Source organism: Pseudaminobacter soli (ex Zhang et al. 2022) (assembly GCF_014595955.1).
Lineage (GTDB): Bacteria > Pseudomonadota > Alphaproteobacteria > Rhizobiales > Rhizobiaceae > Kumtagia > Kumtagia pseudosoli.
Map to the genome: position 1 here is coordinate 1 of NZ_JABVCF010000012.1, position 115,343 is coordinate 115,343.

At 65.3% G+C, this 115,343-nt stretch carries 103 protein-coding genes and 2 pseudogenes (1 of these 105 running past the window's edge); 62 read left to right on the forward strand and 43 right to left on the reverse strand.

All coding sequences use genetic code 11. The annotated features are described in order from the left end of the window. Positions 1-300: 300 nt before the first annotated feature. From HUI96_RS20740 to HUI96_RS20775, 8 genes are all read right to left on the reverse strand, one after another. The gene (locus tag HUI96_RS20740; RefSeq protein ID WP_188256606.1) at positions 301-717 is read right to left on the reverse strand and encodes a group II truncated hemoglobin; all 417 of its coding nucleotides are present in this window, start codon (positions 715-717) and stop codon (positions 301-303) included. Between the two features lie 7 nt (positions 718-724). Beyond that, positions 725-3,097, reverse strand: coding sequence for a DUF1989 domain-containing protein (locus HUI96_RS20745; RefSeq protein ID WP_188256607.1), 2,373 nt, complete (start codon positions 3,095-3,097; stop codon positions 725-727). A 107-nt stretch (positions 3,098-3,204) separates the two neighbouring features. Beyond that, the gene (locus HUI96_RS20750) at positions 3,205-4,092 is read right to left on the reverse strand and encodes a bifunctional 5,10-methylenetetrahydrofolate dehydrogenase/5,10-methenyltetrahydrofolate cyclohydrolase (protein WP_188256608.1); all 888 of its coding nucleotides are present in this window, start codon (positions 4,090-4,092) and stop codon (positions 3,205-3,207) included. Between the two features lie 256 nt (positions 4,093-4,348). Further along, entirely contained in the window at positions 4,349-4,591 is a 243-nt protein-coding gene (locus HUI96_RS20755) for a MoaD/ThiS family protein (protein WP_210320265.1), read from the reverse strand. Positions 4,592-4,598: 7 nt separating this feature from the next. Beyond that, on the reverse strand, positions 4,599-6,845 hold the full coding sequence (locus HUI96_RS20760; protein WP_210320266.1) for a xanthine dehydrogenase family protein molybdopterin-binding subunit: 2,247 nt from the start codon (positions 6,843-6,845) through the stop codon (positions 4,599-4,601). 1 nt (position 6,846) lies between these two features. Continuing rightward, positions 6,847-7,323, reverse strand: coding sequence for a (2Fe-2S)-binding protein (locus HUI96_RS20765; protein WP_188256610.1), 477 nt, complete (start codon positions 7,321-7,323; stop codon positions 6,847-6,849). Continuing rightward, complete coding sequence (locus HUI96_RS20770; RefSeq protein WP_188256611.1) at positions 7,320-8,183, reverse strand: FAD binding domain-containing protein; 864 nt, start codon at positions 8,181-8,183, stop codon at positions 7,320-7,322. Before HUI96_RS20770 ends, HUI96_RS20765 begins: the two co-directional genes overlap by 4 nt. Positions 8,184-8,527: 344 nt before the next feature. Further along, positions 8,528-9,712, reverse strand: coding sequence for a Gfo/Idh/MocA family protein (locus tag HUI96_RS20775; protein ID WP_188256612.1), 1,185 nt, complete (start codon positions 9,710-9,712; stop codon positions 8,528-8,530). Positions 9,713-9,849: 137 nt separating this feature from the next. Between HUI96_RS20775 and HUI96_RS20780 the strand changes: the two genes are divergently transcribed. The 10 genes from HUI96_RS20780 (at position 9,850) to HUI96_RS20825 (ending at position 23,161) form a co-directional block, all read left to right on the forward strand. Beyond that, positions 9,850-10,926, forward strand: a complete 1,077-nt coding sequence (locus HUI96_RS20780; protein WP_211892353.1) for a Gfo/Idh/MocA family protein — start codon at positions 9,850-9,852, stop codon at positions 10,924-10,926. Between the two features lie 148 nt (positions 10,927-11,074). Beyond that, the gene (locus HUI96_RS20785) at positions 11,075-11,866 is read left to right on the forward strand and encodes a MurR/RpiR family transcriptional regulator (protein WP_337918553.1); all 792 of its coding nucleotides are present in this window, start codon (positions 11,075-11,077) and stop codon (positions 11,864-11,866) included. Between the two features lie 59 nt (positions 11,867-11,925). Continuing rightward, on the forward strand, positions 11,926-12,708 hold the full coding sequence (locus tag HUI96_RS20790; RefSeq protein ID WP_188256615.1) for an oxidoreductase: 783 nt from the start codon (positions 11,926-11,928) through the stop codon (positions 12,706-12,708). After that, the gene (locus HUI96_RS20795; protein WP_237684275.1) at positions 12,705-14,231 is read left to right on the forward strand and encodes a mannitol dehydrogenase family protein; all 1,527 of its coding nucleotides are present in this window, start codon (positions 12,705-12,707) and stop codon (positions 14,229-14,231) included. The genes HUI96_RS20790 and HUI96_RS20795 overlap by 4 nt, the downstream gene beginning before the upstream one ends. A 27-nt stretch (positions 14,232-14,258) precedes the next feature. Continuing rightward, on the forward strand, positions 14,259-15,173 hold the full coding sequence (locus HUI96_RS20800) for a sugar phosphate isomerase/epimerase family protein (RefSeq protein WP_188256616.1): 915 nt from the start codon (positions 14,259-14,261) through the stop codon (positions 15,171-15,173). A 41-nt stretch (positions 15,174-15,214) separates the two neighbouring features. Next, complete coding sequence (locus HUI96_RS20805) at positions 15,215-16,249, forward strand: ABC transporter substrate-binding protein (protein WP_188256617.1); 1,035 nt, start codon at positions 15,215-15,217, stop codon at positions 16,247-16,249. 242 nt (positions 16,250-16,491) lie between these two features. After that, positions 16,492-18,030 carry a sugar ABC transporter ATP-binding protein gene (locus HUI96_RS20810; protein ID WP_188256618.1) on the forward strand — a complete coding sequence of 513 codons (1,539 nt, stop codon included), beginning with the start codon at positions 16,492-16,494 and terminating at the stop codon, positions 18,028-18,030. Next, a complete protein-coding gene (locus HUI96_RS20815; protein WP_188256619.1) occupies positions 18,027-19,001 on the forward strand; it encodes an ABC transporter permease subunit in 975 nt (324 codons plus the stop codon). The genes HUI96_RS20810 and HUI96_RS20815 overlap by 4 nt, the downstream gene beginning before the upstream one ends. Further along, a complete protein-coding gene (locus tag HUI96_RS20820) occupies positions 18,998-19,984 on the forward strand; it encodes an ABC transporter permease (RefSeq protein WP_237684276.1) in 987 nt (328 codons plus the stop codon). Before HUI96_RS20815 ends, HUI96_RS20820 begins: the two co-directional genes overlap by 4 nt. Positions 19,985-20,386: 402 nt before the next feature. Continuing rightward, positions 20,387-23,161, forward strand: a complete 2,775-nt coding sequence (locus HUI96_RS20825) for a calcium-binding protein (protein ID WP_188256620.1) — start codon at positions 20,387-20,389, stop codon at positions 23,159-23,161. Positions 23,162-23,299: 138 nt separating this feature from the next. Here the strand turns inward: HUI96_RS20825 and HUI96_RS20830 are convergent, their stop codons facing one another. From HUI96_RS20830 to HUI96_RS20865, 8 genes are all read right to left on the reverse strand, one after another. After that, positions 23,300-24,307, reverse strand: a complete 1,008-nt coding sequence (locus tag HUI96_RS20830; protein WP_337918513.1) for an ABC transporter ATP-binding protein — start codon at positions 24,305-24,307, stop codon at positions 23,300-23,302. Beyond that, positions 24,304-25,296 carry an ABC transporter ATP-binding protein gene (locus tag HUI96_RS20835; protein WP_188256621.1) on the reverse strand — a complete coding sequence of 331 codons (993 nt, stop codon included), beginning with the start codon at positions 25,294-25,296 and terminating at the stop codon, positions 24,304-24,306. The genes HUI96_RS20830 and HUI96_RS20835 overlap by 4 nt, the downstream gene beginning before the upstream one ends. Next, positions 25,296-26,189 (reverse strand): ABC transporter permease, encoded by an 894-nt coding sequence (locus tag HUI96_RS20840; RefSeq protein WP_337918516.1) that lies wholly within the window; start codon positions 26,187-26,189, stop codon positions 25,296-25,298. Before HUI96_RS20840 ends, HUI96_RS20835 begins: the two co-directional genes overlap by 1 nt. Next, complete coding sequence (locus tag HUI96_RS20845) at positions 26,170-27,114, reverse strand: ABC transporter permease (protein WP_188256622.1); 945 nt, start codon at positions 27,112-27,114, stop codon at positions 26,170-26,172. The genes HUI96_RS20840 and HUI96_RS20845 overlap by 20 nt, the downstream gene beginning before the upstream one ends. Positions 27,115-27,180: 66 nt before the next feature. Further along, a complete protein-coding gene (locus HUI96_RS20850; RefSeq protein WP_188256623.1) occupies positions 27,181-28,734 on the reverse strand; it encodes an ABC transporter substrate-binding protein in 1,554 nt (517 codons plus the stop codon). Between the two features lie 91 nt (positions 28,735-28,825). Beyond that, positions 28,826-30,841 (reverse strand): CocE/NonD family hydrolase, encoded by a 2,016-nt coding sequence (locus tag HUI96_RS20855; protein ID WP_188256624.1) that lies wholly within the window; start codon positions 30,839-30,841, stop codon positions 28,826-28,828. A 114-nt stretch (positions 30,842-30,955) separates the two neighbouring features. Continuing rightward, positions 30,956-32,497 (reverse strand): trimethylamine methyltransferase family protein, encoded by a 1,542-nt coding sequence (locus tag HUI96_RS20860; RefSeq protein ID WP_188256625.1) that lies wholly within the window; start codon positions 32,495-32,497, stop codon positions 30,956-30,958. Positions 32,498-32,717: 220 nt separating this feature from the next. Then, on the reverse strand, positions 32,718-33,476 hold the full coding sequence (locus HUI96_RS20865) for a phosphatase PAP2 family protein (RefSeq protein WP_188256626.1): 759 nt from the start codon (positions 33,474-33,476) through the stop codon (positions 32,718-32,720). Between the two features lie 263 nt (positions 33,477-33,739). Here HUI96_RS20865 and HUI96_RS20870 point away from each other — a divergent pair, with 263 nt between their 5' ends. The 8 genes from HUI96_RS20870 (at position 33,740) to HUI96_RS20905 (ending at position 40,987) form a co-directional block, all read left to right on the forward strand. Continuing rightward, positions 33,740-34,726, forward strand: coding sequence for an MDR family oxidoreductase (locus tag HUI96_RS20870; protein WP_188256627.1), 987 nt, complete (start codon positions 33,740-33,742; stop codon positions 34,724-34,726). A gap of 121 nt (positions 34,727-34,847) precedes the next feature. Next, positions 34,848-36,002, forward strand: a complete 1,155-nt coding sequence (locus HUI96_RS20875) for an ROK family transcriptional regulator (RefSeq protein WP_188256628.1) — start codon at positions 34,848-34,850, stop codon at positions 36,000-36,002. After that, positions 35,999-36,805: an ATP-binding cassette domain-containing protein gene (locus HUI96_RS20880; protein ID WP_188256629.1), complete on the forward strand. Its 807-nt coding sequence runs from the start codon at positions 35,999-36,001 to the stop codon at positions 36,803-36,805. Before HUI96_RS20875 ends, HUI96_RS20880 begins: the two co-directional genes overlap by 4 nt. After that, the gene (locus HUI96_RS20885; RefSeq protein WP_188256630.1) at positions 36,802-37,842 is read left to right on the forward strand and encodes a sugar ABC transporter substrate-binding protein; all 1,041 of its coding nucleotides are present in this window, start codon (positions 36,802-36,804) and stop codon (positions 37,840-37,842) included. The genes HUI96_RS20880 and HUI96_RS20885 overlap by 4 nt, the downstream gene beginning before the upstream one ends. A gap of 254 nt (positions 37,843-38,096) precedes the next feature. Next, complete coding sequence (locus tag HUI96_RS20890) at positions 38,097-39,092, forward strand: ABC transporter permease (RefSeq protein ID WP_188256631.1); 996 nt, start codon at positions 38,097-38,099, stop codon at positions 39,090-39,092. Positions 39,093-39,099: 7 nt separating this feature from the next. Then, positions 39,100-39,870 (forward strand): SDR family NAD(P)-dependent oxidoreductase, encoded by a 771-nt coding sequence (locus HUI96_RS20895; protein WP_188256632.1) that lies wholly within the window; start codon positions 39,100-39,102, stop codon positions 39,868-39,870. A gap of 10 nt (positions 39,871-39,880) precedes the next feature. After that, positions 39,881-40,516: a GNAT family N-acetyltransferase gene (locus HUI96_RS20900; protein ID WP_188256633.1), complete on the forward strand. Its 636-nt coding sequence runs from the start codon at positions 39,881-39,883 to the stop codon at positions 40,514-40,516. Between the two features lie 210 nt (positions 40,517-40,726). Further along, the gene (locus tag HUI96_RS20905; protein WP_188256634.1) at positions 40,727-40,987 is read left to right on the forward strand and encodes a GlsB/YeaQ/YmgE family stress response membrane protein; all 261 of its coding nucleotides are present in this window, start codon (positions 40,727-40,729) and stop codon (positions 40,985-40,987) included. Here HUI96_RS20905 and HUI96_RS20910 read toward each other — a convergent pair. The 3 genes from HUI96_RS20910 to HUI96_RS20920 all read right to left on the reverse strand — a co-directional run bounded on the left by HUI96_RS20910 (position 40,968) and on the right by HUI96_RS20920 (position 43,425). Continuing rightward, positions 40,968-41,189 (reverse strand): hypothetical protein, encoded by a 222-nt coding sequence (locus HUI96_RS20910; RefSeq protein WP_188256635.1) that lies wholly within the window; start codon positions 41,187-41,189, stop codon positions 40,968-40,970. The two genes, HUI96_RS20905 and HUI96_RS20910, sit on opposite strands and share 20 nt — an antisense overlap. A 34-nt stretch (positions 41,190-41,223) precedes the next feature. Further along, the gene (locus tag HUI96_RS20915; protein WP_425299257.1) at positions 41,224-42,108 is read right to left on the reverse strand and encodes a DMT family transporter; all 885 of its coding nucleotides are present in this window, start codon (positions 42,106-42,108) and stop codon (positions 41,224-41,226) included. 150 nt (positions 42,109-42,258) lie between these two features. After that, a complete protein-coding gene (locus HUI96_RS20920; protein ID WP_188256636.1) occupies positions 42,259-43,425 on the reverse strand; it encodes a dihydrodipicolinate synthase family protein in 1,167 nt (388 codons plus the stop codon). A 272-nt stretch (positions 43,426-43,697) separates the two neighbouring features. Here HUI96_RS20920 and HUI96_RS20925 point away from each other — a divergent pair, with 272 nt between their 5' ends. From HUI96_RS20925 to HUI96_RS20980, 12 genes are all read left to right on the forward strand, one after another. Continuing rightward, positions 43,698-44,747 carry a LacI family DNA-binding transcriptional regulator gene (locus tag HUI96_RS20925; RefSeq protein WP_188256637.1) on the forward strand — a complete coding sequence of 350 codons (1,050 nt, stop codon included), beginning with the start codon at positions 43,698-43,700 and terminating at the stop codon, positions 44,745-44,747. Continuing rightward, positions 44,744-45,748: a Gfo/Idh/MocA family protein gene (locus HUI96_RS20930; RefSeq protein ID WP_188256638.1), complete on the forward strand. Its 1,005-nt coding sequence runs from the start codon at positions 44,744-44,746 to the stop codon at positions 45,746-45,748. Before HUI96_RS20925 ends, HUI96_RS20930 begins: the two co-directional genes overlap by 4 nt. An 8-nt stretch (positions 45,749-45,756) precedes the next feature. Beyond that, complete coding sequence (locus HUI96_RS20935; protein WP_188256639.1) at positions 45,757-47,370, forward strand: acyl CoA:acetate/3-ketoacid CoA transferase; 1,614 nt, start codon at positions 45,757-45,759, stop codon at positions 47,368-47,370. Beyond that, positions 47,363-48,142 carry an enoyl-CoA hydratase/isomerase family protein gene (locus HUI96_RS20940; protein WP_188256640.1) on the forward strand — a complete coding sequence of 260 codons (780 nt, stop codon included), beginning with the start codon at positions 47,363-47,365 and terminating at the stop codon, positions 48,140-48,142. The genes HUI96_RS20935 and HUI96_RS20940 overlap by 8 nt, the downstream gene beginning before the upstream one ends. Then, positions 48,142-49,659, forward strand: a complete 1,518-nt coding sequence (locus HUI96_RS20945; protein WP_188256641.1) for an aldehyde dehydrogenase family protein — start codon at positions 48,142-48,144, stop codon at positions 49,657-49,659. Before HUI96_RS20940 ends, HUI96_RS20945 begins: the two co-directional genes overlap by 1 nt. Before the next feature lie 114 nt (positions 49,660-49,773). Then, a complete protein-coding gene (locus HUI96_RS20950) occupies positions 49,774-51,024 on the forward strand; it encodes an ABC transporter substrate-binding protein (protein WP_188256642.1) in 1,251 nt (416 codons plus the stop codon). 242 nt (positions 51,025-51,266) lie between these two features. After that, positions 51,267-52,202: a carbohydrate ABC transporter permease gene (locus tag HUI96_RS20955; protein WP_188256643.1), complete on the forward strand. Its 936-nt coding sequence runs from the start codon at positions 51,267-51,269 to the stop codon at positions 52,200-52,202. Then, on the forward strand, positions 52,199-53,080 hold the full coding sequence (locus tag HUI96_RS20960; protein WP_188256644.1) for a carbohydrate ABC transporter permease: 882 nt from the start codon (positions 52,199-52,201) through the stop codon (positions 53,078-53,080). The genes HUI96_RS20955 and HUI96_RS20960 overlap by 4 nt, the downstream gene beginning before the upstream one ends. 3 nt (positions 53,081-53,083) lie before the next feature. Beyond that, the gene (locus HUI96_RS20965) at positions 53,084-54,196 is read left to right on the forward strand and encodes an ABC transporter ATP-binding protein (RefSeq protein WP_188256645.1); all 1,113 of its coding nucleotides are present in this window, start codon (positions 53,084-53,086) and stop codon (positions 54,194-54,196) included. 8 nt (positions 54,197-54,204) lie between these two features. After that, positions 54,205-55,713 carry a GMC oxidoreductase gene (locus tag HUI96_RS20970; RefSeq protein ID WP_188256646.1) on the forward strand — a complete coding sequence of 503 codons (1,509 nt, stop codon included), beginning with the start codon at positions 54,205-54,207 and terminating at the stop codon, positions 55,711-55,713. Continuing rightward, a complete protein-coding gene (locus HUI96_RS20975; RefSeq protein WP_188256647.1) occupies positions 55,710-56,474 on the forward strand; it encodes a 3-ketoacyl-ACP reductase in 765 nt (254 codons plus the stop codon). Before HUI96_RS20970 ends, HUI96_RS20975 begins: the two co-directional genes overlap by 4 nt. Before the next feature lie 16 nt (positions 56,475-56,490). Further along, positions 56,491-58,146 (forward strand): GMC family oxidoreductase, encoded by a 1,656-nt coding sequence (locus HUI96_RS20980; RefSeq protein WP_188256648.1) that lies wholly within the window; start codon positions 56,491-56,493, stop codon positions 58,144-58,146. Between the two features lie 154 nt (positions 58,147-58,300). Here the strand turns inward: HUI96_RS20980 and HUI96_RS20985 are convergent, their stop codons facing one another. The 5 genes from HUI96_RS20985 to otnK all read right to left on the reverse strand — a co-directional run bounded on the left by HUI96_RS20985 (position 58,301) and on the right by otnK (position 61,294). After that, positions 58,301-58,504, reverse strand: a complete 204-nt coding sequence (locus HUI96_RS20985; protein WP_188256649.1) for a hypothetical protein — start codon at positions 58,502-58,504, stop codon at positions 58,301-58,303. A 32-nt stretch (positions 58,505-58,536) separates the two neighbouring features. Then, entirely contained in the window at positions 58,537-58,842 is a 306-nt protein-coding gene (locus tag HUI96_RS20990; protein WP_188256650.1) for a DUF1236 domain-containing protein, read from the reverse strand. Positions 58,843-59,100: 258 nt separating this feature from the next. Then, positions 59,101-59,271, reverse strand: a complete 171-nt coding sequence (locus HUI96_RS20995) for a hypothetical protein (RefSeq protein ID WP_188256651.1) — start codon at positions 59,269-59,271, stop codon at positions 59,101-59,103. Between the two features lie 134 nt (positions 59,272-59,405). After that, the gene (locus HUI96_RS21000) at positions 59,406-60,041 is read right to left on the reverse strand and encodes an aldolase (RefSeq protein ID WP_188256652.1); all 636 of its coding nucleotides are present in this window, start codon (positions 60,039-60,041) and stop codon (positions 59,406-59,408) included. Then, a complete protein-coding gene (otnK, locus tag HUI96_RS21005) occupies positions 60,038-61,294 on the reverse strand; it encodes a 3-oxo-tetronate kinase (RefSeq protein WP_188256653.1) in 1,257 nt (418 codons plus the stop codon). Before otnK ends, HUI96_RS21000 begins: the two co-directional genes overlap by 4 nt. Before the next feature lie 199 nt (positions 61,295-61,493). Between otnK and HUI96_RS21010 the strand changes: the two genes are divergently transcribed. Genes HUI96_RS21010 through HUI96_RS21025 form a run of 4 tightly spaced genes read left to right on the forward strand, consistent with a single transcriptional unit; the run spans position 61,494 to position 66,374 of the window. Beyond that, positions 61,494-62,747, forward strand: a complete 1,254-nt coding sequence (locus tag HUI96_RS21010) for a sarcosine oxidase subunit beta family protein (RefSeq protein ID WP_188256654.1) — start codon at positions 61,494-61,496, stop codon at positions 62,745-62,747. Between the two features lie 9 nt (positions 62,748-62,756). Further along, complete coding sequence (locus tag HUI96_RS21015; protein ID WP_188256655.1) at positions 62,757-63,023, forward strand: sarcosine oxidase subunit delta; 267 nt, start codon at positions 62,757-62,759, stop codon at positions 63,021-63,023. Continuing rightward, positions 63,020-65,863, forward strand: coding sequence for a sarcosine oxidase subunit alpha family protein (locus HUI96_RS21020; protein ID WP_188256656.1), 2,844 nt, complete (start codon positions 63,020-63,022; stop codon positions 65,861-65,863). The genes HUI96_RS21015 and HUI96_RS21020 overlap by 4 nt, the downstream gene beginning before the upstream one ends. Continuing rightward, positions 65,856-66,374 carry a hypothetical protein gene (locus HUI96_RS21025; RefSeq protein ID WP_188256657.1) on the forward strand — a complete coding sequence of 173 codons (519 nt, stop codon included), beginning with the start codon at positions 65,856-65,858 and terminating at the stop codon, positions 66,372-66,374. Before HUI96_RS21020 ends, HUI96_RS21025 begins: the two co-directional genes overlap by 8 nt. Positions 66,375-66,476: 102 nt before the next feature. On the opposite strand, the gene HUI96_RS21030 is transcribed toward HUI96_RS21025, so the two are convergent. The 3 genes from HUI96_RS21030 to HUI96_RS21040 form a co-directional block, all read right to left on the reverse strand. Continuing rightward, positions 66,477-67,145: an RraA family protein gene (locus HUI96_RS21030; protein WP_188256658.1), complete on the reverse strand. Its 669-nt coding sequence runs from the start codon at positions 67,143-67,145 to the stop codon at positions 66,477-66,479. Positions 67,146-67,285: 140 nt separating this feature from the next. Then, positions 67,286-68,200: an SMP-30/gluconolactonase/LRE family protein gene (locus HUI96_RS21035; RefSeq protein ID WP_188256659.1), complete on the reverse strand. Its 915-nt coding sequence runs from the start codon at positions 68,198-68,200 to the stop codon at positions 67,286-67,288. 152 nt (positions 68,201-68,352) lie between these two features. Then, complete coding sequence (locus HUI96_RS21040; protein ID WP_188256660.1) at positions 68,353-68,502, reverse strand: hypothetical protein; 150 nt, start codon at positions 68,500-68,502, stop codon at positions 68,353-68,355. Between the two features lie 192 nt (positions 68,503-68,694). On the opposite strand from HUI96_RS21040, the gene HUI96_RS21045 reads away from it, so the two are divergent. The 25 genes and pseudogenes from HUI96_RS21045 to HUI96_RS21160 all read left to right on the forward strand — a co-directional run bounded on the left by HUI96_RS21045 (position 68,695) and on the right by HUI96_RS21160 (position 98,431). After that, complete coding sequence (locus HUI96_RS21045; RefSeq protein ID WP_188256661.1) at positions 68,695-69,933, forward strand: phosphopentomutase; 1,239 nt, start codon at positions 68,695-68,697, stop codon at positions 69,931-69,933. Then, complete coding sequence (gene mutM, locus HUI96_RS21050) at positions 69,926-70,813, forward strand: bifunctional DNA-formamidopyrimidine glycosylase/DNA-(apurinic or apyrimidinic site) lyase (protein ID WP_188256806.1); 888 nt, start codon at positions 69,926-69,928, stop codon at positions 70,811-70,813. Before HUI96_RS21045 ends, mutM begins: the two co-directional genes overlap by 8 nt. 34 nt (positions 70,814-70,847) lie before the next feature. Further along, the gene (locus HUI96_RS21055; RefSeq protein WP_188256662.1) at positions 70,848-71,621 is read left to right on the forward strand and encodes an enoyl-CoA hydratase; all 774 of its coding nucleotides are present in this window, start codon (positions 70,848-70,850) and stop codon (positions 71,619-71,621) included. Between the two features lie 150 nt (positions 71,622-71,771). After that, positions 71,772-72,038: a 30S ribosomal protein S20 gene (gene rpsT, locus HUI96_RS21060; RefSeq protein ID WP_188256663.1), complete on the forward strand. Its 267-nt coding sequence runs from the start codon at positions 71,772-71,774 to the stop codon at positions 72,036-72,038. A 1,025-nt stretch (positions 72,039-73,063) separates the two neighbouring features. After that, the gene (gene dnaA, locus HUI96_RS21065; protein WP_188256807.1) at positions 73,064-74,596 is read left to right on the forward strand and encodes a chromosomal replication initiator protein DnaA; all 1,533 of its coding nucleotides are present in this window, start codon (positions 73,064-73,066) and stop codon (positions 74,594-74,596) included. Positions 74,597-74,779: 183 nt separating this feature from the next. Next, complete coding sequence (dnaN, locus tag HUI96_RS21070; protein ID WP_188256664.1) at positions 74,780-75,898, forward strand: DNA polymerase III subunit beta; 1,119 nt, start codon at positions 74,780-74,782, stop codon at positions 75,896-75,898. Positions 75,899-75,920: 22 nt separating this feature from the next. Beyond that, the gene (gene recF, locus HUI96_RS21075; protein WP_188256665.1) at positions 75,921-77,069 is read left to right on the forward strand and encodes a DNA replication/repair protein RecF; all 1,149 of its coding nucleotides are present in this window, start codon (positions 75,921-75,923) and stop codon (positions 77,067-77,069) included. Between the two features lie 117 nt (positions 77,070-77,186). Beyond that, positions 77,187-78,770, forward strand: a complete 1,584-nt coding sequence (gene lnt, locus HUI96_RS21080) for an apolipoprotein N-acyltransferase (protein ID WP_188256666.1) — start codon at positions 77,187-77,189, stop codon at positions 78,768-78,770. An 88-nt stretch (positions 78,771-78,858) separates the two neighbouring features. Next, positions 78,859-79,278 (forward strand): helix-turn-helix domain-containing protein, encoded by a 420-nt coding sequence (locus HUI96_RS21085; protein WP_188256808.1) that lies wholly within the window; start codon positions 78,859-78,861, stop codon positions 79,276-79,278. A gap of 144 nt (positions 79,279-79,422) precedes the next feature. Beyond that, on the forward strand, positions 79,423-80,685 hold the full coding sequence (metK, locus tag HUI96_RS21090) for a methionine adenosyltransferase (protein WP_188256667.1): 1,263 nt from the start codon (positions 79,423-79,425) through the stop codon (positions 80,683-80,685). 17 nt (positions 80,686-80,702) lie between these two features. Beyond that, on the forward strand, positions 80,703-81,404 hold the full coding sequence (gene trmB / locus HUI96_RS21095; RefSeq protein WP_188256668.1) for a tRNA (guanine(46)-N(7))-methyltransferase TrmB: 702 nt from the start codon (positions 80,703-80,705) through the stop codon (positions 81,402-81,404). A gap of 286 nt (positions 81,405-81,690) precedes the next feature. Continuing rightward, on the forward strand, positions 81,691-82,635 hold the full coding sequence (locus tag HUI96_RS21100) for a tripartite tricarboxylate transporter substrate-binding protein (RefSeq protein WP_188256669.1): 945 nt from the start codon (positions 81,691-81,693) through the stop codon (positions 82,633-82,635). Beyond that, a complete protein-coding gene (locus tag HUI96_RS21105; RefSeq protein WP_188256670.1) occupies positions 82,632-83,120 on the forward strand; it encodes a tripartite tricarboxylate transporter TctB family protein in 489 nt (162 codons plus the stop codon). The genes HUI96_RS21100 and HUI96_RS21105 overlap by 4 nt, the downstream gene beginning before the upstream one ends. Before the next feature lie 7 nt (positions 83,121-83,127). Continuing rightward, positions 83,128-84,672: a tripartite tricarboxylate transporter permease gene (locus tag HUI96_RS21110; RefSeq protein ID WP_188256671.1), complete on the forward strand. Its 1,545-nt coding sequence runs from the start codon at positions 83,128-83,130 to the stop codon at positions 84,670-84,672. A 370-nt stretch (positions 84,673-85,042) separates the two neighbouring features. Then, positions 85,043-86,650 (forward strand): L-lactate permease, encoded by a 1,608-nt coding sequence (locus HUI96_RS21115; protein ID WP_188256672.1) that lies wholly within the window; start codon positions 85,043-85,045, stop codon positions 86,648-86,650. 171 nt (positions 86,651-86,821) lie between these two features. Next, positions 86,822-87,469 (forward strand): ribosome maturation factor RimP, encoded by a 648-nt coding sequence (gene rimP / locus HUI96_RS21120; RefSeq protein WP_188256673.1) that lies wholly within the window; start codon positions 86,822-86,824, stop codon positions 87,467-87,469. 50 nt (positions 87,470-87,519) lie between these two features. Beyond that, a complete protein-coding gene (gene nusA / locus HUI96_RS21125; RefSeq protein ID WP_188256674.1) occupies positions 87,520-89,115 on the forward strand; it encodes a transcription termination factor NusA in 1,596 nt (531 codons plus the stop codon). Positions 89,116-89,150: 35 nt separating this feature from the next. Then, positions 89,151-89,801, forward strand: a complete 651-nt coding sequence (locus tag HUI96_RS21130; RefSeq protein ID WP_188256675.1) for an RNA-binding protein — start codon at positions 89,151-89,153, stop codon at positions 89,799-89,801. Next, a pseudogene (locus tag HUI96_RS30300) lies at positions 89,798-90,238 on the forward strand (translation initiation factor IF-2 associated domain-containing protein); the annotation flags it as partial. The gene HUI96_RS21130 and the pseudogene HUI96_RS30300, both read left to right, overlap by 4 nt. A gap of 117 nt (positions 90,239-90,355) precedes the next feature. After that, positions 90,356-92,743 (forward strand): annotated as a pseudogene (gene infB, locus HUI96_RS21135) (translation initiation factor IF-2); the annotation flags it as partial. Positions 92,744-92,839: 96 nt separating this feature from the next. Continuing rightward, a complete protein-coding gene (gene rbfA / locus HUI96_RS21140; protein ID WP_188256677.1) occupies positions 92,840-93,238 on the forward strand; it encodes a 30S ribosome-binding factor RbfA in 399 nt (132 codons plus the stop codon). 160 nt (positions 93,239-93,398) lie between these two features. Further along, positions 93,399-94,364, forward strand: a complete 966-nt coding sequence (truB, locus tag HUI96_RS21145) for a tRNA pseudouridine(55) synthase TruB (protein ID WP_188256678.1) — start codon at positions 93,399-93,401, stop codon at positions 94,362-94,364. A 184-nt stretch (positions 94,365-94,548) separates the two neighbouring features. Further along, positions 94,549-94,818, forward strand: a complete 270-nt coding sequence (gene rpsO / locus HUI96_RS21150) for a 30S ribosomal protein S15 (RefSeq protein ID WP_188256679.1) — start codon at positions 94,549-94,551, stop codon at positions 94,816-94,818. A gap of 309 nt (positions 94,819-95,127) precedes the next feature. Beyond that, positions 95,128-97,275, forward strand: coding sequence for a polyribonucleotide nucleotidyltransferase (gene pnp / locus HUI96_RS21155; protein ID WP_188256680.1), 2,148 nt, complete (start codon positions 95,128-95,130; stop codon positions 97,273-97,275). A 118-nt stretch (positions 97,276-97,393) separates the two neighbouring features. Beyond that, positions 97,394-98,431, forward strand: coding sequence for a class I SAM-dependent methyltransferase (locus HUI96_RS21160; RefSeq protein WP_237684277.1), 1,038 nt, complete (start codon positions 97,394-97,396; stop codon positions 98,429-98,431). Positions 98,432-98,443: 12 nt separating this feature from the next. Here HUI96_RS21160 and HUI96_RS21165 read toward each other — a convergent pair whose 3' ends face one another. The 4 genes from HUI96_RS21165 to fabA all read right to left on the reverse strand — a co-directional run bounded on the left by HUI96_RS21165 (position 98,444) and on the right by fabA (position 102,678). Next, positions 98,444-99,970 (reverse strand): putative bifunctional diguanylate cyclase/phosphodiesterase, encoded by a 1,527-nt coding sequence (locus tag HUI96_RS21165; protein ID WP_188256681.1) that lies wholly within the window; start codon positions 99,968-99,970, stop codon positions 98,444-98,446. A 118-nt stretch (positions 99,971-100,088) separates the two neighbouring features. Beyond that, the gene (gene fabI, locus HUI96_RS21170; protein WP_188256682.1) at positions 100,089-100,901 is read right to left on the reverse strand and encodes an enoyl-ACP reductase FabI; all 813 of its coding nucleotides are present in this window, start codon (positions 100,899-100,901) and stop codon (positions 100,089-100,091) included. Between the two features lie 12 nt (positions 100,902-100,913). Further along, a complete protein-coding gene (gene fabB, locus HUI96_RS21175; protein ID WP_188256683.1) occupies positions 100,914-102,134 on the reverse strand; it encodes a beta-ketoacyl-ACP synthase I in 1,221 nt (406 codons plus the stop codon). A gap of 28 nt (positions 102,135-102,162) precedes the next feature. Beyond that, entirely contained in the window at positions 102,163-102,678 is a 516-nt protein-coding gene (fabA, locus tag HUI96_RS21180) for a 3-hydroxyacyl-[acyl-carrier-protein] dehydratase FabA (protein ID WP_188256684.1), read from the reverse strand. Between the two features lie 228 nt (positions 102,679-102,906). Between fabA and irrA the strand changes: the two genes are divergently transcribed. Both irrA and HUI96_RS21190 read left to right on the forward strand, forming a co-directional pair. Next, positions 102,907-103,332: an iron response transcriptional regulator IrrA gene (irrA, locus tag HUI96_RS21185; RefSeq protein WP_188256685.1), complete on the forward strand. Its 426-nt coding sequence runs from the start codon at positions 102,907-102,909 to the stop codon at positions 103,330-103,332. 202 nt (positions 103,333-103,534) lie between these two features. Continuing rightward, a complete protein-coding gene (locus HUI96_RS21190; protein ID WP_337918554.1) occupies positions 103,535-103,870 on the forward strand; it encodes a DUF4260 domain-containing protein in 336 nt (111 codons plus the stop codon). A 52-nt stretch (positions 103,871-103,922) separates the two neighbouring features. Here HUI96_RS21190 and HUI96_RS21195 read toward each other — a convergent pair whose 3' ends face one another. Next, on the reverse strand, positions 103,923-104,441 hold the full coding sequence (locus HUI96_RS21195; RefSeq protein ID WP_425299265.1) for an SH3 domain-containing protein: 519 nt from the start codon (positions 104,439-104,441) through the stop codon (positions 103,923-103,925). A gap of 204 nt (positions 104,442-104,645) precedes the next feature. Between HUI96_RS21195 and HUI96_RS21200 the strand changes: the two genes are divergently transcribed. Beyond that, positions 104,646-105,647, forward strand: coding sequence for a 2-hydroxyacid dehydrogenase (locus HUI96_RS21200; protein WP_188256687.1), 1,002 nt, complete (start codon positions 104,646-104,648; stop codon positions 105,645-105,647). A 198-nt stretch (positions 105,648-105,845) separates the two neighbouring features. On the opposite strand, the gene HUI96_RS21205 is transcribed toward HUI96_RS21200, so the two are convergent. The 11 genes from HUI96_RS21205 to HUI96_RS21255 form a co-directional block, all read right to left on the reverse strand. Beyond that, on the reverse strand, positions 105,846-106,319 hold the full coding sequence (locus tag HUI96_RS21205; protein ID WP_188256811.1) for an aconitase X swivel domain-containing protein: 474 nt from the start codon (positions 106,317-106,319) through the stop codon (positions 105,846-105,848). Between the two features lie 20 nt (positions 106,320-106,339). Next, positions 106,340-107,587 carry an aconitase X gene (locus HUI96_RS21210; RefSeq protein ID WP_188256688.1) on the reverse strand — a complete coding sequence of 416 codons (1,248 nt, stop codon included), beginning with the start codon at positions 107,585-107,587 and terminating at the stop codon, positions 106,340-106,342. 92 nt (positions 107,588-107,679) lie between these two features. Beyond that, positions 107,680-108,435, reverse strand: a complete 756-nt coding sequence (locus HUI96_RS21215; RefSeq protein WP_188256689.1) for a molybdopterin-synthase adenylyltransferase MoeB — start codon at positions 108,433-108,435, stop codon at positions 107,680-107,682. Positions 108,436-108,674: 239 nt separating this feature from the next. After that, positions 108,675-109,790, reverse strand: coding sequence for a hemolysin family protein (locus HUI96_RS21220; protein ID WP_188256690.1), 1,116 nt, complete (start codon positions 109,788-109,790; stop codon positions 108,675-108,677). 29 nt (positions 109,791-109,819) lie between these two features. Continuing rightward, positions 109,820-110,329, reverse strand: coding sequence for an rRNA maturation RNase YbeY (gene ybeY, locus HUI96_RS21225; RefSeq protein WP_188256691.1), 510 nt, complete (start codon positions 110,327-110,329; stop codon positions 109,820-109,822). A gap of 8 nt (positions 110,330-110,337) precedes the next feature. Beyond that, the gene (locus HUI96_RS21230) at positions 110,338-111,333 is read right to left on the reverse strand and encodes a PhoH family protein (RefSeq protein WP_188256812.1); all 996 of its coding nucleotides are present in this window, start codon (positions 111,331-111,333) and stop codon (positions 110,338-110,340) included. A gap of 61 nt (positions 111,334-111,394) precedes the next feature. After that, the gene (gene miaB / locus HUI96_RS21235) at positions 111,395-112,774 is read right to left on the reverse strand and encodes a tRNA (N6-isopentenyl adenosine(37)-C2)-methylthiotransferase MiaB (protein ID WP_237684278.1); all 1,380 of its coding nucleotides are present in this window, start codon (positions 112,772-112,774) and stop codon (positions 111,395-111,397) included. Between the two features lie 195 nt (positions 112,775-112,969). Continuing rightward, entirely contained in the window at positions 112,970-113,770 is an 801-nt protein-coding gene (locus HUI96_RS21240) for a lysophospholipid acyltransferase family protein (RefSeq protein WP_188256693.1), read from the reverse strand. Between the two features lie 26 nt (positions 113,771-113,796). Then, positions 113,797-114,288 (reverse strand): ribosomal protein S18-alanine N-acetyltransferase, encoded by a 492-nt coding sequence (rimI, locus tag HUI96_RS21245; RefSeq protein WP_188256694.1) that lies wholly within the window; start codon positions 114,286-114,288, stop codon positions 113,797-113,799. After that, entirely contained in the window at positions 114,288-114,980 is a 693-nt protein-coding gene (gene tsaB / locus HUI96_RS21250; protein ID WP_188256695.1) for a tRNA (adenosine(37)-N6)-threonylcarbamoyltransferase complex dimerization subunit type 1 TsaB, read from the reverse strand. Before tsaB ends, rimI begins: the two co-directional genes overlap by 1 nt. A 269-nt stretch (positions 114,981-115,249) precedes the next feature. Then, positions 115,250-115,343 carry the end of a malate synthase G gene (locus HUI96_RS21255; protein ID WP_188256696.1) on the reverse strand. The gene runs 2,111 nt beyond the window's last position, so only the last 94 of its 2,205 coding nucleotides appear in the window; the start codon falls outside the window, past its right edge; its stop codon occupies positions 115,250-115,252.

The following is a 115,343-nucleotide window of genomic DNA, read 5'->3' on the forward strand; positions in this document are numbered from 1 at the left end:
ACGGCGCCAACGAGGCGTTCTTCCAGTGGAAGAAGCACAAGGTGAAGGACATCATGAAGTTCCGCGACAACAGCTACCGGTCGGTGATCACCGGCACCATGGCCCCGGCGCACCACACGCCGTGGAAGGACGCGCTCGACGACACCATGGACAGCTACCTGCGCAACTGAGCGCGGAGGGTTCGGACGAGCTTCTGCGGGCGCCGGACCACCGCGGCGCCCTTTCTTCATGCGGTTGCAGTCCGTCTTTCGGGGAGAGGCCATCGCGGCGGCAAGATCGTCAAGAGCGCCTGGAGCCCCGTCACTGGCCGCGCCGCATGCCCCAGTCGCCCAGGTCGTTGATCAGCATCAGTGCGATCCTGCGGAAGGTCTGCCGCATGCGATCCACATGGGCGCCCTCATGCCCCAGATCAGTGAGCGCCTGATCCATCAGTTCCAGCCAGGTCTCGGCGACCTCCTGCGAGATCGGGACATGCGCGTGGATCTGGCGGATGTCCATGTGACCGTGCCGCTCGGCATAATATCTCGGACCGCCCAGGAAGCCCGAGAGGAAGTCGAACTGTTCCGTGCGGGAATGGGCGATCCCGTGCCCGCGAAGATGTAGGAGCTTCAGCTTTTCGCCGCGCGGATCGGTTTCGATGAGGTCGTAGAAGCGCTCGACCAGTGCACGCAGGGCGTCCTCGCCTCCGAGTTCATCCAGTGTGCTGCGCAGGTTCATCTCGCTCCTAGGACTGAGGTCGGGTTTTCTTGGGATCATAGTGCGCAAACGGTACCACCCGGGCCGGTAAGCGCTTCTGGTGGCCATCGAGCTTGCCGACTTCCACCTCGGTTCCGACTTCCGCATGGGCTACGTCGATCCGAGCGAGCGCGATGTTCTTGCCCAGGATCGGCGAGCGCGTGGACGAGGTGACTTCGCCCACCTGCGCGCGCCCGATATGGATGCAGTTGCCGTGCCCGACCTCGACGGCGCTGTCGATGTCGAGCCCGACCATCTTGCGCGACGGATGCTCCTTGCGCCGGATCAGCGCGTCGCGGCCGATGAAGTCGTCGGCCTTGGTCTTGAGCGGCACAGTGAAACCGATGCCGGCCTCGAACGGATCGGTCTGGTCGGAGAAGTCGTAGCCGGCGAAGATCAGGCCTGCCTCGATCCGCACCATGTCGAGCGCCTGCAGGCCCATCGGCGTCAGCCCATGCGCGGGCCCCTCGGCCCAGATCGCATCGAAGACCTCGCCCGCGTGTTTGGGATGGCACCAGACCTCATAGCCGAGTTCGCCCGTATAGCCGGTCCGAGAAACCACGACCGGCACGCCGGTAGCGTCACCGATGCGGCCTATCGTGAAGCGGAACCAGCCGAGTTCCTCCATCGAGGGTTGATGGGGAGGTGTCCAGATCACCTTCTTCAACAGTTCGCGGCTCTCGGGGCCCTGGACCGCGATGTTGTGCAACTGGTCCGTGGAGTTGCGCACCAGAACGTTCAAGCCGAGCTTCTCCGCCTGTTCGCGCAGCCACTCGCCGGAATAGTCGTCGCCGCCGATCCAGCGGAAATTGTCTCGGCCGAGGCGGAACAGCGTGCCGTCGTCGATCATGCCGCCATGCGGATAGCACATGGCCGAATAGACGACCTGGCCGACCGCCAGCTTCTTCACGTCGCGGGTCAGCGTGTATTGCATCAGCGCTTCCGCGTCCGGTCCCGTCACCTCGAACTTGCGCAAAGCCGAGAGGTCGAGCAGTACCGACTTCTGCCGGCAGGCCCAATATTCCTCGATCGGTCCGGCCTCGGCGAAGCTGTTGGCCAGCCAGTAGCCGCGGTACTCCACGAAGTTGCGGGTCAGCTTCGACAGGCGCTCGTGGAATCCGGTTTCCTTGGTCATCTTCGGCTCTGAATCTGGGGTGGCGCGGATGGCCACCGCGCGCTGGAACTTATGCGCCCCAGAATAGGTGCGCACATGGATGTCGGTCGGGTTCCAGCCGTTGGCAGGGCTGGTGTCGTCGGGACAGGCGGAGCTTACGCAGACCAGATCGGTCAATGCCCGCAGAAGCACATAATCCCCTGGACGCGACCAGGGCTCGTCGGAGTACATGACGCCATGCGCGTCGACCCCGGTGTTGAAGAAGAAGTTGGCCGCCATCCAGCCGCCGCGCGGCTTTACGCCGAATTGCTCCAGCGCCCCGTTGAAATTGTCGGTGCAGTTGATGTGGCCGGGGTAGCCGATGTCGTCGTAGTACTTGGCATAGCATGCGAGCGAAAAGGCATCATGCCGCCCGCAGGTGTCCTGCACGACCTCGACCAGCGGCACGAAATCCTGGTCGAAATATTTGGAATGCAGGCCCGGCATCGGATAGGCGTGACCCATCGCGCTGCGCGTCGCGGTCACGTCCAACGCATGTTCCAGGCCTTTGTCGAGCTTGCGGGCCGAGAAGCACTGGAAGTCGGTGCATTGCCGACCGTCCACGTCGAGGATCTGGATGTAGTCGCCCGCCTTGACAAAGTAACCTTCGGCCGTGGCGGAATGCACGCGCAGATCGAGCACCGGGTCTGCCAGGGGATCGGGCAGTTCGCGCCCGCCCTGCGGCCGCCGGACAGAGTTGCGCCGCACCATCACCGTCAGCGGCGTGGCGGTGTCCTGCCCGTCGGGAGCCATGTCCTCGCCCGGCGCGGCGATGACCACCGCTCCATCGCGCTGCGCGGTGAACTCCACCTCGGTCCTGGCCGGGGTGGTCTCCCCGAAGAACCGCATCGCACCCGCGGTAGCTAGGTCGATGCCGTGGCGCTCCAAGCCCTTGCGCAGCCTCTGAAGGCTGCCGTCGGAGTTGGTCAGCAGCGCCTTAAGTCCCGAGGCATCGGAGTTGGCGGAAAGCCCCAGGACGCTAGCATCGATCCGCCCGGCAGCATCGGCGGCAACGACCTCACAGGCCTGACCGCCCTCGTCATTGGTGACCGTGATGTGATCACCCGCCGCAACCGCGATTAGAATGGCGCCGGCGCCCTCCACGACGTAACGCTCGGTGCCCGGCGGCAGCGCCAAGCTGCGCGGGAGAAGGATTCGGCTCGGCTGCGGCGGACCGGGTACGACCGAAGGGTACGGCGTATTCAGCATCGTCACTTCCAGAGCCTCGGATTGCACATCCGGAAAAAATGTTTAATCCGAAGAATAGCCCGCCCCATGTGCCGCGGCAAGCGTCATTTAGACTTAGGGGGCTCGCCTTAGCCCAGCCAGCCCGCCGCCAACTGACGCTGATAGGCCACTATCGAGTTGCGCATCAGCATCGCCACCGTCACAGGGCCCACTCCGCCGGGGACGGGCGTGATCCAGCCCGCGACCTCCAGCACCTTGTCGGTGTCGACATCGCCGACGATGCGGACCGTGCCGTCCGGTTCGGTGATCTGGTTGATACCGATGTCGATGACGGCGGCGCCGGGCTTGATCATCTCCGGCCCGATGAGGCGGGGCTTGCCGACGGCGACGACCACGACGTCAGCCCGGCGCGAGTGCATCGCCACCGAGCGCGTCATGTGGTGGCAGACGGTGACCGTCGCTCCCTCGGCCATGAGCATGAACGCCGCGGGCTTACCGACGATCTCCGAGTGGCCGATCATCACCACCTCGAGGCCCTTCAGTTGGAGGCCCGTCTCGCGGATGAGTTCGACCGACGCCGCTGCGGTGCAGGGCGCGAGCGCGATGTCGCTGTAGACGATGTTGCCGATCGAGGCCGGGTTCATGCCCTCGACGTCCTTCAGCGGATGGATCGCCGACTGCAGCGAGCGGACGTTGATGTGCGCCGGAACCGGCCGCTGCAGGATAATACCCAGTACATCCGAGCTGTCGTTCAGCGCCACGATCCGCCGCTTGCATTCCTCCTGGGTGAGGTCGTGCGGCCAGAGCTGCTGCTCGAACGGAATTCCGGCCTTCGCCGCACCACGCTCCTGGTTGCGGACATAGGCGGCAACGCCGGGCGATTCGCCAATGCTGATCGAAATGAGTTTTCCGAGGGGACGAGCAGCAGCCTCGACCTGAGCACGCACGTCCGCAAGGATCCGCGCCTGCACTGCCCTGCCGTCCATCAGCCTGTGGTCGATGAAGGGAGCGTTCATGCGCCGAACCCCGCAGTCGCAACCACGCTCGACGCAGTGAACGGCGCGCCGGCTGAAAAGCTATTCGATGAAATCAATTTCACGTCCTCTGAAACTGGCGTTTCGCTTCAGCTACATCGGCCGTGGCACGCAAGCTCTGGGCCGGGCGCGCCATGCGCCGCGCATTTGATAGCCGTATTGGTCGGAAGGCGACATCCCGTCCCCGGGTTCAAGATGTCGCATGGTAAACTGCATTCGCTGGCGGCGCCGAACCTGCCTAGCCGCCCGTCATATAGGGCATGAGGACCACCTCGCTGTCGGGCCTGACCTCGGCGAACCAGGACTCTCGGTAGATCCGGCCATCGAGCGCGAGGGAGACCCCGCGCTCGATCTGCGGTTTCAAGCCCGGATATTGCTCGGCAAGCCCGTCGAGCACCTGCTTGAAGTTCTTAGCCTCGACCTCGAGTTCCCCGCGTCCGTCCGTGAAGCGGCGCAAGGAGCCCCAAATCTTGACCTTCACCACTGGCTCATACCCCGGCAGCCGAGACCGCCTTCAAGATGGTCGGCGGAGACATGGGTAGCCGCGTCATGCGCACGCCGAGTGCCCGCGAGACCGCATTGGAGAGGGCCGCGAGCGGCGGCACGATCGAGGTCTCGCCGACGCCACGCACACCATAGGGGTGGCCCGGGTTCGGAATCTCCAGGATCACCGGCTCGATGCGCGGCAGGTCCGAGGCAACCGGCACGCGGTAGTCGAGGAAGCCCGGGTTCTGCAGCCGGCCGTCCTCGCCGTAGATGTACTCCTCGTTGAGCGCCCAGCCGATGCCTTGCGCCGCCCCACCCTGCATCTGGCCCTCAACATAGTCGGGATGCACGGCCTTGCCGGCGTCCTGGAACACCGTGTAGCGCAGCACCTTGGTGGCGCCGGTTTCCGGGTCGACTTCGACGTCGGCGATGTGCACGCCGAAGCTGACGCCGGCACCTTCGGCGTTGACCTCGTGGTGGCCGGCAATCGGGCCGCCCGTCTGGAACGAGATCGCGGCGATCTCCTCAATGCTCATCGGCTTGAAGTCGCCGGCATTCGGGCTGGCCGGCTTGACGTAGCCGTCCTCCCAGACCACCGCCTCCTCGTCGATGCCCCAGATCTGGGCGACGCGCGAGCACATCTTCTGGATGGCGTCCCGAGCCGCCTTGATGGTGGCAAGGCCGACGGCGAAGGTCACGCGGCTGCCGTCCGTAATGTCGCTGTGGCCGATCGAAGTGGTGTCGCCGATCACGGTGCGCACCTTCTCATAGGGCACGCCGAGTTCCTCAGCGGCCATCTGGCTGATCGAGGCGCGCGAACCGCCAATGTCCGGATTGCCTTCGGTGACGCTGACCGTGCCATCGGTATTGATGTTGAGCGTCACGCAGGTGTTGCCGCCGAAGTTGAACCAGAAACCGGCCGAGAAGCCGCGCCCCTGGTTCGGCCCGAGCGGTGCCGACCAATGCGGATGCGCCTTGGCCGCCTCGAGGGTAGCCATTAGGCCGATATCGTCGAAAGTCGGGCCATAGGAGGACAGAGTGCCCTTCTGCGCGGCGTTCTTCACCCGAACGTCGAGCGGGTCGAGCCCGAGTTCGAGGCACAGTTCGTCGACAACGCTCTCGACGGCATAGATCGCCTGCGGCGCGCCCGGCGCGCGGTATGACGCCTCCTTGGGACGGTTGGTCAGCACGTTCCAACCATACGTGCGCACCGCGTCCAGGTCGTAGGGTGCAAAGGCAGCCTGGGCGCCCATCTCGACCGTGCCACAAGGGAAGGCCCCGCCGGAATAACGGAGCCTCGCCTCGGCGGCGGTGATGCGACCATCCTTGGTCATGCCAATCTTCACGTCGGTCGAGGTCGCCACCGTCGGACCCGTGGCGCGGAACACCTCGTCGCGGCTCATGACCATCTTCACCGGCCGGCCGGACTTTCGCGACAGCGCCAGCGCCACCGGCTCGATGAACACGGTCGTCTTGCCGCCGAAACCGCCGCCGATCTCGGATGCGGTGACCTTGAGCTGGCTCGCCTCCATGCCGAGTATGGCCGAACAGACCGCACGGACATGGTAGTGCCCCTGCGTGCAGCACCAGAGATCGGCCTTGCCGTCGGCATTCATCGAGGCCAGGCAGGCATGCGGCTCGATGTAGCCCTGGTGCGTCGCGGCCGTCGTGAAGCTGCGCTCGATGATGCGGTCGGCCTTGGCGAAACCGGCTTCGAGATCGCCGTGGCCGAACTCGCAGTAGCTGGTCACGTTCTCCGAGAAGCCCGGCGCCACGGTCTCATGCACGAGGCCCGACTGGACGACTGGTGCGTCCGGCTTCATCGCCTCGTCGACATCCGTGACGTGCGGCAGCTTGCGATATTCAACCTTGATCAGCTTGAGCGCGGCCTTGGCGACCGCCGGCGAGGTGGCGGCGACGGCGGCGACGGCATGCCCGTCATAGAGCACCTTGCCGCGCGCCATGCAGTGGTCCTGGACGTCGCGCAGTGCCGAATCCTCCGGCACCCCGAAGTCGCCGGACGTGATCACCGCCTTGACGCCGGGCAGCGCCTCGGCCGCCGAAGTATCGATCGAAACGATCTCGGCATGGGCATGCGGGCTGCGCAGGATGTGGCCGGTAAGCATGCCGGGCGCGCTCACGTCGGCGCCATAGAGGGCGCGGCCGATCACCTTGTCCACGCCATCCGGCCGAGGCGGCCGGGTACCGACGACCTTGAATGCGCGCTCGCCTTTCACTCGCATATTCATCTCAGGCGCCTCTCATCTGCTGGGCGGCATCCTGTACCGCCTGGACAATCTTGTCATAACCGGTGCAGCGGCAAAGATTGCCCGCGAGCCAGTAGCGGATCTCGGTCTCCGTCGGATCGGGGTTCTTCTTCAGGAGAGCCTCGGCGGCCACCAGGATGCCGGGCGTGCAGACCCCGCATTGCAGCGCGGCATTGTCGATGAAGCTCTGCTGCAGCGGGTGCAGCCGGTCGGCATCGGCCATGCCCTCGATGGTGCCGATCTCCGCCCCCTGCACCTCGCCCCCCAGCACAAGGCAGGAGCAGACCAGCCGGCCATTGACCGTCACACTGCAGGCGCCGCAGTCGCCCGTCCCGCAGCCTTCCTTGACGCCCGTCAGGCCGAGCCGGTTGCGCAGGACGTCGAGCAGCGTCTCCTGCGGCTCGCACACGAATTCGGCCGGATCGCCGTTGATGGTTGCAGCGACATGGATGGATTTCATTTGCGGCCTCCGGCGCGTTCGTAGGCGATCAGGGCGGCGCGCTTGGCGAGCACGCCCACCACATGGGTGCGGTACTCGATCGTGCCACGCTTGTCGTTGATGGGGTTGGCGGCGGCCGAGCAGGCGGCAGCCAGTGCGGCAAGCGCATCCTCGTCCAGCTTGGTGCCGATGAGCGCCTGAGCTGCCGGCTCGACCAGCCGCACGGTCGGCGCCACGGCGCCCACGGCCACGCGCGCAGCCGTCACGGTGCCGTCCTCGCCGAGCGTCAGGTTGACCGCCGCCGAAGCGACGGCGATGTCCATCTCGGTGCGCGGAATGAAACGCAGATAGGCATCGGAGGAGCGGGCGGGACGCGCCGGCAGGAAAATCGAGGTGATGAACTCGCCCTTGGCAAGCGAGATGCGGCCGGGACCGACAGGAATCTGCTCGATCGTTACGTCGCGCTCGCCGTTCGGGCCGGCCACGCGCGCCGTTGCATTGGCGGCGACCAGGCTCGGCACGGCGTCACCGGCCGGCGAGGCGTTGCAGAGATTGCCCGCCATCGTGCAGCGACCCTGCACCTGGGTCGAGCCGATCAGGTTGAAGCCTTCGACGACGCCGGGCCACTGAGCGACGACTTCAGCGTTCTCGCCGAGTTCCGCGCCGGAAACCGCTGCTCCGATGCGGAACCCGCCCGCCTCGGGCGTCACCGTCCGCATGCCTGCAATCTGCTTGATGTCGACGACGAGATCCGGTTCGACCATGCCGGACTTCATCTGCACAAGAAGGTCGGTGCCGCCGGCAAGCACGCGGGCTAGGCCCGCCTCATTCGCCAGCAAGCGTACGGCTTCTGCCGTGCTTTCGGGTTTTTCGTATCGCAAGGCCCACCTCTCGAGAATGAACCCTGTTGGTACAGCAAAAAGGAGGCTTTAGCCAAGCCGGAGAGCGACAGGACCAATCGCCACGGCGAAGCTGTCATTCAATTCGGGATGAGTCGGCGACCGTCACGCGGTCATCGGGAGCGGGAGCGGCTAACGGTATAGGCTTGCGCGCCGGGTACGACGCCCCATGTCCAACGGCGACGGAAACCACGGCCCACCCACCTGAACGGAGAGATCCTTTTCCCCGACGATGTCGGCGAAGAGCTTCCTTCCCGTCATTCGGCGTACGGAGGAACTCACTTCCAGGCGAGACACGATCGGTGCCCGCTGGTAGACGGCACCGCTCAGCCGAAGCGCGCTGGCGTCCAGGCACCTCCCGCGGCGTTCGAGTCGACCGCTGCGGCCACGAACTTGACGCCGCGCGCGCCGTCGACGACCCCGGGGACGAGCCGCTCGCGGGCCGGGTCGATCGTAAGCCCGGAGCGGTGCGCGCGGATGATGTCCGCCGCGTCGCGATAAAAATTGCCGAAGCCTTCGATATAGCCTTCCGGATGGGCCGCAGGCATACGCGACACGGCCTGGGCGGCCGCCGTCGTGCCAGCGCCGCCTCGCACGATCGTCTGGGTCGGCTCGCCATAGCGGGTGAAGCGCAACTCCTCTGGTCGCGTGCCGCGCCACTCCAACCCCGCCTTGTCGCCATAGATGCGCACCGACAGGTCGTTGTAGTGTCCGGGCGAGGTCTGGCTGGCGAGGATCGTACCCCGCACGCCGCCCGACCAGCGCACCATCACATGGGCGTTGTCGTCGAGGCGCCGGCCAGGCACGGCGGTGAAGAGATCGGCTGCGACTTCCTCTGCCTCCAGGCCCGAGACGAAGGAGGCGAGATTGAAGGCATGGACACCGATGTCGGCGAGCACCGCGGACTGCCCCGCACGCGCCGGGTCGGTGCGCCACTCGGCCTGCTTCTGCCCATCGGCATCGATCGGCCGGGTCAGCCAATCCTGGATATAGGCGCCGTGCAGCGCAACGAGGCGTCCCAGCTCGCCCGCCTCCACCATCTCGCGAGCCTGGCGGACCATCGCGTAGCCGGTGTTGTTCAGGGTGACGAGGAACTTGCGCTGCTTGGCCCGCGCCAGCGCAACCAGCGCCTCGGCATCGGCCACGGTGGTCGACAGCGGCTTGTCGCAGATGACGTCGATTCCGGCCTCCAGGAATGCCGTCGCGATCGGCGCATGCAGGTGATTGGGCGTGACGATCACGACGGCCTCGATGCCGTCCGGCCGTACCGCCTCGGCGCACGCCATCTCGCGATAGTCGGCATAGGCGCGGTCGGGCGCAATGCCGAGTTCGGCCGCAGAGACGGCGGCATTCTGCGGATCCGCGGACAGCGCGCCGGCGACGAGCGCGATGCCGTCGTCAAGGCGCATGGCGAAGCGGTGCACCGCGCCGATGAAGGCGTTTCGCCCGCCGCCCACCATGCCGACCCGCAGGCGCTCGGCTGCCTTGCCGTCTGAGGTTGCATAAACCATGTCGTTCCTCCGGGCTCGATTGAGGCCCCGCCTCTGCCATGCTCAGCGGGAAGGTCGAAGCATTTTTCCATTTTTTGCATTGTGAAACTGGAATGCCAAGCTACCCTGCGCGAAACGAACGACGAGGGAGAGTTCGCGTGGCCAAATACGGCGTGCTGGGCATCAGCTTCGACCACATGCACATGGGCGACCTGCTGCGTCAGGTTGCGGAGCATCCGGACGCCGAGATCGCCGGCATCTACGATCCGGACCGGTCGAGGATGGAAGGCGCGATCGTCAATTTCGGCATTTCCGAGGACCGCGTCTTCACCAATCTCGATGAATGCCTTGCCAAGACCAGAGCCGATCTCGCCATCGTCTGCTCGGCGACGGCCGAACACGCCAACACGGTCGAGAAGCTGGCGCCGCACGGGCTGCATGTGATGATCGAAAAACCGTTCGCGGCATCGGTCGCCGACGCACGGCGGATCATCAAGGCGATGGAAGGCACGGGAAAGCACCTCGCGATCAACTGGCCGCTCGCCTGGTGCCCGTCGCACAACACCGCCAAGCGCCTTATCGACGAGGGCGCGATCGGCGACCTTATCGAGGTGCATTTCTACGACGGCAACCGCGGGCCACTGTTCCATCTCGCCGACAAGGTCGAGGTCTCGCCGGAAGAGGTCGAACGGCAGAAGCCTGATTCCTGGTGGTACCGACATGCAAGCGGAGGCGGCAGCCTGCTCGATTATCTCGGCTACGGGACCACGCTCGGTACCTGGTTCTATGACGGCCAGGCGCCGCTCGAGGTGACGAGCACCGTCGACGAGACGCCCGGCATCGAGGTCGACCAGCACTCGATCACGGTCGCCCGCTATGCCCGCGGCCTTTCCAAGTTCGAGACCCGCTGGGGCACGCTCACCGATCCGTGGACGCAGCAGCCGCAGCCGAAATGCGGCTTCATCCTTGTCGGCACGGACGGCAACATCTCCAGCTACGACTACGACGACTTCGTCACGCTGCAGACGCGCAAAGACACCCGGTATGTGCAGGTGCCGGTGGACAAGCTGCCGCCCGGCCGCCGCGCCGTGATCGAGTACATGCTGGCCCGCATCGAGGACGGTCAGCCCGTGACCGGTCCGCTCGATCCAAAGCTCTGCCTCATCGGCCAACGCATCATCGACAGCGCCATACTCTCCTCGCGAGAGAAGCGGACCGTGCCGCTGGTGCCCTGATCCGATCCGGTCCCCTACACGGCCTCATCCCATGGCACAGCAACACGGACGAAAGAGGAAGCCTGCTGGCGCCGAGGCGCCGCGCCGGAACGACACGTGCTCAAGCCTCGGCTATACGAAGCCCGGCACGTACGAGGAATTGCGGGCGGTGCTGTCGTCCGGCACGGTCAATCTTCCCAAGCGTTTGCGGCAGGTGGCGATCTTCCTCTGGCAGCATCCGGGCGACGTGGCCCTGGGCACGATCAGCCAGGTGGCGGAAAAAGTCGGCGTCCAGCCATCGACCCTGGTGCGCTTCGCGCAGATCTTCGGGTTTTCCGGTTTCTCCGATTTCCAGAGCCTCTTCAAGGAGCATGTGAAGGCGTCATTGCCGGAAGGCCGAGCCATCGAGGGCGCAGCCGACGAGCCCGGCGCGACCGGTGCCGACCTGCATTTTCTGCGCGGCATGGTCTCTGCGTCACAAGCATCGCTGGGGCGGATCGAAAGCCGGTTCGACGTCGAAGCCTTCGACGCTATGATCGAGCTGCTCGCCGGCGCCGACATGATCTACGTGATCGGCAGCAAGCGCGCCTTTCCCGTCACCTCCTACCTGTCGCTGACGCTCTCGCAGCAGGGCATGCGGAACGTTTTGGTCGACAACGTCGGCTCGACCGCGCTCGACCAGGTGGCATGCACGGGGCCGGGCGATGTGGTGCTGGCCGTCAGCTTCAGCCCGTACAACTCGATCACGCCGGATCTCGTCGCCGTGGCGCGGGAGCGTAACGCGCGCGTCTTGACCATCACGGACTCCGCGTTCAGCCCGCTCGTGCCGCTGTCCGACCGCTGGGTCGAAGTGGTGGAATCCGATTTTGCCGGTTTCCGCTCGCTCGCCGCCTCTCTCGCGGTCGGTATCGCGCTCGTGCACGGCGTCGCTGTGCGCCGGCGGAAGGAAATCGGCAGTTGACGAACTTCGATCGAATTCCATAGATTGAAAAATAGAAAATTCGTTCCGGGGAGGGGGCGGTGGGGGCACGTGTCGACGGCAAGGTCGCGCTCGTTACAGGGGCGACCCAGGGCATCGGGCTGGCCATTGCGGAAACGCTGGCGGCATCGGGAGCCTCCGGCATCTGCATTTCGGGTCGCAACGAAGAGCGCGGCAGGCAGGCCGTCGAGGAGATCTCGGCATTGGGATGCCCGGCGGATTTCGTGGCGGCCGAACTCGCCGAGGCCAATGCGCCCGCCCGGATCATCAAGGCCTGCACGGACCGTTTCGGGCGGATCGACTGCCTCGTCAACGCGGCCGCCCTCACCGACCGTGCATCGCTGCTCGACGCGGATCTCGACATCTGGACGAAACTCTTCGACGTCAACGCCCGCGCGCCGTTCTTCCTGATGCAGGCCGCGGTCCGCGCCATGCGCAAGCAAGGCACCGGCGGCTCTATCGTCAACATCCTTTCCATGAACGCGCATTGCGGCACGCCGGAGCTCGCCGTCTATTCGGGAGCGAAGGCCGCGCTGGCGGTGCTGACGCGCAATATCGCCAATGCACACCGCTTCGACCGCATCCGCGTCAACGGCATCAATGTGGGCTGGGCCGACACGCCGGCCGAGCGCGTGATGCAGGCCGCCACGCTTGGCCTGGGCGAGGGCTGGCTCGAAGCCGCCTCCGCATCCCAGCCTTTCGGCCGCCTGCTCTCTGCGCAGGACGTAGCCAATCTGGCGGTATTCCTGCTGAGCGACGCTTCCGGACCAATGACGGGCGCTCTGGTCGATCAGGAGCAGTGGGTCGTAGGGTCCAGGAATTGAGCAATTCAGCCCCACTTCCCCGGCTCTCGGCTGCGCTGCTGCCCGAACTGCCAACGACGGTCGCGCGTCCACGCTACGACCGCGCGGCGCTGAAGCCCGGCATGGCGCATCTCGGCGTCGGCGCCTTTCATCGCAGCCATCAGGCGGAGTTCACGGACGACCTGCTCACCGCGTCCTTCGACCGCTGGGGCGTCGTCGGCATCAATGTCCGCCCGCCAGCAATCGAGGCGGCGCTCGGGCCCCAGGACGGCCTTTACACTCGGCTGATGAGGGAAGACGACAAGGTCGAGGCGCGGGTGATCGGCAGCATTGTCTCGGTGGTCGACAGCCGAGCGGATTCGCGGGCGGCCCTCGAGGTCCTTGCCTCGCCGGACATCGACGTGGTCACCATGACCGTCACCGAGAAGGGCTATTGCCACCGCCCCGCCACCGGCGAGCTCATCCTCGACCATCCCGACATCGTCCACGATCTCGCAAAACCCGAAGCACCGGGCAGCGTTCCGGGCATCCTCGTCCAGGCACTGGAGATGCGGCGGCGCAGCCACGGCCGGCCGCTGACGCTGATGAGTTGCGACAACATCCCGGCCAATGGCGCGATCCTCAACTCCGTGGTCGGCGCCCTTGCTGAGCGGCGCGACCCGGCGCTCGTCCGCTGGATCGAGGCCAACGCCGCATTTCCATCGTCCATGGTCGACCGCATCGCCCCGGCCGTGCGCCAGGCCGACTACGATTTCGTCGCCGAAGCATTCGGCTATCGCGACCAGGCGGTGGTCGTCGGCGAGCCGTTCCGGCAGTGGGTGATCGAGAACCGAGTGGCTGGCCGCTTCCCCGCCTGGGACCGTGTCGGCGCGACGCTGGTGGACGACGTCGAAGCCTTCGAGCACCTCAAAATGCGCGTGCTCAACGGCGCCCAGACGACGCTCGCCTATCTCGGGGTCTTCGCCGGCCACGAGCATACCTGCGATGACATGACCGATCCGCTGCTGGTCCGGTTCGTGCGCCGCATGCTTTTCGAGGAGACCCTGCCGACCCTCGCCCCGATCCTGGGTGTCGACCCGGCGACCTATGTCGAGCAGAGCCTCGCCAGGCTGCGCAACACCGCAATCCGGCACCGCAACCACCAGATCGCGACCGACGGATCGCAGAAGATCGTGCAGCGCCTGCTCAACCCGATCCTCGAACGGCTGCGGCGCGGACAGAGCGTCACGCTGCTCTCCGTGCCCGTGGCGGCCTGGATGGCCTATCTGATCCGCGCCTCGGAGCGATTCGGTCGCGCCTGGACCGCCGACGACCCCTACGCAGAGAGGATCGCCGATATCGCCGACCGAACCGGCAATGACGCGAAAGCGCTGGCCGATGCCATTCTTGCAATCGACACGATCTTTCGACCGGAACTGGCCCAGAGCCCAGTCTTCCGCGAGAACATTGTGTGCGGCCTCAAAGCTTTCCTGGCATCCGATCCGACGGAATATCTGCGCAGCGTATGCGAAATGCAGACGCTACAGTTGAACGACACCCCATAAACAGCATAGTAGGAAAAGGGGGGAGACATGAAGCTTGGAATTCTTACGGCGCCATTTCCGGACACGCCGCTCGACGAAGTAGCCGCGTGGGCGAGCAGTGTGGGCTTCGAGGCGATGGAGATCGCCTGCTGGCCGCGGTCCAAGGGCCCGAGCCGCCGCTATGCCGGCACCAGCCACATCGACGTCGCCGGCATCTCCGAATCCGAGGGCAAGGAGATCGTCTCCCGCTTGGCCGAGAAGGACATCGCCATCTCCGGCCTCGGCTATTATCCAAATCCGCTCCACCCCGATCCGGCGCACCGCGAGGCGGTGATTAGCCACCTGAAGGCCGTCATCACCGCGGCGAGCAAGATGGGCGTCGGCCTGGTCAACACCTTCTGCGGCGGCGACGCCTCGAAGGACGTCGACACAAACTGGGCCGAGGCCGAGAAGGTATGGCCCGAGATCGTCACCTTTGCGCGCGGCCACGGCGTCAAGCTCGCCTTCGAGAACTGCCCGATGATCTTCAGCAAGGACGAGTGGCCGGGCGGGCACAACATCGCCTATTCGCCCCATGTCTGGCGCCGCATCCTCGAGGCCTGGGGCTGCGACGTCGGCATGAACTTCGACCCCTCGCATCTCGTCTGGCAGATGATCGACCAGGCGCGCTTCATCCGCGAATTCGGGCCGAGCATGCTGCATGCCCACGCCAAGGACCTGATGATCGACCGCGACGGCCTCTACGAGCGCGGCATCATGTCGGCCGGGATGGGCTGGCAGATCCCGCGCATGCCAGGGCTGGGCGAGGTCGACTGGAGCGTGATTTTCGCCGGCCTTTACCGGGCCGGCTACGACGGTCCCATGATCATCGAGCATGAGGACCGCAATTTCGAAGGCAGCGACGAGAAGGTGAAGCGGGGTTTCCTGCTCGCCCGCGACGTTCTGCGGCCCTTCGTGAAGTGACGGCGGAAAACCGTAAATCAAACTGGGAGAAGGAAACTACAATGCTGAAGAAGAAACTCGTCGGAGCGCTGCTCGCCAGCGCCGCACTCGCCGCCTCGCTCGGCGCAGCGTCGGCCGAGGCGCCCTACACGATCGGCGTGTCCAACACCGTGCAGGGCAACGGCTGGCGCGAGGAGATGATTTGCGCGATCAAGGCGCAGGCGCTCGCCTCGGGCAAGGTCGACAAGCTCAACATCGCCCACCGCAACACGGACGCGGCCGGCCAGGCCGAGGACATCCGCAACCTGATCAGCGCCAAGGTCGACGCCATCGTCGTCAACCCGGCCGATCCGGCCGGCATCAAGGACGCGCTGGCCGAAGCCACCAAGGCCGGAATCGTCGTCGTCGCGGTCGACCAGGCGGTCACCGAGCCGTCCGCCTACATCATCTCCAACAACCAGGAGCAGTACGCCTATCTCGGCGCCAAGTGGCTGTTCGAGCAGATGGGCGGCAAGGGCAACGTCGTCTACATGCGCGGCGCAGCCGGCGCCTCCGCCGACAGCGACCGCGATCGCGGCTTCAAGAAGGCGCTGGCCGAGTTCCCGGACGTGAAGGTCGCCCAGGAGACGTTCACCGGCTGGCAGCAGGACCAGGGCAAGCAGCAGATCCTCGACTACATCGCCACCGGCGTGCCCTTCGACGGCATCTGGACCTCGGGCATCGACAACGTCATCGTCGACGCACTGGTCGAGAGCCAGGCGACGCTGGTCCCGGTCGTCGGCGCCGACAATGCCGGCTTCGTCGGCCAGCTCCAGAGTGTCGAGGGCCTGAAGGGCGCCGCGGTTACCAACCCCGGCTCAATCGGCGGCGCGGGTGTCACCCTCGCCCTGCAGATCCTGGAAGGCCAGAAGCCAGCCGAGCAGACCGTGCTGGTCGAGCCCGAGCTCTGGGAGAACGCGACCGACGCCGGCAAGGAGAAGCTGAAGACCGCCGCCGACTCGTCGCTGAGCCCGGAATGGCCGGTCTCCATCTCGATCCCGAACTGGACGACCTACAGCAAGGAGCAGATCGTCGCCTGCAAGGGCCCGGGGGAATAATCGTCTCCCGACGTATTTGCTCAATTGACGTTGAAGCACCCCCTCACCGGCCCTTCGGGCCACCTCTCCCCCTGCCCGGGGGAGAGGAAGGGCGCCAAGCCCGCGGCCGGCATTTCCTCTCCCCCGTCGATCGGGGGGTCCGAAGGACGGGCGAGACAAGTGGCTCGCCCCGGAAGCGAAGCGAACCGGAGTGGGGGTCGCAGCAACGTCGCATCCAATCCAACACCGGTTTTCAGTCTCCATTGACCACGTCCCCCCTCCTTGACGCCACCGGCGTGGCGAAACGCTACGGCGCCGTCGCCGCGCTGAAGAACGCGTCGCTGTCGTTGCTGCCGGGCGAGGTGCATGCGCTGATGGGCGCCAACGGCGCCGGCAAGTCGACGCTGGTGAAGATCCTCACCGGCGCGATCTCCGCCAATGTCGGCCGCATCCTCGTGCGCGGCCAAGAGCGTGACATCCGCTCGCCGGCGAAGGCCCGCAAGGCAGGGCTGGTGCCGGTCTACCAGGAGCCGTCGCTGATCCCCGATCTCGACGTCCTGTCCAACCTTCGCCTCACCAACACCCCCGTCGAGCCCTTCCGCAACTGGGTGCGCGAGCTCGGTGTGCCGGACCTCGACCTGCGCGAGCTCGCCCGAGACGTGCCGCTGGCGATCCAGCGCGTTCTCGACCTGGCGCGCGCACTGGCCGTCGAGCCCGACGTGTTGCTGCTCGATGAAATGACCGCGGCGCTGCCCGCCAACCTGGCCGAGCGCGTGCTCGAGGTCGTGAAAGGGCAGTCCCGCACCGGACGCTCCGTCATCTTCATCTCCCACCGTTTCGTCGAGATCGCCGCGCTCTGCGACCGCGCCACCGTGCTGCGCGACGGCGAGACCGTCGGCGTGGTCGACATCGTTCCCGGCGTGGAGGAGCGCATCGTCGAGCTGATGCTCGGCGCCAAGGTCGAGAAGCGGCGCGTCACCCAGCAAAGGGCAGAGGATGCTGCCTCTCCCGCCGGCGGCAGCACGCGCATCGCTGTGCGTAATTTGAGCGTCGGCACCAAGCTGCAGGACGTCTCCTTCGACCTGAAGGACGGCGAGGTAGCCGGCGTCGTGGCGCTCGAAGGCCAGGGGCAGGACGAGCTTTTCGCAGCTCTTGCTGGCTCGATCAGGCCGGCCGGCGGTACCATCGAGGTGGATGGCCGGCAGGTGAGGTTCTCCCACCCCGCGGATGCCGTCCAGGCCGGCATCGCCTATGTGCCCGGCGACCGCACCGAGGCGCTCGCCATGCAGCAGTCGGTGCGCGAAAACATCGCCCTGCCCTTCTCTGCCGCGTTCCGCAACTGGGGCCCGATCCGCATGGGCAAGGAAGGGGCGACGGTGCAAGGCGCCATCGAGCGCCTGCAGATCGACACCCGCGCCCAGCGCGAGGTGCAGCGGCTTTCCGGCGGCAACCAGCAGAAGGTGACGATCGCCCGCTGGATCGCTGCGGACGCACGCACCCTGCTCTGCTTCGACCCGACGCGCGGCATCGACGTCGGCACCAAGCAGGAAATCTACAAGCTGCTGCGCCAGCTCGCGGCCCAGGGCAAATCCGTGCTGTTCTACACGTCCGAGCTGGAGGAGGTTCAGCTCGTCTGCGACCGCGCCATCGTCATCTTCGGCGGCCGTGTCGTCGACATCCTCCCCGTCGAGATCGCCGACGAGGCCGCGCTGACGCGGGCCGCCTACGGGCTGCCGCGCGACGCCAAGGCCGATGTCGGTATTCTCGCAGACGTCCATTCCGATCCGGTGACCCGACCGTGAAGCACCATTTCCGCAGGCAGGGGTGGGTTGCGGGGCTGTTCGCCCTGCTCGTCGCCCTCTTCATCCTCACAAAATTCATCCAGCCCAACTACGGCGCCGGAGACCTCGGCTCGCTGGTGCGCGCCGTGCTTCCCTATGCCTTCGCGGTGGCGGCGCAGACCGTGGTCGTGATCGCCGGCGGCATCGACCTGTCGGTCGCCGCGATGATGGCGCTGACCAGCGTCACCGCCGCCTCGATGATGGCTGGCGCCAGCGAGGAATATGCGTTGCTGGTCGTGCCCTTCGTGCTCGCCATGGGCTTCGCGCTCGGCGCGGTCAACGGCATCCTGATCGTGGTCAGCCGCGTGCCGGACATCGTGGTCACGCTCGCCACCCTCTTCATGCTGCAGGGCGCCGCGCTGCTGGTGCTCGGTGCGCCGGGCGGCGGTGCGGCCGAATGGTTGAAGAGCCTGGTCGTCGGGACCATTCCGCTGCCCGGCCTGCCCGACAGCGTCACCGCCTGGATCCCGAAGTCCCTGGTGCTCCTGGTGGTGCTGCTCTGCATCGTCTGGATCCCGCTGAATCGCTCCAAACTTGGGCTGTCCATCTACGCCATCGGCTCGAGCGAGCTCGCCGCTTTCCGCAGCGGCGTTCCCGTCGCTCGTACGAAGATCCTCGCCTATGCGTTTGCTGGCCTGTTCGCCGCGATGGGCGGCCTGTCGCTCACCATGAGCACCGGCATCGGCGCGCCGATCCCAGGTCCATACCTGCTCGCCAGCGTCGCTGCGGTGGTGCTCGGCGGCGTCGCGCTCGGCGGCGGCAAGGGCAGCCTGCTCGGCCCGATCATCGCCGTGTTCGTGCTCCGGCTGGTGCGCACCGACCTGACACTGCTTGCCATCGACCCGAACGTCACCGCCATCGTGGAAGGCTCGATCATGGTGGCGGTCGTCATGTTCGGCGCCTTCATCACCATGCGGAGCCGTTCGTCATGAGCATCAGCGCAACAGCCTCCCAGCCGGCGCCGCTCGGCCGCCGCATCAAGCGTTTCATGAGCGACTATCCGCTCGTGCCGCTGCTCGCGCTGCTGCTTCTGCTCGTCCTCGTCCTGCAGATCATGCAGCCCGGCATCGTCAACCAGCGCTGGATCGCAAATACGGTGAAGTTCGCGATCCCGCTGGCGCTGCTCGCCGGCTGCCAGACCATGACCATGCTGACCGGCGGCATCGACCTCTCGGTCGGCACGGTCGCGACCATGGCCGCCTTCATCGTCGCCACGCAGGGCGTGGACCATGCGGCACCGGTGGCGATGCTGATCGCGCTCGTCCCTGCTGTGCTGATCGGCTTCGCAAACGGCATCGGCGTCGGCGTGTTCCGCGTCCATCCGCTGATCATGACGCTCGGCACCAGCCTGATCGGAGTCGGCTTCCTGCAGGTCTATCAGCGCACGGTGATCGCAGCCGGCGCAAAGGTCCCGGACTTCCTCATCTGGCTCGGAACGGGACTGACGGGCGGTATTCCGAACGCGCTCCTGCTCTTCATCCCGGTCGCCGCGCTGCTCATCTTCATCCAGCGCCGCACCGGGTTCGGCCGCCTGCTCTACGCGACCGGCGACAACGAACGCGCGACGCGGCTCGCCGGCGTCAAGTACTGGCAGGTCATCCTCGCGCTCTACATGTTCTCCAGCGTTCTCGCGGGCATCATGGGCCTGCTTTATATGGGCCTCATCCGCGCGCCGTCGCTGTCGCTGGCAGAGCCGCTGGTGCTGCCCTCCGTGGCGGCAGCCGTGATCGGCGGCACGTCGATCTTCGGCGGCCGGGGCAGCTACACCGGCACGATCGTCGGGGCGCTGATCCTCACCGTGCTGACGACGCTGCTCACCATCCTGCAGATGCCGGAAGGGGCGCGGCGCATCCTCTTCGGCGCGATCGTGCTGCTGGTGACCGCGGCCTACCTGCGGATCGTGGACGATCGATAAACAGACGGGGTGGCTCCGGTCAGCCAGCATCTCCGGTGCCCTGACCTAACCACTCGTTTGGCCAGTTCTGCTCGGCTATTTTCCTGAGCTCGCCAGGTGCGCTCCGTGACCAGCTTAGCGGTGAAGACTCGGTCACATGGGAGACGCTCTCTCGTCTCATATACTCGCTCGGCCCACGCGGTATGTCTGAGATGAAGCAAAGCGCCGAACATCATCCCCGCTCGCGACAGCATCTTAGCCATACCTAAAGTCTTCAACACTTCCTTCTATCACCGCACTGTGCCGCTCCAAGCTAGCGAAACGTTGAAGGCTTGCGTTTGTCCTTCGGCTGTGGTGCGACTACTCTCCGCCGGCGAGATAACGATATGAGCACCCAGGCGATAAGAGGGGAGAGGATTAATAGTGCGGACGATCAAAGTACCTTCAGACTACCCATCTATTTGGGATGCGATTGTTAGAGCGGCCTCCCCTGGAGATACCATCCTCGTCGATTCAAGCTACGCTGGAAACGAGTCGGTTCTCGTTAATGTCGACAATCTGACGTTCGACGCGCCGGCAAGCGTCACCGATGTCCAACTTTGGGCCAGTGGGGTCAGCAGAATCACGCTGACAGGGCAAGCGCCGATAGAGATCTTCTGCGATGCCGGCACCAATGTTTTCACCGGCAATGCGGGCAGCAATGTTTTCTATATAGCGAATGGCACAAATACAATTTATGGCGGTGAAGGCAATGACGTCTTCGACTTTCAATTCAACTCGGCTGAAGACCCAAGCGGCACCTTTGATGGTGGCGCGGGTACGGACATCGTACTTGCAGGAGATCTCGGCACCTGCAGCTTCACCTCCGTCGAGGTGCTCGACACATATTCCGTCTTCGCCACGGCGGCTCAGCTTTCCTCGTTCTCAAGTATCATCGACAGCGCTCATGCGGCCACAAGGATAACCGTCCATCTTCGGGGCGCCGGCGGCACCATAGACTTCTCGACCCGCATCACGGGCAGCGATTCCGTCTATGTCAGCGACAATGGGTACGGCCTCCTAACTGCCGGCGTGACGATCACCGGTTCCAAAAACGGCGACGACCTTGCAGGGTCCGCATACGACGACATCCTGAACGGCGGGGACGGCGCGGACATGATCCGCATCTCTGGCGGAAAGGACAAGCTCAATGGGGGAACAGGCGATGATACCTTCGAGTTCGGAAATGCGAGTGGCCTCGGCGGAAGCGTGAATGGCGGCAGCGGGACAGATACCGTCCGCGCGTCGCATCTCGGCAATTATGGCTTCAGCGCGGTCGAGGTGCTTGATACCAAGAGCGTTTCTACGACCGCGGCGCAGCTTTCCGCATTCTCGAACATCATCGACAACACTGCAACCAAGACCCAGATCCAGTTTCAGCTCCGAGGCGCCGGCGGCACGATCGATTTCTCGAACCGTGTGACGGGAAAGGATTCTGTTTACGTACGCGACAGCGGGCTAACTGCGGGCGTGAACATGACAGGCTCCGCCCAAGGCGACGACCTTCGAGGCTCAAAGTTCAACGACACACTGAACGGCGGGGACGGCGCCGACACGATCCGCTCATCGGGCGGCATCGACACGCTTAATGGCGGGGCAGGCAACGACACGTTCGAGCTCGGCAATGCCCGCGACCTTGGCGGAAGCGTGAATGGCGGCGGCGGGACGGACACTGTCCGGGCAAGCCATCTCGGCAACTACAGGTTCAGCGGAGTGGAAGTGCTCGACGCAACCGAGGTTTACACCACCTTAGCTCAGCTTTCCGCTTTCTCGAGCATCATCAACAGCAATAGCTACGCGCAGAGAGTGGTTTTGTACCTCCTCGGAGCAGGCGGCACATTCGACTTCTCGACCCGCGTTGCGACGGGTTATTCCGTCTGGGTCGAATATGTGGATTTCAAGGGCGGCATCGACGTCACGGGAACGGCCAACGGCGACTATTTTGGAGGGTCGCTTTTCGACGACACGCTAAGGGGCGCTGGCGGCAACGATATCCTTGAGGGGGGCGCTGGCGATGACACGCTAAATGGGGGCACGGGCAACGACACCCTGGCAGGCGGCACCGGGAACGACACATATTACGTCGACAATGCGGGGGACGAGGTAATCGAGGCAGCGGGCGGCGGCACGGACACGGTGAGGACCAGTGTCAGCTACAAATTGTCTGCCGGGGTCGAGGTTGAGACGCTACGCACCACGTCCAATGGCGACACCGCAGCCATCAATCTCACCGGCAATGAGTTCGCCCAGACGATCATCGGCAACGCCGGCGCCAATATCATCGACGGCAAGGGTGGCGCCGATACGATGCAGGGATTGGCCGGCAACGACACCTACTACGTCGACAACGCGAAAGACAAAGTGGTTGAAGCAGCCGGCGGCGGCACCGATACCGTAATGACCAATGTAAGCTACGCGTTGGCCTCGGGTGTTGAGCTCGAGACGCTGCGCACTGCGTCCAACGGCGGCACCGCAGCCATCAATCTCACCGGCAACGAGTTCGCCCAGAAGATTATCGGCAACGCCGGCGCCAACATTATCAACGGCAAGGGCGGCGCCGATGCGATGCAGGGATTGGCCGGCAACGACACCTACTACGCAGACAATGCAGGGGACAAGGTGGTCGAGGCCGTGGGCGGCGGCGTGGACACGGTGATGGCGAGCGTCAGCTACAGATTGGCTGGCGGAGCCGAGGTCGAGACGCTGCGCACCACTTCGAACACCGGCACCGCAGCCATCAACCTCACCGGCAACGAGTTCGCCCAGAAGATCGTCGGCAATGCCGGCGCCAACATCATCAACGGCAAAGGCGGAAGCGACACCCTGACCGGACTGGGCGGAAAGGACATCTTCCGCTTCGATACGGCCCTAGGCCCGGGCAACATCGACAAGATCACGGACTTCTCGGTGGTCGACGACACGATCCAGTTGGAGAACGCGATTTTCAGGGCGTTAACGGCGACCGGTACTTTAGCCGCGGCTGCCTTCCGCGCAAACACCACCGGGCGGGCGGGCGATGCAAGCGATCGCATCATCTATGAGGCCGACACGGGCAAGCTCTTCTACGATGCGGACGGCGCCGGCGCGGCGGCAGGCGTGCACTTCGCCACGCTTACCGCGAACCTCAGCCTTACGAACGCGGATTTCGTAGTGATCTGAGGTCGACAGCGTCCGGCAAGCGGCAGGAAGCCATTCAGACCGGCCAATCTCACATGCCGCGGTTGCTCAGGTCTGCTCGAGAAGTCCCCTCGCCCGTGGAAATGGACGGACGGAGTGAGGCGGCTCCATCGAGGCCGATCAGGCCGGCTCTGGTACCGTCTCCGCTGTCTTCACACCCGCCGGATTGTGGCACCGGAAGGCGCGAATGCCGTCCGCTCCAGTCAACTCCGGCAGTTTCGTCTTGCAGATGTCGAGCGCAAAACCGCAGCGGGGATGAAACTCGCAGCCGCTCGGCCGGGCGATGAGGCTGGGCACCTCGCCGCGGATTGGGAGCCTTTGCACGTCCGCATCCGGGTCCGGCTCGGAATTGGCGGCGAGGAGCGCCTGGGTGTAGCGGTGGCGGGGCTGCTCGAAGATGGGACCCGTCGCCCCCTCCTCCACCAGGCGCCCGAGATACATCACCCCCATGCGGTCGGCGACATGGCGCACCACGTGCAGGTTGTGGGTGATCATCAGGAAGGCGACGCCCAGCTTTGCCTGCAGGTCATTCATGAGGTTCAAGAGTTCGCCCTGCACCGACACGTCGAGGCCAGCGGTGGGCTCGTCGGCGATGACGAGTTTCGGCCGCAGTGCCAGCGCCCGTGCCACGCCGACGCGGCGGGCCTGCCCGCCGGAAAGCTGGTGCGGAAAGCGGTCGGCGAAGTCTGGCGAGAGCCCGACCTGTGTAAGAAGCCTTGCAACCTCCTGTGAGAGATCCGCATCGACGCCGTGGACCTTGAACGGCTCGGACAGGATCGAGCGGACACTACGGCGCGGGCTGAGCGAGCCGATCGGGTCCTGGAACATGATGGCGATGTCGCGCCGCACGGCCCGAAGGTCGCTCTGGCCGGCCGAAGCGATCGTCCGGCCTTCGAAGCGGATCGAACCGCCGGCCACCGCCACCAGCCCCACGATTGCGCGCGCCAGCGTCGACTTGCCGGAGCCGGACTCGCCGACCAGCGCATAGGTGCTCCCCTGCTCGACCCTGAGCGAAACACCGGCGACGGCCTCGATGTCCTGCCGCCCCCTGCCCCGCAGTCGGTCGAGCATCGAGCCTGGGTGCCGAAAGCGGACGATGAGGTCGTCGATCTCTAGCAGCGCGCTCACGCTTCAATCCTCTCGAGCGGCGCAAGATCGAGCGCCTTGTGGCAGGCGGCGAACTGCGTCTCGGTGATGCGGCGGTCGCCCGGGTGCTCGGCGCAGCGCTCGAAGCGCTCGGGACAGCGCGGCCGGAAGATGCAGCCCTCCGGCAGCCGGCGCAGGTCGGGGATAGAGCCGGGAATGGTCGGAAGCCGCCGCGTCGCCTCGCGGATGCGACCGGGATCGCAGGTGAGCAGCGCCCGCGTATAGGGATGGCGGGCATCGTGAAAAATCTCGCGCACGGTGCCGCGTTCCACCACCTCGCCGGCATACATGATCGCCACGTCGTCGCAGAGCTGGGCGATGGCGCCGAGATGGTGCGAGATGAACAGCACCGCGCAGCCGACTTCGCGCTGCAGGTCCTTCAACAGCGCGATCACCTCGAGTTCCAGGGTGGCGTCGAGCGCGGTGGTCGGCTCGTCGGCGATCATCAGGTCCGGCTCGGCGAGCAGCGCCATGGCGATGCAGATGCGCTGGCGCATGCCGCCGGAGAACTGGTGCGGATACTGCCCAAGCCGCGGCTCCGGATCGGGTATGCGCACCTTTGCAAGGTACTCGGCGGCACGGCGCCGCTTCTCGCGCGTGCTGGCGCCGGAGCGGTATTGGATCGCCACCATCTGCTGGCCGATCGTCAGCACCGGGTTCAAGGCCGTCATCGGATCCTGGAACACGGCGGTCATGCGCTGTCCGCGGAGGTCCTGGAGTTGTCCAGGCGTCATCTTCAGCATGTCGCGGCCGTCGAAGCGGACCTCGCCACCGGCGACGCGGGCGTTGCTCGGCAGCAGCCCTATGACGGTGTTGATCAGGGTCGACTTGCCGCAGCCGGATTCGCCCACGATGCCCAGCACCGAACCGCGCTTCACCGACAGATTGACGTCGCGCAGTGCGTGGAGCGTGCCGCCCGGTGTCCGGAAATCGACGCTGAGGCCGCTGATGTCGAGGATATCGTCCGCCATCAGCCGTCCTTTCGCAGGCGCGGATCGAAGCGGTCGCGCAACGCTTCGCCGAGGAAAGTGAAGCCAAGCGTCGCGATCACGATCGGCAGGCCGCCGGCGATCGCCGGCCAGGGGCTCTCGCGGATGAAGGAGTAGCCGTCATTCAGGATCGTGCCCCAGGAGGGGGTCGGCGGCCGCACTCCCAGGCCGAGGAAACTCATACCCGCCTCGATCGTGATCACCACCGGAATGTCCATGGAAACCAGGATCAGCAGCGGGCCGATGAGGTTCGGCATGACGTCGACCAGCAGGATGCGCGGCGCCGAGGCGCCGAGCGCGCGGGCGGCGAGCACGAATTCCGCGCTCTTTAGCGCCATGGTCTGGGCCCGGATGACACGCCCATAGCCCGGCAGCGTGGCGATCACCACGACCGCCACGACGGCATAGAGGCTGGGTCCGGTCAGCGTCACCAGGGCCAACGCCAGCATCACCGTCGGGAAGGAGCGCAGCGCGTCGAATACGAGCAGCAGCACAGAATCCAACCAGCGCGGTCCATAGCCCGCGGCCATGCCGAGGATGAGACCCCCAACGAGCGATATGCCCGTCGCGACCAGCGCGACACCCAAGGCAATCCGCGCCCCATGCAGCACGCGCGTGAAAAGGTCCCTGCCGAGATGGTCGGCGCCGAGCAGATGCTCGAAGCTCGGCGGCGCGAACCTGGCCGGCATCGCCATCTTCGAAGGCAGGTATGGAGAAAAGTCGGCGAGCAGCGCGCCGAGCACGATCAACAGGACCAGGGAAAGGCCCAGTGCGCCGAGCGGATCGGTGATGGCCGAACGCAGCACCCGCCAGCCGCTGCTGGACGGCGCCGGGGCGGCTACCGCCACGGGATCGTTAAAGGCTTGTGCGGACACGGGGATCCAACCAGGCTGCGAAGAGGTCGGCGCAGAGCGTCGACAGGACGTAGAAGATTGTGGTGATCATCACCCCACCCATGACCACGGGATAGTTGCGGGTGGCGATGGCATCGAAGATCAGCCGGCCGACGCCGGGGCGGGCGAAGACGATCTCGGCGAAGACCGCACCGGAGATCATATTGCCCACGCCGATGCCGAGCAGCACCACCGTCGGGATGATGGCGATCTTGAGGGCATAGCGGTAGGTGATCGTGGCTTCTTTCAGCCCGAAGGCGCGCGCCATTCGGATGTGGTTCTCCGACAGCACTTCGAGCATGGAGGCGCGTACCATGCGGGCAAGGTAGCCGACCCAGCCGAGCCCAACGGCGAGCGAGGGAAGCACTAGGTGCCAGAGCTGGTCGAGGGGATCGCCCGGCTCGCCGGCGCCGATCGTCGGGAACCAGCCGAGCGCCACCGAGAACAGCAGCAGGCCATAGATTGCCACGACGAAGGACGGCAGCGCGATGGTGCCGACCGACAGGATGCCGATGATCCGGTCGGCCCAGGAGCCACGCGAGATCGCCGACCAGCAGCCGAGCGGGATGCCGAGGGCGGCCGACCAGCCGATGCTGAAAAAGATCAGCCACAGCGTGAACGGCATCTGCTCCATCACCGTGGTCAGAACCGGGCGCTTAGTCAGCACGTCGGTGCCGAGATCACCGGTCAGCACGCGGCCGAAGAAACGCGCGATCTGCACGACGGCAGGCTGGTCGAGCCCCATCTGAACCCTGAACGCCTCGCGCGTCTCCGGCGTGGCGAGCGGTCCGAGCAGCACCGCCGCCGGGTCGCCCGGGATCATCTGGATCATCGAGATGAGGATGATCAGCGCCAAGGCCGTAATGACGGCGGCAAGGCCAAGGCGGCGCAGGCCATAACTCAGCATACGAGTCTACTCGGGTCGGGACGGCCCGCCTTGCGGCGGGCCGGTCTGTCAGAAGGGATCATCCGGTCAGGCAGGCTTGAACCCGTAGAAGATCGGCGTGCCGTTCGGCATCAGCGCCGGCGCGATCTTGTCGCTGTAGCCGATGCCGACCGCCTCGTGCGTCAGGAACACGTAGGAGCCGGACTCCTCCATGAGGTCCTGCATCTTGACGTACATGTCGTGGCGCTTGGCGGTGTCGGTCTCGACCTTGGCCTTCTTGTTGAGTTCGCCATACTCGGGGTTGTTCCAGCGCTCCCAGTTCCAGATGCCGATCTGCTCGGGCGTGAACCAGTCGGTGGCGAAGCTGGGATCGGGCTGCATCGAGAAGCGGTTGATCTGGATGCCGATGGTCTTCCAGATGTCGCCGGCCTTTTCGTCGCCGATCGTCCAGAAGGTGCCGGAGTCGTACTGGCGGATGGTGGCGTTGATGCCGACCTCGGCGAGGTTGGCCTGCACCGCTTGGGCCGCCGCGATGCGTTCGGCCTTGTTGAGGATGTCGATCGTGCATTCGAAGCCGCCCTGAAGGCCTGCCTGAGCGAGGAACTCGCGCGCCTTGTCCGGGTCGTAGCCATAGATGTTCTTCGCGCGATGACCCAGGAGGCCCGGCGCGATCAGGCCGGTCGCCGGCGTCGCGGCGCCGAAATAGGCGGCCTCCAGCACCGTCGGCACGTCGATGGCGTGCTGGACGGCCCTGCGCACCTCCGGCTGGTCGAAGGGCTTCATCTCCTGGTTCATGCCGAGCCAGACATAGGCGAGCGACGGCCGCACCTCGATCTTGCCACCTTTAGGCGGCGTCTGCCGATAGCGAGGGATCGAGGAGACGCTGAGCCAGGTGTAGTCGATGTCGCCCGACTCCAGCGCCAGTTCGCCGGTCTTCTCGTCGTCGATCGGCCTGATGTGGATCTCTTCGAAGGCGCCGGGCTCGCCCGGCCAGTCCGGGTTCTTCGCCAGCACCAGGCGCTGCTTCGGCAGCCATTCCTTGATGAAATAGCGTCCGCACTGGGCCGGCGGAGTGTTCTCGAACCTTCCACCCATTGCTTCGGTCGCCTTGCGCGGGATGATGCGGCCGGAGCCGTACACCAGGCCGACGTTCCAAAGCGGCGGGAACGCCTCCTTGAGGACGATGACGCCGGATTTCTCGTCGATGACCTCGACGTGGTCCAGGGCTTCCCAATCGCCCTTGTAGACAGCCTCCAGCTTGGGATCGAGGAAGCGCTCGAACGAGTACTTTACGTCATCGGCGGTGACCGGCTCGCCATCCGACCACTTCAGGCCGTCCATCAGCGTGAAGGCGATGTGCGTCGGGTCGGTCTGCTCAAGCTTCACGGCGCTGTCGAGCTGCCACTTCCACTCGGTGCCGGGGCCCATCGTCGCGAGGCCGGGGAAGATGTTGCGCATGACGTCGTCTTCCGGCGCACCGCTGCGGAAGGCCGGATCGAGACCCGTGATGTCGCCGTAAGAGCGGACCTTCAGGATCTTGCCGTCCTGCGACAGCGCAACCTTCGGATAAAGACCGGCGCTCAGGCCGGCCGCAGCCATCGCCCCCAGCGCCTGGCGGCGCGTCAACTTGGTTCCCAACATACTCGTCCCCTACTTTGGGTTATTGGCCCAGCATGCTTCGTGCGCCGGGCCATTACAACAGAATTCAGCCCATCTTACCGTTCGCGCAACGTTACACGTGGTCGCGCGGCACGTCGAAGCGGTAATTGCGGTCGAACGCCTTCTTTCCGTTCTCCCATGCCTCGAGATGGCCTTCGAACTGGAATTTCGTTTCCGTCACGGTCATCTGCAGGCGGCCCGCGACTGCCAGATCGAGTCCATCGCGGCCGTACTCCTTGCGGAAGCTACTCTCGGCCCGTGCCGAAAGCGGGTCGTCGGGGTGAATGGCGTAGGTACGCTTGGAAAACTCGCCAACCTGCCAGTCGATGTCGTCGATGCGGTGCTTGCCGCTGTCGCCGACGCGCTCCATCACCACCTCGCCGCTGCGAATGTCCTTGGTGATCGTGTAGTGGCTGTGCGGCTTGCGCAGTTCGGTCTTCTTGAGCGCCGGGCCGTTGACCGCCGGCTCGAATGGCTTGAGTTCGGCGTCGGCCGGGCTCGGTGTGCGCACCGGGAGTTCGAGCGAGCTGCCCGCCGTCGCAATGGTCAGCATCGTCTTCTCCGGCGACGGCCAGACGATCGGCCAGTATGACGAGGAGATGGCGAGCCGCAGACGGCTGCCCTTGCCGAGACGCTCGCCGCAATCGTTAAGCTTGATCGCGATGTCGTAGAACGTGCCGGGCTCGACCGGCTTCAGGTCGACATGGCCGTCGCGGTGGGTGAGGTTGAGCAGGCCGTAGGTCAGCCGCGTCGCGCTGCCGTCCGGCAGAACCTCGGAGAGGACCGCGCAGACGAAGGCGTTGGGCCGGTCAGCGGCGATCCGGAGCTTCACCACCGGCGCACCGAGGAGATCGTACGGCTCGGCGATCACCTCGCTGTCGAATACGAGCGATCCGCCCGCCTCGATGCGCTGGTCGTCCGGCTCGTCCGCCTCGACGCCATAGGCACACCACTTGCCGGCCGCCAGGCCGACCGTCTGCGGCGAGGAGATGGTGAGGCGCTCGTCTGCCGCGCCCGGCTGGTCGGACAGACGTCCGTAGCTGAGCTTCAGGCTGCGCGGAGAGATCGACGGGCTCGGCCAGAACGGGCCCGCGACCCAGCGGCCGGAACGCTCCGCATAATGTGTGCGCGGCGGCGCCGTATCCTGGACGTAGCTGCGCAGCATGGGCTCGTCCATGATGCCGGTCTCGACGTCCTTCAGCCACTTGTCCCACCAGCGCAGGCATTCCTGCAGGAAGCCGATCTGCGGACCGGGCTGGGCGAAGTTCGGATACTTGTGCGCCCATGGGCCGACGAGGCCCTTGCGTGGGCACTTCAGGTGCTCGAGCATGCGGAAGATCGGGTTGGTGTAGCCGTCCATCCATCCACCGACGAGATAGACCGGGCATTCGATCGCGCCGTAATCCTCGCAGACCGAACCGTGCTGGTAGAACTCGTCGCGGCGCTGGCGGCGGTGCCACTCCTCGAGATAAAGTCCGCCCTGCTCCAGCCGGCCCATCCACAGATCGCGCCACTTGTCGCCGACCAGCGCCGGATCCGGCGGCGTCGGCGCGATGCCGAACATGGACGAGCCCCAGGAGAACTTGTCGACCAGCAAGCAGCCGCCCATGAAATGGACGTCGTCATTGTAGCGGTCGTCGGTCGAGCAGAGCGAGATCACCGCCTTGAGTTGTTTCGGCCGCCGCGCCGCGACCTGCAGCCCGTTGAAGCCGCCCCAGGAGATGCCGATCATGCCGACGCGGCCGGTCGACCAGGGCTGCTTTTCGATCCATTTCAGAACTTCGAGCGCGTCGTCCTGCTCCTGCTTCAGGTACTCGCCGAGCAGAACGCCTTCGGAATCGCCCGCCCCGCGCATGTCGACGCGCACGCAGGCATAGCCGTGCTCGGCAACATAGGGATGGTTCAGCGCATCGCGATCGGCCGTGCCGTCGCGCTTGCGGTAGGGCAGATATTCAAGGATCGCCGGAACCGGATTCTGCTCGGCATCGACCGGCAGCCAGATCTGCGCCGAGAGCACGACCCCGTCGGAAAGCGGAATTTCCGCGTGGCGGATGATGCGGATCGGACGGGTCTTGCTAATCGTATCCATGATGCTTCCGAAATCTCCCATGTTCCCTGGCTTGCTCTCAGCCGTGCAGGCGTGATGCAGCCGCATCCTGGCGGGGCGCCATGCTCCCCGCAACCGGCCGCGGCTCATGTGCAATCAAGACGTCAGTCCCCTCGCCTCGATTTCAAGGCAGCGCCTGGCCACGAACGCGTCCAGCGCCTCCTTGCGATCCGGCTCCAGAGCCGGCTGCTCGTAGGATGCGAGCTGTGTTTTCCAGCGCTCGTTCGCCCTCTCGGTTGCCGTCTTGCCGCCGTCCAGCCGCCAAGTATCGTGAGGACGAAGATCGGCGAGCAGTGGCGGGTGAAAGGCCGTCTTGAATCGGGCAAGAGTATGGTCGGCGCCGAAGAAATGACCGCCCGGGGGCGTCGCGGCTATGGCATCGAAGGCCAGGGCATCGTCCGAGAGATCGAGCGGATTCAACCAGGCACGTATTCCGCCAATCATGTCGGCGTCGACAATCACCTTCTCGAACGAGGTGGTCAGCCCGCCCTCGAGCCAGCCGGTAGAATGGTAGATGAAGTTGCCATGCGCGAGAACCGCCGCCCACAGCGACATCGACGACTCCATTACCGCCTGCGCGTCGACGGCATTGGACGAGGTCACATTGCTCGTGCGGTAAGGGAGCTTCCAGCGTCGCGCGAGCTGGCCGCCGACCAGGACGGCGTTGGCATATTCCGGCGTGCCGAAGGCCGGCGCACCCGACTTCATGTCCACGTTCGAGGTGAAGCCGCCGAAGATGACCGGCGCCCCGGGCCGTACCATCTGCGTGAAGGCGATGACGGCCAGCGCCTCGGCCGTCTGCTGCGCCAGTGCCCCGGCGATCGTCACCGGGCTCATGGCGCCGGCGAGGGTGAACGGCGTGACGATGACAGCCTGATTGGCCTCCGACATCGCCATCAGGCCGTTGAGCAGCTCCGCGTCGACGCGGCGCGGCGAGTTGACATTGATGACGCTGAAGAGGCCGGGCCGCTCGGCGAGGCCGTCGCGGTCAGTGCCCCGGACAATCGCAAGTATGTCCAGCGCATCTTCGATGCGCGTGCGTCCGATCGCGCGGGCGCCCCACACCCGATCGCTGAGGGTCGACAGGTTATAGCAGAAGTCGAGATGCCGGCTCTCCACCGGCAGATCCTGCGGCTCGACGGTTCCGCCGGCGGTGTGCACCATGTTCAGCGTATGGTGCAGCTTGATGAGGTCGATCAAGTCCTGCGACGTGCCGGGCCGGCGACCGCGGTCCAGGTCGGAGCAGTTCGGCGGACCTGCGACAGGAGCGAAAACGATCGAGTTGCCGCCGATGACGATATCCCTCTCGGGGTTGCGCGCGTGCAGCGTGAATTGCGACGGCGCCTTGCCCACGAGTTCCTTCACCAGGGCTCGATCGAAGCGCACCATCTGCGTTTCGAAGTCGACCTCCGCGCCGTTGGCTGCCAGGATCTGCAGTGCCCGCGCATTCTGGAACTCCAGGCCCAGTTCTTCGAGGATCCGGAGCGCTGTCGCCTCGATGCGCTCCAGCCCGCCCTCGTCGACGACCTCGAGCGGTGGAAACGGATTGCGGCAGAGCGACCAGGCGTCCTTCGTCACCCGGCGTGCGCTCAGCCGCTCCTCGCGCTCTGCGCTGAGGCTGCTGGCGCGCCTAGCCATGCGACACCTGCCGAGAATGGCCGAGATGGCCAACGTAGCGACTGAAAAGCACCCTGTCCGCCCCCCTCCACCGGCGCGGGCAAGTCAGTCCCAAGTCGCCGTCTGTTCGACCTGCCTAGCCAAGGCCAGCCGCAAGGCCAAGTGCCGAAATCGACAATCGGCGTCGGCGAGACAACAACTTGAGAGCCTCTCCAAGACCTCGATGGAGCCGCGCAGCCGCTCAGCCGTGGCCCGATTTCACATCGGGCGGTTCGGTGCCTTCCGGCTCGACTTCTCCGTGGCGCTGCAGCAAGAGCGCCACCGTCCAGCAGAGGATCGCCCAGGCCGCCCCGGTGCACCATCCGGCCAGCACGTCGGTGGGATAGTGCACGCCGAGATAGACGCGGCTCAGCCCGGTAACGATCGTCAGGAACACCGCGATCGAGATGAAGTAGATCTTGATGCGCCGATCGGCATTGGCCCTGGCAATGAGGGCGCCAAGGGTCAGGAACGTGACCGCCGACATCATCGCATGACCGCTCGGGAAACTCGCTGTGAATACGCGAACGGTGGTGTCGATGTCCGGCCGGGGGCGCTCGAAGATGATCTTGAGGGAGGTGTTGAGCACTTGCCCGCCGACGACGGCGACCGCCATCAGCAGGGCGAGCGCGCGCTTCTTGATCAACAGCAAGTAGCCGCATGCAGCGAGCGTGAGAAAGCCGAGGAATGCAAAACTTCCCAGAGAGGTCACATCCCGCGCCATCTCTTGCAACCAAGGCGGACCGATCGGGCTGCCTGGATTTCCGGCGCTGCGGAAAAGATGCATGATCGTCGCGTCGAGGCGGCTCGCATCGCCCTCGATAACCTCCTCGGCAATCAGACCGAAGCAGAGCAGGAGGGCGGCAACGGCGAGGACGGACGCGATGAGGCCTATCTCATCCCTCCCTTTCCGAAGCAGCGAGGACAGTCGCAGGCCCCGCACCCAGTCAGTGCTCGTCATACGCATTCCTTGTTTCAGACCCGTTCCCGTCTCCTGTGCGGAGCAGCAACAGCACGTTAGAACTAGGCCCTCCCTTCGCAAGCGGAAGAGGCGGAACCGACCTCACCTTCCGCAGAGCACGTATTGAAAAGCTGTAGGCTTGTCGCGGCAATCATGCTCGGGCAAGCTTCGCCTGCTTCTGGACTGACCGGAGAAGCGTCGTACGCGCCGGGCCGGCAGCCTGCCCTCGTCATGCCGGGGCCGAACCGAACAGGGAGACGATCATGTCCTTCAACGCCATCGTGATCCGCAAGGACGAGAGCGGCTACCGCGTCGCGAAGGAAGAGCTGGACGAAAGCACGCTGCCCGAGGGCGATGTGCTGGTGGCGATCGACCATTCGACGATAAATTACAAGGACGGACTGGCCATCACCGGCAAGGCGCCGATCGCGCGTATATTCCCGCTGGTCACCGGGATCGATTTTGCCGGGACGGTGCGGGAAAGCGCCAGCGGTGACTTCGGGCCGGGCGACCGGGTCGTGCTCAACGGCTGGGGCGTCGGCGAGACCCATTGGGGCGGCCTGTCGCAACTGGCCCGCGTCAAGGCGGACTGGCTCATCCCCCTTCCCGCCCCTCTCACCACGCGTCAGGCCATGGCGATCGGCACGGCCGGCTATACCTCGATGCTCTGCGTCATGGCGCTGGAGGATCATGGCGTTGAGCCCGGCGGCGGCGAAATCCTCGTCACCGGCGCGTCCGGCGGCGTCGGCAGCATCGCGATCTCGCTGCTCGCCAAGCGCGGCTACACCGTCGTCGCCTCGACCGGAAAAACAAGCGAGGCGGACTATCTGAAATTACTCGGCGCTGCGGAAATCATCGACCGGGCGACGCTGTCACAACCCGGAAAACCGCTCGCGAAGGAACGCTGGGCCGGGGTCATCGACACCGTCGGCGGCGCCACGCTGGCGAATGCCTGCGCGGCAACCCGCTACGGCGGCGTGGTCGCGGCCTGCGGCATGGCGCAGAGCCTCGACTTCCCCGGCAGCGTCGCTCCGTTCATCCTGCGCGGAGTGACACTTGCAGGGGTCGACAGCGTCCAATGCCCGATGCCCAGGCGGCTGAAGGCCTGGGAGCGGCTCGCTGCCGAACTGGACCTGGATCAGCTCGAAGCAATCGCCACGGAGATCGGGCTGGACGAGGTCATCCCGACCGCCCAGCAACTGATCGAGGGAAAGGTGCGCGGCCGCATCGTAGTCGACGTCAACCGCTGACGCAGGAGGCGGCTGACGCTCGACGGACAAAGCCCCAGCGAGCCAACAGCCGCATTTCTGAATTCCATTTGACAGAATACTTGCCCGGTGCAACTCTCATTCCAAGAGGAGCGCGGACGAGATGCCGCTGAGGGGGACCAACCAGGAGTTCGGGCGGCCGTACAACCGGCGCATCGTGCTCGAGTCGATAAGGCTGCACGGGCCCACCACGCGCGGCGATATTGCTGGCCGCGTCGGCCTCACGGTGCAGACCGTCTCCACCATCGTGCGCGAGTTGGAAGAACAGGGCTACGTGCTTTCGGCGCGCGACGAGCCGAGGGGGCGCGGCCTGCCGCCAGCGACGCTCCGCCTCAATCCGGAAGGCGGCTACGCGGTCGGCATCCACCTGACGCCGCTCGGCATCGACGCCGCGCTGGTCAATCTCGGCGGCGACGTGGTCGAAAGCGCGCGCCGCGAGGCGCCGGGTGCCACGCCTGATCGGGCCTTCGCCCTGATACGCTCCCTCACTTCCGAACTCACCCGCTCGAAGCCCGGCGGTCGTATTCTCGGCGTCGGAATGGCGCTGCCCGGTCCGTTCGGCGTGGAATCGATGAGCTTCATCGGCCCGACCACCATGGCGGGCTGGGAGTCCGTCGCGATCACGGAGCGGTTGGCGGAGGCGACCGACCTTCCCGCCTTCCTCGACACCGACATGGCGACCTCCGCCCTTGGCGAACAGCTCTACGGCTACGGCACGCAGTTTTCCGACTATTACTACCTCTACTTCGGCGTCGGACTGGGCGGTGCTTTCGTCCATGACGGCGCGGTGCTGCGCGGATCTTGGGGCAATGCCGGCGAGATCGGGCACATTCCCGTCGTGCCGGACGGGGAGCCCTGCCCATGCGGGAACCGCGGTTGCCTGGAGCGCTATGTCTCGCTCGACGCGCTCGGCCGCAGCGGGACGAGCGAAGACGAATGGCTGACCCGGATCGCACCGATCTTCCGCAATGCCATCATCACAATAGAAAACCTCTACGATCCGCAGTCGATCATTCTCGGCGGGCTCGCACCCGCTGGTCTGCTGGATCGGCTGGCGGAACTCGGCGGTGACCTGCCGAACTCGGTATCGGCGCGGCGCGATCGCGTCATGCCACGGGTCATGGTGGCATCGGGCGGGCAGCATTCGGTGCTGCGCGGGGCCGCCGCGCTGGTCGTCTCGGGGGCGCTGTCGCCACGCTTCGGCCGGATGTTCGCCGCCGAACGGGACATTTCGAGCGCAAGGGGAATGGCGGCATGAGCGAACCCTTGCTGGTCCTCGACAACATCACCAAGAACTACGGGGCGATCCACGCCCTGAAGGGCGTCAGCTTCTCCATCGGCAGGGGCGAGGTGGTGGCGCTGCTCGGCGACAACGGCGCCGGCAAGTCGACCCTGGTGAAGATCATCGCCGGCGGACTGGAGCCCAGTTCGGGGCGCATGCTCTTCGAAGGGAAGGAGTTTTTGGCCAGGACCCCCGCCGAGGCGAAGGCGGCAGGCATCGAGACGGTCTATCAGGACCTGTCGCTCTGCACCAATGTCGACGTCGTCGCCAATTTCTTCATGGGCCGCGAGATCACGCGAAAGGTGCTCGGCATCCCCGTGCTCGACGAAACGGCGATGGAGCAGGTGGTCGGAAACGCGCTCGCCAATGCCGGCACCCGCATCCCGTCGCTGCGCACCAAGGTGGAGCATCTCTCCGGCGGACAGCGCCAGGCGATCGAGCTCAACCGCTTCGTCCATTGGGGCGGCAAGCTGGTGCTGCTGGACGAGCCGTTTGCGGCGCTCGGGGTCGAGCAGACCCGGCGCGGCCTCGACATGATCCGCCAGGTGGCCCGGCAGGGCATCGGCGTCATCATCATCACCCACATCATGCAGCAGGCTTTTCAGGTCGCCGACCGGATCGTGGTGATCCGCCAGGGCGTGGTGGCGGGCGATGTGCCAACGAACAGAACAAGCCCAGACGCGGTGATCGGCATGATCACCGGAGAAACGCTCGCCGGCGCCGGACCGGCGGCAGAAGGGCAAAAGAGGGGTCCGGTACAAGAGGAGAGAACGATATGAAACGAATAGTCCTGGCCGCCTTAGGCGTGCTGGCAATGGCCATGGCCATGCTGACGCCTGCATTCGCGCAAACCAAAGGGACGGTCTACTACTTGGTCCCGACGCTGCTGGACGAGTTCCAGACGGGCTCGGTGAGCGCGCTCGAGATGTTCCTGAAGCAGGTCGGCTACGAGATGAAGACGCTCAACGCCGACAACAAGACGGACGCCCAACAGAGCCAGATGAACGACGTGATCGCGCTGAAGCCCGCGGCGATCATTCTGGCGGCGGTCGACTTCAATGCGCTGAAGCCGTCCGTCGAATCCGCGCGTGCCGCCGGCATTCCGGTCGTGCAGTTCGACCGCCAGATCACCTCGACGCCGTCCGACTTCACCTCCGTGGCGGGCACGATCGAGATCGGCCACATCGCGGCCGAGCAGGCCCAGAAGCTGCTCACGGAGAAGAACGGCTCGGTCAAGGGCAAGATCCTGCAGGTGCTCGGCGACCCCGGCGACCCCTACACGCTCGACATCCAGAAGGGGTTCGAGGAGAAGATGAAGGAGTTCCCGGACGTCACCATCGTCTCGCATCCGGCCATGCAGTGGGAGGCGAGCAACGCCGGCACGATCGTTGCCGACCAGCTGCTCGCCAATCCCGACATCGACCTGATCTTCAACCATGCCGCGCACCTTTCGGTCGCTGCCGTCGCCTCACTCGAGGCCGCCGGCAAGAAGCCCGGCGACATCATGATGATGAGCTCGAACGGCGCACCCGTCGGCCTCGACCTGATCCGCAAGGGCTGGCTGAACGTCGAAGTGGAGCAGCCGCTCTACGCGCAGGCCGCCGCGGTGGCGATGTTCATGGACAAGATCGTCAACAAGCAGGAGATCAAGGACGGCGAATATGACGTGATCGGTCTCAAGAGCACGCTGACGACCGAGTCCTGGGGACCGAACATCAAGATCCCGGGCGCTGCGATCGACAAGAGCAACGTCGACAACCCCGCCTTCTGGGGCAACATGAAGCCGCCGACGGATACCGTGAAGTCGGTGGAGTAAAGCGTTTCGGCTAAGGGCAGGCGCGGGGCAAGCCCCTCACCTGCCGGCCGGCATCCTCTCGCCCGTGGGAGAGGGACGCTCGGCGCCGAGACCTTCGCCAATCGCGGACGTAGAAGGTTTTGCGCCAACGACGAAGCGAGTTCTCTCTCCCCGCAAGCGGGGAGAGATGCCCGGCAGGGCAGTGAGGGGCAGCGCCTGCGCTTCGCGACTACGCAATCCAGAACAGATATTCAGTTCGCCACTCCAGAGAGCCCATGACCCCCCATACCCGCCGCACGCTCGAGTTCGTCCTCGACAATCTCGTCTGGTTCATGCTGCTGTTCGTGCTGGCGATCTTCTCGCTGTTCATCCCGAACTATTTCCAGCTCGGCATCTTCGCCAACATCATCGAGGCCTCCAGCGTACTCGGCGTCATGTCGATCGGATTGGCGCTGGTCATCATCACCGGCCACATGGACCTGTCGGTGGAATCGGTCGCCGCGCTCTCCGCCATGACGGTCGGCATTCTGTTCTGCTCGGCCGGCATCGGCTACGGCTTCCAGTTGCACCCGGAGTGGCTGATGGTGCCGGTCTCGCTGCTGATCGCGATCGCCGTGGGTTCCCTGATCGGGCTGTTCAACGGCGTGCTGGTCGTCAAGGCGCGGATGAACGCCTTCATCATCACGCTTGCGTCCTACATCTGGGTCCGCGGCCTCGTCGTCGCCGTGTCCGGCGGCCGCTCCGCCCAGGACCTCGCCCCGGCCATTCGCTGGTTCGGCATCCAGCGGGTGCTCGGCCTGCCGCTCACCGCCTGGATCGCCATCGGCTGCTTCGTGCTGTTCTCCTGGTTCATGGCCAGGACGCCGTTCGGCCGCCACCTCGTGATGATCGGCGGTAACGAGACCGCCACCTACCGCGCCGGCATCCGGGTCACGCGCAACCTGATCATCGCCTTCGCGCTGGCGGGTGCAACGGCGGGTCTGGCGGGCTGGCTGCTCACCATCCGCACATCCGGCGCCACCGCCAATCTCGGCGTCGGCCTGCTCTTCAACGCCTTTGCGGCGGTCGTCATCGGCGGCGTCAGCCTGAAGGGCGGCGTCGGCTCGCTGCCCGGCGTCTATGCCGGCGTGCTGCTGCTGTCCTCGATCAACACCGCCATCAACCTGATGGGCCTGCCGGCCAATTTCACGCAGGTGATCCACGGCCTGCTGGTGCTCGCCGCGGTGCTGCTCGACACATTGAAACAAACCATCCGCCAAAGACTTGCCTGAGGAGAAAATGGCTGGACGCATACAGGACAAGGTCGCGCTGATCATCGGCGCGGCGCGCGGCATCGGCAAGGGAATCGCACAGCGCTTCGCCGAGGAGGGAGCGCGGCTGGTGCTCGCCGACAGCGAGGACGAGGCTGGGCAGGCAACCGCGAAGGAGTTCGGCGCCCTCTTCATCCACACCGACATCTCAAAGATGGCGGATGCGGAGGCAGCAGTCGCACTCGCCCTCAACAAGTACGGGCGCCTCGACATCATCGTCCAGAATGCAGGCATCTATCCCTGGCAACTGATCGAGAACACCAGCCCGGAAGACTGGGATCGCGTGATGGCTGTCAACCTTCGCGGATCGTTCAACGCGGCGCGTGCAGCGCTCGTGCCGATGAAGGCGCAACGCTCGGGGAGCATGCTGTTCACCTCGTCGATCACCGGCCCGCATGTCACCAGCCCGGGCCACGGGCACTACTCCGCGACCAAGGCGGGCATCAACGGCCTTATCCGGTCGGCCGCGCTCGAGTTCTCCGGCTATGGCATCACGGTCAATGGCGTCGAGCCGGGCAACATCATGACGGAAGCCATCCAACTCCATCGCGGTCCCGAATTCATCAAGGGCATGGAGGAATCGATCCCGCTCGGCCGGCTTGGCACGCCGCGCGACGTGGCCAATGCCTTCCTCTTCCTAGCCTCGGACGACGCTGCCTACATCACCGGCACCACGATCGTGGTCGACGGCGGGCAGCTTCTGCCGGAAGGCAAGGATTTCCGCCTCGTCCCGCCCTGATGAAACGACAGTGATCCTCGACCTCGGCCACGGTTTTGTGCTGCGGCGGGCCACGGACGCCGACCATGCGGCGCTCTGCATCGTGTGCCTGAAGACCGGCGCGGCCGGGCAGGACGCTACTGCCCGCGAGGACGATCCCGAGTTGATGGGGATGATCTATGCCGTCCCCTACCAGGTGCTCGAGCCGGACCTGGCCTTTGTGATCGAGGGATCGAACGGCGTCGCCGGCTATCTCTTCGGCGCGCGCGACACGGGGGCCTTCAACGCGAGGCTCGCCGCCGAATGGTATCCGGCCCTGCAGGCGCGGGTCCGAGATCCGGGATCCGATCCGGCACGCTGGAAAGGCAGCGACTGGGCGCGGCGCATGATCCACCATCCGGCGCTCGATATCCCGCCCGCACTGCCTCCCTACCCCTCGCACGGCCATATCGACCTCTTGCCGGAGGCGCGCGGAAAGGACATCGGCAGGCGATGCATGGGATTTCTGGAGGAGCGGCTCGCGGCCGCCGGTTCGACCGGCCTGTTCCTCGACGTGAGCCCTGCAAACAAGGCTGCGGCGCGATTCTACGAGCGGCTGGAGTACGTGGCGCTTGCAGACCCAGAGCTTCCCACATCCTCGGTGTTCATGGTCAAGCGGTTGGCTTGACTCGGTCGCCTTTGCTCTGAGCGTCGCGCCCGTGGACAGTTTCCGTTGCGTTACCCCCTGGTGGATGGCTGAACCGCGATATGATACGGTGACTTGCTAGTCCCTTCGACCGCGATTCGCGGCGGCGGGGAAAGGCAACCCTAGAGTACTTCGTGCGTTCAATTGCCTGACCGGCGCTGCGACAACTCAGCGCGACCAAAGGAGAGAACGATGGAAGACGCTCAAGTCGGCTGGATCGCAGCCATCATCATCGGCGGTATTGCCGGCTGGCTCGCCGAGATGTTCATGAAGTCCAATCAAGGCCTTTTGATGAACATCATCCTCGGCATTGTCGGGGCCGTCATCGCCAACGCCCTGCTCAGCCTCATCGGCGTTACACTGACCGGGTGGATCGGCTATCTCATCGCGGGCTTTATCGGCGCCTGCATCTTGATTGCGATCGGAAGAGCGATCAGGCGATCGCCGGCCTAAGCTCCCTTCGGGGGCAAATCCTTTCCCATTCCTTGCCGCGCCGGCCAGGCTGGCGCGGCCTTCCATTTGGTATTTCCACCTCAGCTTCGATCTCCACCTCGTAGTCGCCGACGCCAGCCTGGATCAGCGTGAGCGACACGAGCGGCTTTATTTGACCATGCTGCCGCTGGCCGGAGCGTCCGAGGTCTCGGAGGAGGGTCAACGCGCTCCAAGCAGAACCCTTCGGTTCCCGGTCGTCAGCCCCGCCTCGCCACCAGGATACCCAAGAGCACGACCACGCCGCCGACGATCTGCGCCGGCCCCAGCGGCTCGTTCAGCAGCAGCCACGCGGCACAGGCCGCCACCACCGGCTGGATCAGCAAAGTGAGCGAGGAGAAGGAGGCCGGCAGCAGCGCCAGCGCATAGATGATGAGCCCCTGCCCTCCGGTATGGCAGATCCAGCCCAGCGCAAGGACCACCATCCATGCGGAGGCGGTGACCGGCCAGAAATTCGGCTCCCAGACGAGAGCGACAGGCAGCATGCACAGCGCCGCCGACGCCGAACTCCACAGCATTGTCGTGAGTGTCGAATAGCGGCCACGCAACCGCGAGAGCGACAGCACGTAGCCGGCGTAGAAAATCGAAGCGAGGACGGCCAGCGCATCACCGCCGGAGGGCGCGCCAGGGCCGGAGCCGGCACCGCTGTTGAGAATGAACACGCCCCCGACAGCCAGGGCAAGGCCCATCAGGAATTTCCGGGAAACGAGGCTGCCGAACAGGAGCCAACTGGCGAGGGTCACAAAGATCGGTGCCAGATTGGCCAGGAGGGAGGCATTTGCGACGGATGTGAGCTGGATCGAAATATGCCATGCGATCAGGTCGCCCGCGAGCATGACTCCGGGGAAGGCCAGCCAGCCCATGTCACGGAGCGATCGGGGCCCGTCATGGCTCCCGCCCTTCGACGGCAGGGCGGCCTTCAATGCCAGCAGCGGCAGCAGGGCCAGCATAACGCGCCAAACCGCGGTCGAGACCGGACCTATTTCGGAGAGCCTGACGAAAATCGGTGAAAGGCCGATCACGACACCGCCGAGCAGGAGGGCGGCCAGCGAGCGAGCCACTGTCCCATCGGTGGATGATTTCATAGTGTCGCGCCCTTCTCCATGAAGCGCGACCTATCAGGGCAGCACGGCGCATGGCTCAGCCAAGAGCCGGATCGTATGCGGCCAGCTTGCGGGCAGGCGCCACTCCGCGAGCTCCGCTCCGATGACGGCTGCATGGCGCCAGGCGGCGGCTCAGTCGATGCCGTAGACCGACAGAAACGCCTTCATGCGCGCCACGGCGAGCTCCGGCTTGTCGAGCACATTGGCCTTGTCGGCCAGCCGGAAGACGTCGGCATAATGGGCGATGCCGCGGGCCGACTGCATGCCGCCGAGCATGGAAAAGTGCTCCTGGTGGCCGTTGAGCCAGGCCAGGAAGACGACGCCGGCCTTATAGAACTGCGTCGGCGCCTCGAAGATTTTTCGCGACAATGGAACGGTCGGCTCGATGACGGACCGGAAGGTCGAAGTGTCCTCATTGGCCAAAGAGGCCAGCGCCTTGGCGGCCGAAGGCGCGACGGCATCGAAGATGCCGAGCAGCGCATGGCTGTGGCGCCTGCCGTCACCCTCGATCAGTTCGGCATAGTTGAAGTCGTCGCCGGTGAAGCAGAGCACCCCCTCCGGCAGGCGGTCGCGCAGCCGGACCTCCTTGGCGTTGTCGAGCAGCGAGAATTTTATGCCCTCGACCTTGTCGGCGTTGGCCTCGATTATGTCGAGCACGGTGTCCAGCGCGGCATCGAAGTCGTTGCTGCCCCAATAGCCGGCGAGCTGCGGATCGAACATGTCGCCCAGCCAGTGCAGGACCACCTTGTCCCTGGCTTGGCCGAGAATGCGGCCATAGACCTTGGCGTAGTCGTCGGGCGACTTCGCCACGCGCGCCAGGGCGCGGCTGGCCATCATGATCGCGCGGCCGCCATGCTTCTCGACGAACTCGACCTGCTCCTCATAGGCGCTGATCACATCGTCCAGGCTTTTGGCCGCGGCGGGATCGAGCTGATCGGTCCCTGCCCCGCAGGCGAGGTCGGCGCCAGGAACTGTACGCGCCTCGGCAAGCGAGCGGCGAATTAGCTCCTGCGCACCGGCCCAATCCAGGCCCATCGACCGCTGCGAAGTGTCCATCGCCTCCGCGATTTTGAAGCCCAGGCGCCAGAGATGATGGCGAAACGCCATTGTGGCGTCCCAGTCGAGTGCAGGGACGCCCCACGGGTTCGTGTCCTTGAATGGATCGGAGACGACGTGAGCCGCGGCATAGGCGATGCGGTTGAACTGAGGCACCCCGGAAGGGGGCTGAAGGGGAACGCCGGTCAGCTCGTATTCGCTGATCCGCCCATCCGCCGCGGGCAGCCTGATGCTGTTCTTCATGGGCGTTCTCCGATGTTGCAACTCCCCTAATTTAGAACGTTCCAAATTTCAAGAGGGTGGAGGAGCACTTCCTGACCTGCAGAATTCCCTGTCGCCAAGTGAGGGCGCGATCGAGCTCCGCCCGAAGATCCCCCCGTTTGCAGCCGATGCGCCGTGCGGGCAACGCAAACCGCCTATGAGTACGAACTGGACAAGCCGACAAATTCGTCCAAGTCGGCTTGACAGATTTAGAACGTTCCAAATAATCTGACCCAACCTGAAGGGAGGACCCGTTGTCGAAGGAGCGAGTGACCGTCATCGATATCGCGCGCGCTGCCGGCGTGTCGAAGTCGACCGTGTCGCTGGTCCTCCAGGGCTCACATCTCGTGAATGCGGCAACCCGCGACAAGGTCAACGCCGTGATCCGCGAACTCGGCTACGTCTACAATCGCGGCGCCGCCAACCTGCGCCAGTCCCGGGCCAAGTCCGGGATCATCGGGGTGGTGGTCAACGACCTGACGAACAGCTTCTTCGCGGAACTGGCGGTAGGCGTCGACGACGTGGTGCAGTCGGCCGGCTACGTGCAATTCCTGTCCAATACCGGAGAGAACATCGACCGCCAGCGGCAGGTCATCGCCTCCATGCGCGAGCATGGGATATCCGGCCTGATCATCTCGCCGGCGCGCGGCACGGAAGCCGCCGATCTGAAGCCTCTTACCGCGAGCGGCCTGCCGGTGGTGCTGACCGTGCGCAATATCGCGGGCGCCAAGGTGTCGACCGTGATGTCCGACAATCGCGCGGGTTCATCCGCAGCCACGGAGCATCTGTTGAAGCTCGGCCACAGGCGCATCGCCTATCTCGGCGGCTTCGACGACACGGCCGTCCATGAGGAACGCCTCGCGGGCTATCGGGATGCGCTTCAGGCAGCGGAAATCGAGCCATCCGAAGAACTCGTCATCAGTTCGGCGCCGTCGCGGGCGGGCGGCGTCGACGCGATCGGCCGGGCCATGACGGTTGCCGCGCCGCCGACGGCCGCGGTCTGCTTCAACGACGCGGTCGCCTTCGGCGTCTGCGACGGCCTGCGCAGCCGGGGCATGGAGCCCGGCCGCGATTTCGGCGTGGTCGGCTTCGACGACGTCATCGAGGCCAAGACCGCCGTTCCGGCGCTGACCACCGTCTCGGTCGATCCGCAGGGGACGGGCAGGCGCGCCGCCCAGCTGCTGCTCAAGCAGATCAATTCCGGCAGTCCGGCTGCCGAGGCGATCATCACGTCGGTGCGGCTGGTAGTGCGCCAAAGCTGCGGCGCCGGCTCATCGGCTTACCCGGAGAGGAAGGCATCATGACCGTCAAATGGGGCCTGATCGGCGCAAGCACGATCGCGAAGGAATGGGTGATCGGCGCCATCCGTGCCACCGGCGGCGAGGTCGTCAGCGTCATGAGCTCGAACCCCGAGCGCGGCCGGACCTATGCTGAGGAGAACGGCATCGCCAGGTCGGTCTCCAGCCTCGAGGAGGCCGTTTCCGACCCTGACATCGACGCCGTCTACATTTCGACCACCAACGAGCTTCACCGCGACCAGGCGATTGCGGCCGCGCGGGCGGGCAAGCATGTGCTTTGCGAAAAGCCCCTCGCCCTCACCCTCGACGACGCCCATGCCATGGCCGCCGCAGGGCGCGAGGCGGGCGTGGTGATGGCAACCAACCACCATTTGCGCAACGCCGACACGCACCGGGCGATGCGCGCCGCGATCGAAGCGGGAAAGATCGGCAGGGCGCTCTCGGCCCGCGTGTTCCACGCGGTCTACCTGCCGCCGCATCTGCAGGGCTGGCGCATCGACAAGCCGCAGTCGGGCGGCGGCGTCATCCTCGACATCACCGTGCACGACGCCGACACGCTGCGCTTCGTCCTTGGCGACGATCCGGTCGAAGTCTCGGCAATGTCGCAGGAAGGCGGCATGGGCAAAGAAGGCCTCGAGGACGCCGTGATGGGCGTGATGCGCTTCCGCTCCGGCGTCATCGCGCAGTTCCACGACGGCTTCACCACCAAGTTCGCCGGCACCGGCTTCGAGGTGCACGGCACCGAGGGCTCGCTGATCGCTCGCGATGTCATGACCCAGCGCGCGGTCGGCACGGTCACGCTGCGCACCGCCGACGGCGAAGAGCAGTTGCAGCTCGGCAACCGCAATCTCTACGAGCGGGCGCTGGAAGCCTTCCATGCGGCAATCGCCGGCAAGGGCCAGCCGTCCGCCACGATCGAGGATGGCATTTGGTCGCTCGCCACGGGCCTCGCGACCCTTGAGGCGGCCAGGAGCGGCCGCGCGGTGAAGATCGAACCGGGACTTTGAGAATTCTGATGAGCAAGGTGATCAGCCCCGCGGAGGCGGCGGCCCTTATTCCGGACGGCGCCATCGTCTCCGTCTCGTCGTCGAGCGGCCTCGGCTGTCCCGACCTGATGCTGAAAGCGATCGGCGAGCGCTTCGACGCGACCGGGCACCCGCGCGACCTCACGACGCTGCACCCGATCGCCGCCGGCGACATGAGCGGCATCAAGGGCGTCGATTACATCGCCAAGCCGGGCCTGCTGAAGAGGATCATCGGCGGGTCCTATCCGTCCGGACCGTCTTCGTCGGAGCCGCCGCTGATTTGGCAAATGATCACCGGCGACCAGATCCCGGCCTACAACATCCCCTCCGGCATCATGTTCGACATGCACCGCGAGGCGGCGGCCAAGCGCCCCGGCGTGCTGACCAAGGTCGGGCTGGACACCTTCGTCGACCCGCGCCGCCAGGGCTGCGCCATGAACACGTCGGCGACGCGGGAGCCGGTTGTGAAGACGGTCGAGTTCGAGGGCGAGGAGTGGCTCTACTTCCCGGCGATCGTCCCGTCCGTGGCGATCATCCGCGCCACCACCGCCGACGAGCGCGGCAACCTCACCTATGAGCATGAGGGCGCCTATCTCGGCGGCCTCGACCAGGCCCTGGCCGCCCGCAACAATGGCGGCATCGTCATCGCGCAGGTGAAGCGCATCACCCAGGAAGGCTCGCTTCGGCCGCACGACGTGCGCGTCCCCGGCAATCTGGTCGACTACGTCATCGTCGACCCGGAGCAGAAGCAGACCACGCAGACGTCCTATGATCCCGCCATCTCCGGCGAGATTTTTCGGCCGCTCTCCAGCTTCAGGGTCCCTGAGTTCAATGTCCAGAAGATCATCGCCCGGCGCGTCGCGCAGGAACTGCAGTCCGGCAGCGCGGTCAATCTCGGCTTCGGCATCTCGGCCAACGTACCGCGGATCCTGATGGAAGAAGGCCTGCACGGCGCGGTCACCTGGGTGATCGAGCAGGGCGCGGTGGGCGGCGTGCCGCTGCTCGACTTCGCCTTCGGCTGCGCCTCCAACGCCGACGCCTTCATGCCCTCGCCCTATCAGTTCACCTATTTCCAGGGCGCGGGCTTCGACGCATCCCTGCTTTCCTTCCTGGAGATCGGCCGCGACGGCTCGGTGAACGTCTCGAAGCTGTCGTTCCGGCCGCACGTGACCGCCGGCGCCGGCGGCTTCGTCGACATCACCGCGCGAGCGAAGAAGATCGTCTTCTCTGGGATGTTCAACGCCGGTGCGAAGCTCGGCATCGCAGACGGCAAGCTCGTCATCGAAAAGGAAGGCAAGCTCAAGAAGCTGGTGAACGAGGTCGAGCACGTCACCTTCTCGGGCCGTCGCGCCGTCGAGCAGGGCCAGGACATCACTTACGTCACCGAGCGCTGCGTGATGAAGCTCACCCCGCAGGGCATCCTGCTTACCGAGATCGCGCCCGGCGTCGACCTGAAGACGCATATCCTCGACCAGTCGGAGTTCCCGCTGCTGGTTTCGGAGGACCTCAAGGTCATGGACGCCGCGCTCTTCAACGAGGCTCCTATCGGGCTCACCCTGCCCGCCAAGCCGAAGCGCTCATTGACGGAAGCGTCCCATGCCTGAGCAGCGGATCAGGATCGAAACCGAGGGCGCCGTTGCCACGATCGTCGTGGCGCGGCCGGAAAAGCTCAATGCCTTCGACATTCCGATGCTGCAGGAGCTTCTCGCCGCATGCGATGCGGTCGAGGCGAACCGGCAGATCCATGCCGTCGTGCTGACCGGTGAAGGCAAGGCATTCTCGGCCGGCGGCGACATCAAGGCCTGGGCCGGCATGGAGCCCGACGAGTTCGGCCATGCCTGGGTGCGCTTCGGCCATCGCGTGTTCGAACGGCTGGCCACGCTGCGCATGCCGGTGGTCGCCGCGCTGAACGGGCATGCGCTTGGCGGCGGGCTGGAGTTCGCAGCAGCGGCCGACATCCGCATCGCCGAGGCGCAGATCAAGATCGGCATGCCGGAGACCTCGCTCGGCATGGTGCCGGGCTGGTCGGGCACGCAGCGGCTGGTGAAGCGCTTCGGCGCGCAGATCATCCGCCGCATGGTGCTCGGCGGCGAGGTGTTCACCGCCGAAGAGGCGCGGCTGAACGGGCTGATCGACCAGGTCGTGGAGACCGGGCAGGCGGTGGCCGCGGCGAAGGAATATGCGGCGCGCATCTGCACCCGCGGGCCTGCCGCGATCGAGATCTCCAAACTGATGCTTTCCGTCGCCGCCGGCGAGGACAACGGCACCGCCGTCGAGGCGCTGGGCTCCATCCTCGTCGCCAAGACCGGCGACCTGAAGGAAGGCGTCGCGGCCTTCGGCGAGAAGCGCCCGGCCGCATTCAAAGGACTTTGGTAATGACTGTACTCGTACGCCCCTCGCCCCTGCCCGATCCCAAGGTCCGCAGCTTCGACATGCTGATCGGTGGCAAGTGGACCGCCGGACAGGAAGGACGCGTCATCGAACGCACCGCGCCGAGCCACGGCATGGTGGTGAGCCGCTACCGGGCCGGCACCGCCGCCGATGCCGAACGGGCCATTTCGGCGGCGCGCGAGGCGTTCGACAACGGGCAGTGGCCGCGCATGACGGCGGCGGAGCGTTCGCGAATCCTGCTCAAGGCGGCGGACCTTATTTCCGCGCGCGCAGACGAACTCGCCTATCTCGACGCCATCGAAGCCGGCAAGCCGATCACGCAAGTCAAGGGCGAGATCGCCGGCGCGGTCGACATCTGGCGCTATGCCGCCGCCCTCGCCCGCGATCTGCATGGCGAGAGCTACAACACACTGGGCGACGGCACGCTGGGCGTGGTGCTGCGCGAGGCGATCGGCGTGGTGTCGATCATCACCCCGTGGAACTTCCCCTTCCTGATCGTCAGCCAGAAGCTTCCGTTCGCGCTCGCTGCCGGTTGCACGACGGTCGTCAAGCCGTCCGAACTCACCTCGGGCTCGACCTTGGTGCTCGGCGACATCCTCATTGAAGCGGGCGTGCCGGCCGGCGTGGTGAACATCCTGGTCGGCACCGGCCCCGAGGTCGGCGCACCGATGACCTCCCACCCGGACGTAGACATGGTCTCCTTCACGGGCTCGACCGGCGTCGGCCGCCTGACCATGGCGAATGCCGCCCAGACCCTGAAGAAGGTCTCGCTTGAGCTTGGCGGCAAGAACCCGCAGATCGTCTTTCCCGATGCCGACCTCGACGCCTTCGTCGATGCCGCAGTGTTCGGCGCCTATTTCAACGCCGGCGAATGCTGCAATGCCGGCTCGCGGCTGATCCTGCATAAGAGCATCGCCAGCGACCTCGTCGCGCGTATTGCCGAATTGTCGAAGCAAGTGAAGGTCGGCGACCCGCTCGACCCGACGACCCAGGTCGGCGCGATCATCACGCCGCAGCATCTCGAGAAGGTTACCGGCTATGTAGCAGATGCGGCCAAGAGCGGCGCTACGATCACGCTGGGCGGTCAGCCGCTCGACTTCGGAATCGGACAATATATGGCGCCGACGATCCTGTCGGATCTGTCACCCGAAATGCCGGTCGCGCGCGACGAAGTGTTCGGGCCCGTCCTGTCAGTCCTCACTTTCGAAACGATTGAAGAAGCCGTAAGAATAGCCAACGCAGTCGATTACGGTCTGTCAGCGGCGGTGTGGAGCCGCGACTTCGATACTTGCATAACGATCGGTCGGCGCGCGAGGGCGGGAACTGTGTGGGTGAATACCTTCATGGACGGCGCTAGCGAACTGCCCTTCGGCGGATACAATCAATCCGGCCTCGGCCGGGAATTGGGACGTCACGCGGTGGAGGACTATACCGAGACCAAGACGCTCAACATGCATATCGGCGACCGCACCGCCTGGTGGATGCCGCGCGGGCAGTCGTGAGCGGCCGAGCAGAGAATTTGAGGAATTCCTTGCGGGACTGGAAGGGACCGCGGGGAGAAGTTGCCCCGGCATGGTGCCTGGGCGTTGGTGAACCCCAAAGGGGAGGAGTCTAAAATGCGTAAGATGATCCTGAAGGCGGCGCTCGCCGCGCTTCTCGTCAGCCCGGCTGCGGTCGCAGTCGCGGCCGACGAGGTCGAGGTGCTGCACTGGTGGACGTCCGGCGGCGAGGCCGCGGCGCTCGACGTGCTGAAGAAGAAGCTGGAGAGCCAGGGCGTTACCTGGAAGGACATGCCGGTGGCCGGCGGTGGTGGCGAGCAGGCGATGACCGCGCTGCGCGCCCGCGTCACGGCCGGCAACCCACCGACCGCCGTGCAGGCGCTGGGCTTCGACATCACCGACTGGGCCAACCAGGGCGTGCTCGGCGACCTGAACCCGGTTGCCGACAAGGAAGGCTGGGACAAGGTGGTGCCGGAGGCGCTGCAGAAGTTCTCTAAGCATGACGGCAAGTGGATCGCCGCGCCGGTAAACGTCCACACCACCAACTGGATCTGGATCAACAAGAAGGCCCTCGATGCCGCCGGTGGCAAGGCACCGGAGACCTGGGACGAACTCATCGCCGTTCTGGACAAGATGAAGGAGAACGGCATTTCGCCGATCGGCCATGGCGGCCAAGCCTGGCAGGACGCCACGATCTTCGACGCCGTCGTCCTTGCCGAAGGCACCGACTTCTACAAGGCCTCGATGGTCGACCTCGATCCTGCCGCGCTGAACAGCGACAAGATGGTCGGCGTTTTCGACAAGATGGCCAAGCTCAAGGAGTATGTCGATGCGGACTTCTCCGGCCGTGACTGGAACCTCGCTTCCGCCATGGTCATCGAGGGCAAGGCCGGCATGCAGTTCATGGGCGACTGGGCCAAGGGCGAGTTCCTGAAGGCCGGCCAGAAGCCGGGTACCGACTTCGTCTGCGTCCGCTTCCCGGGCACGCAGGGCGCCGCGACCTTCAACGCCGACCAGTTCATGATGTTCAAGGTCGGCGACGACAAGCTGAAGGCCCAGGAGATGATGGCCTCCGACATCATGAGCCCCGAGTTCCAGTCGGCCTTCAACGTGGTCAAGGGCTCGGCGCCGGCGCGCACCGACGTTGCCGACACCGACTTCGACGATTGCGGCAAGAAGGCCATCAAGGACTTGGCCGAGGCTAACTCGAACGGCAAGCTGTTCGGCTCGATGGCCCACGGCCATGCCAATCCGGCAGCCGTGAAGAACGCGATGTATGACGTCATCACGCGTCACTTCAACGGCGAGATGGACTCCAAGCAGGCCGCGCAGGAACTCGCTGACGCCGTGGCGGCCGCCAAGGGCTGATCCGCACAAACCGCGCTCCGGCCGTTCTGGCCGGAGCGCACCTCGACCCCTCCTCCGGCCGCTTGCGGGCCTGCGTCTACCCAGCGGGAAGGGCGCTTCGCACCGAGCCGAGCAAGCCAGAGCCGCGTGGCAGCCAGAGCGGTCGCCGGACACTCTCCTTCTTTGCTGTAGGAGACGGTGATCGCGCAAGCGGCCGGATGAGGGGTGGACCACGTAGAAAGTTGCTCGAAGGAGCAAGCACCATGGCCCAAACGCAAGCAGAGATCGTCCCCGTCCTGACCCGGCGGCAAAGCCGAGCGCCCAAGGAGGTGCTGCAGGACTGGCTGCCGAAGCTGGTGCTGGCGCCCAGCTTCGCGATTGTCCTGCTGTTCGTCTACGGCTTCATCCTGTTCACCGTCGTGCTGTCGTTTACCGGCTCGAAGCTGCTGCCCGACTTCTCCACCTGGGTCGGCTTCAGCAATTACGTCAGGCTGTTCAACCACCCGAACTGGCTGACCTCGCTGAAGAACCTGGCGATATTCGCTTCACTGTACGTCATCGTGTGTTCGGTGCTCGGGCTCGGGCTGGCCATCCTGCTCGACCAGAAGATCCGAGCCGAGGGACTGATCCGGCCGATCTATCTCTACCCGATGGCGCTGTCCTTCATCGTCACCGGCGTCGCCTGGAAGTGGTTCCTCGACCCGGGCATCGGTCTCGAGCACATCGTGAAGGATCTCGGCTGGGAGAGCTTCTCCTTCCGCTGGATCAAGGACGGGCAGATGGCGATCTACACCATCGTCATCGCTGCGGTCTGGCAGTCGTCCGGCTTCGTCATGGCGATGTTCCTGGCCGGGCTGCGCGGCGTCGACAACGAGGTGATCAAGGCGGCGCAGATCGACGGCGCCTCCACCGTCACCATCTACCGGCGCATCATCATCCCCTTGATGCGACCCGTCTTCCTGTCGGCTTTCGTGGTGCTCGCCCACCTCGCCATCAAGAGCTACGACCTGGTGGTGGCGATGACCGACGGCGGTCCCGGCACCTCGACCTGGACGCCGGCGCTGTTCATGCAGAAGTTCACCTTCGGCCGAAACGAGATGGGCATGGGCGCGTCCTCGGCCATCATCATGATGATGATGATCTTCTCGATCATCGTTCCGTATCTCTATTCCGAGCTTAGAGGAGAGCGCCGCACATGAGCGCCGCTGCCCAGGACATCGCGACCCGCAACGCCGTGATCGCGCGAGCGATCATCTACGCGGTGCTGATCCTGTTCGCCGTCTACTACCTGCTGCCGCTTTACGTGATGCTGGCGAACTCGCTGAAGCCGCTCGACGAGATTCGGCAGGGCAACATGCTGGCGCTGCCGCAGGAATGGACGATTGCGCCATGGCTGTCGGCCTGGTCGACGGCGCAGATCGGCGTGCAGCCGACCGGCCTCAAGCCCTACTTCCTGAACTCAGTGCTGATGGTCGTTCCCGCCGTCGCCATCTCCACCATTCTCGGCGCGCTGAACGGCTATGTGCTGACCAAGTGGCGCTTCCGCGGCGACAACATCGTCTTCGGACTGATGCTGCTCTCCTGCTTCATCCCGTTCCAGATCGTGCTGATCCCGTCGGCGCGCATCCTCGGACTGCTCGGTCTCGCCGGCACCGTGCCGGGGCTGGTGCTGATCCATGCCGTCTACGGTCTGGGCTTCACGACGCTGTTCTTCCGCAACTACTACGAGGCGTTCCCGAACGAGTTGGTGCGCGCCGCACAGATCGACGGCGCCACGTTTTTCCAGATCTTCCGGCGCATCCTGCTGCCTTCATCGGGGCCGATCATCGTCGTCACCGTGATCTGGCAGTTCACCAACATCTGGAACGACTTCCTGTTCGGATCCTCGTTCTCCAGCGTAGATTCCATCCCCATCACCGTGGCCTTGAACAACCTGGTGAATTCGTCGACCGGCGTGAAGGAATACAACGTCCACTTCGCCGGCGCGATCCTCGCCGCGCTGCCGACGCTGATCGTCTACATCGTCTCCGGACGCTACTTCGTGCGCGGCCTCATGGCCGGCGCCGTCAAGGGTTGAACCATGTCCTTTCTGCAGATCAGAAACCTCGACAAATCATTCGGCGCGACGCGCATCCTGAAGGACATCAACCTGGAGATCGCCGAGGGCGGCTTCCTGGTGCTGGTCGGTCCGTCGGGCTGCGGCAAGTCCACGCTGCTCAACTGCATCGCCGGGCTGGAGCCGATCACCTCTGGCGACATCTCCATCGGCGGCCGCTCGGTGGCGGGGCTGCACCCGTCGAAGCGCGACATCGCCATGGTCTTCCAGTCCTACGCGCTCTACCCGAACATGACGGTGGCCGGGAACATCGCCTTCGGCATGGAGATCCGCGGCGTGCCGAAGGCCGAGCGCGACAAGGCAATCCGCGAGGTCGCCGACATGCTGCAGATCGGCCACCTGCTCGACCGCAAGCCGAGCCAGCTCTCCGGCGGCCAGCGCCAGCGCGTCGCCATGGGCCGGGCGCTCGTGCGCGACCCGCAGGTGTTCCTGTTCGATGAGCCGCTGTCCAACCTCGACGCCAAGCTGCGCGTCGACATGCGCACCGAGATCAAGCGCCTGCACCAGCGCATGAAGACGACCATCGTCTATGTCACGCACGACCAGATCGAAGCGATGACGCTGGCCACCAAGATCGCCGTGCTGAAGGACGGCGTGCTGCAGCAGTTCGGCTCGCCGGCCGAGATCTACAACAACCCGACCAACATGTTCGTGGCCGACTTCATGGGGTCGCCGGCGATGAACCTGCTCTCCGGCACGATCGAGCGCGACGTGGAAGGCGTGAAGGTCTCGCTGGCGCGCGCCCATGGCGAGCCGCTGAAGCTGGCGATCTCCGAGCCGAACGGCCTCGCCGCACACGCCGGCAGGGAGGTCGTGTTCGGCATCCGCCCCGAGGCGCTCACCGATCCCGACGGGGCGGACCGCAACGCACGATCGATCGTGGAAGGCGACTGCCTGATCGAGGTGGTCGAGCCCGCCGGCTCCGACACTTTTGCGGTGACGCGGCTTGGCGGCAAGGAGGTCACCGCGCGCCTGCGCGCCGACGCGCGCATCCAGGCAGGCCAGCCGGCACGTCTCGCCTTCAATCTGGACAAGGCCGTGTTCTTCGATCCGCAGACCCAGGCCCGCATCGCCTGAGCAGCCGCATGCCTAGACAGCCAGATATCGTCATCATCGGCTCCGGCGTCGGCGGCTCGACCATGGCCGCCGGACTTGCGCCGATCGGCGCCGAGATCCTCATCCTGGAGGCCGGCGAGCGACTTCCCGACATTCCGGAAAACCGCGACCCGAGGGCCATCTTCCAGCGCGGCCATTTCCGGCCGAAGGAGACCTGGTACGAGGCCTTCGGCGCGCCCTTCAATCCCGGCAATTACTACAATGTCGGCGGCAACTCGAAGTTCTACGGCGCGGTGCTGACGCGCTACCGGCGCGAGGATTTCGCCGAACTCCAGCATGAGGAAGGCGTCTCGCCGGCCTGGCCGTTCGCCTATGAGGAGTTGGAGCCCTGGTATTCGGCGGCCGAGCAGCTTTACCAGGTTCGCGGACAGACTGGGGAGGATCCGACCGAGCCGCCGCACTCGCAGCCCTATGCCTTCGCTCCGATCCCGGACGAGCCGGCGATCGCGGACATTCGCGGCAGGCTCAAGCGCGCCGGGCTGCACCCCTTTTCGCTGCCACTCGGCGTCGACATCGATCGCTGGCTCGCCAAGGCAAAGACGCCGTGGGACGCTCATCCCAATTCCGACGACGGCAAGATGGACGCCGAGACGACAGCCCTCGCGGCGGCGTTGCGCTATCCCAACGTGACGCTTCAGACCAACTCCAGAGTTACGCGTGTTGAGCTCGAACCCGGCGGGGACCGGGTCAACACCGTGCATTACACGCACCATGGCGAGGCAAAAACCGTGTCGCCAAAGCTGGTGATCCTCTCAGCCGGCGCGGTGCAGTCCGCCGTGCTCCTGCTGCGCTCGGCGCAGGGTCGCTACGCCAACGGCCTCGCCAATTCGTCCGACCAGGTCGGGCGCAATTTCATGAACCACAATTTGACCGCGGTGATCGGGCTGTCGCCGCGCTATCGTAACACCTCGATCTACCAGAAGACGTTCGGCTTCAACGACTTCTACCTGAGCGACGGCGCGGGCGGTCCGCCGCTCGGCAACGTCCAACTGCTCGGGCGCGTCTCGGGCGCCGTCCTGAAGGCCGACGTTCTGCGCGTTCCGGAATGGATGCTGAACCAGGCCTCTTCCCGCGCCATCGACTTCCTGGCCATGAGCGAGGACGTGCCGAATCCCGAAAGCCGGGTGATGGTGGACGGCGACCGCATCGTGCTCAAATGGCACCGCACCAACTGGAACGCGCATCTGAGGCTCGTCGCCAAGCTGAAGAGCATCCTGAAGTCGATCGGCTTCCCGCTCGTGCTGTCGCAGGCCTTCGACAAGCGCACGCCGTCGCACCAGTGCGGCACCGTGCGGATCGGCGACGATCCGGCGAGTTCGCCGCTCGACATCTTCTGCCGGTCCTATGATCATCCAAATCTGTTCGTGGTCGACGCGGGCTCGCTGCCGACCTCGGCGGCGGTGAACCCGGCGCTTACCGTCGCGGCCCAGGCGCTGCGCGTCGCCGATCACATGGCCAAGAAGGACCTCACCCGATGACGAGGCCGGTCGCGATCGTCACCGGAGGCCGGCGAGGCATCGGCTTCGCCGCCGCCACCGCGCTGGCCGATGCCGGGTTCGACCTGGCAATCACCGACATCGCCGATCCGGGACAGGACGGTGCGCCGCTGGACGCGCTCAAGGCGCGCGGCGCGGAGGCCATTTATGTGAAGGCTGACCTCGCGGAGGTCGGCTCCCACAAAGACACGGTCGACCAGGTAATTTCGAGGTTCGGGCGGATCGACTGCCTGGTGAACAATGCGGGGATCGGCTCCGTGGTCAGGGGCGACTTTCTCGAGCTTGCGCCCGAGAATTTCGACACCATCATCAACGTCAACCTGCGCGGTACGGTGTTCTTCACCCAGGCGGTTCTTAGAGCCATGCTCTCGCGCCCTGCCGAGGGGCCGCGCACGATCGTCAACATCACCTCCGTCTCGGCCGAGCTAAGCTCGCCGGAGCGGCTCGACTACTGCATCAGCAAGGCCGCGCTCTCGTCGTTCACGCAGGGGCTGGCGCTCAGGCTCGCAGGGGAAGGCATCTCCGTGTTCGAGGTCCGGCCCGGCATCATCCGCACAGAAATGACGGCGAAGGTGGCGGCCAGATACGACGCTCTGATCGACGGCGGCCTTGTGCCGATGAAGCGCTGGGGCGAGCCGGGCGATGTCGGGGCGATCTGCGCGGCGCTCGCCCGCGGCGACTTCGGCTTTGCAACGGGATCGATCATCAATGCCGACGGCGGGCTGGCGATAGGCCGGCTGTAGCCGTTCCGGGGAGACCATGACCTACGACTACATCATAACCGGAGCCGGGCCCGCAGGCTGCGTGCTCGCCAATCGGCTGACCGAAGATCCGAACGTGCGGGTGCTGCTGCTGGAAGCGGGTGGCGGCGATTGGCACCCGCTCTTCCATATGCCGGCCGGCTTCGCCAAGATGACCAAGGGCGTGGCGAGTTGGGGCTGGGAGACAGTACCCCAGAAGCACATGAAGGGCCGCGTGCTCCGCTATACCCAGGCGAAGGTGATCGGCGGCGGCTCGTCGATCAACGCACAGCTTTACACGCGCGGCAACCGCGCCGACTACGATCTCTGGGCTTCGGAGGACGGCTGCGAGGGCTGGGACTACCGCTCGGTCCTGCCCTACTTCAAGCGCGCGGAGGACAACCAGCGTTTCGCCGACGACTACCATTCCTATGGCGGGCCGCTCGGCGTCTCGATGCCGGTCTCGGCGCTGCCGATCTGCGACGCCTATATCCGTGCCGGCCAGGAGCTCGGCATACCATACAACCATGACTTCAACGGCCGGCAACAGGCCGGGGTCGGCTTCTATCAGCTGACCCAGCGCAACCGCCGCCGATCCTCGGCCTCGATGGCTTATCTGTCGCCGATCAAAGATCGCAAGAACCTCACCGTGCGCACGGGTGCCTGGGTGACCAGGATCGTGCTCGAAGGATCGAGGGCGGTCGGCGTCGAGGTTTCGACAGGCAGGGGCAGCGAGGTCATTCGCGCCGAACGCGAGGTGCTCGTCACCTCCGGCGCCATCGGCTCGCCAAAACTCCTGCTGCAGTCCGGCATCGGCCCGGCGGATCACCTGCGCTCAGTCGGGGTCAAGGTGCTGCACGACCTGCCGGGCGTAGGCTCCAACCTGCAGGACCACCTCGATCTTTTCGTCATCTGCGAGTGCACCGGCGACCACACCTATGACGGCGTGACCAAGCTGCACCGCACGCTATGGGCCGGTATGCAGTACGTCCTGTTCCGCTCGGGCCCTGTCGCCTCGTCGCTCTTCGAGACCGGCGGATTCTGGTATGCGGACCCGGACGCGAGATCGCCCGACATCCAGTTCCACCTCGGACTCGGCTCCGGCATCGAGGCCGGCGTGGAGCGGCTGAAGAATGCCGGCGTCACGCTGAATTCCGCCTACCTCCATCCGCGTTCGCGCGGCACCGTGCGGCTGTCCTCGGCCGATCCTGCTGCGGCACCGCTGATCGACCCGAACTACTGGGAAGACCCGCACGACAGAAAGATGTCTATCGAAGGCTTGAAGATCGCGCGCGAGATCATGCAGCAGGACGCGCTCAAGCCGTTCGTCATGGCCGAGCGGCTGCCCGGTCCGAAATTTAGGACCGACGAAGAGCTGTTCGACTACGGCTGCGCCAATGCCAAGACCGACCACCATCCGGTCGGCACCTGCAAGATGGGCACCGGCCCCGACGCGGTGGTCGGCCTCGACCTGAAGGTGCACGGGATCGAAGGCCTGCGTGTCTGCGACTCCTCGGTGATGCCGCGCGTGCCGTCCTGCAACACCAACGCGCCGACCATCATGATGGGAGAGAAGGGCGCGGACATCATCCGCGGCCTGCCGATGCTACCGCCGGCGATCTTCGAGCACGAGCGCAACGACACGCGGCCCCGCGCGCGGACACATGTGAGTTGAGCTGCGGAAAGACGCTCTCCGGTCCCGCTGCTCGGGAAGGCCGGGCTGTCTGGGACTCTTCACAGGAACTGAAGGTCCTGGCTTCTGCAAAGAGGGCGGTTCAGGATCGGACTGATCCGATCCGCCCTCCCGGCCCCCGCCGAAGCCAGTTCGGCTAGGCGGCTCCTTCGAGAACCGGCGTTCGTGCGTCTGCTGCAGACGCACTGCCGCTCCTCGACATTCGAGGTCGGAAGATGTTCGTCACCTGGCGCGCCTGATCGACGCTGATCCCGTTGCGCTCGGCAAACTCGCTGATGACGCGGAGATCCTCGTTCGAGGAACTGGCGCATGAGCGCTGCTCGATCGGTTTCTGGCTCACACGCCGCTCCTTTCTCCCTCCTCGGCAGATCGTCAATTGATGACGTGGACGACCTTGCGGGTGCCCGGATCCACCAGGACAGTCCGGTTGTCGACCACCACGTACTTGTACTTCACGTCAGGCACATCCACTGTGTGAAGCTCGACCGTATCGGGAACCGTGGCGCCGATGTTCAGTTCGACACCCGGCAGGTTGATCGAGGCAGCCGGCTGCTTGTGCACGTATTCCTTGATGACCGTTTCCTGTTCGGGCGCAATCGTGACCGTCTGGGCCAAGGCAACGCCAGCCGTCGCCGTCAGGAAAAGACCGGCGATGGCGCCTGCGATGTAATGCTTCATCCTATCCTCCAAAACACGAATTGAGGTTGGCGCGCTCCGCAGCGCCCGCCAAGAAAACTCGGGAATGATGGGGGCGTTCCGGACTGGGGCTTCAGTCCTGCTGTCGGATGAGTCCTATGACCAGAGGCGTACGACCAAAGTCCGAATAGCTGGCCAGCACATACTTTCTGCCCGCGCCAACAGCCTTCGGCGGCATCGCCGAACATATGCTTTCATTTGGAATTGATCTGAGGTTTCGGGCCAGGCACCGGCGCCAAATCAGCTCGTCACCTGCTCCTGCTTCTTGCGCTGGCAGTCACGACCCTCGCCGCTGTCCGATGGAGGCGGGTTGCTCTGCCCAAGCTGCTCCTGGCCTGCCATCGCTGCGGGAACAGAAGAAGGAGCGACGAAGGTGGCGGCAGTCGCGACGGCAAGCAGCAGGTTTCGCATGTGGGCACTCCGTTGTGGTCGGAGCTAACGTTAGGGCAGACACCCCAGTCTGGCGAGCGGGAAGATGAATGATCCGACTGATGTTCGGTCCTGATCGGAGCCTCCGACCACTCGCCTCGCCGGCTCGCCAGCCCTCACTTGAGCTTGAAATGCCGGTCGAGATCGGCGATCGCGGCTGGGCTGAGCATGCGCACCGGCATGCCCCGCAGCAGGATGGAGAGCTTCGCCGCCTCCTCCAGTTCCTCGATGGCGAAGACCGCCGCGTCCAGCGATGCGCCGGCCACAACGGGACCATGGTTTTCCAGCAGCACCGCAGCATGCTCGCCGGCCAGCTTCTCAATCAGCGGCCGGATCTCCGGCGAGCCGGGACGCGTGTATGGCACTACCGGCACCCTGCCCACCCGCATCACCACATAAGGCGTGATCGGGCGGATTGCGTCGCTCGGGTCGACGTCCGACAAGCAGGACAGCGCGGTGGCATAGGTCGAATGGAGATGGACCACCGCGCCGGCCGTCGGCCGCTTCTCGTAGAAGGCAAAATGCAGCGGAAGCTCCTTGGTCGGCGCGTCTCCCGACACGAGTTGTCCGGCGCCGTCCAGCTTCGAGATGCGTCCGGGATCGAGGAAGCCGAGGCACGAGTTGGTCGGGCTGACCAGGTAGCCGTCCTCGACCTTCACCGAGATGTTGCCGGACGATCCCGCCGTCAGGCCGCGCTCGAAGATCGAGCGCCCCCATTTCACCATCTCCTGCCGGACCTGCTGCTCGTTCATGGCAATCCTACCTGGCGCAATGCCTTTTCGAAGAAATCGGAAGCGCCGAAATTGCCGCTCTTCAGCGCAAGGCCGAGCGGCCCGTTCCTGTCCGCGACCAGCGCGGGCACACCCGGATCGATTTCCGGCCCGATCCGCATGCTTTTCACGCCCAACGCCTCGACCACGGCGCCCGAGGTCTCGCCGCCGCCGACGACGATCCGCCTGTACCCGCTGTCGGCCAAGCTGCGCGCCAGTTCGCCGAAGAAGCGCTCGATCGTGCCCGCGATCTCCTCGCGACCAAACCGCTCTTGCGCGGTGGTGACCCCGCTCGGCTCCGAGGTCGAATAGACGATCGGAAGGGCGTCGGCCCGGCGGCACACCCAGTCGGCCGCAAGTTCCGCAGTCATGCGTCGGGCAACAAGCTCGGCCGGGTCGATCGCCAGCCCGGGCGCGCGCTCGAGATAGGCGCGGACCTGCGCCTGCGAGGCGCGCGAGCATGATCCGCACAGCACAACGCCGAGTCCCCTCGCCCGCGGCAGCGGTTCGGCGTCCGGCGAGAGCAGACCCTCTTCGCGGAAATTGGTGGGAAGCCCGATGGCGATGCCCGAGCCGCCGGTGACAAGTCGGTGGCCGGCAATCGCCCTGCCGAGCACAAGGAGGTCCTCGTCCGAAGTGGCATCGGCAACCACCAGCCGCCGTCCGGCGCTCCTCTCCACCTCGAAAGTTGCGCCGACCGCCTCAGCACCGCCCCGCACGACGTGCAGCGGTACGTGGCCCACCTCTCCCTTGGTTTGATGCCGTAGCCAGCGCCGGATATCGGCGTCCGTCATCGGGTTGAGCGGGTGGTTCTCCATCCCGGATTCGTTGAGCAGCCTGTCGCCGACGAAAAGATGGCCCATGAACAGGCGCCGGCCCGTCGTCGGAAAGGCCGGGCAGACCACCGCGACTTCCGCCCCCAACTCGTCGAGCAGGGCCTCGGCGACCGGCCCGATATTGCCCTGCGGAGTCGAATCAAAGGTCGAGCAGTATTTGAAGACGATCTGCCGGCACCCTTGCCGCAGCAGCCACCGGGCCGCCTCGAGCGACTGCCGCACAGCCTCTTGCGGCGCGATGGAGCGGGTCTTCAGCGCGACCACGCCCGCCTCGCAGCCGGCCGGGGCGTCGCCAGCGCCGATCCCGACAAACTGGGTGGTCGCCATCCCGCCCTTCGCCAGTGTGTTGGCGAGGTCGCTCGCTCCGGTGAAATCGTCGGCAACCGCTCCGAGCAGCAAGCAGGCCTCCTACCTGTTCGTTTGCATCCCGCATATCCACCAATCGATCCCGCGGCCACCCGTGATGTCAAGGGACGCCGGTATGCGACCCCGGCCCGCGTGTCGCTATTCCGGTGGGTGAGGTCGGCGCGACGAATGAACCGCTGGACATGGCACGCCATAGCTTGCAGGAGAACGGTCACAGAACCAGGGGGGCCCAGTGACCCGTCGCTATTCGGCGTTTGGACTTTTGCGCGAGGGACTGCGCGGCCACACCGGCTGGCAGCCGGCCTGGCGCATGCCGGATCCCAAGCCTGCCTACGACGCCGTCATCATCGGAGGCGGCGGCCAGGGCCTCGCAACCGCATACTATCTCGCCAAGAACCACGGCATGACGCGGGTGGCGGTCATCGAGAAGGGCTGGCTGGGCGGCGGCAACACCGGGCGCAACACCTCCACCATCCGTTCCAACTACTTCTATCCCGAGAGCGTGGCGCTCTACGACTTCTCGCTGCGCCTCTACGAGGGCCTCGGGCGCGAACTCAACTACAACATCATGCTTTCCCAGCGCGGGCTGGTCAGCGTCGCCAACTCCGATGCGGAGATGGAGATCGCAGCGCGCACCGTGAACGCCATGCAGATCAACGGCGTCGACGGCGAGTTGCTCGGAGCGGAGCAGGTTATCGAGAAGGCGCCGCTCCTCAACACCACCGACCGCGCCCGCTTCCCGATCTATGGCGGCACCTGGCAGGGTCGGGCGGGCGTCGCGCGCCACGACGCCGTCGCCTGGGGCTATGCCCGCGCGGCCGATGGGTTCGGAGTCGACATCATCCAGAATTGCGAAGTGACCGGCTTCCTTGTCGAGAACGGGCGCTGCGTCGGCGTGGAGACAAGCCGGGGCACGATCAGGGCCGGCGCGGTTGGGTTGGCGACTGCCGGACAGTCGAGCGTGCTGGCCGCGAAGGCCGGCTTCAAGCTTCCGATCCGCTCCTTTGCATTGCAGGCGATGGTGAGCGAGCCGGTGAAGCCCTGCCTCGACACCGTCGTGCTTTATCCCGGCACCGGCACCTATCTCTTCCAGTCGGACAAGGGCGAGATCGTAGTCGGCGGCGGCCTCGACCGGGTGCTCTCATATGGGCACCGCGGCAACCCGCCAATGCAGACCCAGGTGCTCTCCGGGCTGCTCGAAATGTTCCCGTCCTTCGGCCAACTGCGGCTGATGCGGCAGTGGGCCGGCATCGTCGACGTGGTGCCCGATTCCTCCCCGATCATCGGCCCGTCGCCGCTGCCGGGCCTCTATCTCGACTGTGGCTGGGGCACCGGCGGCTTCAAGGCGATCCCTGCCGGCGGCTATCTGCTCGCCCATCTGATTTCCACCGGGCAGCACCACGAGATCAGCCGGCCCTTCGACCTCGACCGGTTCGCAAGCGGGCGCCTCATCGACGAGGCGGCCGGCTCCGGCATCCCGCATTAGAGACAGACCATGCAGCTCTTTTCCTGCCCCTTCTGCGGTCCCCGCGACGAAACCGAATTCCACTTCGGCGCCGAGGCCGGAAATGTCCGCCCGGAGCCCGCCGCCAGCACCTCGGCGGAAGCGTGGGCCGACTATCTCCACTTCGAGACGAACCCGAAGGGGCCTTCGCGCGAGATCTGGGTCCATACCACCTGCGGCGAATTCTTCCTGATGGAGCGCGACACCGTCACCCACGAGGTGAAGGGTTCTCAATCCCTGCGCAGAGGTGAGGCATGAGCGCGCGGCGCATCGGTAGGGACAAGGGCACTCTCTCCTTCACCTTCGACGGCCGCCCGTACAAGGGCCGCGAGGGCGACACGATCGCCTCGGCGCTGCTTGCCAACGGCGTGAAGGTCGTCGGGCGCAGCTTCAAGTACCATCGCCCGCGCGGCATCTGGGGCGCCTGGAGCGAGGAGCCGAACGCGCTGGTCGACGTCACGGTCGGCGGCCACAGCACGCCGAACCTGCGCGCGACCACCGAATACCTGCGGGACCGCATGGCCGTGCGTTCGGTCAATGCCAGCCCGAGCGCGGTGGCCGACCGCCACGGCTATCTCGACCGCTTCGCCCGCTTCCTGCCGGCCGGCTTCTACTACAAGACCTTCCTCTGGCCGGACTGGCACCTGTTCGAGCCGCGCATCCGCGCCATGGCGGGGCTCGGGCGGGTCGATCCGCAGAACCATCCGGCCGCCGACAATCCGTTCATCAACGCGCATTGCGACGTGTTGGTGGTGGGCGCCGGACCGGCCGGGCTTGCGGCCGCCATGTCCGCATCAGCCGCGGGGAAATCCGTGGTGCTGGTCGACGACCACGCCGAAGCGGGCGGCTCGTTGCTGCAGCGCGATGCCGAGATCGACGGCGTTCCAGGCCCGCAATGGGCGGCCGACTGCGTGGCGGCGCTGCAGGCGGCGGGCCAGCGCGTGCTGCTTCGCGCCACCGCCTACGGCATCTACGACCACAACCTCGCCTGCATCTGGCAGCGCCGCGACTGGGCACCCGACGCGCAATGGCGCATCCGGGCAAAGCAGATCATCGTCGCTGCGGGCGCGATCGAGCGGCCGCTGGTCTTCCCGGACAACGACCGCCCGGGCGTCATGTCGGCCGATGCCGCGCTTTTCTACCTGAAGCGGCACGACATCCTCGTCGGGGACCGGATCGTCCTCGCCACCAACAATGACGGCGCCTACGCCGTCGCCGCGGCCCTGCAGAAAGCCGGCGCCAAAGTGATTGTCGCGGACACCCGCAAGTCGTTTGCCGCCGAGATAGCGCGCGGCCTTCAGGTCAAGCAGGGTGTTGCCGTCGAGGCAGTGCATGGCACCAATGGCGTCGAGGCTGTCACGGTCGGCGGCATGCGCCTGGAGGCCGACTGCCTGCTAGTTTCGGGCGGATATACGCCGACCGTCCATCTCTTCTGCCAGGCACTAGGAAAACTTCGGTTCGACGAGGCCATCGCCGCCTTTCTGCCGGGGAATCCGGTGCCGGGGATGACGGTCATCGGCGCTGCGAACGGAACCTTCGGGCTCGCCGCGCTGCTGGCGGAAGCTCACTCGGCCGGCGACGGAGCTGGCGAGCCTCCAAGGTCCGCGGGTGATGAGCCGCCGTTCCGCATCGAGCCCGCCTGGCCAGCCGGCGGTGCGAAGGGCCGGCAATGGATCGATTTCCAGAACGACGTGACCTTGAAGGACGTCGAACTGGCAGCGCGCGAGAACTTCCGCTCGGTCGAGCATCTCAAGCGCTACACCACGCTCGGCATGGCCACCGACCAGGGCAAGACGTCGAACATGAACGGCCTTGCCGCAATGGCGGCGATCACCGGGCGTACGATCGCCGAGACCGGCACGACCACCTACCGGCCGCCCTTCACACCGGTTCCGCTGACTGTGGTGGCCGGACGCCGCCGCGGCGAGTTGTTCAACCCCATGCGCAGGCTGGCTCTGGAGAACGCCCATCGCGCCGCCGGCGCCGCTTTTCGCGAGTATGGCGGCTGGCTGCGCCCGGCATGGTTCGGCAGCGGCAGCGCGTTCGACGAGATCCAGCGCGAAGCAAGACAGTCGCGCGAGACCGTCGGCATTTTGGACGGCTCGCCCCTTGGCAAGATCGAGGTGATGGGGCCCGACGCCGGCGCCCTGGTCGACTTCAACTCCTATAACACCATCTCGACCCTGAAGCCCGGCCGCATCCGCTACGGCTTCATGCTGACCGAGAACGGCGTCGTCTATGACGACGGCGTGGTCGCCAAGGTGGCCGACGACCATTACATCGTCTCCTGCTCCTCCGGGCATGTGGCCGGCGTCACCATGCGGCTGGAAGAATGGCGGCAGGACCGCTTCGACCCGGCCCGCGTGGTCGTCCACAATTCGACGCCGCAATGGGCGACGCTGACGGCCACGGGACCGAACTCGAAGAAGCTTCTTGCCGAACTCGGGCTTGGCATCGATCTCTCCGACGAGGCGCTGCCGCACATGGCCTTCGCGGAAGGCCGGTTCCAGGATGCGCCGGCCCGGGTCGCGCGAGTCAGCTTCACCGGCGACCGCTCCTACGAAATCTCCGTCCCTACCGGCCGGGCCCGCGCCCTGCTCGCGGCGATGGCGGAGATCGGCTGGGGCCTCGACGCGGTTCTCCTCGGGTCCGAGGCACTTCTGCTTCTGAGAGCCGAGAAGGGCTATCTTATCGCCGGCAAGGACACCGACGGCACGACCATGCCGCACGACCTCGGCGTCTCCGGCCCGCGCGACAAGCGGCAGGGCGAATATGTCGGAAAGCGCTCGCTCTTCACCGAGGAAGCGATGCGCGACGACCGCAAGCAGTTCGTCGGCCTCACCGTCGATGGACGCGAGCCGCTGGCTACCGGCGCCCATGGCGCGGAGACGAATAGCGGCAAGCGCAGGTCGCTCGGCTACGTCACATCGAGCTATTTCAGCCCGACCCTGCAGCGCCCGATCGCTCTTGGACTGATCGAGCGCGGGCAATCCCGCATGGGCGAGGAGGTGGAGATCTTCCATCTCGGCGAAATCAGGCGCGCCAGGATCACCGCGCCCTGCGCCTACGATCCGGAGGGAGCACGGCTCAATGGCTGAACGCGAGCAGTTCTGGTCGGCGCCTCCGGAGTGGGAGACGGCCGAGATCACCCGCGCGGGTTTTTCCGCGCGTCCGGTTCTGGGCCTTGGGCAGGTACTGGTGAGCGGCCAGTTCGACGCGGCGCGGGAAACGCTGGCGCCGGGCGCTCCGGAAGCCGGCCTGTGGAGCGTGATCGAAGGCGACCGATATCTCGTCCGGATTGCGCGCGACCGCGCGCTTCTGGTCACGAGCCAGCCGCTCGCGATCCAATCCGGCTGGCACGCGCAAGGATTCGCCACCTCGCCGGCTGACGATGGCTGGTCCGTCTTCGAACTGGGAGGCGAGGGTCTGCGGGACGTCATCGCCGAGGCCGTCTCCGCCGACCTCGACCGCGGCAGCCCCTCCGCCGCGGTCCAGTTCGCCGGGACCACCGCCCTGCTCTACCGTACGGCAGAGAACCGGGCGCGGCTGCATCTCGAGCGCGCCGTCGCTGCTTACGTCTGGCAGTGGCTGGAGACGCGGAAGGGGTGAACCGTCCTCCTTCGTCATCCTAGGCCGGAGCAGCCGCAAAGCGGCGAGTGCGTCCTTCGAGGCTCCAAAGCCCCAAGCGTGACGAAGGCACAAGCGGTCGCCCTACACCGCCTCGGACGACAGGGCGAACACCTCTGCCAGTGTCCTCCCCTTCGCCAACTCGGCGGACCAACTCGCTTCCATCCGGACCCGCTCCTGTGCGATCGGCAGCAGCGCCCGCGCCTCGCTAAGCGGGATGATTGCCAGCCCGTCATTGTCGCCAAGAACGATGTCGCCGGGCCGGACCGCCACGCCGCCGAAGACGATCTCGCCATTAACCGCGCCACGCTCCTTGGAGAGCGGGCCCTGTGCCGTGTTGCCGAGGCAAAAGGCGGGAAAATCGTCCCAGTTGGCGATCGTGTCGATGTCTCTCAGCGCGCCGTTCACAACGAGGCCGGCGATCTTCCTGGCGCGCGCATACCCGCACAGGATCTCGCCAGCATAGGCCGTCTGCAGGCAGCCGCCCGCGTCGACAGCCACGACCTCGCCGGCACGGGCGGTGTCCAGCGCATGCAGCATCGCGCCAAAATCGCCGCGCTCGCACCAGGCGGTCACCGCCTGGCCGACCATGCGCCTGCCCAGCGGCAATGCCCTCAGCGGCCGGATCTTCGTGTCGGCGATGACGCGTCCCGCGGTGACATCGGAGGCGATGGTGACCGGAATCGCCGCCCAAGCTCGGAGTTCTTCAGCTTCGAGCCGCTGGTAGCCGGCCTTGTGTACCCTGGTCGCCATCTTGCCTCCAAGTTCTACGCCGCCCGCTCAGGCCCGTACGCGGCCGAAACCATGCGCGCACGAGTGCGTTTGGGCCACACCTGCAGGCCAGGCTTCGGCGGGGCGGCTGTTCGGGTGTCCCGCCGAGGTGCTGATCGAGATCAGCAGAGTTTTACGCCATTGACCATCAGCCGCACCGCGTAGAGCGAGGTGGTGCCGCAGATATAGAGTACGTTGTTCTTGTTACCGCCCCAGGCGCAGTTGGCCACGACCTCCGGCACCTTCACCTTGCCGATCAGCGTGCCGTCGGGATCGTAGCAATGGATGCCGTCGGCGGCGCTCGTCCAGATGCGCCCCTCCGTATCGAGGCGGAAACCGTCGAAGAGCCCGGCCGTGCAGTCCGCGAAGACCTCGCCGCCCGAAAGCTTGCCGCGCTCGCCGATGTTGAATACGCGCATATGAGCCGGGTTTTCGTCGCCATGGGTGCGGCCGGTGTCGACCACATAGAGCTTGCTCTCGTCCGGAGAGAAGGCGATGCCGTTCGGCCGCACCATGTCGGTGATCACGGCGTCCACAGTCCCGCTCTGCGGATCGACGCGGTAGACGTAGCAGGCGCCGATCTCGCTGTCGGCCTTGTCGCCCTCATAGTCGGTGTCGATGCCATAGCTCGGGTCGGTGAACCAGACCGATTCGTCCGATTTCACCACCACGTCGTTCGGCGAGTTGAGCCGCTTGCCCTGCCAGCGATCGGCGATGGTGGTGATTGAGCCGTCATGCTCGGTGCGGCTCACCCGCCGGCCGGAGTGCTCGCAAGTGACGAGCCTGCCCTGCCGGTCGACCGTGTTGCCGTTGGAATTCCCGCAGGGCTGCCGGAAGACGCTGACGCTGCCATCGGTCTCGTCGTAACGGAGCATCCGGTTATTCGGTATGTCGGACCAAACCAAATAGCGGCCGGCCGCGAACCATGCCGGTCCCTCCGCCCAGCGGCACCCGGTGAAGAGTTTTTCGACACGCGCGCTGCCGTTGAACAGCCTTCTGAAACGCGGATCGAGAATCTCGTATTCGTCAGCAGCCATGTCGTCCCCTCCTGATCGCTTGGCCATGAGCCGGGCGTTTCGCCTGCTCGTCCGGTTGGGACGGAACAAGGTCCGGCGCCGCTTGTCCTCAAAATCCCTTTAGCAAGACCCGGACACCTATGCGAGACCTGCCTTGGGCTGCGGCGTGTCGATCACGGACAGGGGCGTCGCCCGCCCGAGTCGCAGAGACCGGCCAGCAGTGAAGGGATCGGTTGATTGCCCTCGAGCTCGACGATCGCCTGGAAGGAAATTGCAAAGCAGACGGCAAGCAACAGGATGACCAGCAGTCGCGGCATCGGCATGAGACGCATCCTCCAACGGATGGGCGATCGTCACCCATCTCTGCTGAACCGCGCCCCACCGCCGGCTTCATTGAGCGTTCAGACACATTGCTAGAACGTTAATCGAAGTTTAGTCATTTGGTTGCCGCACGGGCGAATTGTCATCCCCGACCGGTAAGCCTATCTGAAAGAACCTTCACCTCGGTCTGATTGATGGCACGAGCCTTTCTTTTCGTTCTCGACTCTTTCGGCGTCGGCGGCGCGCCGGATGCGGCCCGTTTCGACGATGCCGGCGCCGACACGCTCGGCCATATCGCCAAGTCGGCTGCCATAGGCGGCGCCGACCAGGAGGGCTTGCGCCGCGGACCTCTAAAGCTGCCGGTGATGGCCGCTCTCGGGCTTGGCCGCGCTGCCCGGATCGCAGGCGGCGCGGACCCATTCGAGGGCGCCGCGCTTCTGAGCGGATCCTTCCATGGCGCGGCCGAGGAGGTGTCGATCGGCAAGGACACCATCACCGGTCATTGGGAGATCGCCGGGATCCCGGTGCCGTTCGCCTGGGGTTATTTCCCGGAAACGGTACCAGCCTTTCCGCCGGAGCTTACCGAGGCGATCATCCGCGAGGGCGCAGTGCCCGGCATTCTCGGCAATTGCCATGCCTCGGGAACCGGCGTGATCGAAGAGTTCGGCGAGGAGCATATCCGGACCGGCAAGCCGATCTGCTACACCTCGGTCGACTCCGTGCTCCAGATCGCGGCGCACGAAACCCATTTCGGCCTGGAACGGCTTTACGAACTCTGCCGGACGGTGCGGCGGTTGGTCGATCCGCTCAACATCGGCAGGGTGATCGCCCGGCCCTTCGTCGGCGAGGCCGCCGGTTCGTTCGAGCGGACCGGGAACCGCCGCGACTATGCCGTGCCGCCGCCGGAGGCCACGCTGCTCGACCGCGTTGTCGAGCACGGCGGACGCGTGATCGCGATGGGCAAGATCGGCGACATCTTCGCCCATCGGGGGATCAGCGAAGTGCGCAAGGCCTCCGGCAACCTGCCGCTCTTCGACAAGACGCTTGTCGCCATGGACGACGCGAAGGACGGCGATCTGGTCTTCGCCAATTTCGTCGACTTCGATACGAATTTCGGCCACCGCCGGGACGTTCCCGGCTATGCCGAGGCGCTGGAAGCCTTCGATCGCCGTCTGCCGGAAGCGCTTGCCAGGCTGCGACCGGGAGACCTCCTCATCCTGACTGCCGACCACGGCTGCGATCCGACCTGGCGGGGAACCGACCACACGCGCGAGCGGGTTCCGATCTTCGGCGTGGCCCTAGGCAGGCGCGGTGGATCGGCCGGCCTGCGCGCAACCTATGCCGACATCGCGGAAACCATTGCGGCGCATCTCGGTCTGCCCAAGGGACCGCACGGCACCCCATTCTCGGAAGTGATTGAAGAAAATGCCTGAACTGCCCGAGGTGGAAACCGTCCGGCGGGGGCTCCAGCCGGTGATGGAAGGCGCGCGTATCGATAGGGTCGAGCTTCGCCGACCCGACCTGCGCTTTCCCTTCCCTGAGCAGTTCGCCGAGCGACTTGCGGGAAAGCGCATCGACAGCCTCGGCCGGCGAGCGAAGTATCTCGTTATGGACATAGAAAAGGGCCCTGCCCTCATCTGCCATCTCGGCATGTCGGGTTCGTTCCGGATCGAGCAGGAGGGGTCCTCAGGGATGCCCGGCCAGTTCCACCACGAACGGTCGAAGTCCGGGCTGCACGACCATGTCGTGTTCCATCTGGAAAACGCGGCCGGTCCGGCTCGCGTCATCTTCAACGATCCGCGCCGCTTCGGCTTCATGCTCTTCGCTGAGGATGGCGCGGCCAGCCATCCGATGCTGGCGGATCTCGGCCCCGAGCCCAACGGCAACGAGCTTGGCGGGGCCTTGCTGCGCGAGCGGCTGAGCGGCCGCATCGCCCCGCTCAAAGCCGCGCTCCTCGACCAGCGCACGATCGCGGGGCTCGGCAACATCTATGTCTGCGAGGCGCTGTGGCGCGCCGGGCTGTCGCCCCTGAGGCAAGCCGGCAGCATCGCCGGCCCCGGCAAGCGCGCGAAGGAGCGCAGCGAAGCGCTGGCGGCCGCGATCCGCACCGTGATCGCCGAGGCGATCGAGGCCGGCGGCTCGTCGCTTCGCGATCACATCCAGACGGACGGCTCGCTGGGCTACTTCCAGCGCTCCTTCTCGGTCTACGACCGGGAGGGTGCGCCCTGCCCCCGCACGGGATGTGGCGGCCATGTCGAACGGATCGTCCAGTCCGGCCGCTCGACCTTCTATTGCCGGTCCTGCCAGAAGTAGGATAGCCACGGCTGGAACAAGCAGGAGCGGATAAATGGCGTACGAAACCATCACGGTCGAGACCCGCGGAAGAGTCGGCCTGATCACGCTGAACAGGCCGAAGGCGCTCAATGCGCTGAACGGCCAGGTGCTGTCGGAACTGCTTGCGGCCACCAAGGCATACGATGCCGATCCGGAGATCAGCGCGATGGTGCTGACCGGTTCGGAAAAAGCCTTCGCGGCCGGCGCCGACATCAAGGAGATGCAGTCCAAGAGCTATCTGGACATGTATCTTGGCGACCTCTTCAGCGGCTGGGAGGAGTTCACCCGGATCCGCAAGCCGATCATCGCCGCGGTGGCGGGGTATGCGCTGGGCGGCGGCTGCGAACTCGCCATGATGTGCGACTTCATCATCGCGGCCGACACGGCAAAGTTCGGCCAGCCGGAGATCACGCTGGGCGTCATCCCCGGCATGGGCGGCTCGCAGCGCCTCACTCGCTTTGTCGGCAAGTCCAAGGCGATGGACATGTGCCTGACCGGCAGGATGATGGACGCAGCCGAGGCGGAACGCTGCGGACTGGTTTCCCGTGTCGTTCCCGCCGGCGAGCTTGTCGACGAGGCGCTCAAGGCGGCGGAGAAGATCGCCTCGTTCTCGTTGCCCGCTGTTATGATGGCGAAGGAGGCGGTCAACCGCTCCTACGAGACGACGCTGGCCGAGGGACTGCGGTTCGAGCGCCGGGTCTTCCACTCGTTGTTCGCGTTCGAGGATCAGAAGGAAGGCATGGCGGCCTTCTCGGAAAAGCGGAAGCCCGACTTCCGGAACCGCTGAGGCCGCGAGATTCTTGCCGGCCGGGCGATCCGGCGTTGACGGCCGGGCAAAGCTCCTCTATAAGCCCGACCAATCCGGGCGGCCTGCGGCTGCCCGACAGTGTTTTGCTCGCGGATGCGGGCCGCCATCACAGAGATCGAGAGAGGCAATATGGCCAACACGTCCTCGGCCAAGAAAGCTACGCGCAAGATCGCCCGTCGCACCGCGGTCAACAAGAACCGTCGCTCGCGCGTCCGCACGTACGTGCGCAAGGTGGAAGAGGCGCTGGCCGCCGGCGACAAGGCTGCCGCGGAGGCCGCATTTCAGGCCGCCCAGCCGGAACTGATGCGCGCCGCAACCAAGGGCGTACTTCACCGCAATACCGCGTCGCGGAAGGTTTCGCGTCTCGCGCAGCGCGTGAAGTCTCTGTCCGCCTGATCTTTCTTCATTCGGTTATCTCTAACCCGGCCTTTCAGGCCGGGTTTTTGTTTGCGCCGTTCTGTCTTAAGGCCGCATCCGCGAAGAACCGGCCCCTCTCGCAGCGGATCTTCGCTCAGCCATAGGCGCCCCAGGATCGGAACTCGACCATCCTGGCAGTTCCTGGCAGCCGCTCCACTAGCTTATCTGGAATAGGCCCTCTCCCAGTCAGCCAAGGCTTCGGGCTGCCGAGCTATTCCGTAACGTCGGCAAAATGCAGGCATGGCTTATCTCGCCATTCCGGTCAGCATCCCCACCAACTGGCGTCGGCCGACTGCCCGACTTGATGCGGCGTCAGGCTACCTTGCGAGCTTGCGGACATCGCTCGGCCACCCAGATCGGAACCATATCCATGGGTCAGGAAAGCCAATACTTCCCTTAGGGTACTGGCAACTACCGGCGCAAAGATCAGCCTCTTTGAAACGAATTCTTTAGACTCTGTAGTCAGTTAAGCTCATCTTATCCACAGACAATCCACAAAGGTATGGCGCCCTTCCGGGTACTACGAGAGTCAAGAGAAAAAATTCGCAGCCGGCAATATTTTCTCCAGTTACGCGCAAGGTTTTGATTCACAATGTTTTGGCAGAAAGATGACCGATTTCGTTGCCGGCAAAGTTTAAAAAACAGTTTCGGGGTACCTTGAGAGCGCCCGCCGGGTTGGCTACAGTCCGGCCATCAAACGAGGCGGCCTGAACAGCCAATCCTAGCACAGCGGGGGCTTTGTGAACGCGGGATTATTTTGTCCCGTGCTAGGACTGCGCGTCTCGTTTCGATGTAGCGAGAGTGGGGTGGCATTCAGCGTAACAGACAAGTAACGCTTCGGCCCTCGGCTGGAGTTGGGGTGCTTTTGCCCCGCGGCGGGTCCCGGTCATCGGCACCCTCGGTGCAATTGTGTTCGAGCGGTCCCGCGACGGCGGCGCGGCCTGATGTCGAAGGATTCGCGCTGCGCGGCAGCGCGGTCAGGAAGGAAGAACGAGGTGGAAAAGATGCATGGCGGCGTCGACGGGGAGCCGAAGGAAGGCTTCCTTTTTCCAGTCAAGGTGACCGAGGAGAGCGATGTGGGCAATGAGGGTGCCGAGGCCGTGTTCGAGCGGGTGAAGGCCCAGCTCAAGGCGCGACTAGGCGCAGACGTCTATTCCAGTTGGTTCGCCCGCATGAAGTTGTCGGAGGCCTCGAAGGGGCTGGTGCGCATCTCCGTGCCTACCGCTTTCCTGCGCTCCTGGATCAACAGCCACTATCTCGATCTCATTCACGAACTCTGGAAGCAGGAACAGCCCGATATCCTGAAGGTAGAGTTCATCGTGCGCACCGCGACGCGGGCCCCGCGCCAGATGGTCGAGAGCGATACCGCGGTTGCGCGCAAGCCGGTGCGTCAGTTCCAGTCGACCCTCTCTGCCGGGACCACCGCCGGGCCGGCGCCCGCTAGGGAGCCCGTCCGTCGCGCCGTCGTTGCCGACAGCGATCAGAAGAGCAGCGTGCTGGGCTCGCCGCTCGACCCGCGCTACACCTTCGAGTCCTTCGTCGAGGGAAGCGCCAATCGGGTAGCGCTGGCGGCGGCCAAGGCGGTGGCGGAGTCGGCGTCGCGTTTCAATCCGCTGTTCCTCCATGCCTCGGTCGGCCTGGGCAAGACCCATCTCCTGCAGGCGATCGCCGCGGAGGCGGTGCGTCGGGACCCCAGGGCGCGCGTCGTCTATCTCACCGCAGAATACTTCATGTGGCGCTTCGCCACAGCGATCCGCGACAACAACGCGCTCACCCTCAAGGAGCAGTTGCGCGACATCGACCTCCTGATCATCGACGACATGCAGTTCCTGCAGGGCAAGTCGATCCAGAACGAATTCTGCCATCTGATCAACATGCTGCTCGACAGCGCACGGCAGGTCGTCGTCGCGGCCGACCGCCCGCCGGCGGAACTCGAGTCGCTGGAGCCGCGCGTGCGCTCGCGTCTGAACGGCGGCGTTTCGCTGGAAATGTCCGCCCCCGACTTCGCGATGCGGCTCAGCATGCTGAGAGTGCGTCTCGCCGCGGCGAAGGCCGAGGATACGTCGGTGGAGATCGGCGAGGACATCCTCGTCCACATCGCCCAGGCGGTGACCGGCAGCGGGCGCGAGTTGGAAGGTGCCTTCAACCAGTTGCTGTTCCGGCTGAGCTTCGAGCCGCAGTTGACGATCGACCGCGTCGACGACCTCTTGCGTCACATGTACAAGTCGGGCGAGCCGAAGCGCCCGCGCATCGAGGACATCCAGCGGGTCGTGGCACGGCACTACAACGTGTCGAAGACGGAACTCTTGTCCAACCGGCGCACCCGCACCATCGTCAAGCCGCGGCAGATCGCCATGTATCTCGCCAAGGTGATGACGCCGCGCTCGCTGCCGGAGATCGGCCGCCGCTTCGGCGGACGGGACCACACCACCGTTCTCCACGCAGTCCGCAAGATCGAGGACCTGTCGGGTAACGACAACTCGCTGGCCCAGGAACTCGAGTTGCTGCGCAGGCTGATCAGCGACCAGACCACCTGACCACCCGCACGACGCCGGGTTACCCGGCTCAGGTTGTCGACAAAGCCCGCGGAACGGCTGCCATGCCGGTTCGCGGGCTTGCCTTTGCCTGATTTTTCCTGTCAGTCTGCGGAAAATCCCGCCACAGCCAGGCGGCCGGGAACACCGGCGGACTATCCGCTCCAAGCATTCGAGCCTTTCGTCATGCGTGTCATTCTGGAACGTGCCAACCTGCTCAAGTCGCTCAATCACGTGCATCGCGTGGTGGAGCGGCGGAACACTATCCCGATCCTGTCCAACGTGATGCTGACGAGCGACGGCCAGAGCCTGGAGATGAAGGCGACGGACCTCGACCTCGAGATCACCGAGGCGACACCGGCGCAGGTGGAGCAGCCCGGCGGCACGACCGTGCCGGCGCATCTTCTCTACGAAATCGTCCGCAAGCTGCCCGACGGCGCGGAAGTCATGCTGCGCACGGACGAGGACGGCAACGCTATGTCGGTGGTCGCGGGCCGCTCCAGCTTCCGCCTGCAGTGCCTGCCGCAGTCCGATTTCCCGCAGCTCACCGCTGGCTCCTTCACCCACACCTTCCGCATGGATGCGGCGGCGCTGAAGAAGCTCATCGACAAGACGCAGTTCGCGATCTCCACGGAAGAGACCCGCTATTATCTGAACGGCATCTATTTCCATACCGTCGAAACCGGAGGGAAGCTGAAGCTGCGCTCGGTCGCGACCGACGGCCACCGCCTCGCGCGCGCCGAGATGGACGCGCCGTCGGGCGCGGAGGGCATGCCCGGCATCATCATCCCGCGCAAGACGGTGAGCGAATTGCAGAAGCTGGTCGACACGCCAGATGTGGTGGTCACGGTCGAGCTCTCCGACACCAAGATCCGCTTCACCATCGGTGCGGTCGTGCTTACCTCGAAGCTGATCGACGGCACCTTCCCCGACTATCAGCGCGTCATTCCGACCGGGAATGACAAGCGGCTGGTGATCGATCGCGATAGCTTCGCCCGCGCCGTCGATCGCGTTTCCACCGTTTCCTCGGAGCGTGGCCGCGCGGTCAAGCTGTCGATCGCCGATGGTCAGCTTACGCTTACAGTCAATAATCCGGATTCGGGCAGCGCGACCGACGAACTCCCGGCCGACTACGACGCCGATCCGATGGAGATCGGCTTCAACGCCAAGTACCTGCTGGATGTCGCGGCCCAACTTAGCGGAGAGAATGCCCGCTTCATGCTGGCAGACGCCGGCTCGCCGACGCTCATCCACGACACGACGGACGAGGATACGCTCTATGTCCTGATGCCGATGCGGGTGTGATCCGGAGCAACGCCCCCACCCTATGACCGACCATCCGGCGCGGGTTCGCCTGGTCAGGCTGCGCCTCGCCAAGTTCCGCAATTACGAAAGCCTCGATCTTGCCATCGAGCCGCGCTCGGCCGTCTTCGTCGGCGACAACGGCGCCGGCAAGACCAACCTGCTCGAAGCGATCTCGATGCTCTCTCCAGGGCGCGGGCTGCGGCGCGCCGCCTATGACGAGATCGTGCGCGCCGGCGCCCAGGATGGGTTCGCAGTCCATGCCGTTCTCGAAGGCCCGTTCGGCGCCGTCGAGATCGGCACCGGCACGGCCGGTTCGGCTCCCGGTGAGAGCGGAAGGCGCATTCGCATCAACGGCGCGCCGGCGAAATCGGCCGACGCGCTGCTGGAATGGGCTCGCGTCGTATGGCTGACGCCTTCCATGGACACGCTGTTCACCGGGCCGGCGGCCGAGCGCAGGCGCTTCCTGGACCGGCTGGTGCTGACCATCGACCCCGGACACGGCCAGCGCGCTCTCGACTATGAGAAGGCGATGCGGTCGCGCAATAGGCTGCTCGCCGAGGCCTCGCGCGACCAGGCTTGGTTCTCCGCAATCGAGGCGCAGATGGCCGAGACCGGAGTGGCCATTGCTGCCGCCCGCGTAGAGCTCATCCGCCTGCTTTCGGCCATGATCGCCCGGATGCCCGCAGAGGGACCGTTCCCGCAGGCCGACACTACCCTTGTCGGCTCTCTGGAAGAGGCAATCGCCTCGTCTCCCGCAAGCGACGTCGAAGAGAAGTTCAGGGAGCGGCTCGCCGCCGAACGGTTTCGGGATCAGGCGGCGGGCCGCACCCTCGAAGGACCACACCGGTCCGACCTGCTGGTCCGCCACCGGCCGAAGGCAATGGAAGCGCAGTACTGCTCGACCGGCGAACAGAAGGCGCTTCTCATAGGTCTGGTGCTTTCGCATGCGCGGCTCTCCGGCGATGTCTCCGGTCAGGTCCCGCTGGTGCTCCTCGACGAGATCGCCGCCCACCTCGACCAGCAGCGACGGACAGCGCTGTTCGACATATTGGAGGAGATCGGCTGCCAGGCCTTCATGACCGGTACGGAAATCGGCCTGTTCTCGAGCCTGACGGGCAGGGCCCAGTTTTTCGACGTCGCCAGGGGCCAGGTTACGCTACATGCAGGCTGACCCGTGGCTCTCGCTTCGCGCTGGACACCTTGAGGTTGCGCGACGGCGGTTTTGCCGTTCGCGCGAAGAGCCTGCCCTGATACATCTATGATCCTGATTCGCGACTCGGAGCCGCGCATGCAGCGCCTGGCTGGACGTATTATCCTGCTGTCGGGGTGGCGCCGCGCCGCGACCGCATTCCTGGCCGGCGCCCTGTTGGTCCTTGCCCAGGCGCCCTACGACTTCTTCGCGGTCGGTTTCGTTTCGTTCCCCATCCTCGTCTGGCTGATCGACGGCGCCTCCCCTGAAGTGGGGGCCGGCCCGATCGGACGCCTACGGCCGACTTTCGCGATCGGCTGGTGGTTCGGCTTCGGCTATTTCCTGGCCGGCCTGTGGTGGATCGGCAGCGCCGTGCTTGTCGAGGCCGAGACCTATGCCTGGGCCCTGCCGCTGGCCGTGCTCGGGATCCCGCTGCTGCTTGCCTTCTTCTACGGCTTTGCCGCCGCGCTGGCGCGGCTGTTGTGGAGCGACGGCATCGGCCGCATCGCCGCCCTCGCCTTCGCCTTCGGTTTCACCGAGTGGCTGAGGACGTTCCTGTTCACAGGGTTCCCCTGGAATGCCGTCGGCTACGCGGCGATGCCGGTCCCGGTGCTGATGCAGAGCGCATCGGTGGTCGGCCTTATCGGCATGAATGCGCTTGGGACCTTCCTCTTCGCTATGCCGGCTCTGCTGTCGGGCGACCGGGATCGGCGGCTGGGGATGGCGATGGCGCTAGTGCTCTGCACCCTGCATGTCGGCTTCGGCTTCTACCGGCTCTCCCAGGCCCCGGAGCAGCCTCGGAGCACGATCGCCGTGCGTATCGTCCAACCCTCGGTCAGTATGTCCGAGAAGTGGGACGCCGCATTTGAGGACCGGGTGTTCGCAGAACTGATGCGCTCTAGCGGAGAGCCTCCTGCCGAGGGGCAGAAGAAGCCGCAGTTGATCCTGTGGCCCGAAACTTCGGTGCCGTTCCTGTTCACGGATCGGCCGGATGCACTGGCAGCGCTGGGGGCGATGCTGACCGACGGACAGATGCTGCTGGCGGGGGCGGTGCGCGACGAGGGAGTACGATCGAAGTCTTCGGAAATCTATTACAACTCGGTCGTGGCGATCGATGCCGGTGGCGAGATCGTCGAGGCAGTCGACAAGATCCACCTCGTGCCATTTGGCGAATACCTGCCCTTTGCGGAATGGTTGGCCAAGATCGGCATCGAGCAGATGGTCGCCGGACCCATGAACTTCGCCGCAGGCGCGGTCCGCCGCGCCATCACCCTTCCGGGTGGCCTCTCGGCGGTGCCCTTCATCTGCTACGAGATCATCTTTCCCCAACTGGTGGATGTTGACGCTGCGTCATCTGATATTATTGTCAACGTAACGAACGACGCGTGGTTCGGGGATACCCCGAGCCCATATCAGCACTTTCGCCAGGCTCAGGTGCGTTCGGTCGAAACGGGAATGCCTCTGGTACGTGCGGCCAATACAGGTATTTCAGGCGCGGTGGACGCCTACGGACGCATTGTCGACGCCTTTGGCGTGAATGCTCGGGGTTATCTCGACGTGGAACTGTCCGTTCCCCGGAAGGCGGCACATAGATCGGTCAACAATGAGATGGTCGGGCTAGCGATGGTCTTCCTGATGGGAGTGTTTGCCGCCTTGGGGTTGGTGCGGGCTCGTTTTACGTAGCGGCAGGACTTGTATATAGACGAAGCTAAGTGCCAGCGTTCTCGCGGTTTAGCCGGAGAGAAAGCGTCTCGGGAACGGCGAGGTGAAGATGGTCACCAAGGAAAACAAGAAGAAACCAAATCCAACCGACATTCATGTGGGCAGCCGGATTCGGCTTCGCAGGAACATGCTAGGTATGAGCCAAGAAAAACTTGGCGAAACACTTGGCATTACCTTTCAGCAGATACAGAAATACGAAAAAGGCACCAACCGTGTAGGGGCCAGTCGCCTTCAGGCGATCGCCGAAGTGCTTGGCGTCCCGGTCTCGTTTCTTTTCGAGGATGCTCCGGGACAGGACAGCGCGAATCGCGGGCTTGCCGAGGATGCCTCCGCCAGCCTCGCCATCGACTTCTGCACGAGCACTGAAGGCCTGCAGCTGAACCGCGCCTTCGTGAAGATCAGCGACTCCAAGGTTCGGCGCCGGATCATCGACCTGGTCAAGGCGCTGGCCGCAGAAGAAGGCAGCTAAGCCGTCCAGGTCGTCTTGACCAGAGCGCCCGCTGACTGGTTCACAAGTATTGACAGGGGTTAGTCTTGACGCGCCGCGCTGGCCTTCGTTATCCCCTTTGCCGACTGCGGCATTGTGCCGTTCAGCCTTCTTGAGGGGACACCCGTGGCGCGCCAGAACTATCTTTTTACATCCGAATCTGTATCGGAAGGTCATCCCGACAAGGTCTGCGACCGAATCTCCGACGAAATCGTCGATCTCGTCTACCGCGAGGCCAAGAAAGCAGGGATGAACCCCTGGGACGTGCGCGTCGCATGCGAGACGCTCGCCACCACCAACCGCGTCATCATCGCCGGCGAGGTTCGGGTTCCGGACACGCTGCTGAAGAAGGACAAGGATGGCAAGGTTCTCAAGGACGGCAGCGGCCATGCGCTGATCAATCCGTCAAAGTTCAAGTCCGCTGCCCGCAAGGCGATCCGCGACATCGGCTACGAACAGGCCGGTTTCCACTGGAAGAGCGCCAAGATCGACGTGCTTCTGCACGGCCAGTCCGCGGATATCGCACAGGGCGTCGACCGTGCGCAGGATTCCAATACAGAGGGCGCGGGCGACCAGGGCATCATGTTCGGCTATGCCTGCCGCGAGACTCCGGAGCTTATGCCGGCGCCGATCTACTACAGCCACAAGATCCTGGAGATCCTGTCGGAAGCGCGGCGCGCCAATTCCAGCGATGCGGGCCGGCTCGGCCCGGATGCCAAGAGCCAGGTAACGGTCCGCTATGTCGACGGCAAGCCTGCCGAAGTCACCCAGATCGTGCTCTCCACCCAGCATCTCGATCCAAACTGGGACTCGAGTAAGGTCCGCGAGGTGGTCGAGCCATATATCCGCGAGGCCCTCGGGGACCTGAAGATCGCCGGCGACTGCAAGTGGTACGTCAACCCCACCGGTAAGTTCGTGATCGGGGGACCTGACGGCGACGCGGGGCTCACCGGCCGCAAGATCATCGTCGACACCTATGGCGGCGCCGCACCGCACGGCGGCGGAGCATTCTCCGGCAAGGACACGACCAAGGTCGACCGTTCGGCCGCTTACGCTGCGCGCTACCTCGCCAAGAACGTCGTGGCCGCCGGCCTCGCCGACCGCTGCACCATCCAACTCTCCTACGCGATCGGCGTGGCGCAGCCGCTGTCGATCTATGTCGACCTGCACGGCACCGGTAAGGTCGAGGAGGCCCGGCTCGAGGAGGCGCTTCGCGAGGTGATGGACCTGTCGCCGAGCGGCATCCGCAAGCACCTCGACCTCAACAAGCCGATCTATGCAAAGACGACCGCCTATGGGCACTTCGGCCGCAAGCCGGGGCGCGACGGCTCCTTCTCCTGGGAGAAGACGGACCTCGTGAAGCCGCTCAAGCAGGCGCTCGCCGCCTGACAGTGGTTTTCGCCGAAATGACGGATGATGGGCGGCCGAGCCGCGCAACCGAGGGCTTCTTCGGGCGCCGGCGCGGCAAGCCCGTCCGCGCCGGCCAGGCCGAGGCGCTTGCCGCGGGCCTGCAGCGCTGCGGGCTCGACCTGACGACACCCGCCCCGGCTGACCTGCGCGAACTCTTCCCCGTTCCCGTCAGCCAGGTGCGGCTGGAAATCGGTTTCGGCGGCGGAGAGCATCTCTTCCATACCCTGACCGAGGAGCCGGAGGTCGGCTTCATAGGGGTGGAGCCTTTCGTCAACGGAATGGCCAAGCTGATGGCCCGGGTGCAGGCGGAGCCTCGCCCGAACCTGCGCGTCTTCGACGATGACGCGATCAGGTTGCTGGACTGGCTGCCCGCCGGCAGCCTCGATCGCATCGTCCTCCTCTATCCGGATCCCTGGCCGAAGAAGCGGCATTGGAAGCGACGTTTCGTCAGCCAGACTAATCTCGACCGTATGGCGCGCGCGCTACGCAGCGGCGGCGAATTTCGCTTCGCCTCAGACATCAACACTTACGTCAACTGGACCCTGCTCCACTGCCGTGCGCACGGAGCCTTCAAGTGGACGGCGCGCGAGGCCGCTGACTGGGACCTGCCCTTCGAGGGCTGGCCAGGCACCCGTTACGAAGCGAAGGCGCTGCGGGAAGGACGCCGGCCAGCCTATCTCACCTTCCGCCGCCGGTAATGCCTCGTACCACTCTGTGTCGGTGCGCGCTCCTGCCCCGATAGCGTTCGGCCACGATCTCGGGCATTATCGGTTCGCGAGAGGGTCTGCGCCGCGCGGCCATGTGCGCTATCTGGTCGTATGGTCACCGAATGGGGAGCACTTGCCAATCTGCCCCGCATCTGCGAGCGAAGGCGGCCTGCCATGGCTGGGACCGCCGCTCGAATGCCGCCGGCGTGCTGGCTTACGCAGCACCAAGCAAAGACAACCTATGCCGCCAAGCAGGCAACGTAACTAGGAGGAACGGGTGAAACATTTCTTTCTGACCACTTTGGTGAGCGGATTGCTGACGCTGTCGGCCCATGCCGCCGATTACAAGATCATGGCGCCGGCCGCGCCTGGCGGCGGCTGGGACCAGACCGCCCGCTCCATGCAGGCCGCACTGCAGGACGAAGGCATTTCGAGCAATGTGCAGGTCACCAACGTTCCCGGCGCCGGCGGCACGATCGGCCTCGCGCAGTTCGTGAATCAGGCGAATGGCGACCCGAGCCAGCTCATCGTCGGCGGATACGTGATGGTCGGTGCGATCCTCACCAACAACTCGCCGGTCACCCTCGAGCAGGTGACGCCGATCGCCCGGCTCACCGGCGAGTACGAGGCGATCGTCGTTCCCGCCGCGTCCGACATCAAGGACATGGCCGGGCTGGTCGAGAAGCTGAAGGCAGACCCCGGTTCGGTTTCGTGGGCCGGCGGCTCCGCCGGCGGTACCGACCACATCACGGCCGGCCTCATCGCCAAGGCCATCGGCGTCGACCCGACCAAGGTCAACTACATCGCCTTCTCGGGCGGCGGCGAGGCGCTGGCCGCCATCCTCGGCAACCAGGTCACCGTCGGCATCTCGGGCTATGGCGAATTCGCCGAACAGGTGAAGGCCGGCACGCTGCGCCTGATCGGCATCTCGAGCGACGAGCGGATCGAGGGCATCGATGCGCCGACCTTCAAGGAAGGCGGCGCTGACGTCTCGATCCAGAACTGGCGCATGGTTGCAGCCGCTCCGGGCATCACCGACGAGCAGAAGCACGCAATCACCGCCGAGATCGGGAAGATGGCCAAGTCCGCGACCTGGCAGAAGACGCTGAACGACAAGGGTTGGGCGGACACTTTCCTCGCCGGTGACGAGTTCTCCAAGCAGCTCAACAAGGACATCGAGTCCACCACCGTGATCCTGAAAGAGATCGGCCTCGTCAAATGAGGCTCGACTCGAGCCTGGCTCAGAAGCGCCGCCCCGATCGGGCGGCGCTTGTCATCGCCGCGGCCCTGATCCTCGCCGCGGTCGGCATCGGCTGGAGCGCCTATTCCGCAGGGGGAATCGCGACCTACTCGCCAGTCGGTCCCAAGACGGTGCCCTATATCATCGCCGTCGCCATGTTCGTGCTGGGCGTGCTGACAGTTGTTGCGGCGCTACGCGGCGATTTCCCGGAGCGCGAGCGACAGGACGTCGGGCCGATGGTCTGGGTGATCGGCGGCCTGGCCGTGCAGATGCTGACCATGAAGACGGTCGGCTTCTCGATTGCCACGGGCCTGCTCTTCGCCGCGACCGCACGCGGCTTCGGCCGCGGCCCGCTCTGGCTCACCATCCCGGTGGGCATCGTATTCTCGTTCATCGTCTGGTTTATTTTCGCCAAGGGCTTGCAGCTCTCTTTGCCAGCCGGCCCTCTGGAATCGCTCTTCTTCTAGGACAGCAATGGCCACCTTCGACCTTCTTGCACAGGGTCTGCTGGTTGCGCTGCAACCGGCCAACCTGCTCTACGCGCTGATCGGGGTGACCCTGGGCACGGCTGTTGGCGTCCTCCCCGGGATCGGGCCGGCGCTCACCGTCGCCCTGCTCCTGCCCGTCACCTACAAGCTCGACCCGGCCGGATCGCTGATCATGTTCGCCGGCATCTACTACGGCGGCATGTACGGCGGCTCGACCACCTCGATCCTGCTCAACACGCCGGGCGAGAGCGCCTCGATCGTGACGGCGCTGGAAGGGAACAAGATGGCGCGGCAGGGGCGCGGCGGGCCGGCGCTGGCGACCGCGGCGATCGGATCCTTCGTAGCCGGGCTGATCGCGACCCTGGGCCTCGCCTTCATCGCGCCGACGGTGGTGAAGTTCGCGCTCTCCTTCGGTCCTTCCGAATATTTCGCGCTGATGCTGCTCGCCTTCATGACCGTATCGGCGGCGTTCGGCGAATCCACGCTGCGCGGCCTCACTGCCCTGGTGATCGGGCTTGCACTCGGCCTGATCGGCATCGACCAACTGACCGGGCAGGCCCGGCTCACCATGGGTCTGCCAAACCTTTTCGACGGCATTTCGGTGACAACGCTTGCAGTCGCGCTCTTTGCAATCGGCGAGACGCTGGCCGTCGTCGCCGGCCATCGCTTCGGCGGCGAGAAGGCCCAGGCGATCAAGGGATCGGTAATGATGACGCGCGCGGACTGGAAGCGTTCCTGGATGCCCTGGCTGCGCGGCACCGCGATCGGCTTCCCGATCGGGGCGATGCCGGCCGGCGGAGCCGATGTCGCCAGCTTCCTCTCCTACTCGGCCGAGCGGAATTTTTCGAAGCACCCGGAAGAGTTCGGCAAGGGCGCGATCGAGGGTGTTGCGGGCCCGGAGGCGGCGAACAACGCCTCGGCGGCCGGGACGCTGGTGCCGCTGCTCACTTTGGGGCTGCCGACGACGGCGACCGCCGCGATCATGCTCGCCGGTTTCCAGCAATTCGGGATGCAGCCCGGTCCGCTCCTGTTCGTAACCAACGCGCCGCTGGTCTGGGGCCTGATCGCCAGCCTTCTCGTCGCAAACTTGATGCTCTTGGTTCTCAACCTGCCGCTGATCGGCCTGTGGGTGCGCCTGCTGACCATCCCCAAACCGTGGCTCTATGCCGGCATCCTGGTCTTCGCCACGCTCGGCACGATCGGGGCCGACGGCTCGACCTCCATGCTCGGTCCGGTTCCCGTCTCGTTCGGGCTCGGCCTGCTGCTCGCCTTCGGCGTGCTCGGCTATCTGCTGCGGCGCTTCGGCTATCCGATCGCGCCGGTGGTGGTCGGCCTGATTCTGGGCCCAATGGCCGAGAAAAGCCTACGCCAGGCGCTGCAGATCAGCCAAGGCGATCCAATGGCGCTGTTCCACTCGTGGATCGCCATCGCGCTGTGGCTGCTGGCGCTCACGGCGCTGCTGCTGCCGCTGTGGCTGCGGATGCGCGGACGCGGCAAGGTTTTGGCGCAGTTGGCGACAGACGAAGACTGAACGGAACTCGGCGGGAAGCCAAGTTCTCATCGGTACTTGACCCGGGCAGTTTCAGGCGGATCGATGCCGAGCTTGCGCAGGGGCGCGGCGGCGGCTCCTGTCGGCCTGTTCAACACACCGATCCCAAATTCCTGACAGCCTCTCGTCATCCGATCGACTTAACGTTGCAGGCATAATCTGCTAAGCTGCAAACTTGCACGAATTGCCGAAACGGCAAGCGTTGCAGGGGCCTTGGAAGGGCCTGGCGATCGAAACGAGATCCCTTCGTTGCAACTGGGAATCCTGGCTCTCGCCTCGATCATTCGCTTGAGGAAAACGTGAAACGTCCGCGCGCGGGCCTGCGCGAGCTCTCATATGGGCGGTCTTTCACATGTTCAGCCAAGTTCTTAATCCCACCGGGAATTTGTTCGTCACCTGGATCATCGCCCTGATCCCGGTCGCTGCATTGCTTTTCATGCTGGCCGCGCTGCGCTGGTCGGCCTGGGTCGCGACGCTCGTTGGGTCGATCATCACCTTTTTGCTCGCGCTCTTGATCTGGCGCATGCCGCTCGGCGACGGCGCCCTCGCCTACCTCTACGGCTCGGCGACAGGCGTATGGAATGTCGACTGGATCGTGTTCTGGGGTGTGATGCTTTTCAATACGCTGGTCACCACCGGCGCATTCGACAAACTGCGCCGATGGCTCATTGCGCAGGGAACACAAGACGTTCGTGTTCAGACCATCTTGTTCGCCTGGGCGTTTGGCGCCCTCCTGGAAGGCCTTGTCGGCTTTGGCTATCCCTGGGCATTCGTAGCCCCGATTTTGATCGCTATCGGGATTCCGGATCTCGACGCAATCCGGGTGGCCGCGATCGCCAACAATGCGCCGGTATCCTACGGAGCGCTCGGCGCGCCGATCATCGCGCTCGCCGCCGTCACCGGCTATCCCTTGCTGGCGCTATCGGCCTCGATCAGCAAGATCGTCGCGATCCTTGCGCTGCTGCCGCCGTGGATCCTGCTCTATCTCGTCTCCGGCAGTGTAGGCATGTGGGAGGCATGGCCCCTCGCGGTGGTCGGGTCGCTCGCCTATATTGCCGGCCAATTGCCGGTCGGCACCCTTCTCGGCCCCTATCTGCCGGATGTCGCCGGCGCCATCGTGTGCTTCGCCTGCCTGCTGATCCTGCTCAAATTCTGGCAGCCCAGGCAGATGCGAGCCTATGGTGGCGCGCCGCTGGCTAGTCCTGGAATGTCGGCCGCCGATCATGGCCTTTCCACCGGCGACATCGTCCAGGCCTGGATGCCGATCGCCGTCCTGATTGTCATCGTGGTCGCCTGGACCGGCCCCTGGTCCAAGCTGCCCAGCATCTCGTTGCTGAATGTGCAGGTAGCCGCGGCATCCTCCATCTCGGAAGGTGCGACCATCGCGGCGGCTTTCAAATGGACGCCCTTTGTCGGCGGCTCGGCCATCCTGGCATCATGGATCATCGTCGCATTGCTGCTGCGGGTGACCCGCCGGCAACTCAGCGAAATCTGGAACAAGACCTGGTCGCAGACGTGGGGAGCCTTGCTCGTCGGCATATTTATTTTCGGCCTGGCCTATGTCTACAACTATTCCGGCATGGCGGCGTCGCTGGCGAAGGCTTTCTCCTCGCTCGGCACCGGCTTTATCGTGGTTGCTCCCATTCTCGGCTTCATCGGCGTCGCCCTGTCGGGCAGCAACACCTCCACCAACGCGATGTTCGGCAAGTTCCAGGCACTGGTCGGGCAGATCCTCGGCTTCCCGCCGCTGCTGTTGCCGACCGTCAACTCGGTCGGCGCGGAGATCGGAAAGCCGATCGCGCCGCAGACCGCCAGCGTCGGCGTTTCCACCACCCGCTTCGTGCGCAACGAAGGCGAGGTCATCCGGCACAATTTCTTGTGGTGCCTGGTGGTGCTGGGCTATCTGATCGTGATCAGCGTCGCCTGCTATCTCTTCTTCCCCGGCATTGCCGAGCTTTGAGGTGTTTCGGCGCTCGGCCGATATGTGATCAAAAAGAAGCGACGCCTTGCTGGGCGGCCTTGAAAATCCCACTCCGAGGGGCTAGATACGTTTCAAATTCTTGGTCGGTATGGCGAAGAGTGGGTCCCTCCGGTCCCGCTCTTTTTTGTTACCCGGACCGGTGGAGACGCAATGACTGCCGAGCAAGGCGAACCGGACGACCGCATTATCCGCGAGAGCGGAACTGAGGCACGTGTCGCGGCCATCATCGCGCCGGTCATGCGTGCGATGGGTTTTCAGTTGGTGCGGGTGCGGCTGTCCGGCCAGAACGGGCTGACGCTGCAGATCATGGCGGAGCGTCCGGACGGCACGATGACCGTCGAGGACTGCGAGGAACTGAGCCGCGCGGTCTCCCCGGCGCTCGATGTGGATGATCCGATCGAGAAGGCCTATCATCTGGAGGTCTCGTCGCCGGGCATCGACCGGCCGCTGGTGCGCAAGTCCGACTTCGTCACGGCCAAGGGGCATCTGGTCAAGGTCGAGACCTCGATCATGGTCGCGGACCGCAAGCGGTTCCGCGGCAAGATCGAAGAGGCGGACGATGCGGGTGTGCTGATCGCGCGCGACCAGCCGGCCTACGGCGAGGATCTGACCGTCAGGATTCCCTACGAGGCGGTATCCGAGGCGCGGCTGATCCTGACCGACGACCTGATTCGCGAGGCGCTGAGCAAGGACAACAAGGCGCGCAAGGAAGCCAAGAAGCGGCGCGGCGAAACGGACGAAGAAGACACCACGGAAGCGGACGAAGGCTCCGCTGAGTCGGCAGAACCGAACGAGTGATATTTTGATCCGCGGGCGCCGGGCGCTCGCGAAACTGCTGGGAGAACAAAATGGCAGTCAGTGCAAACAGACTTGAGCTGCTGCAGATCGCCGATGCGGTCGCGCGCGAGAAGTCAATCGACAAGAGCATCGTGATCGCCGCCATGGCCGACGCCATCCAGAAGGCAGCGCGCTCGCGCTATGGCCAGGAGACCAACATCCGCGCCGACATCAACCCGCAGACGGGCGAGATGAAGCTGCAGCGGCTGATGGAGGTCGTCGAGAGCGTCGAGGACTACGCCACTCAGATCTCGCTTGCCGGCGCACGCGAGCGCAACCCCGACGCCGAAATCGGCGACTTCATCGCCGAGCAATTGCCGCCGATGGATTTCGGCCGCATCGCCGCACAGTCGGCCAAGCAGGTGATCGTGCAGAAGGTGCGCGAGGCCGAGCGCGACCGCCAGTACGACGAGTACAAGGATCGCATCGGCGAGATCGTCAACGGCACGGTGAAGCGCGTCGAGTACGGCAACGTGATCGTCGACCTCGGCCGCGGCGAGGCGATCATCCGCCGCGACGAGTTGATCCCGCGCGAGACCTACAAGTATGGCGACCGAGTGCGAGCCTACGTCTATGACGTGCGGCGCGAGCAGCGCGGCCCGCAGATCTTCCTGTCGCGCACCCATCCGCAGTTCATGGCGAAGCTGTTCACCATGGAAGTGCCGGAGATCTATGACGGCATCATCGAGATCAAGTCGGTCGCCCGCGACCCCGGCTCGCGCGCCAAGATCGCCGTGATCAGCCGCGATTCCTCCATCGACCCGGTCGGCGCCTGCGTCGGCATGCGCGGCAGCCGCGTGCAGGCGGTCGTTGCCGAGTTGCAGGGCGAAAAAATCGACATCATCCCGTGGTCGCCGAACGCGGCCTCCTTCATCGTCAACGCCTTGCAGCCGGCGGAAGTCGCCAAGGTCGTCCTCGATGAGGACGCCGAGCGCATCGAGGTGGTGGTTCCGGACGACCAGCTGTCGCTGGCGATCGGCCGCCGCGGCCAGAACGTTCGCCTCGCCTCGCAACTCACCGGCTGGGACATCGACATCCTCACCGAGGAGGAAGAGTCGCAGCGGCGCCAGAAGGAGTTCGTGGAACGCTCCAACCTCTTCATGGAGGCGCTCGACGTCGACGAGATGGTCGGCCAGGTGCTTGCCTCCGAAGGCTTCACCAGCGTCGAGGAAGTCGCCTACGTGGACGCCAGCGAGATCTCCTCCATCGACGGCTTCGACGAGGAGACCGCGCAGGAGATCCAGTCGCGTGCACGCGACTACCTGCAGAAGATCGAGGCCGAGCACGACGAGAAGCGCACGAAGCTCGGCGTGCAGGACGAACTGCGCGAAATCCCCGGCATGACCACCGCGATGATGGTCACGCTCGGCGAGGACGGCGTTAAGACCATAGAGGACTTCGCCGGTTACGCCGTCGACGATCTCGTCGGCTGGAAGGAGCGCAAGGACGGCGAGACCAAGATGTATCCGGGCGTGCTCGCCCCGCATGACGTGTCGCGCGCCGACGCCGAGAACATGGTTCTCGCCGCCCGCCTGAAGGCCGGGTGGATCAGCGAGGAGGAAATGGCCGCCGAAGCCGAACAAGACGCCGAAACGGCGGACGCGTGAGGTGACCCATCTCCAGGCAGTCCCTTCACGACGAGATGAACGATCGCACTTGCATCGTGACGCGCGAGCGCCGCGAGCCGGATGATCTCATCCGGTTCGTCGTCGCGCCCGACGGCACGGTCGTTCCCGATCTGAAGAGAAAACTGCCCGGCCGCGGTTGCTGGGTGACGGCGGAGCGCCTACATGTGAGCAGGGCGGTGGCGAAGAACCTGTTCGCGCGCGCCTTCAAGCGTCAGGTTACCGTCTCTCCAGACCTGCCTGAACTCATCGACCAGGTCATGACCCAGTCGGCCTTGGGTGCCGTGGGGCTGGCCCGGAAGGCCGGAGCGGTTGCATTGGGCGCCGCAAAGGTCGAAAATGCGGTCCGTACCGGTGAAGCGCTGCTTGTGCTTCACGCGACGGATGCCTCGCCAGACGGGGTCAGGAAGATCACCCAGGCAAGGCGTGCCACAGCCCATCTCGGCGGCCCGAAAATCCGCGCCTACAAACTTTTCTCGGAAGCCGATTTGAGTTTGGCATTGGGCGGCACAAATGTGATACATGCTGCCGTTCTCGCGAAGGAGGCGGGACGGGCGGCTCAAAGGCGCCTCACGGCGCTCGACCGCTACCGGGGCGGCTCCCCGGACGACGAGGCGATGTTTGCGGCGATCGCCGGAGACGAGGCCGCCGCAGAGGATATGGAATGAGCGATACGAAGTCCGGCGACGACCATACGTTGACCGTTCACCCGAAGAAGACACTGACCCTGAAGAGGCCGGGCCTCGAGCAGGGCACGGTGCGCCAGAATTTCTCGCACGGGCGCAGCAAGTCCGTGGTCGTCGAGACCAAGAAGCGCAAGTTCACGATGCCCGGCGACCGCGCCGAAGCACCGCAAGCGCCGGCTGCCGCGCCGCGTCCGCAGACTGCTGCCCCCGCACCCGCTGCCGCCCCGGCTGCGCGTCCGCAGCCTGCCCCTGCCGCTGCTGCGCCCACGGCTGCTCCGGTCGCTCCGCAGCCACAGCCTACCCCGGCAACTGCTGCGCCAGCCGCTGCCCCACCCGCCGCTGCACCTGCAGCCGCTCCGGCCCCGCAGGCGCCTGAAGCTACAACTGCGCCCACGGCGGCCCCGACTCGTCCCGAAACTCCTGCCGCGGCGCCGGCGCCTGAGCCGGTTCGCTCCGCTGCCCCTGTCTCCACGCGCCCGCAATCTTCTGGCCAGCCGCGGCCTCAGGCGTCCGGTCAGTCAAGGCCGCAGGGGTCCGCGCAATCACGGCCGCAGGGCTCTGCTCAGCCGCGTTCCCAATCCGGCCCCGCCGGCCAGCCATCACGCCCCGCTTCGCCGCGTCCCGCACGCACCGGGATGGTCCTGAACGAGCTCTCCCGCGGCGAGATCGAGGCCCGCCGCCGCGCCCTGGAAGGCTCGCAGGCGCGCGAGTTGGAGGACCGCGCCCGGGCGGCCGCCGATGCCAAGCGGCGTCAGGAAGATGAAGAACAGCGCCGTCTCGAGCGCGAGGCCTCCGCGCGCCGCCAGGCCGAGGAAGAAGCCCGTCTCCAGAAGGAGGCGGAAGCCCGTCGCCGGTCCGAGGAAGAAGCGCGCCGCCGCGCTCCTCAACTCGACGTGTCTCCTGATGAGGACGAATCCACGCGTCCCCGCAGTGGCGCAGGCGCAGGCGCAGGCGCAGGCCTGCGCGGCGCACCGCCGCGCCGCCCGTCGGCTGCCGAACTCGCTCGTCCGGCCCGCGGTAAAGGGGAGGACGATCGCCGCCGCGGCAAGCTCACGGTCGTCACTGCGACCGGGGATCAGGACTCTCGTTCGCGCTCGCTCTCCTCGATGCGTCGCCGCCAGGAGAAGTTCAAGCGCGCGATGCAGCAGGAGCCGCGCGAGAAGATCTCGCGCGAGGTGGTGCTTCCCGAGACCATCACCATCCAGGAACTGGCGCAGCGCATGTCCGAGCGCGCCGTGGACGTCGTCAAGTACTTCATGAAGCAGGGCCAGATCCTGAAGCCCGGCGACGTGCTCGATGCCGACACCGCGGAGCTCGTGGCGTCGGAATTCGGCCACACGGTTCGCCGCGTCGCCGAAGCCGACATCGAGGAAGGCTTCTTCGGCGGTCCGGACAATCCGGAAGACCTGCAGTCGCGGCCGCCGGTGGTCACCATCATGGGTCACGTCGACCACGGCAAGACCTCGCTGCTCGACGCCATCCGCAGCGCCAACATCGCTTCCGGCGAGGCGGGCGGCATTACCCAGCATATCGGCGCCTATCAGGTCGAGAAGAACGGCAACAAGATCACCTTCATCGACACGCCCGGTCACGCGGCGTTCACCGCGATGCGTGCACGTGGCGCGCAGGTGACGGACATCGCCGTCCTCGTGGTTGCGGCAGACGATTCGGTCATGCCGCAGACGATCGAGTCGATCAGCCACGCCAAGGCGGCTGGTGTTCCGATCATCGTTGCCATCAACAAGATCGACAAGCCGTCGGCCAACCCGCAGAAGGTGCGGACCGAACTGCTCCAACACGACGTGTTCGTGGAATCCATGGGCGGTGAAATCCTCGACGTCGAGGTCTCGGCCACCAAGGGCACGAACATCGACAAGCTGCTCGAAGCGATCCTGTTGCAAGCCGAACTGCTCGACCTAAAGGCCAATCCGGACCGCACCGCGGAGGGCGTCGTCATCGAGGCCAAGCTCGACAAGGGCCGCGGCGCTGTCGCCACGCTGCTCATCAAGACGGGCGACCTGCTGGTGGGCGACATCGTCGTGGCCGGCAACGAGTGGGGCCGCATCCGCGCCATTCTCGACGATCGAGGCGAGTCGCTGGAAGGCGCCCTGCCGTCGCAGCCCGTGGAGGTGCTGGGCCTTCAAGGCACGCCTATGGCGGGCGACCGTTTCGCGGTCGTGGATTCGGAGGCTCGCGCCCGCGAGATCACCGAGTACCGCCAGCGCAAGGCGCGCGACAAGGCCGCGGCACGGCACGTCAACCAGCGTGGTTCGCTGGAGCAGATGATGTCGCAGCTGCAGTCGGCCGGCGTGAAGGAGTTCCCGCTGGTGGTGAAGGCCGACATGCAGGGCTCCGTCGAGGCGATCGCGGCCTCGCTCGAGAAGCTCGGCAACGACGAAGTGCGGGCGCGCATCGTCCATGGCGGCGCGGGCGCGATCACCGAGAGCGACGTTTCGCTCGCGCAGACGTCCGGCGCCGCAATCATCGGCTTCAACGTCCGTGCGAACCCACAGGCCCGCCAGGCTGCGGAGCAGGCCGGCATCGAGATCCGCTACTACAGCATCATCTACAATCTGTTGGATGACGTGAAGGCGGCGATGTCGGGCCTCCTGTCGCCGGAGCGGCGCGAGACCTTCCTCGGCAACGCCGAGATCCTGGAGGTGTTCAACATCACCAAGGTCGGCAAGGTCGCGGGCTGCCGTGTCACCGAGGGCCGCGTGGAACGCGGCGCCGGCGTGCGCCTGATCCGCGACGGCGTCGTGATCCACGAGGGCACGCTGAAGACGCTGAAGCGCTTCAAGGACGAGGTTCCGGAGGTTCCGGTCGGCCAGGAATGCGGCATGGCCTTCCAGAACTACGAGGACATCCGCCAGGGCGACATCATCGAGTGCTTCCGCGTCGAGATGGTGACCCGTACTCTGTAAAGAGGCCTAGGCTCCTCTAGATGGCCGGCTAGACCGGCCCTTTCCCTCGGCTTTCACTGCGGCGCGGTTCAATCCCGCGCCGCAAGGATCATTGTGATGTCCAAATCAACCAGTTCCGGCCCATCCCAGCGCATGCTTCGCGTCGGCGAGCAGGTGCGCCACGCCCTTTCCGAGCTTCTGCAGCGCGGCGAGGTGCGCGACGACGTGATCGAGTCCACCGTGATCTCGATCTCGGAGGTGCGCATGTCGCCCGACCTCAAGATCGCCACTGCCTTCGTCGCGCCGCTCGGCGCGGCCGACGACGCAGCCGTGATCGAAGCGCTCAACCGTCATGCCCGCTTTATTCGTGGCCGCATGTCGCCGGCGCTGCGGCAGATGAAATACATGCCGGAATTCCGTTTCCGGCTGGACACCAGCTACGACAATTTCGCCAGGATCGACCGGCTTCTGAAGTCGCCGGAGGTCGCGCGGGACCTGGACAAGGAAGAGGAATGAAATACGCCTACGTTCTCTCCCCCCTTGAGGGGGAGATGGCTGCGAAGCAGCCAGAGGGGGACCGAACCGGAGTGTGGGGCGCTAGACTTGCGCCGCGCGCGGCCGCGACGACCCCTCCCCCGGCCTTTGACCGGACCCTCCCCGCAAGTGGGAGGGAATAATGGCCCGTCAGCGCAAGAAGAAAGGCCGGCCAGTCTCCGGCTGGGTGATCCTCGACAAGCCCGTCGGCATGGGCTCGACAGAAGCCGTCTCCAAGATCAAATGGCTGTTCCACGCCGACAAGGCCGGTCATGCCGGCACGCTCGACCCGCTCGCGTCGGGCATGCTGCCGATCGCGTTGGGCGAGGCCACCAAGACAGTGCCCTACGTCCAGGACGGAGCAAAGGTCTATCGTTTCACCGTTGCCTGGGGCGAGGAGCGCACCACCGACGACCTTGAGGGCCCGGTGACGCGGACTTCGGACAAGCGTCCGACCGAGGACGAGATCCGTGCGCTGCTGCCCAATTATACCGGCGTGATCATGCAGGTCCCGCCGCAGTTCTCGGCGATCAAGATCGCCGGCGAGCGGGCCTATGACGTCGCGCGCGAAGGTGGCACGCTGGAGATCCCGGCGCGCGAGATCGAGATCGGCCGGTTCGACATCGTGGAGACCACGGCGGACGGCAAGACGGTCTTCGAAGTCGAGTGCGGCAAGGGCACCTATGTGCGCTCGCTGGCCCGCGATCTCGGCCGCGATCTCGGTTGCTTCGGCTATGTCGCGGACTTGCGGCGCACCGAGGTCTTTCCGTTCACGGCAGACGATTTCGTCACGCTCGAGCAACTAGAGCAAGCCGCGCCGAAGCGTGAACAGCCCGAGGAAGGCCGTCCACTCGGGCCCGACGCGGATCGTTTCGTGGCGCTCGACGCGCTCATCCTCGACACCGGCGCGGGGCTGGAGTCCCTGCCGCAGGTCGCCGTCACCGACGATACGGCCGCAAAACTGAGACTCGGCAATGCGGTGATCCTGCGCGGGCGCGACGCTCCCTTGCAGGCTGATGAAGCCTGCGCCACTGCACGCGGCAAGCTCGTCGCGATCGGCGCGATCGAAGCCGGCATGTTCAAGCCGAAGCGGGTGTTCGCAGGCTGAGCGCAAGCGCGCACATGGTCGTGATTCGGCGCGCTTTCCCGTAGGCAACAAGCCTATGGCTTTTGCGCCTGAGTTGCACTATATGCGCCGCATCGCAACCGAAAGAGCGATATAGAACCGGCCCCTGCTGGACGACATCCTGGCTGTGGGCGTCCCGTTTCCTCAAACCGACAAGGAAGACACGATGTCGATCACTGCTGATCGCAAGAAAGAACTGATGGCGGAATACGCAACCAAGGCGGGCGATACCGGCTCGCCGGAGGTGCAGGTCGCCATCCTGTCGGAGCGCATCAAGAACCTGACCGAGCACTTCAAGGGCCATGTGAAGGATAATCACTCCCGCCGCGGCCTGCTCGCCCTGGTTTCCCAGCGCCGCCGCCTGCTCGACTACCTGAAGGGCAAGGACGAGGCGCGCTACGCCACGCTGATCGAGAGACTCGGTCTGCGCCGCTGACGAATTGACCGGCGGGTCTTCATGGCCCGCCGGTCGCACATTGGGCATCGCTTGCGTTGCCCGCCGGAACCCAACAGAGGCATTGAGCCGCGAACGGGGTTCCGTTCACGGTCCGATCCCGAGGGAGGGTCGGAACCGCCTCATGGACCGGTCATGGGGCAGGATTGCAGGATGCCCGGAGGCGCTCCAGTCGCGCCAGGGAAACCGGACCTCCCGCTGTCTTGCCCGTGGCTCGTCCGCAACGAAGCCAATTGGGACCGGCGTCGCCGCCACTGGCGCGGCGCCTCCCGGCACAACAAGAGACAAGACATGTTCAACTATCATAAAGTGGAAATCGATTGGGCCGGCCGTCCGCTCAAGCTCGAGACCGGCAAGATCGCGCGCCAGGCCGACGGCGCCGTACTCGCCACCTACGGCGAGACCGTCGTGCTCGCTACCGTCGTCTCCGCCAAGGAGCCGAAACCCGGCCAGGACTTCTTCCCGCTCACCGTCAACTACCAGGAAAAGACCTACGCGGCCGGCAAGATCCCCGGCGGCTACTTCAAGCGTGAAGGTCGTCCTTCCGAGAACGAGACGCTGGTGTCGCGCCTCATCGACCGCCCGATCCGTCCGCTCTTCGCCGACGGCTACAAGAACGATACCCAGGTCATCGTGACCGTCATGCAGCACGACCTGGAGAACAATCCAGACATCGTATCGATGGTCGCCGCCTCTGCGGCGCTGACGCTTTCGGGCGTGCCGTTCATGGGCCCGATCGGCGGCGCCCGCGTCGGCTACATCGGCGGCGAGTACAAGCTCAACCCGCACACCGACGAAATGCCGGAGTCGAAGCTCGATCTCGTCGTCGCCGGAACGGGCGACGCAGTGCTGATGGTGGAGTCCGAGGCGCAGGAACTGCCCGAGGACGTGATGCTCGGCGCCGTCATGTTCGGCCATCGCGGCTTCCAGCCGGTGATCGATGCGATCATCCAACTCGCCGAAGCGGCCGCCAAGGACCCGCGCGAGTTCGCCCCCACCGATCTCTCGGAACTCGAGAAGGAGATGCTCGGCATCGTCGAGCAGGATCTGCGCGGGGCCTACAAGCTCACCAACAAGCAGGAGCGCTATGCCGCCGTCGACGCTGCCAAGGCCAAGGTGAAGGCCGCGCTGCTGCCGGAGGGTACCGAGCAGACCCGCTGGACCGCGGAGCAGGTCGCGACCGTGTTCAAGGAACTCCAGGCCAAGATCGTGCGCTGGAACATTCTGGACACAGGCCACCGCATCGACGGGCGCGACCTCAAGACGGTCCGCCAGATCGTGTCGGAAGTCGGTCTCCTGCCGCGCACGCACGGCTCGGCGCTGTTCACCCGCGGCGAGACGCAGGCGGTGGTGGTGGCAACCTTGGGCACCGGCGAGGACGAGCAGTATGTCGACTCGCTCACCGGCATGTACAAGGAAACCTTCATGCTGCACTACAACTTCCCGCCCTACTCGGTGGGCGAGACGGGCCGCATGGGGTCGCCGGGACGCCGCGAGATCGGCCACGGCAAGCTCGCCTGGCGGGCGATCCGCCCAATGCTACCATCCCAGGAGCAGTTCCCCTACACGGTCCGCGTCGTCTCCGAGATCACCGAGTCCAACGGCTCGTCGTCCATGGCGACGGTCTGCGGCACGTCGCTGGCCCTGATGGACGCCGGCGTTCCCCTTGCCAAGCCGGTGGCCGGCATTGCCATGGGCTTGATCAAGGAAGGTGAGCGCTTCGCCGTGCTCTCCGACATCCTGGGCGACGAGGACCACCTCGGCGACATGGACTTCAAGGTGGCCGGCACCGAGGGCGGCGTCACCTCGCTGCAGATGGACATCAAGATCGCCGGCATCACCGAGGAGATCATGAAAGTGGCGCTCGACCAGGCCAAGGGCGGCCGCGAGCACATCCTCGGCGAGATGGCGAAGGCCCTTTCCGAGAGCCGCGGCCAGCTCGGCGAGTTCGCGCCCCGCATCGAGGTCATGCAGATCCCGACCGACAAGATCCGCGAAGTGATCGGCTCCGGCGGCAAGGTGATCCGCGAGATCGTCGAGAAGACCGGCGCCAAGATCAACATCGAGGACGACGGCACGGTCAAGATCGCCTCTTCCAACGCCAAGGAGATCGAGGCGGCACGGAAGTGGATCCACACCATCGTGGCCGAGCCGGAAGTGGGCGAGATCTACGAAGGCACGGTCGTGAAGACCGCCGATTTCGGCGCCTTCGTGAACTTCTTCGGCCCGCGCGACGGCCTGGTGCACATCTCGCAGCTTGCGTCGGAGCGCGTCCAGAAGACCACCGACGTAGTCAAGGAAGGCGACAAGGTCTGGGTCAAGCTGATGGGCTTTGACGAGCGCGGCAAGGTCCGCCTCTCCATGAAGGTCGTCGACCAGAAGACCGGCAAGGAGCTTCCGCGCGAGAAGAAGCCGGAAGGCGAGGAAAGCGCCGCCTGATTTCTGTCGGGCGAATGGTAAAGCGGGCGCGGCTCACGGGGCCGCGCCCGTTTTTGTTGGTGCGTCCTTCGAGGCTCGCTTCGCGAGCCTCGAAGGACGCACCACAGAGTGACGAGGCATGTCGGCCGCGAATGAATTCATGGAAAACGCGCTAAAAACTCTCTTCCACCCCTTCGAGGACGATATCCTGCCTCCCCCAGCGGACGGCCAGCCCATCCTGTTTCTCGGCGCGCGACCGGGGATAAGGCTGCCTGAGGGCTTCTCCACGAACATCGTCGCGATCCAGGGTTTTCGTCCCGAGTTCCTGGCGCTTCAGCAGGCAGGCTTCACGGTCGAGCCCCTCCCCCTCGGGCAGGACTATGAGACCGCCCTCGTGATGGCCGGCCGCCACCGGGAAGAGAACGAGTTGCGGATCGCGGAGGCGCTGGAGCGCACCCGGCCGGACAGCCTGATCGTAGTCGCCGGCTTGAAGGACGACGGGATCGCAAGCCTGCGCAAGCGGATGAACGTGCTGATCCCGCTGGAAGGCTATCTGCCGAAATATCACGGCGTTGTCTTCTGGCTGCGCCGTCCGGCGAATGCGGAAGCGGTAATCGAGGCTCTCCGCTCTCGCATCGTGGTCGAACCGATCGCAGGGCGCTTCGTAACCGCTCCGGGCATGTTCTCCCACGATCGCCTGGACGAGGGCTCGCGGCTGCTTACCGAACGGCTTCCCGGCGGCATCTCCGGCCATGTCGCCGATTTTTGCGCTGGCTGGGGCTATCTCGCCTACGAGGTCGCCCTGAATTGCCCGGAAGCGCGGTCCATCGACCTCTATGAGGCTGATTTCGCCTCCCTCGAAGCGGCGAAGATCAACCTCTCGGATGTCACGCTAGTGCCGATCCGTTTCTTCTGGCATGATCTCGCCGCCGAGCAGGTGACGGCACGCTACGATTCGATCGTGATGAACCCGCCCTTCCACACCGGCCGGCGGGCCGAGCCGGACCTCGGCCAGAGGATGATCGAAGCCGCTGCAAAGGCGCTGAAAACCGGCGGGCGGCTCATGATGGTTGCCAACCGGCAGCTTCCCTACGAGCGCGTTCTAGCCGAACGCTTTTCCGAATTCAGCGAGATCGGCGGAAACGGCCGTTTCAAGGTGCTTCTGGCCCGGCGCTGAGACGACCTTTTTTCAGGCGACCAGCCGCTCCGCTTTGTCGCGTATCTGGGCCGCTTTCAGCGGCTGGGGCCGCCCGAACAGATAGCCCTGCACCTCCTGGCAGCCGGCGGCGCGCAGGATCGTGGCCTGGTTCTCGGTCTCGACGCCTTCGGCGATGGTCTTGACGCCCAGCGCGCGGGAGAGGCCGACGATGGTCGACACCACCGCGCCCGAGTTGGAATCGGTGTCAATGCGGCTCACAAAGGATCGATCGATCTTCAGCTTGTGGAAGGGGAAGTCGATCAGGTAGCTCAGATTGGAATAGCCGGTGCCGAAATCGTCGACGGCAACCGATATGCCCATCTCGCCGAGCCGCGTCAGGATTGCCGCTGCGTAGTCGCGGTCCTGCATCATGGCGGTTTCCGTCACCTCGAGTTCGAGCCGCGACGGCTTGATCCCGGAGGTCTGCAGCGCATCGGCGACGATCTCGAGGAAATCCCGGGCCATGAACTGGACCGGCGAGATGTTGACCGCAACGAAGCAGTCCTCGGGCAGGTGCTCCGCGTCCTGGCAGGCCTGCCGTAGCACCCATTCGCCGATCGGCACGATCATGCCGGTCTCCTCGGCGATCGGGATGAATTCCATCGGCGCGATCATGCCGCGCTCCGGATGCTTCCACCGGATCAGCGCCTCGTAGCCGACGACCCGCCCATTTGAGAGGTCGATCTGCGGCTGATAGTAGAGGTGGAAGTCGCCGCGCTGGAAGGCTGTGTGCAACTCGGATTCCACCCACTGGCGGTAGTCCGCCACGCGACCCATTTCCTTCTCGAACACGGCCCATTCGCCGATGCCGCGGGCGCGTGCGTTCTGGAGCGCGAGGTTGGAGCGCCGCAGGATCAGCACCGGATCGATGCCGTCCTTCGGGATCGCGACAACACCGACCGCGATGTTGACCGATTGGAGATGCGTCTTCAGTTGGTACGGCTCCATCATCTGCTCGATCATCCGGTCAAGCATGGTGTGGAGTCGGTCGCCGGCCAGACGATCGGGCAGAAGCACGCCAAGCTCTCCGGCTCCGAGACGGCCAATCACCGCGCCCTCTGGCACATGCTCCTTTAGCCTTGCGGCGAAGGCACGGATCAGTTCGTCTCCGTTGCTGTAGCCGATGGCGTCGTTGATCTGCTTGAACCGATCAATGTCGATGTCGATGAGATAGGCAGGCTCTCCGATCCGGGCAGCGGAGGACGCGGCTTCGGCGATCTTGCCCACCATGGCGGTCCGCGCGAACAGTCCGGTCAGCTTGTCGAAAGAGGTTTCTTTGTAGACATAGTCGGCCGACTCGTCGACGCCTGCGAAGAAGGACAGCGCGCTGCCGGCAGAGGCGAGCGAGCACAGTCCTGCGAAGATGGCTGCGACAAGCTCTGTCGGCATCCCGCCCATCCTGTCGCCAAATCCGAACTGCAGACCCCATAGGCCAATCACGAAGCTGCATAGCCCCGAGGCGGCGATGGTTATCAGCCTGAAGGTCGAACTGCGGTTTGGATTGACGGCAGCCGTCATGCGCAATGTTCCCGATTAGGGGGACCCTAGCGCATATCTCCTTAAAATGACTTTCCGGGGTTAGTTCACATTTTATCCAAAGCGACGAACGACCGGATCCCAACCGCTAGCGCGTGAATCACTCGCCGTTCGGCTCGGTGCGCTTCAGTTCATCCAGAGTTGGCATCGAGACGATATGATAGCCGGAATCGACGTAGTGGATCTCGCCGGTGACGCCGGACGAAAGGTCCGAGAGCAGGTAGAGCGCCGAGCCGCCGACCTCGTCGAGGCTGACAGTCCGCCGCAGCGGCGAATTGCGCTGCTGGTAGGCGAACATATGCCGCGCATCGGCTATGCCCGCGCCCGCCAGCGTACGCACGGGTCCGGCCGAAATGGCGTTCACCCTTATGCCGCGCGGTCCGTAGTCGTTGGCGAGATAGCGCACGCTTGCCTCAAGCCCGGCCTTGGCCACGCCCATCACGTTGTAGTTCGGCATGATCCGCACCGAGCCGGCATAGGTGAGCGTGATCATGGAGCCGCCATCGCTCATGAGGGCGGCCGCATTGCGGGCCACCTCGGTGAATGAATAGCAGGAGATGACCATCGTGCGGATGAAGTTCTCGCGCGACGTATCGGCGTAGAGGCCCTTTAGCTCGTTCTTGTCCGAAAAGCCGATGGCATGAACGATGAAGTCGAGCTTGCCCCATTCGCTCTTCAGCGTTTCGAACACGCCGCTCACCGACGCGCTGTCCTCGACGTCGCAGGAGAGCACGAGCGAGGCGCCGACCTTGTTAGCCAGCGGCCGCACGCGCCTGCCGAACGCCTCGCCCTGATAGGTGAACGCGAGTTCGGCACCGTGCTCGGCCAGCTTCTGAGCGATACCCCAAGCGATCGAATGATCATTGGCGACCCCCATGACGAGACCGCGCTTGCCCTTCATCAAGCCTTCCATCGTGCCCTGCCCTTACGCAGCGTAGCGCTGGAAGACCAGCGTGGCGTTGGTGCCGCCGAAACCGAAGGAGTTGGAGAGCGCGACGTCGAACTTGGCGTTGTCGATGCGCTTGCGCACGATCGGCATTCCCTCGAACTCCGGATCGAGTTCCTCGATATGGGCGCTCTCGCCGATGAAGCCGCCCTGCATCATCAGGATCGAGTAGATCGACTCCTGGACGCCGGCGGCGCCCAGCGAATGCCCGGTCAGCGACTTGGTCGAGGCGATGTTCGGCATCTTGTCGCCGAACACCTCGCGGATTGCCGCCATCTCGCGGGAATCGCCGACCGGCGTCGAGGTCCCGTGCGTGTTGATGTAGTCGACCGACCCGTTCACGGTCGACAGCGCCTGGCGCATGCAGCGCACCGCGCCCTCTCCCGACGGCGCCACCATGTCGAAGCCGTCCGAGGTCGCGCCGTAGCCGACGATCTCGGCATAGATCTTAGCACCGCGCGCCCTAGCGTGCTCCAGTTCTTCAAGAACCAGAACGCCGGCGCCGCCAGCGATGACAAAGCCGTCGCGGTTGACGTCATAGGCCCGCGAGGCGACTGGAGCCCGGTCGTTGAACTTCGAGGACATGGCGCCCATAGCGTCGAACAGGTTCGACATGGTCCAGTCGAGGTCTTCGTGCCCCCCGGCGAAGATCATGTCCTGCTTGCCCCACTGGATCAGTTCGTAGGCATTGCCGATGCAGTGGGCCGAAGTGGAGCAAGCCGAGGAGATCGAATAGTTCACGCCATGGATCTTGAACCAGGTGGCAAGGGTCGCGGATGCCGTGGAGGACATGGCCTTCGGCACGGCGAACGGCCCGATCCGCTTCGGGCTGTTGTTCTTGAGCGTGGTTTCGGCCGCTTCCACAATGGTCCGGGTGGAGGGACCGCCCGAGCCCATGATGATGCCGGTGCGCTCGTTGGTGACGTCGCCCTGTTCGAGGCCGGCATCTGCAATCGCCTGCTCCATGGCGACATGGTTCCAGGCTCCGCCCTTCGACAGGAAGCGCATGGCACGGCGGTCGACCAGTTCGGTCGGGTCCAGCGTCGGGGCTCCCCAGACCTGACAGCGAAAGCCGTGCTCGGCGAATGACTCCGAAAAGCTGATGCCGGACTTCGCGTCACGCAGCGAGGCCTGGACCTCGCTGGCATTGTTGCCGATCGACGACACGATCCCGAGGCCTGTCACGACGACACGTCTCATCTGCAACTCCTTTGCGGTCGGCCGATCGTCACGCCGGCTGCTGTTTGAAGAGGCCGACCCGTAGATCGGTGGCCTTGTAAATGGTTTCGCCGTCGGCCTTTAGCCAACCGTCGCCTATGCCGAGGACCAGACGCCCACGCATCACACGCTTGAAGTCGACCCCATACTCGACCTTCTTGTTGGCCGGGGTGACCATCCCGGTGAATTTCACCTCGCCGGTGGAAAGGGCGCGGCCCTTGCCGGGCTCTCCCAGCCATCCGAGGAAGAAGCCCGACAGTTGCCAGAGCGCATCGAGCCCCAGGCAGCCCGGCATCACCGGATCGCCGATGAAATGGCAGGGGAAGAACCAGAGGTCGCGGCTGATATCGAGCTCCGCGCGAACGAACCCCTTGTCGAACTCTCCGCCCGAATCGCTGATCTCGGTGATGCGGTTAAACATGAGCATCGGCGGATAAGGCAACTGGGCGTTGCCGGGCCCGAATAGTTCGCCGCGTGCGCAGGCGAGCAGTTCGCCGTAGTCGTAGCTCGATTTGGCCTCTGCCATTCGTTCCTGCCCCGAATTCAAGATGGACGCCGCCGCGCTGCTCGTGCGTACCGGCAAGCTCCGAGAGAGAGCGCCGCCGGGATTTTGGCGTAAGCGATTAACGCGCCTGCCAAGTCCGGTCAATGTGCCGCTATTGATCAGGTTAGAACAACGGAATATATGAACTGCAAGGGAATTGCGCTCCGAGAGGCGGTTTCATCGCCTGTGCGCCCATTCCGAGATGGGAAGATGAAGTCGCTGGGTGGCAAGATCAGCATCGATGAGCGTGTGCGGCGGGCAGGCCTGCGCCCGACACGGCAGCGCGTTGCGCTGGCCGAACTGCTGTTCGCAAAAGGTGACCGCCATCTCTCCGCCGAGATGCTGCACGAGGAGGCGCTCGCCGCCGACGTACCCGTTTCGCTGGCCACGGTCTACAACACGCTTCACCAGTTCACCGAAGTGGGGCTGCTGCGCAGCTTGGCGGTGGAGGGATCGAAGACTTACTTCGACACCAACACCTCGGACCATCATCATTTCTTCGTCGAAGGCGAGAACACGGTGTTCGACATCCAGTCGGCACAGCTTCAGGTGAGCGGGCTGCCGGAACCGCCCGACGGCATGGAGATCGTCAACGTCGACGTGGTGGTACGCCTGCGCCGCAAGCCGGGCTGTTGAGTGGCCCCGACCCTTACCGATATCCACACCCAATCCCGCGGCCGAACGAGTTTTCCGTGAAGGCGTAGTCGCCTGATCGCCGCCCCGTCTGCCCTGCCGGACCTCTCCCCCTCGAAGGCGAACAGCGGCACGCGCAAACGATGCACCTCGGAGAACTTCGCTGAACGGCTCGCTTCCGACCTCCCTCCGCCTGACCCTGAAGCTGGAGTGGGCTCTTCTCGCCGCAGGGCTGGTGCTTACTTACGCGGCGACCGACGGCTCATGGCTGCTCTTCGCGCTGCTGGTGCTCGCGCCCGACCTGTCGATGCTGGGCTACCTCGCCGGGCCGCGCATCGGCGCACTGGCATACAACCTCTTTCATAGCCTGATAGGGCCCTTGGTCCTGCTCGCCCTGGGGTGGTTCGGCGCGAGCGATCCGGCCGTGCACGTCGCCATCATCTGGGCCTTCCACGTCGCGTTCGATCGCGCCGTCGGCTATGGCCTGAAGCTAACCACCTCCTTCAGGGACACGCATCTCGGCCGGATCGGCCGGGATTGACGGAAAGCGTGGGCACGACCCTCTTCTCCCCTGAGGGGGAGAGATGGGCGCATCAATCCTTGATCGTCTCGCCGGGATAGGCACCCCACACCAGCGTCTGCTTGAGCCAGCCGGCATGCCCGCCGAAGGTCATCTGACACCATTCGCCGGTGCACTGCTTGATCGTGCCGATCACGCCGGGCTCAAGGGCCGCCACCTTGCGTCCGCCCTCGCGGGGTTCGGCCAGGAGATCGATGGTCGCCGACTTGCCGCGCTGCCAAGGTGCGGCAATCGCGGTACGCTTGCCCGAGAGCAGCGACTGATTGATCCAACCCTCCGAACCGTCGGGATCGCGCACGCGGCGCCAGTTGTCGTACTCCTGGATGATCTCCATGGGCAGGCCGGCCTTCATGTACATCCAATCCACAGGATAGTTCACGCCGGGGCCGATCCGGGAATTCACCCGCCCCGACTTCAGGCTGACGAATCGCGGTAGCGGCAGCCCGCTGCCGCGGGTCGAGGCGCCCTGTCCGCTCGCCCCCTGGGCCGCAGCCGGATCGATTCCTGCCGCAGGGACCAGAGCCAGAACCATCAGCGCGGCGGCCGCGCGAAACGACGCCAATCCGAGCACCTTCATCTCTCCGTGTGCTGCCCAATGCCCGAATCTCGGGCGACCCTTTTTCTTTGTCTTCGGCCCGGGCGCTTGTTACACAGGCGGGCGCTACCCAAGGCCGAAGCGAAGTTTCGCCTGCCTTGGTTAAAGAGGTCTCAACAGGATCCGGGATTGAGGACAGGAATGGTGGGCAGGAAGAAGCCTTTGGTGGTGATTACCCGCAAGCTTCCTGACCAGGTCGAAACGCGCATGCGCGAACTTTTCGACGCGCGGCTGAATGTCGACGACCGGCCGATGACGCAGGCCGAGATGGTGGCCGCCCTCCAGGAGGCGGACGTGCTCGTTCCGACCGTCACCGATCGGATCGATTCGGCGCTGATCGCGCAGGCCGGACCCAACTTCAAGCTGATCGCCAATTTCGGGAACGGCGTCGACAATATCGACATCGACGCGGCGGCGAAGAAGGGAATCACCGTCACCAACACGCCGGGCGTGCTCACCGAAGACACCGCCGACATGACCATGGCGCTGATGCTGGCGGTTCCGCGACGCCTGACGGAAGGCGCCAACATCCTCGAGCATCCGAGCAAGTGGGCCGGATGGTCGCCGACGTGGATGCTGGGGCGCCGCGTCACCGGAAAACGTCTCGGCATCGTCGGCATGGGCCGGATCGGCACCGCCGTGGCGAGGCGGGCGAAAGCCTTCGGGCTTTCCATCCACTACCACAATCGCCATCGGGTGCTGCAGAGCGTCGAGGACGAATTGGAGGCGACCTATTGGGAAAGCCTCGACCAGATGCTCGCCCGCATGGACATCATCTCGGTCAACTGCCCCTCGACGCCGGCGACCTTCCACCTCCTGTCCGCCCGTCGGCTCGCGCTGATGCAGCCCACCAGCTACATCGTCAACACCGCCCGCGGCGACCTGATAGACGAGGAGGCATTGGTCAAGCTCATCCAGGAAGGCAAGATCGCTGGCGCGGGGCTCGACGTCTTCGAGCACGAGCCGACCGTCAACCCGAAGCTCGTCAAGCTGGCCGCAAGGGGGAAGGTGGTCATCTTGCCGCACATGGGCTCAGCTACCATCGAGGGCCGGATCGACATGGGCGAAAAGGTGATCATCAACATCCGCGCCTTCATCGACGGCCACCGTCCGCCTAACCGGGTGCTGCCGAACAGGGTGTGAGGGGCTTTGCGATGCCTCTCGCTTTGTCATCCTAGGACGAAGGGCAAGCGAAGCGAGCCCGCAGACCCTAGGATCCATGCCGTAACAGTCATGAAATGATCCGACGAAACAGGGCTGGAGCGATCTCAGCATCGCCATCTCGACCAGACCTCGGAGGCCTGTAGGGTCTCCGCGACGCCGCTTGGCGGCTGCTTCGCCCTAGGATAACGAAGGCGTAGGGCGCGATTGGCCTGTTATTGAAATCCCACCGGCAACACTGACCGCCACGCGAGCCCCTTGGAAGCGGCCGAAGCAGCCCCTGCCGAGCCGCACCGCAATCGGCGCCGGCCAGTCCATCTCCTTCGCCACGATCAGGCCGAGCAGCAGGATGGCGTCGGGCTCGTGCATGACGATCGCCGCCGGGGCGCGGCCGTTGCGGACAAGTTCGAGGAGCACGGCGGAGGCCGAGGACGAGCCGATCGTGCCCGGCAGGAACAGCACTTTTCCGGCAATGGTCTGGCCGCACTCAGGATGGCGCAAGTCGGCGACGGTTCCGCTTATCGGATCGACGCCACCCCAGAAGCTGATCGGGGCAGACAGCACCAGCGCCTCGCCCTCACCGGGCTCTCCGGCGACGAGGACCTCGGCTTCTAAAGACTCCCCTTCCGAAGAGTCCCCAGCCTGCTCGTTCATGTCCTTCTGGCCTGCCTCGCTCATTGCACGCTCGCAAACACGGGGCGGCCGCGCACCGCGCTTTCCACGCATTCGGCCATCGACCCATACACAACGGCGTAGCCGGTGTTGCCGGGCGCATATTGCGCGAACTTTCCCGAATTGGTCATTAGCACGCCGGCTTCCAGTTCCGGCATGATCGGCGTCACCACCACGCAGGTATCGGCGACGATGACGACCCCGGCGGCTTCGAGCGCTTTGCGGCGTCCGCCGTCGAAGGCGGCGAGCACATGACGGCCGGTGCAGGCGTAGAGCGGAACGGCCAGCCGCCGCCCGGCGACGAGCGCCTCAAGCTGCTGCATCTCATGAACCGAGAGGTGCGGGCTGCCGACCGCCACCGCGTCGATGCGGTCGGCGCCCGCGGCCGTCGCAAGCCGCGCCTTGGCATCACTCGCCATTTCCGGCGTGACCACGATCCTCTTCGCCGGCCCTTCGCGGCCGAGCGCTTCGGACGCATCGCGCGCCTCCGGCGTGACGCCGGCGACGTGGAACAGGCCGACCGCTCCGGTCGAACCGGCTGCTGCCCCGAACGCCTTCAGCGCATCCTCGCCGGGATGCTCCTGCACCCCGACCACCACGCCGATCGCGTCGCCCAGTTCGCGGCCGAAGAGACTGCCCAGCACTGGCCAGGCGACTTCGGATGAAAGGAAGGCGGGGGGAAGCTGGCTGACATCGAAGACCACCGCCGCGCGCCGGTTCTCGGGACGATGCAGCCCGCAATCGGGTGCGCGGCCGGAAATCGCGCAGGCGATGTCCAGAAAATCGCCGTAGCGGTTGGTCCGCGCACCAAGCACCGAATTGCAGAAGACGACGGCGTTGGACTCGCCCCACGCGACGTCCGTGCCGCGCGCCGGTCGATGGCCGGCCTGATAGGGTGCACAGGTCCAACTCGGCTCGCATCCAAGCTTCCGGTAGGCGTCCATCATGCGCCTGGCCATGCCGCGCTGCGGCTCGGGTAAACGCACGCGCGCGCAGCCGGCCAGGTCGAGGGCGCCGACATTGAGGGTGGAGCGAACTGCCACTTGCGCCCCGCCCTCCACCAGTTTCTCCGCGAACAGCGTGCCCGAGTCCCCGTGATAGAGCGCGCCGTCGATATGCGCGGAGGCGATGGGAATGAGACGCGGCGCGCCAAGCAGATGCGCGCTCTCGGCGACAATACGCATCGCCATGGCCGCACCATCGCTGCCCGCGGCGATCCGGCGCTCCTGCTCTGACAGGACAAGCGTCACGCCAAAACCTTCCGCATGGTGATCGACGTCGAGTGATCGAAGCCGGGATGCGCCGCGCGGCCGATCGTCAGTTCCTCACCCACGGACCTCATTCAAGTGCGCCCGTATTTCACCGTGTCGAAGCGGGCGCCGAGACCGTCGTAGAGAAGCAGGCGACCGACCAGCGGCTCGCCGATCCCGGTGATCAGCTTGAGCACCTCCATGGCCTCGAGCGTCCCGATCACGCCGGTAAGCGCGCCCAGCACGCCCGCCTCGGCGCACGACGGCACCATTCCCGGCGGAGGCGGCTCCGGGAACAGGTCGCGATAGGACGGATTCTGCCGGCCCTGTGCGTCGGTCTCGAAGGGCTTCAGCACCGTCACGGAGCCGTCGAATCGCCCGACCGCGGCGTGCACCAGCGGCCTTTCCTCGGCCTCGCAAGCGTCCGCGATCACATAGCGCGTTTCGAAATTGTCCAGACCGTCGACGACGATGTCGTAGCCGCGCACCAACTCTCGGGCATTCTCGCCGGTAATGCGGAACCGATGGAGTTCCACCTTCACGCCGGGATTGATCCGGGCGATCGTACGCGCGGCACTGTCGATCTTGGCGTCGCCGACTGAAGCCGTGTCGTGGATCACCTGGCGCTGCAGGTTGGACAGCGAGACAGTGTCGTCATCAATGATCCCGAGTGTTCCAACCCCGGCCGCGGCCAGGTATTGCAGCACGGGCGCACCGAGCCCGCCGGCTCCGACCACCAGCACCCGCGCGCGCTTCAGTTTCTGCTGCCCCGGCCCGCCGACCTCGGGCAGGACGATATGGCGCGCATAGCGCTCGAGCTCTTCGGGCGTGAGGGGGGAGGAGGTCATGCAGCGACCATAGCGCGAGAAAAGGGCGAATGAAACGCCGTCGCAGCGGCTGGAACGCAGCCCCTCATCCGCCTGCCGGCATCTTCTCCCCGTGTACGGGGAGAAGGCCGAAGCGGCCCAGCCTTCGCCAATCATCTAAGACTGGGGAACCCTAGCGGCCGTCATCTCTCTCCTCGCGTGCGGGGAGAGGTGTCTGGCAGGACAGTGAGGGGCAGCGTAAGCCTAGGAGCGCCCCCACGCTATCGCGTCATGCCCCCGGGAACCCCGGGCTCCCCGTGCTCGGCCTGTTCCTTCGCCGCCCGGCGGCGGCGCTCGTTCTTCATCTCGACGATTCGCACGCGCTTGACGCGGCGCGGGTCGGCATCGAGCACGTGGAACTCGAAGCCGGGCACCGCATGTACCACCTCGCCACGCGCCGGCACGCGGCCCAGCGCATTGAAGATCAGGCCGCCGATCGTATCGACATACTCCCCGTGCTCGCCGGGAGAGAAGGCATCGCCGATGAGCTTGGCCACTTCATCGATCTCGGCCTTCGCGTCGACGACGTAGACGCCGTCGCCGGCCTGCGTGATCAGCGGCACCGACTCGTCATGCTCGTCCTCGATGTCGCCCACCACCATCTCGACGATGTCCTCGAGCGAGGCCAGGCCGTCGGTACCGCCATACTCGTCGATCACGAGCGCCATCTGCGTCCGCGAAGCCTGCATGCGCGCCATCAGATCCGAGGCGAGCATGGAAGGCGGGACGAAGAGCACCGTGCGGATGAGGTTCAGTTCGCCGAGGGTCTTGGTAAGATCGACGTTGGCGAGATCGAGCGGCGCGGCCGCTACGGCTGCGCCCGTTCCGTTCGTGGACTTCCGCGATCCGCGCCCGTTTTTCACGCGCGCGGCGCGGGTGATGTGTGCGAGCACGTCGCGGAAATGCACCATGCCGCGCGGGTCGTCGAGCGTCTCGGCATAGACCGGCATACGCGAGTGTCCGGACTGCTCGAAGATGGCCAACAGGTCGCCGAGGGTCGTGCCGATCTCGATGCCTTCGATGTCCGCGCGCGGCACCATCACATCCTCGACGCGGACCTCGCGCAGCCGCAGGATGTTGTGGAGCATGGCGCGCTCGGCAGGCGAGAAGGACTCCTGGTCGCCGGTCCCGGCCTCAGCCAGCGCCTCGCTCAGGTCCTCGCGGAGCGTGTTGCCGTTCCTGTGCCGGAACAGCGTCGACAGCCATTCTATGAAGGAAGGGCGCTCGGCCGCAGCCGTCGCGCCGGTACTCGGACTGGGTTCTTCGTCGCCCTGGTCCGGCATCTGCCTGACGCCACCCCCATCGGTGTTCGCGGCAGTATCGGGTGTCTCGTTCATCTCGTCTTCGGTCGTTCGACCCTCTGTTGTTACGCGTAGGGGTCCGGAATGGCAAGCCTCGCCAGAATCCGGCGCTCCAGACCTTCCATCAGCTCTGCTTGCTCATTCTCCTCATGGTCATGGCCCATGAGGTGCAGCAATCCATGCACGATGAGGTGGCTAATATGGTGGTCAAGCGGCTTTCCTTCCAGTTCAGCTTCGCTTAGCACCGTCTCCGCCGCAAGCACGATATCGCCCAGCATCGGTGGAAGGCTCGCACCCGGCGTCACCGGAAAGGCGGGAAAGGAGAGCACGTTGGTGGGCTTGTCCTTGCCGCGCCACTCGGCGTTCAGCGTGCGGATGTGCTCGTCGCTGGTGAACACCAGGCTGAGCTCGACGGTATGGCCGGCGCGCGCGCCGACCTCTTCGAGCGTCGCTTCCACAGCGCACGCGGCCAAGGCGTCGAGAGCCGACCTGGGCGGCCAGTCGCCCGCCTCGACCGCAAGGTCGATCTCGACGTCGACGGGGTCGACCTGCCTATTGCTTTCGTGGGAGGCCATTCGGCGTGTCAGTCCTCGTCGACGCCCATTCCGCGCGACAGCTTCGCATCACGATCATAGGCCCGCACGATCTCGGCGACCAGCGGATGACGAACCACGTCGCTGTCGCCGAAACGAACGATCACCGCGCCCGGAATCCCGTCCAGGACGCGAAGCGCCTCGACGAGGCCGGACTTGGTCTGCGGGGGCAGATCGATCTGCGTCGGGTCGCCGGTCACGATCATGCGCGAGTTCTCGCCCAACCGGGTCAGGAACATCTTCATCTGCATCGGAGTGGTGTTCTGCGCCTCGTCGAGGATCACCGCAGAATGCGCCAACGTGCGGCCGCGCATGAAGGCGAGCGGCGCGATCTCGATCACCCCCGCGGTCAGGGCGCGCTCGACCTTGTCGGCCGGCATCATATCATAGAGCGCGTCGTAGAGGGGCCTGAGGTACGGATCGACCTTCTCCTTCATGTCGCCGGGCAGGAAGCCGAGGCGCTCGCCGGCCTCGACTGCCGGGCGCGACAGGATGATGCGCTCCACCATGCCGCGCTCGAGCAGCATCGCGGCATGAGCCACGGCGAGATAGGTCTTGCCGGTGCCGGCCGGGCCGATACCGAAGACGAGCTCGGCCCGCTCCAGCGCCCGCATATATGCGTCCTGGTTGAGCGACCGTGCGTAGATCGTCCGCTTGCGGGTCGCGATCTGGGCGGCCGCCACCCTGCCCTTGCGCTCCAGCGTGGGCAGCGTCAGCTGGTCTTCCGGCGCGGTGGCCATGCGGATCGCTCCGTCGACATCCGACTGGGCGATGTGCGCGCCCTGCTGAAGGATGGCGTAGAGCTGATCCAGCGCTCGGCGTGCCTGCTCGGCGGCTGCGGCATCGCCCTGGATCGAAACCTGATTGCCCTTCGAGCGGATATCGACGCCGAGCTTCTGCTCCAGGCGCGCCAGATTCTCGTCGAACTGACCGTAGAGCGCGCTCGCCAGCTTGTTGTTGTCGAACGTCAGGACGATGTGCGCCATGTCCGACGCCCCGGCGGGCGCCTGCTTCAGATCGGCTTTGGCGACCAAACGTCTCTCCTCTTCAGAGGGTTTCGGCAAAAAGGGTGGAGGCCTCGGTGCGCGTGATGCGCACCGGAATGATGTCGCCGATCTCGCCGGCGCGTTCGTCGATGATCACCGGCTGCAGCCAGGGCGAGCGGCCCGCCTTCTGCCCGGCACGGCGGCCCGGCTTGTCGATCAGCACGTCGAAGCGCATGCCGACGCGGCTCTGCGTGAATGCGTGCTGCTGCTCGGCAAGCAGGGCCTGCAGGCGCTGCAAGCGCTCGTCCTTCAGCGTTTCGGGCACATGGTCCTTCATCTCGGCGCCGGGCGTACCTGGGCGCGGCGAGTACTTGAAGGAAAAAGCCTGGGCGTAGCCGACCTCCCTGACGATGTTCAGCGTGGCCTCGAAATCCTCGTCCGTCTCGCCGGGGAAGCCGACGATGAAATCGCCCGACATGGCGATATCCGGACGGGCGGTCCGGATCCGCTCGATCAGAGCGAGATAGTCGGCCGCCTTGTGACGCCGGTTCATGGCCTTCAGGATGCGATCGGACCCTGCCTGCACGGGCAGATGAAGATAAGGCATCAGCGAGCAAAGATCGCGGTGGGCAGCGATCAGTTCGTCGTCCATATCGCGGGGATGGCTGGTCGTGTAGCGCAGCCGCGCCAGGCCTGGGATATCCGCAAGCCGGAACAGCAGCCGGCCGAGCCCCCAATCCTTGCCGTCCGGGCCTTCCGCTCGCCAGGCATTGACGTTCTGGCCAAGCAGCGTGATCTCGCGCATGCCCGCCGCCACAAGCCGCTCGGCCTCCGCCAGTATCTGCGAAACCGGCCGGGACACTTCGGCGCCGCGGGTATAGGGCACGACGCAGAAGGTGCAGAACTTGTCGCAGCCCTCCTGGACGGAGAGGAAGGCGGTCACCCCACGGCGCGCGATCTCGGCGCTCTTCGGCTGCGGCAGGTGCTCGAACTTGTCCTCGACGGCATAGTCGGTGTCGACCGTCTTCTCGCCAACCCGGGCCTTGCGCAGCGCGTCGGGAAGGCGGTGATAGGTCTGCGGGCCGATGACGAGGTCGACCACGGGCGCGCGACGGATGATCTCGCGACCCTCGGCCTGGGCGACGCAACCGGTCACCCCGATCAGCATCTCCGCGCCGGTACGTTCGCGCTCGCGCTTGATCTCGCGGATACGGCCGAGCTCCGAATAGACCTTCTCCGCCGCCTTCTCGCGGATGTGGCAGGTGTTGAGAAGGACGAGGTCGGCCTCTTCCATCGCCTCGGTCGCCACATATCCATCCGCCGCCAGCGCATCGGTCATGCGCTGGGAGTCGTAGACGTTCATCTGGCAGCCATAGGTCTTGACGAAGACTTTCCGCGACGGGGTCGCGCTTGCATCACCCTCCGAAAACGCTTGGGACATGCTGTCTATTTCGAGATGCTCCATCGTCCGGCTTCTAGACTCTTTCGCGAATAAAGGACAGTGCGCAGTCGCCGCGGTGCCTGATCGCAAGCCGCGTAGATAGGGTAGCTCGATTGGGGCTGCGACCTCCTGTGTCGAGAAAATTACTTCGGCGATCAAGGAACTGTCGCGCTGCCGGCATAGAGCAGGTCGAATTCACATCCTGGGCTCGGGCTTCGAGAGGGCGCCGTGCATCATGGCTCCGACCCTCGCTTCGATCAGTTTCGCGACGTCCTTGCGGCTGCTCTTCGCATCGAAGGGGATCGGCTCGCCGAAATGCACCTCCACGTCGATCGCGCCCTCCTTGAGCACGCCGATGAGATGCGGGATTAGGTCCTGGTCGCCCACCCAGGCGACCACCGGCCGGTGCTGCCGGCCCATCGGCAGGCCCTGGACGCGCGTATAGGCGAGCGCCACCGGCTGGATCCAGACCGTCTCGTGCGCGCCGGCCTTGAGCATCATCGATGCCGCGCCAAACAGCGTCGTCTTGAACGGCAGCAGCATGTTGCCGTTGCCCGTCGTGCCTTCGGCAAACAGCACCATGACGTCGCCGGCATCGAGCCGCTCAGCGATCTCGTTCGCCTGCTCGCCGGACTTGCGCTTGACGTCCCGCTCGATGTGTACGGAGCGCTGCATCTTCGAGAACCAGCCGAAGATCGGCCAGTTCGCCATCTCGGCCTTTGCCACGAAGGATACGTCCGCAGTGGCGGCGAGCACCACGATATCGGACCAGGATACGTGGTTGGAGACCAGCATCAGCGGCCGTCCGGGCACTATCTTGCCGCGAACGTGAATGCGAAAGCCCAGCAACTTCGCCGCGACGGTGTGCCAGAGCCGCAGCAGAGGCCTGCCCCTGCACCATCCCGTATGCACGCATATCAATTGCGGCAGGGCGAACAGCGCGGTCATCAAGGCGACGACCATGACTGCCACAACCACCCTTGCCCTTCCGATCATCGAGACTTTCCCGGCCCCGTCGCGGCCTAGCCGAGGTCGCGGCGCATGACAAGCGCGCCCGCGGGTCCTTCGGAGTTCGCGTAGTAGTTGGGACGGCGGCCCACCTGGATGAAGCCTAGCCTGCGGTAGAGAGCGATGGCGGGCGCGTTGGTCTCGTCGACCTCCAGGAAGAGCGCTGCCGTCCGGCGAGCATGCAGGTCGCGCAGCACCGCATCCATCAGTTGCCAACCGACACCGAGCCTTCTATGAGCCCGGTCGACGGCGATGGTAAGGATTTCGGCCTCGTCCGCCGCCAATCGCGTAAGCACAAAGCCGACCGGCGGCTTGTCGCCGTGCCCGACTTCGCGGGCGGAAAAGCCGAACACGCCGTCCTGCCCGAGCAAGGTGGCGAATTCCTCTTCGCTCCACGGCCGCGAAAAGTCCTCCTGATGGATCTCGGCCATTGACGGCAGGTCGCGCGCATCGAGCGGCAGCAGATAGAACTCGCGCTGCCGCAAGGGGAGGAAGGGAATACGCATCACCCCTCCCGGCGGGGCAGGATGAAGCCGGCTTGCGGCTTCGCGTCAGGCTCGCGCAGATAGAGCGGGCTGGGTTTTTGGCCGATTGAGCCCTTGCCGGCGGCGACCTGCGCATAGAACAGGATGTCCGCCGCGCTCGCATCCAGAACTACAGGCAGGCTTCCGCCAGATGCAGCCGCGATCCGCGTCGCTCCCGTTCCCGCAAGCGCAGCCCCGGCATTGGTCGCCAACTCCACGGCCTCCCCCAGTCCCAAGACGGAGGGAGGATACGCCTCGCCTCCGAGTTCATCGTAAAGCGCGGCCTGCACGGTCGCAGCCGCATCATCAGGCCCAAAGCCCCTCGTCGCAAGCACGCTCCCCGCGCCCTTGGTCGCCCTCGCTTGCGCCGCCAAGGCTTCCAGCACGCTGACGCCGATCGCCGGCATGCCGAGCGCCAGCGAGAAGCCGCGGGCCGCCGCGACTGCAACACGGATACCGGTGAAGGAGCCGGGGCCAATCGAGACGGCAATCGCGTCGAGGTCTGCGTACGCCTTCCCGGCCGCCGAGAGCGCCGCGTCGATCACGCCGATCAGATGCTCGGCATGCCCCTTACCGAGAACGAGCACGGAGCGGCCGAGTTCCTCTTTGCGCCCGCTGTCGTAGACGCACGCGGCGCAGAGTTCGGCCGAACAGTCGATAGCGAGGAGGATCATGGCAGGCGCCGTAGTCTTTGGGCGCGTTCTGTTTCCGTAGGTAGGCCGTACTCGTCAGTACCCCCACCCCTCAAGAGGGAGGGGGACTTGGTCGCCTTCGCCCCTACCGCCAGTCGCAGAGCGTCGTGCACGCGGCCAATGCGCGATAGTCCCCCTCCCCCTTGAGGGGAGAGGTTAGGGGTGGGGGTTGAGGTCTGCGAAGGTGACACGAATATTCCGAGTACGATGCGGCCGCTTCGCCCACCTGTACACCGCCGTCGTCACTCCCCTCAACCGGCGGCGCGCTGTTTCGCCTTCTCCTCCAGCCGACGGGCATGTAGCACCGGCTCCGTGTAGCCGTTCGGCTGGGCACGGCCCCTGAAG

Bases quoted from the DNA above. Each gene is read 5' to 3' on its own strand.
- HUI96_RS20740 (WP_188256606.1), bottom strand. From the start codon at position 717: ATGAACCTGCGCAGCACACTGGATGAACTCGGAGGCGAGGACGCCCTG.
- HUI96_RS20850 (WP_188256623.1), bottom strand. From the start codon at position 28,734: ATGTTGGGAACCAAGTTGACGCGCCGCCAGGCGCTGGGGGCGATGGCT.
- HUI96_RS21230 (WP_188256812.1), bottom strand. From the start codon at position 111,333: ATGGCGCACATCGTCCTGACGTTCGACAACAACAAGCTGGCGAGCGCG.
- HUI96_RS20835 (WP_188256621.1), bottom strand. From the start codon at position 25,296: ATGGCGGACGATATCCTCGACATCAGCGGCCTCAGCGTCGATTTCCGG.
- HUI96_RS21040 (WP_188256660.1), bottom strand. From the start codon at position 68,502: ATGCCGATGCCGCGACTGCTGGTCATCCTGTTGCTTGCCGTCTGCTTT.
- rpsT (WP_188256663.1), top strand. From the start codon at position 71,772: ATGGCCAACACGTCCTCGGCCAAGAAAGCTACGCGCAAGATCGCCCGT.
- HUI96_RS20960 (WP_188256644.1), top strand. From the start codon at position 52,199: ATGAGCGCCGCTGCCCAGGACATCGCGACCCGCAACGCCGTGATCGCG.
- HUI96_RS20870 (WP_188256627.1), top strand. From the start codon at position 33,740: ATGTCCTTCAACGCCATCGTGATCCGCAAGGACGAGAGCGGCTACCGC.
- HUI96_RS20845 (WP_188256622.1), bottom strand. From the start codon at position 27,114: ATGCTGAGTTATGGCCTGCGCCGCCTTGGCCTTGCCGCCGTCATTACG.
- HUI96_RS21160 (WP_237684277.1), top strand. From the start codon at position 97,394: ATGTCGGCCGCGAATGAATTCATGGAAAACGCGCTAAAAACTCTCTTC.
- rimP (WP_188256673.1), top strand. From the start codon at position 86,822: ATGACTGCCGAGCAAGGCGAACCGGACGACCGCATTATCCGCGAGAGC.
- rimI (WP_188256694.1), bottom strand. From the start codon at position 114,288: ATGCGTATTCCCTTCCTCCCCTTGCGGCAGCGCGAGTTCTATCTGCTG.
- HUI96_RS21130 (WP_188256675.1), top strand. From the start codon at position 89,151: ATGAACGATCGCACTTGCATCGTGACGCGCGAGCGCCGCGAGCCGGAT.
- truB (WP_188256678.1), top strand. From the start codon at position 93,399: ATGGCCCGTCAGCGCAAGAAGAAAGGCCGGCCAGTCTCCGGCTGGGTG.
- dnaA (WP_188256807.1), top strand. From the start codon at position 73,064: ATGCATGGCGGCGTCGACGGGGAGCCGAAGGAAGGCTTCCTTTTTCCA.
- fabI (WP_188256682.1), bottom strand. From the start codon at position 100,901: ATGGAAGGCTTGATGAAGGGCAAGCGCGGTCTCGTCATGGGGGTCGCC.
- HUI96_RS20745 (WP_188256607.1), bottom strand. From the start codon at position 3,097: ATGCTGAATACGCCGTACCCTTCGGTCGTACCCGGTCCGCCGCAGCCG.
- HUI96_RS21110 (WP_188256671.1), top strand. From the start codon at position 83,128: ATGGCCACCTTCGACCTTCTTGCACAGGGTCTGCTGGTTGCGCTGCAA.
- tsaB (WP_188256695.1), bottom strand. From the start codon at position 114,980: ATGATCCTCCTCGCTATCGACTGTTCGGCCGAACTCTGCGCCGCGTGC.
- fabA (WP_188256684.1), bottom strand. From the start codon at position 102,678: ATGGCAGAGGCCAAATCGAGCTACGACTACGGCGAACTGCTCGCCTGC.
- HUI96_RS20950 (WP_188256642.1), top strand. From the start codon at position 49,774: ATGCGTAAGATGATCCTGAAGGCGGCGCTCGCCGCGCTTCTCGTCAGC.
- HUI96_RS20935 (WP_188256639.1), top strand. From the start codon at position 45,757: ATGAGCAAGGTGATCAGCCCCGCGGAGGCGGCGGCCCTTATTCCGGAC.
- trmB (WP_188256668.1), top strand. From the start codon at position 80,703: ATGACGGATGATGGGCGGCCGAGCCGCGCAACCGAGGGCTTCTTCGGG.
- HUI96_RS20970 (WP_188256646.1), top strand. From the start codon at position 54,205: ATGCCTAGACAGCCAGATATCGTCATCATCGGCTCCGGCGTCGGCGGC.
- HUI96_RS21000 (WP_188256652.1), bottom strand. From the start codon at position 60,041: ATGAACGAGCAGCAGGTCCGGCAGGAGATGGTGAAATGGGGGCGCTCG.
- ybeY (WP_188256691.1), bottom strand. From the start codon at position 110,329: ATGGCCTCCCACGAAAGCAATAGGCAGGTCGACCCCGTCGACGTCGAG.
- HUI96_RS21115 (WP_188256672.1), top strand. From the start codon at position 85,043: ATGTTCAGCCAAGTTCTTAATCCCACCGGGAATTTGTTCGTCACCTGG.
- HUI96_RS21055 (WP_188256662.1), top strand. From the start codon at position 70,848: ATGGCGTACGAAACCATCACGGTCGAGACCCGCGGAAGAGTCGGCCTG.
- HUI96_RS20880 (WP_188256629.1), top strand. From the start codon at position 35,999: ATGAGCGAACCCTTGCTGGTCCTCGACAACATCACCAAGAACTACGGG.
- HUI96_RS21195 (WP_425299265.1), bottom strand. From the start codon at position 104,441: ATGGTTCTGGCTCTGGTCCCTGCGGCAGGAATCGATCCGGCTGCGGCC.
- HUI96_RS20915 (WP_425299257.1), bottom strand. From the start codon at position 42,108: ATGAAATCATCCACCGATGGGACAGTGGCTCGCTCGCTGGCCGCCCTC.
- HUI96_RS20865 (WP_188256626.1), bottom strand. From the start codon at position 33,476: ATGACGAGCACTGACTGGGTGCGGGGCCTGCGACTGTCCTCGCTGCTT.
- HUI96_RS20750 (WP_188256608.1), bottom strand. From the start codon at position 4,092: ATGAACGCTCCCTTCATCGACCACAGGCTGATGGACGGCAGGGCAGTG.
- irrA (WP_188256685.1), top strand. From the start codon at position 102,907: ATGAAGTCGCTGGGTGGCAAGATCAGCATCGATGAGCGTGTGCGGCGG.
- fabB (WP_188256683.1), bottom strand. From the start codon at position 102,134: ATGAGACGTGTCGTCGTGACAGGCCTCGGGATCGTGTCGTCGATCGGC.
- HUI96_RS20775 (WP_188256612.1), bottom strand. From the start codon at position 9,712: ATGGTTTATGCAACCTCAGACGGCAAGGCAGCCGAGCGCCTGCGGGTC.
- HUI96_RS20760 (WP_210320266.1), bottom strand. From the start codon at position 6,845: ATGAATATGCGAGTGAAAGGCGAGCGCGCATTCAAGGTCGTCGGTACC.
- rbfA (WP_188256677.1), top strand. From the start codon at position 92,840: ATGTCCAAATCAACCAGTTCCGGCCCATCCCAGCGCATGCTTCGCGTC.
- HUI96_RS20980 (WP_188256648.1), top strand. From the start codon at position 56,491: ATGACCTACGACTACATCATAACCGGAGCCGGGCCCGCAGGCTGCGTG.
- HUI96_RS20820 (WP_237684276.1), top strand. From the start codon at position 18,998: ATGAGCATCAGCGCAACAGCCTCCCAGCCGGCGCCGCTCGGCCGCCGC.
- mutM (WP_188256806.1), top strand. From the start codon at position 69,926: ATGCCTGAACTGCCCGAGGTGGAAACCGTCCGGCGGGGGCTCCAGCCG.
- nusA (WP_188256674.1), top strand. From the start codon at position 87,520: ATGGCAGTCAGTGCAAACAGACTTGAGCTGCTGCAGATCGCCGATGCG.
- HUI96_RS20890 (WP_188256631.1), top strand. From the start codon at position 38,097: ATGACCCCCCATACCCGCCGCACGCTCGAGTTCGTCCTCGACAATCTC.
- HUI96_RS21025 (WP_188256657.1), top strand. From the start codon at position 65,856: ATGGCTGAACGCGAGCAGTTCTGGTCGGCGCCTCCGGAGTGGGAGACG.
- HUI96_RS21030 (WP_188256658.1), bottom strand. From the start codon at position 67,145: ATGGCGACCAGGGTACACAAGGCCGGCTACCAGCGGCTCGAAGCTGAA.
- HUI96_RS20945 (WP_188256641.1), top strand. From the start codon at position 48,142: ATGACTGTACTCGTACGCCCCTCGCCCCTGCCCGATCCCAAGGTCCGC.
- dnaN (WP_188256664.1), top strand. From the start codon at position 74,780: ATGCGTGTCATTCTGGAACGTGCCAACCTGCTCAAGTCGCTCAATCAC.
- HUI96_RS21020 (WP_188256656.1), top strand. From the start codon at position 63,020: ATGAGCGCGCGGCGCATCGGTAGGGACAAGGGCACTCTCTCCTTCACC.
- pnp (WP_188256680.1), top strand. From the start codon at position 95,128: ATGTTCAACTATCATAAAGTGGAAATCGATTGGGCCGGCCGTCCGCTC.
- HUI96_RS21200 (WP_188256687.1), top strand. From the start codon at position 104,646: ATGGTGGGCAGGAAGAAGCCTTTGGTGGTGATTACCCGCAAGCTTCCT.
- miaB (WP_237684278.1), bottom strand. From the start codon at position 112,774: ATGTCCCAAGCGTTTTCGGAGGGTGATGCAAGCGCGACCCCGTCGCGG.
- HUI96_RS20905 (WP_188256634.1), top strand. From the start codon at position 40,727: ATGGAAGACGCTCAAGTCGGCTGGATCGCAGCCATCATCATCGGCGGT.
- HUI96_RS21035 (WP_188256659.1), bottom strand. From the start codon at position 68,200: ATGGCTGCTGACGAATACGAGATTCTCGATCCGCGTTTCAGAAGGCTG.
- HUI96_RS21105 (WP_188256670.1), top strand. From the start codon at position 82,632: ATGAGGCTCGACTCGAGCCTGGCTCAGAAGCGCCGCCCCGATCGGGCG.
- HUI96_RS20885 (WP_188256630.1), top strand. From the start codon at position 36,802: ATGAAACGAATAGTCCTGGCCGCCTTAGGCGTGCTGGCAATGGCCATG.
- HUI96_RS21165 (WP_188256681.1), bottom strand. From the start codon at position 99,970: ATGACGGCTGCCGTCAATCCAAACCGCAGTTCGACCTTCAGGCTGATA.
- lnt (WP_188256666.1), top strand. From the start codon at position 77,187: ATGCAGCGCCTGGCTGGACGTATTATCCTGCTGTCGGGGTGGCGCCGC.
- HUI96_RS21205 (WP_188256811.1), bottom strand. From the start codon at position 106,319: ATGAACGAGCAGGCTGGGGACTCTTCGGAAGGGGAGTCTTTAGAAGCC.
- rpsO (WP_188256679.1), top strand. From the start codon at position 94,549: ATGTCGATCACTGCTGATCGCAAGAAAGAACTGATGGCGGAATACGCA.
- HUI96_RS20920 (WP_188256636.1), bottom strand. From the start codon at position 43,425: ATGAAGAACAGCATCAGGCTGCCCGCGGCGGATGGGCGGATCAGCGAA.
- HUI96_RS20875 (WP_188256628.1), top strand. From the start codon at position 34,848: ATGCCGCTGAGGGGGACCAACCAGGAGTTCGGGCGGCCGTACAACCGG.
- HUI96_RS21045 (WP_188256661.1), top strand. From the start codon at position 68,695: ATGGCACGAGCCTTTCTTTTCGTTCTCGACTCTTTCGGCGTCGGCGGC.
- HUI96_RS20800 (WP_188256616.1), top strand. From the start codon at position 14,259: ATGAAGCTTGGAATTCTTACGGCGCCATTTCCGGACACGCCGCTCGAC.
- HUI96_RS20860 (WP_188256625.1), bottom strand. From the start codon at position 32,497: ATGGCTAGGCGCGCCAGCAGCCTCAGCGCAGAGCGCGAGGAGCGGCTG.
- HUI96_RS20940 (WP_188256640.1), top strand. From the start codon at position 47,363: ATGCCTGAGCAGCGGATCAGGATCGAAACCGAGGGCGCCGTTGCCACG.
- HUI96_RS20895 (WP_188256632.1), top strand. From the start codon at position 39,100: ATGGCTGGACGCATACAGGACAAGGTCGCGCTGATCATCGGCGCGGCG.
- HUI96_RS20995 (WP_188256651.1), bottom strand. From the start codon at position 59,271: ATGCGAAACCTGCTGCTTGCCGTCGCGACTGCCGCCACCTTCGTCGCT.
- HUI96_RS20965 (WP_188256645.1), top strand. From the start codon at position 53,084: ATGTCCTTTCTGCAGATCAGAAACCTCGACAAATCATTCGGCGCGACG.
- HUI96_RS20855 (WP_188256624.1), bottom strand. From the start codon at position 30,841: ATGGATACGATTAGCAAGACCCGTCCGATCCGCATCATCCGCCACGCG.
- HUI96_RS20805 (WP_188256617.1), top strand. From the start codon at position 15,215: ATGCTGAAGAAGAAACTCGTCGGAGCGCTGCTCGCCAGCGCCGCACTC.
- HUI96_RS21085 (WP_188256808.1), top strand. From the start codon at position 78,859: ATGGTCACCAAGGAAAACAAGAAGAAACCAAATCCAACCGACATTCAT.
- recF (WP_188256665.1), top strand. From the start codon at position 75,921: ATGACCGACCATCCGGCGCGGGTTCGCCTGGTCAGGCTGCGCCTCGCC.
- HUI96_RS21215 (WP_188256689.1), bottom strand. From the start codon at position 108,435: ATGACCTCCTCCCCCCTCACGCCCGAAGAGCTCGAGCGCTATGCGCGC.
- HUI96_RS21240 (WP_188256693.1), bottom strand. From the start codon at position 113,770: ATGATCGGAAGGGCAAGGGTGGTTGTGGCAGTCATGGTCGTCGCCTTG.
- HUI96_RS21015 (WP_188256655.1), top strand. From the start codon at position 62,757: ATGCAGCTCTTTTCCTGCCCCTTCTGCGGTCCCCGCGACGAAACCGAA.
- HUI96_RS21220 (WP_188256690.1), bottom strand. From the start codon at position 109,790: ATGAACGAGACACCCGATACTGCCGCGAACACCGATGGGGGTGGCGTC.
- HUI96_RS20990 (WP_188256650.1), bottom strand. From the start codon at position 58,842: ATGAAGCATTACATCGCAGGCGCCATCGCCGGTCTTTTCCTGACGGCG.
- HUI96_RS20955 (WP_188256643.1), top strand. From the start codon at position 51,267: ATGGCCCAAACGCAAGCAGAGATCGTCCCCGTCCTGACCCGGCGGCAA.
- HUI96_RS20765 (WP_188256610.1), bottom strand. From the start codon at position 7,323: ATGAAATCCATCCATGTCGCTGCAACCATCAACGGCGATCCGGCCGAA.
- HUI96_RS20975 (WP_188256647.1), top strand. From the start codon at position 55,710: ATGACGAGGCCGGTCGCGATCGTCACCGGAGGCCGGCGAGGCATCGGC.
- HUI96_RS20930 (WP_188256638.1), top strand. From the start codon at position 44,744: ATGACCGTCAAATGGGGCCTGATCGGCGCAAGCACGATCGCGAAGGAA.